This is a genomic window from Ruegeria sp. O4, assembly GCF_056535125.1.
Window position 1 is genome coordinate 511,306 of sequence record NZ_JBQERO010000001.1, and the last position, 111,651, is coordinate 622,956.

Sequence of the window (111,651 nt, forward strand, 5' to 3'; positions counted from 1 at the left end):
TGCTTATCTGTCCAAAGAACAGTGATACGGAACCCCTCTTCGGTCTGCTCTTCAGATTGTACAACATCCTGCCGGAACAACCACGCCCGCTTGTTCCCTTCCGCAAAGGTCAGGTTCAGAACAACCTCGTGCCGGGCCCCTTGCAGAATTGCTGCAATCTCGGACAGTAAAGGGGTCACGCCTTCGCCGGTAACTGCCGAAATGGCAAATATGGCCGGATCGCGATCCGCCCTCGCCAATGCGGCGTCTTTTTCTTCCGTGCTCAGCAAGTCAGTCTTGTTCCAAACCTCAAGCCGGGGGCGTTCTTCGTCGACACCAAGCGAGGTCAGGATTGCTTCGACATCCTGCGCCTGTGCTTCGGTTTCTTCATGGCTGATATCGCGCACGTGAACAATCAGATCAGCACCCAACACCTCTTCAAGCGTGGCCCGAAAAGACGCCACAAGCTCGGTCGGCAGGTTCGAGATAAAACCCACCGTATCCGATAGGATCACTTCCGGGCCATCGGGCAGTTGCACGCGGCGCATGGTAGGGTCCAGCGTGGCAAACAGCATGTCCTTGGCCAACACTTCGGCCCCGGTCAGCCGATTGAACAGAGTAGATTTCCCGGCATTGGTATATCCAACCAACGCAACGATCGGATAGGGCACCTTGGCCCGCGCGGCACGGTGCAACGTGCGGGTCTTGACCACTTTCTGCAATTGGCGACGCAGACGCACCAGTTGTTCATCAATGGCGCGGCGGTCGGCTTCGATCTGGGTCTCGCCGGGTCCGCCGACAAATCCCAAACCGCCACGCTGACGTTCAAGGTGGGTCCAGGCCCGCACCAGCCGTGTCCGCTGATAGCTGAGCGCAGCCATTTCGACCTGCAACACCCCTTCACGGGTACGTGCGCGGTCGCTGAAAATCTCAAGGATCAGCCCGGTCCGGTCGAGGATCTTGACCTTCCATGCCTTTTCCAGATTGCGCTGCTGAACCGGTGTTACCGGTCCATCGATCAGAACCAGCTCAACCTCGTTTTCACGAAGCCGCTCACCCAGTTCTTCGATCTTGCCACTGCCAAACAAATAGCCGGGTTGGGCGCGTTGCAGGCGTACGATTTCAGACCCGATCACATCCAGATCGGGCAAAGCGGCGGCCAGCGCAACCGCCTCGGCCAGCGCGGGTTCGGGAACGCGGCGCTGTTCATCTGATTTGATTTCGGGATGCAGCACCCAGGCCCGGGTGCGCGTCCGGTCATGTTCCATCAAGAGGCGTCTTCGCCCTCATACAGGTTGATCGGCTGTGATGGCATGATGGTTGAAATCGCGTGCTTGTACACCAGCTGCGACTGTCCGTCGCGGCGCAACAATACACAGAAATTGTCGAACCAGGTGATCACACCCTGCAATTTCACGCCATTGATCAGGAAAATTGTAACCGGAACCTTAGCTTTCCGTACATTGTTCAGGAAAGCATCCTGAAGATTCTGTCTGTCCGAAGCCATATTATGATAATCTCGCCATTGTTCTTGCTACGCGTTGCGGACCAACGCGCTCCCTCCCGGTGAGTATGGAGTGCCGCGGTAAGATATTCCAGACGAAAAATTAAGCACTAAAGACGACGGGATCCAACCGGTTCAATCCCGCCACAGCGAAGGGGTGATCAGGGCGATGATCGCAAGCGTCTCGAGCCGGCCAATGACCATCGCCGCGCACAGCGTCAGCTTGGCCCCTGCGGACAGGTCGATCAACCGGATTGGAACATCAGTGGCCAATTCAATCAGCGGACCCGTCGTGCTGAGCGTTGCGACGCTGAGCACCATGGCCTGTTCAAACCCGGCCCCCATTGCGGCCAGCAAAAGGTTGAACACCGCCAGTGTCAGCGCAAAGAGCATCAGAAAAATCCAGGCGATAAACGCGCCGTCCCTTTGAATGCGTCGGTTGCCGCCTCCAACCCCGCTGACGGATGAGGGATAGATCAACCGGTCGATCTCGCGCGCACCGTTCAGGTACAGGGCAAAAACCCGCAGCAGTTTCACGCCGCCAGCCGTGGTGGCAACCCCACCACCGATCAGGGCCAGCCCCATCAGCAACAATCCGGGCGTTCCCAGACCAGACAATTGCTGCGCATCATCCCAGTTTGCGCTTTCAAACCCGGCGGTTGTCAGAAAGGCCAGAACAGTGAACAGCATACCCCAGATGACCTGCAATGCCTGCAAAGGTTCGATTTGCCCGCCGATTTCCGTAACGCCTGCAATAACGCGAAAGAACAGTAACGCAGCAACGGCCAGCACAATCATCAGGCCAATGCGAAACTCCGGGTCCGTATCCAGGCGGGAATAACCGGATGTTGCCGTGTCGGTCGAAAATGTCAGGCGCGAAAGGGCAAAGAACAGGAACAAAAACAAGATCGCCTCACCCGTGAAGCCCGCCTGCGCGCCTTCCATGCCGCCCACCGGAGAAATTCCGGACGTCGCCATGACCGACATTGCGTGGCAAACGGCTGTCAGTCCGGTTTCGCCTGCGATCAGAAGAAGGATCCAGATCACAGCCGTCAGCCCGGCATAGACCGGGGTCAGTCCCTTTGCCACACGGAGCAGTCGACCGCGCGGATCAACGCGTTCGCTTTGCGCAACACCCGATACCGGGCGACCCGGCTGACCGCGGGCCGTGACCTCGAACCCACCCAGCGACAAAGGCGCAAGGATTGCCGCGGCGGCAATCCACATCAGCAAACCGCCCATCCATCCAACCAAGGCGCGCCACAGGTGCAGCGGGGCCGTCAGGCGGTCTGGATCCGGAAACAGATCCGCCCCCGTGGTTGTCAGGGCACTGACCATGTCAAAATAGGCGTTCAGGAATGTGGTCGTTCCCAGCGCATCGTGAAATGGAATCGCAAGAAAGACAGGCAGAATGGTGAAACATGCAAGCATCACCGCCAATTGTCCCAAAGTTCCGCGCCTTGGCACACGGTTGGACGAGGCCAGTGCGACACTGACGACCAGAAACAACCCTATGATACCGGAGTACAAAAACGACCGCGATGTATCGTGATCATCCAGCGCCAGCGCGTAAACTGCCGGAATCCACATGGCCAGTGACGCAATAGCCCAGATCAGAAGAAACAGCGGCAACCGCCGCAATAGCCCGATCTGTTGTATCCCCGCATGCGCCATCAGAAGAAATCGATTGAAACCTGCATCAGGCGTTCGACCTCAGGCACGTCGTTGGCCATGGCAAAGATCGCGACGACATCCTTTTCATCGATCCTGAGGCTGCCCGTCGGTCGCATAACTTCATCTCCTTTGAGTACGGCCCCCACCAGTACGCCCTCGGGAAAATCGATATCGCGCAGCTTTTGACCGGCCATGGGAGAGGTTGAAAGAACCTCAGCCTCGATCACTTCGGCCTCAGCATCTCCGATCGAGTAGACCTGTCGCACCCGGCCATGACGGATGTGGCGCAAGATCGAACTGACGGTGGTTGCCCGTGGATTGATATACGCATCAATCCCCAAAGGTCCCATCAGGGCCACCATACTGGGATCATTGATCAAAGCGATCGCCAGGGCACAACCCTCGGCCTTGGCGCGTACAGCGGCCAGCATGTTCGTGCGGTCGTCATCCGTAACCGCCAGCATTGCATCCGCCCTGTCGATACCGGCTTCGCTCAACAAACTGGCATCAAGGCCATCACCGTGCAGCACAATCGTCCGTTCCAGCGCCTCGGCGGCGATCTCGGCGCATCGGCGATCCCGCTCGACGATTTTGGCGCGCACGCGGCTTTTTTGTTCTTCCAGAGTTCGCGCCACTTCAAGCCCGACATTGCCCCCGCCCACGATCACCACACGATCCTGACGCTTTTGGGTCTTGCCAAACACCTCCATAGTGCGATCCACGTCTTTTACATTGGTAAAGACGTAGCATTCGTCGCCCACAAACAGCTGATCCTCGGATTCTGGTGCAAACAGCGTGCCATCGCGACGCACCCCCACTACGATCGAACTGAGCGTCGAGAACAAATCGGTCAGTTGCCGCAAAGGTGTGTTCACGATCGGGCAGTCTTCATCCACGCGAATACCCAAAAGCTGCGCCTTGCCGTCCATGAAAATCTCGGTGTCAAAGGCGGACGGGGCCGACAGGCGGCGCATCGCAGCAGCGGCAACTTCGCGTTCGGGGCTGATCACCACATCAATCGGCAGATGATCGCGCCGGTAAAGGTCCGAGTGGATCGCCTCAAGATATGATTTCGACCGCAGTCGCGCGATCTTGCGCTGGATCGAAAAGACCGAATGCGCCATCTGGCAGGTGACCATGTTCACCTCATCCGAATGGGTCGCAGCGATGATCATGTCCGCATCGCGCGCGCCTGCCCTTTCAAGCACATCGGGGTAACTTGCAAACCCGGCGATCCCCTGGACGTCCAGCGTTTCGGTCGCCCGCCGAACCAGATCGGGATTGTTGTCGACAACGGTGACGTCGTTCAGTTCGCCCGAAAGGTGCCGCGCAATCTGCCAGCCGACCTGACCCGCGCCGCAAATAATGACCTTCATGTTTCTGGCCCTTCTGCCTGAAAGGATTGAATGACAGATGCCCCCAAAGCGGTCAATTGAATTGTCATCGCCGATCAGCTGCGGCAAGATAAGCATATGAAAACGCTGTTTCCTATGCTCGTGCCCCTGATGGTGCTGTCCTCGTGCGGGCCGCTCTCGCTTTACTATCGCGAGGGTGAAACCGTATCACGTCTGCAAAAAGAGACCACCCAGTGCCAGCTTAGGGCGGTTAAAGAGGTGCCGGTTGCCAATCAGATCCGCCAAAGCCCGCCGACTTATTGGCCCGGGCGCACATATTGTGACGGCAGAGGTCGTTGCTATCAATCCCCAGGCTGGTGGCAACCCGGCAGGGTATATACCGTCGATGTGAACCAGGGCCTGCGAAACACGGTCGAGGCGCAATGCATGGCCGAAAAGGGATTTCGCCCTGTCAGCTTGCCGCCCTGCAAGCAAAATGTGAAATCGCGAGTGCCACTGGCGCGAACAACGACGTTGCCGCCCCTCAACAGTGCCTCATGTTTTGTGAAGTTCGATGACGGGTCGTTTCAGATCATCACACCGGGGCAATCCGGATAAGAAGAACCACGGTACCGCGCGATTGATCATTCCAGTCCGGTTGAAGCGCGTTTGCGCCGCGCGGCAAGCCACAGATGAAGCGCCATGGCAACAGCATAGAACCCGACCACGGCAATCAACATGCCCGCTTCACTAGTACGCCACAGTATTGCAAGCAAAACAGGTGTGCCCAAAAGGTTACCCGCATTCCCCATCTGCGCCATGGCACCATAGCTCAGCGCCTGGTTTTCGGGTGTCGAGTTCAACTGCGGCACCGCCGCAAAGCTGCCGCCCTGAACAAGCCCCAGCACCGCAAAAAGCGCAACGCAGACAACGGGCAACGGGGCACCAAGAAACAGGGCGCCTATCGTAAGGATAGACAGCCCGAAACCGAGGTTAATAACAAAAACACCAGAACAAACGCTCAGCAAAACCGGGACGGTAAGCCAGGAAATCACGATCCCGGCCAACGGCATCAGACCAGCAATCATCGCACTGACATCGTCCGGCAATCTTCCCGGAAGAATGGCCAGCAACGAGACAAAGGTCAGCGTGTAAAAGAACCACCCGAGCGCCGGAGCGGACACAAACGCAGAGCGATAGGTCTGTACGTGTATGTCAATCAGTGTTCGCACGCTCCAAAAGGGATTGTTTACCAAATCCGATGCACTGTTGGGACGGAAAGATACGATCAGGACGGCGATCAGAAACATCAGCGCGCCATGGGTAGCAAAATAAACCGGCAGCCCGACCTGAGCGATCAAGGGAAGCCCAAGCCATGCGTTCAGGGCAAAGGCGACACCAAAGAAACTGCTCCACAAAACCATTGCCGCGTTGCGCCATTTTCCAATCGTGATTTGCGCAATCAGTGTTGGTGCTGCGACAACGATAGCCAGATGAGAGACCCCTTCGACAACGCGGCTGACCAGCATCAGGCCCAAACCGGGGATACTGGCCTGAAACAGGGACACCGCCCCGCCAAGGGTCAAGCCAAACATCAGCAACCGGACAGGCCCAACCCGCCCGGCTATCGCGCCGGACAATGCACCAAGAATCGCGCCAATCAGGCTGATGACTGACAAAAGCCAGCCAATCTTGTCCGCGTGCGCAGGATAGAGGGCTGCGACCTGAGCAAAAGGAACCGCAATCTTGGCGAATTGGGTCGCCGCACCTAGCCCGGTAAGCCAAAGCAACAAAACCTGTAACAAGATGCGTAATGGATGGGGCATAAGCCGGTTCTACTGCACCCGACCGCACAGGAATACGCATAAATTATGCGCGTCCCGACCGTGCCCCACTGACCAGCCGGACCGGCGTTCCATCCGACAGGTACAACCGTTCCCAGGTGATCTGTCCGGCACTGATCCGGATACGGTCGTGCCGCGCTTCGGAGGTTACAAACGACTTGGGGTTGGGCGCTTGCAAATCCCACCATCCCTCGTCCTGTAGCTCGGCCTCAGCCTGACGGATTTCGTCCGTCGCAAATTGCCAGAGGGACACGCCAAGCAGTGCCCGTTGGGTGGTTTTCCAGTCCCGCGCCCGCCTGCGGGAATAGGCCAGGCACAGGTGGCTGGCCTCCTCAACCAGATGGATGCAGTCTGCCGAGTTCACGACAAGCCGTCTTAGCGCGTTGTCATCCGCCCTGAAAGGAGCCAGCGCAGCAAACACCGAGTGTTGTTGATCAGGCGTTGGAAGCTGAACCCCGTTCTCCCATCTGGAAACCGTGGTCTGATCGACCTGCAGAACCTCGGCCAGCGCAGCTTGTTTCAATCCGATCGACCGTCGAAGTCGCTTTAACCGCCTGCCAAAAGCCGGGTAGCCTTCGACGAACCGGCCAGACAGATCAGAGTTCACCGTTCTCGCCATCAGTTCCTCACATCCGTCTGCCCGTGAACTATGCCCCCAGACTCACTCTGCCGGTTCGGGTTCGTCGATTTGCGCGACCCGCGCACCAGATTTGTTCGAGGTCACAACACCCAGCGACTTTAACTTGCGATGCAGCGCACTGCGTTCCATGCCGACAAAGCTGGCGGTGCGGCTGATATTGCCGCCAAAGCGGTTGATCTGGGTCAGCAGATATTCCCGCTCGAACGCTTCGCGGGCCTCGCGCAGCGGCAAAGTAGCCAGCGCACCCGACAAGACAACGCGGCCCGACTCTTCGGCCTTGTCTTCTTCATTGGGCAGCTCGCGCGCCTCAATCGGGCCGGTGCCGTCGCCCAGAATCAAAACACGTTCGATCAGGTTCTTCAACTGGCGCACGTTACCCGGCCAGGTCATTGTCTGCAGCAAAGCGACCGCCTCGTCCGACAGCTCCCGCATAGGCAACCCTTGGGTTTCGTTGCACATTTCGATGAAGTGCTGGGCCAGTACCGGTATATCCTCGCGCCGGTCCTCGAGTGAGGGAACGGAGATCGGAACCACATTCAGACGGTGATACAGCTCTTCCCGGAAACGCTCGGCGGCGATTTCATCATCCAGATCCTTGTTGGTCGATGAGATCACCCGAAGATCCACGCGCACCTTGTCCGAGCCACCCACGCGCTGGAATTGCTGATCCACCAGCACCCGCAGGATTTTGGACTGTGTGCCCAAAGGCATGTCGGAAACTTCATCAAAATAGACCACGCCGCCATGGGCTTCTTCCAGCAATCCGGATTCCACACCGCGTTCGGCCGATTCCCGGCCAAACAGAACTTCTTCCACACGCTCAGGCTCAATCCCGGCACAGTTGACGGTCACGAACGGAGCGTTCGCACGGTTGGAGTGGGCATGGATATAACGCGCAGCAATTTCCTTGCCCGAACCCGCAGGTCCACGCAGCATGACGCGACCGTTTGATTTGGTCACCTTGTCCAACTGCCCCTGCATGGCCCGGAACGACGCGGATTTGCCGATCATGTCCGAGTTGTTGACCTCTTTCCGCTTCAGCGACGCGTTCTCGCGCCGCAGACGAGACGTCTCCATCGCGCGGCGGATCACCACCATCAACTGGTCAATGTTAAACGGTTTCTCGATAAAGTCGTAAGCACCCTGTTTGATAGCCGCTACAGCGATTTCGATATTGCCGTGGCCCGAAATAATCACCACCGGCACATCCGGGTTATCGCGCTTTACCGTCTTGAGGATATCAATCCCGTCCATGCGGCTGTCTTTCAGCCAGATATCCAGGATCAACAGACCCGGCGGTTCGGAATTGATCGACGCCATGCACTCGTCCGAGTTGGCTGCCAGCCGGGTTGAATAGCCTTCGTCCTCCAGAATGTCGGACACCAGCTCGCGAATATCGCGCTCGTCATCTACGATCAGAATGTCGCTCATCTTTGGCCTGCTTTCAGTTTGTTGGTTCTAATTGCCTGCTTCTGCGGCGCAACGGTTGGGGACATACTTGCCCCAGGCAAACGGATCACAGCCATTGCGCCAAAATGGCCCTGTCCGTCAAATACGGGCGCGTCCTCAAGGGTCAGCGCGCCGCTGTGCTCTTCTATGATTTTCTTGACAATCGGAAGGCCCAATCCGGTCCCTTCGTCGCGTGTCGTTACATAAGGTTCAAACAAACGCGCCCGGTCCTCCGGCAGACCGATCCCATTGTCTGCAATGGTGATGACTGTACCTGCATCATCGCTTGAAAGAGCCACCTTGATCTGTGGTTTCAGGTTTTCCGGGGCCCCTTTTTCTTTCAAGGTAACAATAGCTTCTCCGGCATTCTTAATCAGGTTGGTCAACGCTTGGTTGAGCATGGTCGCATCTACATCCGCCATGATTGGCTGCTGCGGCAGGTCAGCGTCAATCTGTACGTCCGGTTGTCCCGCGTGCTGCAAAAGAACGGCTTCGCGCACCAGTTCGACTAAGTCCTCTTCGCGGCGAACGGGTTCGGGCATCCGCGCGAACTTGGAAAACTCGTCCACGATACGCCGCAGGTCGTTTGTTTGCCGCACGATGACACCGGTCATCGATTCAAGGCTGCCGCTGTCTTCCTCATCCAGTTTGCGGGCAAACTTGCGCTTGATGCGCTCTGCGCTGAGCTGGATCGGCGTCAATGGGTTCTTGATTTCATGTGCAATACGGCGGGCCACGTCACCCCACGCTGCCATTCGCTGCGCGCTGACCAAATCGGTTACATCATCAAAGGCAACCACATAGCCTTCCAACCCGCCATCCTGTCCGCGACGGATGGCCATGCGGACCAGCAGGTTCTCCAGCCGCCCCTTGCGTGTGACCTTGATCTCGCCCTGAACGGCTTCTTGTCCGCTGTCCTTGAGGCTCTCAAACAAAGGCAGAAACTCGGGAACCGCAATGCCGATAGCCAGGTGTTCTTCGCCCCGCGACCAGTCCAGCAAGCGTTCAGCCGAACGGTTGACGAAGGTAACGCATCCATCGGGATCCACGCCGACAACACCGGACGTGACCGAACTGAGCACGGAATCAAACAGGCGACGCCTGCTTTCGATTTGCTGGGTGTTTTCCAGCAGCGTGTCCCGCTGCCCCTTGAGTTGTCGGGTCATCTGGTTGAAATATCGGCCCAACATCGCGATTTCGTCGTCGCTGGCCTCTTCGATCACCTGAACGCTCAAGTCTCCGGCGCCGACCCGCTGCGCCGCCGTGGTCAAACGTCCTACCGGGCGCGACAGGCGTTCGGCAAACCACATCCCCAGCGACATCGCAGCCAGGATCAGGATCAGCGCAAAGCCGAGATACAGCAGGCCGAACTCGAACAGCACCCTGCCCCGTTCACTCTCCAATTGTTGATAAAACTGTGCCGTTTCCTTGGTGTCATCCAGCAGTGTCAACAACTGCCCATCCACCTCGCGGCTGACATACAGGTAACGATCCAGATAAGCGGTAAGCGGCACCAGCGCACGGAATTCATTATTCGGCCAGTCGGCAATGATCAGCAGCCCCTTATCTGCCGCTTCCGTCATTTGCTCGGCTGTTGGTGCCTCATAGTTGAACAGATAGGACCGATCCCCGCGCGACCGGATTTCGCCCGTTCCGTCGATGACATAGGCTTCGCGCAATCCGCGCTGAATCCGGGCCTGCCCCTGCGCCAGAACCTCGCGGAGTTCGGCATCAGAAATGTAAAACTCCACCGAACGTGCATTGTTCAGGAACCGCGCCAGAACCGTAGCGTCCTGCGTCAGACCGCTGCGATGTTCCTGCTCATAAGCCTCTGCCGCCGTCAGGGAAGACCCGACAACCTGGCGCACGCGATCCGAAAACCAGCCTTCCAGGCCGATATTCACGGTCAGTCCGGCAAAAATGGCGACCGTAACGGTCGGAACCAGCGCAAGCAGCGTAAACGCCCCGATCAGGCGCAAATGCAGGCGCGAGCCCGCCGACTTGGCCCGTCTGGCCGCAATTAGGCTGCCCAACTGACTGAGCACCAAAGCCGCAACGACCAAAACATAGACAAGATCGGCCAGCAGAATCAGCCGCAATGTCGGCGCGGTCGCACCTAGGTCAAAGGGACCAATGACAAGATATGTGGCAAGCGCCAGAACAGGCCCCATGAGGACCAGCCCAAAGGTGCCGAAATTGCGCAGTTTCCGTGATTTACGCCATCGACCAATCGATGGGATCATCCCGCTCTGTGCTCGGGTTGCCACCGTCTGCCCTCATCCTGATGTGCCGCTTGTGCGGCTTACCGCCATATTTCGTGGTCTTTTCCCGACAGATGCCGGGATGCCACGGTTTGTGTGGCGATATTACATCAGTTTGCGGCGCCGTGTCACCTGAATATCGAGATCTGTAATCTTTTTTCGCAGCGTATTTCGGTTAATCCCCAGTAAATCAGCACATTTTGCCTGGTTCCCACCAGTTGCATCCAGTGCGATTTCGATCAGCGGGGCCTCAACTTCACGCAATATCCGCTGATAAAGGCCCGGTGGCGGCAATATATTGCCGTGCAGATCGAAATACCGTCGCAGGTGACGCTCGACCGAGGTTGAAAGCTTCTCGCGTTCGCCGCCGCTCAGAACCGGTGCAGCTTCGGGCTGGCTGCCCAACACCATTTCCACCTCGGCCTTTGAAATCTCATCTGCCCGACTGGTCAGCCCCAAACGGCGAACGGCGTTTTCCAGTTGCCGCACATTCCCCGGCCATGAATAGCGCCGCACCAACTCAACCGCTTCCGGGCTGAGCCACCGCTTGTTGCCATTTTCCTTCTCCTCCCGGGCCAGAAAATGTTCGGCCAGCAGCGGAATATCGTCGACCCTTTCGCGCAATGAGGGCACGTGGATCGTCGCCCCACACAAACGATAATACAGGTCCTGACGGATACGGCCGTTTTCCATCCCATCGGTCAAGTTTGTCTGGCTGGTTGCCATGAAACGCGGAACATGATCACCGGGCGTATCCATCATACGCACCACGCGGGCTTGAATTTCATCGCCGATATCCGCGATTTCATCTATCAGCAGCGTACCGCCACGCACCCGCGCCATCACGCGGGCCGGGCCCTCCAGATCGCTTAGGTCGGCTGCGGTGACTGTGACAAAGGGTAATGTACGCCGATCCGAAAAGTCGTGAATTGCCCGGGCAATCAGCGACTTACCCGTTCCGCTTTCACCCGAGATCATAACCGGCAGGTCGGTATTCATCACGCGTGCGACCAAACGATACAAGGCCTGCATAACTGGCGTGCGGCCGACCAGAGGCAGCTCATCCGGGCGTTCGCCACCTGCCTGTATGGGTTCCGGCTGTGCGCGCTGCTTCTGATCCAGCGCCCGCGCCGTGCGTTTCATCAAATCCGGCAGGTCAAACGGTTTGGGCAGATAGTCATATGCGTCAGCCTCAGCCGCCTGAATTGCGGTCATGATCGTGTTTTGCGCGGAAATCACGATAACCGGCAATCCAGGGCGATCCTTTGCTATCTTCGGCAGCATCTCCAGACCGTTGCCATCGGGCATGACAACGTCCGAGATCACCACGTCGCCTTTGCCTTCGCCGACCCAACGCATCAGGGTGGTCAGCGAAGATGTTGCGTGCACCTTGCATCCGGCCCGCGTCAGCGCCTGAGTCAGAACGGTGCGGATTGTGCGGTCGTCATCCGCAACCAGTACGGTGCCATCCATCAGGTGCTCTCCTTCTTGTGTTCGGTTGCATCTCGCGGCGCGCGGCGCAGCGACAGTTTGAATACGGTGCGGCCGGGCACGGAGTCGGCGGAAATCCAGCCGTCATGGTCGGAAACGATCTTGCTGACCAGCGCCAGCCCCAGACCAGTGCCGTTTTCCTTGCCCGACACGAACGGGTCAAAGATATCACCCCGGATATCCTCGGGCAGGCCCGGACCGTCATCGATGATCTCGATCTGCAACGGCAGGGAATGACCCGATCCGTCGCTTCGGCGCAGGCGGAAGGAGTGTTCGAAATAAGTGCGCAGACGGATCGTACCGCCCTGCGGCCCCGCAGCCTCGGATGCGTTTTTCAGCAGGTTCAGGACCACCTGAAGAAACTGGTCCGGATCGCCATAGGCCAGCGGCAATGAAGGATCGTAATCCTCGATGATTGTCATATCCGCGCCAAATCCCAGCAGCGCGGACCGCCTTGCACGGTCCAGCACATCGTGGATGTTGACCGGCCTGAGGTCCGGTTTCTGCAAGTTGCCGAATTGCTCGACCTGCTCCAGAAGCTTCACGATCCTTCGGCTTTCGGCCACAATAAGGTCTGTAAGTTCAAGATCCTGTGACGAAATGTTCATGCTCAGCAGTTGCGCTGCACCGGTAATCCCTGCCAACGGGTTCTTAATCTCGTGCGCCAGCATCTCGGCCATGCCAATCGCCGACTGCGCCGCTGACTTGACCGTGTTGCCCAAGGTCATCCTGCCCGCCAGTTCACGAGGCGTTATGATCATGATCATCGACCCCGGATGGCCGACCAGAGGCGCGATCTGCAACGCACATTGCAACGGCGCGCGATTCCCAGAACCCGCATCCACATCGTTTACAAACAGTGGCGTGCCTTGCGAGCGGGCGCGCAGGAATGCTTCCTCCAGCGGTGCGTCAACGGCGATCTGGTCCCATACCGGATGCCCGATTACCGACCGGCGCGAGGCATTCAAAAACCCCTCGCCCGCCGAATTCACATCTGCGATGCGGTCGTTTTCATCAATAATAAAAGCCGGAACCGGCAATGAGTTCCAGATGTTGGCGTTGGAATTCATGCCGCCACCTCGCCCGTTTCGGCAAGTGCGTCCCCAAGCAGACGCAGGACTTCATCCGTGCTGCGCGACGTCAGAACCGCCCGCCGCAGCGGCGCAGGGGTTGCGGCCTGATCCATGTACCATCCCAGATGCTTGCGGGCGACACGCAGGCCCAGATCGGCACCGTAAAATCCCAGCATCGCCTGATAATGCGTGCGCACCATGTCGATCAGGTCATTCCCGACCGGAATATCCGGCGCATCCGCCCCGTAAAGGTCGTGACTGATCTGCGCCAGTAGCCAGGGTTTACCCTGTGCGCCACGCCCGACCATGACCCCATCTGCACCAGATTGTTCCAATGCGGTTCGTGCGGCTGCTGTGTCTACAATATCTCCGTTCGCAATAACCGGAATCGACACGGCCTGTTTCACGGCCCGGATTGCGCTCCAGTCAGCGCGCCCCTTGTAGAACTGGCATCGCGTGCGTCCGTGGATCGTAACCATCTGAACGCCTGCCTCTTGTGCACGGCGCGCAACCTCGGGGGCATTCAGCAGGGTGTCATCCCACCCCAGACGGGTTTTCAATGTCACTGGAACGTCGACTACACTGACAACGGCCTCGATCAGCGTCAGTGCGTGGTCCGGTGTTTTCAGCAGGGCCGAACCGGAATACCCATTTGTTACCTTTTTGGCAGGACACCCCATGTTAATGTCGATCACCCGCGCTCCACGATCAGCAACCTGACGCGCGGCCTCGGCCATCCAATGCGCCTCGCGCCCTGCCAGTTGCACAGCTGTGTTTTCCACATCGGCGGACAGTTCGGCGCGCTCCCGCACTCCGGGTTTGGCCTGCACCATCTCCTGACTGGCGACCATTTCGCTGACGACCATGCCGGCGCCAAAGCGCATAACCAGATCCCGAAACGGGCGATCTGTGATTCCGGCCATCGGGGCCAGCAAAACCGGCGATGTTACGAGTTTGTCAGCGAAGCGGAAAGTCAACGTGCTTAATCCTTGGGCAATTGCAGTTCTGATATCGAATTCCACGCATATGAACAACAAAACGACGCGCAACAAGCCCGCAAAACCATCATCTGCCTATTTTTTAATCACCAGACCATAGGTGATTGCCACTGCAATCACCGCCGCCTAAACAAACGCAACAAAATGGAGGGCGCGCGGCATGACCACAGCTGCCATCATAGTCGCCGCAGGCCGCGGCCTGCGCGCAGGGGGCGACGTCCCAAAACAGTGGCGCGGCCTTGCAGGACGCCGCGTGGCAGACTGGACAATCGATCGGTTCCGCGGACAGGTCGCCCATATCGTTCTGGTCTTATCCGACGAAGACACTCTGGTCTGGGAGGAGTTTCGTGATACCGATCTGATCCTCGCCTCGGGCGGCACAGATCGCACGGGTTCTGTACGCAACGGTTTGAAGGCCCTGGCGCACCTCGACGTGAAGCGCGTCCTGATTCATGACGTTGCCAGACCCTGCGTTTCGTCGCGCACCATTCAGGACGTCTTGAACGCATTGGATGCACATCAGGCCGCCGCCCCCGGACTGACGGTGACTGACGCCTTGTGGATAGGACAAGACGGGGCCGTGACTGGCACACAAGACCGCAGCAACCTGTTTGCGGCGCAAACACCGCAAGGCTTTCACTATGACACCATCACCGCCGCCCATGCCGCGCATCCGGGCGGTGCTGCTGATGATGTTGAGGTTGCACGCGCGGCGGGGGTAGATGTCTGCATCGTACCGGGCGATGCGGACAACCTGAAGATCACCCGCCCCGAGGATTTTGCCCGGGCGGAACGTATCATGGGAATGGATATGGATGTAAGACTTGGCAACGGCTATGACGTGCACCGATTTGGCGACGGGGATCATGTGGTCCTTTGCGGTGTGAAGGTTCCCCATGATCGCGGGTTGCAGGGGCATTCGGATGCGGATGTCGGGATGCATGCTGTAACCGACGCGATTTATGGCGCATTGGCGCAAGGGGATATCGGACAGCATTTTCCGCCCTCGGATCCGCAATGGAAAGGGGCCGCCAGCGAGATCTTTCTGCGTCACGCGGTCGAACTGGCTGGACAGATGGGGTATCGCATCTCGAACGTGGATTGTACGCTGGTCTGTGAATACCCGAAGATTGGCCCTCACGCCGCTGTTATGCGCGAAGAAATGTCCAAAATCATGGGCTTGCGTGCCGATCAGGTCTCGATCAAGGCCACCACGTCCGAGCGTCTGGGCTTCACCGGTCGCAGTGAAGGCATCGCATCGATTGCGACGGCCTGTCTGGTGAAATCATGAACGCGGCGCAGTTGATTGGCACCGTTGGCGGCGTCGGATATATACGCCCTGCCCCCGGCACCTGGGGTTCGCTGGCCGCGCTGCCGATGGCTTGGGTCCTGCACACGCTGGGCGGATTCCCATTGCTGGCAATCGCAACGCTCGTGGTGTTCGCAGGCGGCCTGTGGGCCACGCGCGTGATGACCGACGGCCAGGACGATCACGACCCGTCGGAAATCGTCATCGATGAGGTCGCGGGCCAGTTCATTGCCCTCTGGGCGATCTCATATCCGTCCTGGGCGCATGGGATCGACATTACCGCCCTCTGGCCCGGCTGGGTTGCCGGGTTCGCTCTGTTCCGCCTGTTCGACATCACCAAACCCGGCCCCGTCGGTTGGGCAGATCGTCGCGGCGATCCTATGGGAGTGATGCTGGACGACGTGATTGCGGGTATTTTCGCAGCCGTTGGCGTGATGGTTCTGGCTGGCATCACGCACGGGGTTCTGGGCCTATGAACGTGCCCGACCTGCTGAACCGCGCCAAAGCGCAGGGCGTTATGATCGCCACTGCGGAAAGCTGCACCGGCGGTATGGTCGCTGCGGCCCTGACGGATATACCCGGCAGCTCGGCCGTCGTGGATCGGGGTTTTGTTACCTATACCAACGGGGCCAAGCAGGACATGCTGGGTGTGCTGGCAGAAACCCTGCAGGCTTTCGGCGCAGTGTCCGAGCAGGTCGCTCGCGAAATGGCCGAAGGCGCATTGCGCAACTCACAAGCGCAGCTTGCCGTCGCGATTACCGGCATTGCCGGGCCGGGCGGGTCTGAATTCAAACCCGAAGGGCGCGTATGTTTCGGACTGGCCAGAGAAGGCCGGGAAACCCGAACAGAAACGATAGAGTTTGGCGCGCAAGGGCGGGATGCGGTGCGCCGCGCCGCGCGGGATCATGCGCTGGCGTTGCTTCTGACCGGGCTTTCATAACGCGCACCTTTTTTAGGCATTATCTGCCCATAGCCGCCAAAACTGTCATCACTTGAACAAAAGGCGACAAAATAGGCGACCAATTCGGGTATTGCCTCTTTTTTCCTCACCTGCCCTCCGCTTCAAGGCTCTGCACATACACTCACTCGATCCCGGGCGTTGTCAGATGACCTGCCCGGGAAACCATGCAGGGAAAAGGAGAGCGGCCCATGAATGGAGCCGATACAGCCTGGATCATAGTTGCTACAGCACTGGTCCTTTTCATGACATTACCGGGTCTGGCCTTGTTTTACGGCGGGCTTGTACGTGCCCGAAACGTGCTCAGCGTTTTTATGCATTGCTTTGCCATTGCCTGTTTGATGAGCATTCTGTGGCTGGTGGCCGGGTACTCCATCGCCTTTGGACCCGGTGAAAGTGGGCTTTGGGGTGGTTTGGGCAAGGCTTTCCTCAACGGTGTTGATGTGAACAGCCTTGCTGGCACTCTCCCAGAAATCCTGTTCTTTGCCTTTCAGATGACCTTTGCCATCATCACCCCGGCCCTGATCGTGGGCGCATATGTTGAACGGGTGGGCTTTGGCTTTGTGCTCACCTTCTCGGCGCTGTGGATGCTGCTGTGCTATGCGCCGGTGGTTCACTGGATCTGGGGCGGTGGAATGCTGTCCGATGGTGGTATTTTGGGTGACATTGGCGTGCGTGATTTCGCTGGCGGTATCGTGGTGCACGAAACCGCTGGTCTGGCAGCCCTGATCATCGCCGTCATCCTTGGCCCGCGCCGAAACCGAACGACCCCGCCGCATAATCCCGGCTATGTCATGGTCGGCGCCGCGATGCTGTGGGTCGGCTGGTTCGGCTTCAATGGCGGTTCGCAACTGGCCGCGGACGGTGGCGCTGCGATGGCGATGACCGTTACCCACCTGTCCGCCGCAACTGCGTCACTGACATGGGCGCTTTGGGAACGCATCCGCTTTGGCAAAGCCTCGATGGTGGGTCTTGTCACCGGGACAATTGCAGGTCTGGCCTCGATCACGCCCGCTTCGGGTTTTGTGGGTCCGGTTCAGGCCCTCATCATCGGTGCTGTCGCGGGCATTCTGTGTCAGGAAGCCGTCAGTCTGGTGCGCAACAAGCTGAATATCGACGATACATTGGACGTGTTCGCGGTACATGGCGTCGGAGGCATCTTCGGCACCATCATGATCGCCCTGTTCGGCCTTGGCACATGGACCGCACAGTTGGGCGGGCTGGTTATCGTGGGTGTCTTTGCGGCAGCTGTCACGTTTGTGTTGGTCAAACTGGTTGCACTGATCACACCACTTCGCGTAAACGCCGAGACCGAGACAAATGGCCTCGACCTCTCGGTACATGGTGAGCGGGCCTATGACATGAGCAGCTAAGCCCACCTTGGCTGCCTATCGCCCGCAAGGGCAAAAGCGGACCTGTCATGGGTCCGCTTTTCTTGTTTTGGCGCCTTGTCCACCTACGTCACACCCAAAGCACCCTGAACCTTCAGGGCAAATGATCAGCCCGTCGCAGGATGCGCATTGGTTCCCTTCGGAATTACGATCCGGCATTCCAGACCGCCAAGCGAGCTGGATGCACCCAGATCAAGCCGACTGTCATAGGCCTTTAACAAATCAACCGCGATGGCCAGCCCAAGGCCGCTGCCCGAAACAGAGGTATCCAGCCTCCCCCCCGATCGCAGTGCCTCGCGGTGAGCGCCCTGAGGAATTCCCGGACCATCGTCGTCAATCACAACTTCGATCCCGTTCGAGGTTCTCATAGCCGTCACGCGGACCTTATGTTTGCACCATTTGACCGCGTTATCCAGCAGGTTGCCCAAAACTTCTTCGATATCCTGCGCGTCCATACGCACCCAAAGACCCGGGTCGCGTTCGATTTCCAATGACTTTCCTTCGCGCTCGGCCATGGTGGTGAACAGACGCGCCAGTCGATCAATCGAATGAGACAGATCGGTACGAGAATGGGTCAAGTCCGCAGTATTCAGCGCCCGCATTCGGGCAAGCGACCGGCCCAGCTGCGCGTCAATGCGGTCGAGAGCTTCCACAGCGGTTTCCGTAGAACCTCCCGCTTCGGACAACAGCAGCAGTTCATTGCGCATGATTGCAGTAGGTGTTTTCAGGGCATGGGCCAAATCTGCCGCCTGACGACGTGATCCCGATACGATTTCCCGGTTTCGACGCAAGAGCTGGTTCAGATCCTCGACCAGAGGAGACACCTCTTCTGGATAATCGCCTGGTCTAAGGTCTTCGTCCCGATCCCAACGATGCGCCACATCTGACCGAAGCTTTCTGAGTGGCGTCAGGATGATTGACGTCAGAAGTAGTGACCCAACGACACCGATCAGACCGACCAGCGCAAAAACCGGAAGCAGGCTTTGTTGTGCAGCGCGGCGTTCCGCGACAAGCTGGGCCTGACTTTCGGCAACGCTGACCCCCCAGACCGTGCCATCCTCATAGGTAATTTTCTGAAAGGCTCCTCGTAAAGCTTCGCTTTCCGGACCGGGAGTGTTCCAAAGCGTCGTTACATCAGGGGTGCCAAGGGGTTCGGCAATGACTTCATCAAACAAGGAAGCCGACGTAAAGATTTCGCCTTCGCTGTTGCTGACTTGCCAGTATCGGCCAGAATACGGTGTGCCATAGGCCGGATCGAACATCAGATCGCGCAGCGCATCCGGGTCATGGGTCGTAACGCTCAACCCAACGACCAGTTGCGTGTGACGATCAAGTAGTGCGGTATCAAACCTGTCCGAAACGCGGGCATTGATGAACGAGAACACGGCCAGCGTACCAACACCCACTGAAAGGGCACCCGACGCGATCCCCCCCAGTAGAGCCCGTTGACGCAGAGATAACATCAGGCAGAGTCGATCATGTATCCGCGGCCCCGAATCGTTGTGATCAGATCAGGGCCAAGTTTTTTGCGCAGACGGGTTATGAAGACCGCAATGGTGTTCGAGTCCCTGTCTCCATCGTATTCGTAGATATGTTCCGACAACTCGGTCCTTGAGATCATACGCCCAACATTATGGGCCAGATATGTAAGAACAGCCAACTCCTGCGCGGTCAGGTCGATGGGCACGCCATCCGCCGTTACACGCCCGTTGCGGGTATCCAGCACAACATTTCCCATTTCGACGACGGGATTCAACTGACCGCTCTGCCGCCGCAGTATGGCACGGACCCGCGCTGCCAGTTCGGGCATATGGAACGGCTTGGTCATGTAGTCGTCCGCGCCTGCGTCCAATCCGTCGACCCTTTCGCTCCAGCCATCGCGGGCCGTGAGGATCAGCACCGGAGTCTTGATGCCCGCACTGCGCCATTCCCGCAGAACTGAAATGCCATCGCGTTCCGGCAATCCAATATCGAGGATGATCATGTCATAGGGTTCTGTTGCACCCAGATGCAAAGCTTCCAGGCCGCTGTTCACAATGTCCACGACCCGACCTTCAGCGTTCAACAGTTTCTTGATCTGCTCGCAAAGGTGCGGTTCGTCTTCTGCCAGTAAGACTCTCATACTTGGGAATTATAGGCGTGCGAATGGCAGTTTAACCATTACTTTTTACCACCGCCGTTGCCGCCACCGTTTCCACCACCGTTGCCGCCAGAATTGCCACCAGAATTGCCACCACCGTTACCACCGCCATTGCCACCACCGTTACCACCGGAGTTGCCGCCGCCGTTACCTCCGGAGTTGCCTCCGCCATTGCCACCAGAGTTGCCGCGACCGCCACCGCTGTTCCCGCGGTTGCCGCTTTGACCGCCATTTGCTTTGACTGAAGACTTGCCTTGAGATTTCGCATTGGCCGAGTTTCCGGGCGCAGATTTGGCCGCTTCTGAGATTTGTTTGCCGATCTTGGACCCGTTGGAAACGACAACGCCGGTTTTTGCGTTAACAATAACACTGACAATCTTCCCGTTCGGCTTTTTGACCAGTACGCGGTAGTAAACTTTGTCGGCCTGAAAAGCTCGCGCATCAATAGGCGTACCGCCAAAGACCTGTTCGACCCCTTTGATGACTTTCTGCAACCGGATTGCGTTGCCCGAGGTTGTTGCTTTGCGCAGTTCTGCCTGCTTCAGCTCACGAACGGCTGCATTGCCTTCTCCGGGCTGGAGAAAGACAATAAGAAACATAATGGTTAAGAGCTTTCTCATCTTCGGCACTCTTTACTGCGCAACCACCTACATAATCTACCGATTTCAACATGAACTGGGGATGAACGACCAGTTTGGCGTGGGTTCAATGATGATCGGTTTAGATAGCACCTGTCAGATCTTGATTCCGGCAAGCGGTTTGCCTGTGTGCGAATCTTGGAAAACTATGTCGGACCACTGAAACACGCCTTCGATTTACGAGGAACGCTATGAAAACCAATATGACCGGCTTGCTGAAAGCCTCTGCACTCGCAATCGCAATGTTAGGCTCCACCGCAATTGTTGGCGCGATTGCATTTCCTGACGTGGCTTATGCAAAAGATGGCAAAGGCGGCGGTAAAGGAAACGGCGGTGGCAATGGTGGTGGTAACGGAAACGGCGGTGGTAACGGTGGTGGCAAAGGAAACAGCGACAGTGCCGGAAAGGGCAAAGGCAACAGCGGCGGTAATGGCGCGACCAAAGGTGGCGGCTCAAAATCCGCCGGCAAGTCAGGGCGCACTACCTCTGGCGCAAAGGGTTCGAAGTCAAAATCTTCGAAGGGAAAATCGTTCTCTTTGAAAGAACTGTTTACCGGTAAGAAGTCCACGAAAACTCAGACCAAGACCGCACCGTCAGCGCACGCGACAAAATCTAAGGTTCAGGTCGAGGAAACGGACCTGACCGATTCCCACAAGAAGGGGAATAAACTGGCTGCCGCGCTGGGCGTCCACCCTTCGGAACTGGGCGCACTGAACGCAGCCAACGCAAGTGAGAAGGCCCTCCAGAACGCTGCCCCGAATTCGCGCGTCGGTCGCATTGCAACCTATCGCGACACGGTTTTGGCTGGCGACAGCATCCGAGCTGAGCTTGCCGAAAAACAAGACCTTCTGGATGATATGACCCCGCCGGAGCGCTCCAGCGCTGAAATCAATGACGACCTTGAGGATGCGCTGGCCGATGTTCAGGAAAAGCAGGACATCGTCGATGATCTCGAACAGCAACTGGCAGATGCGGGAGGCACCAATCCTGATATCGAGGACGCACTTCAGGACGCAAACGATGATCTGCAAGCTTCCAAAGATGCCGCTGACAGCCTGAATGCCGAAAAACAGGCAGCCTTGGAGTACGAGGAAGCCATGCAAGACGTCGAAGACCTGGCAGACGCCGTTGAGCAGCAGTCACTCGATGAGCGCGCGGCATTGGAAGACGCTGCGAACAAACCCGTCACCGACGAGGTCGAGGCTGCTGTAAAGGCAATGCTCGGACTGGATAGCTAACAGCTTTTGCCTTCATTCTTATGAAGTGGGCAAAAGACCGGGCCAGCTAAGTGATTACCAGCCGTTTGGCTGGCCCGACTTTCTCATTAAGATCCTGACCGCCAGGTTGTATTGCGCTTATGCCCGACGCAAGTTGGCAAAGGTTACTGAGAAAAAATATAGCCCGCTCCAATTCGGAGCGGGCTTTATCTTTCCTTGATCAAGTTGATCCGGAAATCCATCGGACGTCTGATTTTCAGAAGTCCCGGTTTGCCTCTTCTAGTCGCTTGTTATTTACGATTTCTGTCAGTGCATTTTCGATAGGAGGGAAGCGACTGCTGCTCGAATTTGTATTACTTGAAACTTCGCCGTTCATGACGGGATTATGGGGTTGCATTGTCGCACATGCATACGGCGCAACCTCAATAGCAGTCTTGATCATGCTGTTCCCCTTCCATTCAACCGGACGTGGTTTGCCCGGCCTGTGCGATCAGTATGCCCCGAGCCAGTTGAACACTCAGAGAATACATTGTTCACATTATGTTAATGTTGTCGCGAAATCATGAACAACGACTAAGTAATTAACAAAAAAGGATATTATTTCGCCAACAGATACAATCAGGCCAGATGGATAAAAAAATAAGGCACTCTCTCCCTACTCCGTAAGGTTGTTTAACCCAAGGAAAAGCGACATACGTCTATGGCGAGCGAGTCAGGTTTCTTACACCGAATTTGGGGGTAAAACTGCGGCCGAAGAAAGAAATCTACGAAACAGCCGACGAAATTGCGACACAGTTCAGCGGTTGGTCGACCTGCGCGGCACCATAAAGGGCAGGACCATGACGGCGGATGGATCCTTTGAAAACCAAAACGGTCTTCAGGTCGTCCCGGTAGCAATACATTCGGTTAACTAACCCGCGATCTGAGCAAAACCCCTGTCAGCATCAACGCTTCGGTTCAATAGATGCAAAAGCTCGACCTGGCTCGTCGCCCCTGTTTTGGAAAATATGGAACTTAGGTGCGAACGAACTGTTGTCGGGCCAATGGACAGAGTCTCCGAAATCGTCTTCACTGTCATTCCCTCTTTCATCATCGCACATACCCGAAACTCGCATCTGCTGAGGTCGGCCGGATTATGTGGATCAAGGATCGGAACAAAGCGATTGTTGCTGTTGAACTTGGACCGGTGACTCCGAAGAACCTCGGAGTTGGCAGCAACTGTTCCAGGCAAGCGTTTGCTCCAGCCAGACGATAATGTTGGAGCCAGCGCACTTATCAGATCAAGTTCGAAGGTCTGCGGGTGAATACTGTAGTGAAGCTCAATGTAATCAACCTGCGCCCCGGTTACGTCCAGCGGAATCAGGATAACCTCCACCAGCCCCTCAGGCCTTTGGGGCCGACAATGGGAGATTGGTGATGCGTCGGATAACACCAAGTCTGATAGTTTCCAGACTGAACCCGGCCTTGCCGTTGATATACATTCTCCAATAACCAACTCTGCCTGCGTTTGCGGCTGTGAAGGCCAGATTTTCCCCTGCTGGACACAACAGCGCGCAATATGCTTTGCCTTCCAATCCTTTTTCTGCATTCTGACAATTAGAACCGCATCAGCATTTGCCAGGCGCATTAAACAATTTACGGATCGAGACACGGAGCCATTACCGCATAGGGCCTGAGTCCACTCCACTACAAAGTCCAGACTCTCCCTCGCCTGAGCGCTCTTTAAAAAACTCACACTCATAACAATTAACCATTCAACTAAACAGACCGACCAAACAAACAGGTTCGGGTTACTACAACAAATTTGTGTTCCTTTCGAAGTCACAGCAACCGGAATTATCGGCTTGTCTGCGCGGGAAGTTTTCAAACAAAGGCTTTTAAGAAACTTTATATATCTGTTTTTAATATGCTTTTCTAAGTCTTGTCATCACTGAACCGCACGATGCCAATCCGCAAACGCCAGACCGGTCAGTAAAAATCAACCACCATCCCGCTCACAATTGCGACCCGGCTCAATTCATTGTTTCCGAAAAAGGGCGATTCGCTGAACGTTAATACGTTGTTAACGCAGGGTTAAATGTATTCGCCCAAAAGGGTGATTTTCTTCAATTGATTCAACCAAAAGGTGTATTTCAATTACCTTTGAAGGAAGGCACGCATTTCCCCCGTTCCTATTCTGATTCCCGAGCTAATGCATTTTCGCCTGGCTTGCGCTCAAGAATACGGAGCGCTGATAACGTCTAACCTATTTGGGGGAAATAATGACTAAATTCATGAAGAAGTTTGTTAAGAATGAAAGCGGTGCAGCAATTGTCGAATATGGCCTGGCTCTTTTGGTCGTGGCGTCGATTGCAGTTGGCGCATTCTCGTATCTGGGCACCACTACCAACACAAACGTGACTGGTGCATGCGCTGCTCTGGGTAGCGCGACCTGCTGACCCAAACACACTTACCAAAATACAGAGCTCTGTGCCGCCGCGCCACTGTTGCGGCGCAGAGTTCACCGCCAGGAATTTCGCGAAAACAAGACGACCGAAGTTCCATATTTCAGAACGTAATTGTTGGAGAGAGTGATGCGTATCAGGCCAATCATTTCTACACTGTTTGGAATTGCGATAGCGTCCGGTTCCGTTTACCTGGCGAAAGATCACATTCAGTTTAAGACAAGCACTGCCGGTGTCTCGCCAGATGCCGATCTGGTTGAGATCTACGTGGCCCGATCAGAAATCGCGTTTGGTCAAACGATCGAAGCGCACGACGTCACAATTCACCCCTGGCCGCGCGAGGCGCTCCCGGCCGGAGTTTTCACGGACATTGATGTACTTGTTCCAAACAATCGCCGTCAGCTGCGGCGCGCCAAGGGCCGGTTCTATCCCGGCGAAGTAATGCTTCTTTCCAAGGTTTCGAACTTTGGAGAAAAAGTCACCCTTGTTCAGAAGTTGGGTGAAAACACACGCGCCATGGCGATCGAGGTCGATGCTGTAACAGCCGTGGGCGGTTTTGTTACCCCAGGCGATCACGTTGATATCGTCTTGACCCAAGGTGCCAAGCAGGACCTGCGCGCGGTCACCATCTTGCAGAATATTCGCGTCATTGGCGTGGACCAGCAGTCGGAAGAATTAAGCGATCAGCCGGAGGTCGCCCGCACGATTACGGTGGAAGTGACCCCGCAGCAAGGTCAACGTCTGGCCCTGGCTCAAAAGGCCGGAACCCTGAGCCTGACACTGCGCACCCTGGACAGCGTCGAGGATGAACCCATGGAGATGGTTCGCCTGCGCGATCTGTTGCAGGAGGAAGGACCGGTAGAAAAGGTGGATATTCAACCCACTGTAAAGCTGCGCCGGGGAACCGAGACTGAGGTTGTGACCATCCAGCGGCAACAGGAAGAAGCGGAACAGGCAACAGAAACTGCGCCCGCCGCCGAATTGCAACCTGATACCCAAAAAGATGCGCAGCTTGCGCCGGCGTCCGCGACTCCGCGCGTCAAACCCCGCATTCGCCCAATCAAAGTCAGTCAGACACCCGGTCAATAAGTTCAGCCATGCCAACTCGCGCTATCATATCCGCATTCGCCCAAGAGGAGAACGGCACCGTCGCGATCCTGTGGGGCACTGCTTTGGTCGCATTCCTTGGGTTCTTTGCAATCACACTGGACGTTGGCCGGTTGAATTCGACACATGCAGAGCTTCAGTCATTCGCCGACAACGTAGCTTTGGCCGCAGCGGGAGAGTTGGACGGCCAACCGGACGCGATTACGCGAGCCACAAATGCAGCAGCAAATCTTGTCAGCGACAGCCAGACATTCGCAAACGGGGCGACCACGCTTTCAGGATCTTCGGATTATACCCTCCTGTTTCACTCGGCGCTTCCGGCATCGGATCTGACCCCGCTTGGCGCAGATATTACAACCGATCCACGAAAGGCCAGGTTCGCGCAGATCGTGTTGACACCTAAATCCCTGACGATGAGCCTGGCTTCGGCGCTGGACAAAATGCTTGGTGGGGCTGGGTTTTCTGCTGCCAGCGTTTCAGCCGAGGCAGTGGCCGGATACTCGAAAGCGGCGTGCGATATCTCACCCCTAATGTTCTGCCTGCCCCCGAATTGGGAATCCACTTTGACCGTAGGCGACCAGATATTGCTGCGCAGTGGCGGCAACGGAACGGCTTGGGGTCCGGGCAATTTCGGCTTTATTGATCTGGCGAATTTCCAAGACAGCTCGGGTGTATGTGCCGACGAAGGGGGCAATAAGCTGGCCTGTCTGATCGCGGCGCAAAGCCAGATCACCCAATGTGTTCTGACCAATGGTCTGAACACCGAACCCGGCCAGAAAAACGGCATTACCAACGCTGCATTCAACGTCCGCTTTGACATCTACCGCTCGGTTCTCAACGGTGAGAAGAACAATATCGATTTCGCGCCCGCACCAAATGTGATCAAGGGGATTGAAAGCAACGGTGGCGGCGCTTGCATTCAGGGTAATGAACAGACGACCCCTGATACAACCGGTCTAGGGCGCGACCTGTGCATGACGGCAGGCACCTGCGGTGGAAACAACCGTTTCGGTGACGGCAACTGGGATCGAACCGGGTACCTTAATCGAAACCACGATCTGGCAGATGGGATTGCCGACGGCATCGGCAGCGACACACATCTGCCACCACTGTCCGGGTCGGATACCGTTTTTTCCGGGACGCGGTATGGAATGTATCTGAGGGAAATAGCCTACGGGAACACGAACCCCTACGCGGCACCGAACGCAAATTCCATTCTTGACCCTTCACTTGCCGAAACCGGCCGTCCAATGTGTTCCAGCCAGATGTCCAACGACCCGGCACGGCGCGTTGTAACAGCTGCCGGTATTGATTGCGCGCTGAACCCAGTATCTGGTTCGACAACTGGGGTTCCGGTCACCAAATTTGTTGCCGTGTTCCTGACTGAACCGGTCGGTGATGACGGTGGCTCACCCCCCAGTTTCGACATCCACGGAGAGGTCGTCGGTTTCCCCGATGTGACCGGCGTTGGCAGCGGCGGCAACGGGTTTGGCGGCATCTTTCGCGACGTCGTACAGTTGTATCGGTAGGGGCTGAGGGTTCATGTGTATTCGCCTCAAATCCCCTTTCAAGCGCTTCGCCAAAAGCGACGATGGAGCGATCCTAGTCGAGTTCGGCCTCGTCATGCCGATTATGCTGCTGCTGTTGGCGGTGACATTGGAATCCGCACGCCTTATGTGGTCGTACCAGTCGGTCATTGCCGGGGTCCGGGATGCCAGCCGTTATATGTCGCGCGTCACGCCCTCGGATATCTGTTCGTCTGGCGGAACTGTCGCGGGGCTCAGCACAACTCTGAAAGGGATTGTCGAGCGTGACATTCATGGCAACAGCCTGTTTCCCCCCAGCATAACCGTCAACTCGGTAACACCCAGCCTGTCCTGCGTGTCCGGCACGTATCGCATGAACCCGGCGCCCGTCGGTCAGGTAAGCGCCAATATCACCGTTCAGTTCCCGTTGGGGGGCATACTGAAGCTTTTCGGCAGCGGCGCGTCATCGATAACCACCGACGTCGCTGACACATCGCGGATATTTGGCCAATGACAAGGTTGCGGAATAATCGCGCCATCTGTCGCCAGGTCGCGGACAAGATGCTGCGCGACCAAAATGGTGGGGTTCTTGTTGAGTTTGCCTTGGTTGTGTCCCTGTTTTCCTTCCTGTTCCTGGCATTGCTGGACTTTGGCCGGCTATCATACAGCGGAGTGAACGCGCAAAAAGCCGCACAGTTGGCGGCGCGCATCGCTGTGGTGCGCCCTGCGGCCTGTCCGGGTGTGCCACAAACCCACACGCGGGGAACATCCGCGTTGTCCCCTCGCTTTGGCACCCCATGCAGTGCGTCGGCTGGCGTATGTGCCGACCCCGTAACGCCAGCTTGTGTGGGTGACGCCACCAACACCACAGCATCTGAAATCTGGGGGCGCATCAACCCGTTGCTGCCCCCCGGCACGACGATTGACGCCTTGCAGTTTTCCTATGATTTCAATTCCAATCTGGGCTTCCTGGGTGGCCCTTACACACCCATGGTCACGGTTGAGCTGAACCTGAATGATTTTCAGTTCGTGTCGCCACTGGCCGCGCTTGCAAACGCCGCGGGCGCGACCAGCAGCACAATTCCTTCAACAGCCGGGTTTTCCAATTTCAGCGTTTCGCTGCCTGCCGAAGACCTGGCATCAGGAGAGTCAGGTTAATGGTTAAGAACGTTTCCAATCTCAATTCACATTCTGTCATGCTTGTATCTGAAAGCGAAACCGTCGCTCAGGTGGTCGCCAATGCCTTTCCCGCCGGTCAAAATAATGAAATCTCAGAGAATGCGGGTTCTTTCAAAGCTTTGAACGGAACAGCACGCAATCTGGCATTCAAGCATGACCTGGTTATTTTCGAAATCGACCCCTGCGACGCGGGCGAGGTTCTGGCTGTCAAAGACCTGCTGACCCATCGACAAGACGACACCTTGTTTGTCGCGCTGACGCAGAATGACGTTTCGATCTCGGTCGCCCGCGAGTTGCGGAAAATCGGCATCGACGAGGTTCTGCCCCTGTCCATTGACGAGGATGGGCTGAAAGCCGCAGTAGCAGAAAAAATCTCTTCCCGATCACTTCCGCAAGGGTTCATTCGAAATGGCCCCTCTGCCCTTGGCACGGTGATCCCGGTTGCAAAATCCCGCGGTGGAATCGGAGCGTCAACGGTCGCAGTCAACCTTGCCTGCTCGCTGGTGGGCGGGAAAGGATCCTTCCTGAGGAAAAAGGCGAAAAACCGCGTCGCGCTTCTGGATTTTGATCTGCAATTCGGAAACGCGAACGTGTTTCTGGATCTTGAAGATAACGGGGGATGCCTCCAACTCATCGAAAATCAGGAAGAGCCGGATGATCATTTCCTGACGTCGATCCTTCAGAACCATACGCTCGGCATTGATGTGTTGTGCGCGCCCGCGCCGCTGGTTCCGCTTCAATCCATACGACCGGGCTTGATCGAGGGGATGCTCGACCTGCTTCAGCGCCGGTACGACTATGTTGTCATCGACCTGCCCTGTGCCGTTGTGGAATGGGTCGAACCCATCTTTAAACGCGCGAACCAACTTGCACTGGTTACTGACACCACGGTTCCGTGTGTTCGCCAGACCCGGCGCCTGATCGATTTCTATCGCGAGGCGAACGTGGCCCTGCCCGTCGAGGTTGTCGTGAACCGCGAACGGAAGACGCTGATCAAACCCGCACACGTTCGCGAGGCCGAAAAAGTGCTGGAAACGAAACTGAAGCACTGGCTGCCGGACAACCCCAAGATTGCGCGAAACGCGGTCGATCTGGGACGACCGATTGTGGACATGAAGCCGCATTCGGACCTTGGCAAGGCCCTGACGAAACTGGCTGCGTCCATGTCCGAAGGCACCCGGCCAGCCACACAAAAAACTGCATAATGGGAGATCGCCGTGTTTAACGAGTACAAATCACGCCGGGCCGCGTCCAAGTCGAACGTGTTGATTCTGGAACGGCCGATCGAGGTGCCAAAGTCCAAAGCAACACCAGAGCCGGTGGACGTTGACCTGCAAGCACATCTGGAGCTTAAAAGCCGCCTGCACAGTGAGCTTCTCGACCGTCTGAACCTGTCTGTGATCGACAAGGTCGAACGGTCCGAACTGAAACGTCAGATCGCCGCGCTGGTCACAGGGCTGATCGAGGCCGAACGCCTTCATTTACGGTCCGAGGCATTTACGGCCCTTGTTGATGAGCTCATTCACGAAGTGATGGGTCTGGGCCCGCTGGAACCCCTTTTGGAAGACCCGACCATCAACGACATTCTCGTCAACTCTTATGATCAGGTCTATGTGGAACGATTTGGCCTGCTGGAGCAATCCTCCGTGCGCTTTCGCGACGAACGCCATCTGCTTCGGATCATTGACAAGATCGTCAGCCGGGTCGGCCGCCGTATTGATGAATCCCAGCCATGGGTCGATGCGCGTCTGGAAGACGGAAGCCGGGTCAACGCGATTATCCGCCCGTGTTCAGTTGATGGGCCGGCGCTGTCGATCCGCAAATTCTCGCGCAATCCTCTGACCATCGACAAGTTGGTCCAGCGGGACAGCATGAACGAACAGGCAGCCAAGCTTCTGGCCGCGCTGGTCGAAGCCAGGCTGAACATTCTGATTTCTGGCGGCACCGGTTCGGGCAAGACAACAATGCTGAACGCCGTTTCATCCTATATCGACGGCAAGCAGCGTATCGTGACAATCGAAGATGCGGCCGAACTTCAGTTGCAGCAAAGCCATGTCGTCCGCTTGGAAACCCGTCCCCCCAACTCGGAAGGTCAAGGGGTGATTACGCAGCGGGATCTGGTGCGCAACGCGCTCAGGATGCGGCCTGACCGCATTATTGTCGGCGAGGTCCGTGGTGCCGAATGCTTTGACATGCTTCAGGCCATGAATACGGGGCATGACGGCTCCATGACGACCGTACATGCGAATTCGGCCCGCGATGCGCTCAGCCGGGTCGAACAGATGGTGACGATGCTGGGGGCGGACCTGCCCGTCAGAACCATCCGGTCTCAAATCGCCTCGGCCATTCAGATCGTCCTGCAACTCAGCCGTCTGAGCGACGGGACACGCAGGGTCGTCAGTATTTCCGAAATCACGGGCATGGAAGACGATACGATCACGATGCAGGACATCTTTGTCTTCAAGCGCCGTGGCAAGTCTGAAAACGGCGACGTTCTGGGAGAGTTCCTGCCAACCGGAATACGGCCAAAATGCTTCGACCAGCTGGTGGCGGCGGGTGTCGATGTGGACACCAACATGTTTATTCATGGGGTGACGACATCATGATTGACCTTCAGCCCAACATACTGAACATCCTGATCTATATTTCGATTTTTCTGGGTATTCTGCTTGCCTACGAAGGCGTTCACCAGCTTCTGGCGCGCAAGGAAACGCATGGCGAAGCCAGAAACCGCCGCATGAAACTGATCCAGAACGGGGCTTCGACGGATCAGGTGTTGCAGCTGCTTCGCGATCCCGCAATGCTGGCTGCTGGTGAAAAAGCCGGGCTGATTACGCGGTTTCGTCGTCTGCTTGTGCAAGCCGGTTTGGCGGTCAACCCGGTTTGGGTGGTTCTCGCCGTCTCCCTTCTGGTTTTGATGATCTTTTTCGGGGCCTCCCGGTTCCTTGCACCGGAACTGGCAGTCATTCTGAGCGCTGTGTTCGGCCTCATCGGCCCGGTTATCGTGCTGGTCGCCATGAAAGACGCCCGCGCGAAGAAACTGACGAAACAACTGCCAGACGCGTTAGACCTGATGGCCCGGGGGCTGAAGGTGGGGCATCCCGTTGCAGTGACGGTTGGAAACGTTGCCTCTGATCTGCCGGATCCGATCGGGTCAGAGTTTGGCATCATCAAAGACCAGATCAACTATGGTGATGACGTCGCGACCGCCTTTCACGACTTTGCGCACCGCGTCGGAACAGAGGATGCAAAATACCTTGCTGTAAGTATCGGCATTCAGCATGGAACTGGCGGCAACCTGTCCCGCGTTCTAAGCATTCTGTCCCAGACCATCCGGGACCGGCACACGATGCAAAAGAAGATCAAGGCAATTTCCGCCGAAGGTCGCCTGAGCAGCCTTATCCTCACGATTTTGCCGGTCATCATTTATCTTTCGATCGAGGTCTCCTCCCCAACATTTTACGGCGACGTACGCAGCGATCCGCTGTTTCCGTATTTCGCCCAGGTGATCATTGGCCTGACAATTGCCCAGGGTTTCATCCTGAAGCGGCTGGTTAAATTCAGATTCTAAGGGGAATTGGGATATGGATATATTTCAGGACATTCTAAACGATCCGCGCATCACACCGCAGTTGATCCTGTTGGTCGGAATTGCCCTTAGTGTTTTCTTTGTCGTCATGGGCCTTTCCGGATTTACGGCAAGTGAAAACACGGCAGCACGCCGTATGCGCGTTGGGTCGGTTTCACAAGGGCATGGGCAGGATTTTGACCTTATCCAGGGTGACAATAGCGACCCGCACGGGCTGCTGAAGGCCTTCGTCCCGTCGTCAAAACGCGAACGCTCCAGGATCGGGAAGCTGTTGAAACAGGCCGGGATTCGGCAAAAGCACGCCATTCGCACCTATTATACCTTTCGGGTCGTCCTAGGATTTGTGTTGCCTGCCGCGTTCGTCGCAACCATGGCATTGCCGATCGAAACGCAAGTTCAGTTAGGGATCGCCGACCTTTTGCAGGGTGTTACCTGGATAAACACAATGCAGATCGTGACGGCACTGATGGTCCTGGGCTTTTATGGCCCGGCACTGTGGTTGCGGCGCCGCATAAAGAAACGCCGCCAGGCCATCGAACACAGCCTGCCTAACGCGCTTGACCTGCTGCAAGTCGCTATCGAGGCCGGGCTGGGCTTTGACGCGGCGATGATCCGGGTCTCGCATGAAATGGCCAAGGCAGCTCCGGAAATCTCGCAGGAGTTTTCGGTTCTTCAACTGGAGTTGCAGGCAGGCAAAGAACGTCAGGCCGCCTTTCTGGACATGGCGAACCGGGTCGGTATCGACGAGATGAACTCGTTCGCGAACGCCTTTTTGCAATCCAACCAGTACGGAACCAGCATATCCGCATCGTTACGCCGCTTCGCCACTGACATGCGGCTTGACCGAGAACTTCGCGCCCAGGAAAAGGCAAACCGTCTGCCTGTGCAGATGTCTGCCGTGATGGCCATGTGCATGATGCCTGTCCTATTGCTGATTTGTCTGGCACCAATGCTGATCAGGTGGGTCAACATGTTCGGGCAAGGGTAACGCAGCGACAATGGTGTTCGCATAGCTGACTACCCGGAAACAGCGGACCTTAGGGGGGTCCGCTTTTCTTTTGTTCCAACAGCTCTCGACTCCGGGCCAAGGGTCGGGCTATCAGCCCGAAACATCATTTCATCGCCGAGGTCCCGCCATGATCCCCAGTTCTTTTCCCGACAGCACTGAAATCGCTCGCCTGACGGCCCGGATGCTGCTGGAGATCAAGGCCGTCCACTTCAACGCGCGCGAGCCGTTCACGCTGGCAAGTGGCCTTCCCAGCCCGACCTATATCGATTGCCGCAAGCTGATCTCCTACCCGCGCATTCGTTCCACGCTGATGGATTTTCTGACCGTTACGGTGATGCGGGACGCAGGTTTTGAAGCCTTTGACAACATTGCGGGCGGCGAAACTGCGGGCATCCCCTTTGCCGCGATGGTGGCCGAACGTATGGCATTGCCGATGACCTACGTGCGCAAAAAACCCAAAGGGTACGGGCGCAACGCCCGTATTGAAGGCGCAATGAGCGAAAGTGAACGTGTGCTGCTGGTCGAGGACCTGACCACCGATGGCGGTTCGAAACTGTCCTTCGTCGATGCAATTCGCGAAACTGGTGCCACCTGCGGGCATACGGCTGTGATCTTCTACTACGGCATCTTCCCCGAAACCGAGAAGACGCTGGGCGACCATGGTGTAAAGCTGCATCACCTTTGCACGTGGTGGGATGTTCTGGCCGAGGCCAAGGCGCAAAAAGCCTTTGATCAGGAAACACTTGACGGGGTCGAGGCGTTTCTGAACGATCCGCGAGGCTGGCAGGACGCGCGAAAATCGTGATTTTCAGCCTGTGGATGGCTTGGGGATAGTTGATTTTCGAATCGCATCAAAGCGCGCCTATCTTGTCAAGATATCCAGCCAACACACCAAATGTTGCGATAACGCTGCGCCCGTGTAAAACTGGTGCTAAGTTATCCCCATTGAGGTGGGCAGTTATCCCAAGGCGGGGGGCAGTTATACCAACTTACCCCCATTCATTTGCAGATAGCTTGAACCGGGGCGTGGCGTGTAGAACCTCGGAACGGGCAGCGGGGACATGATGAACGAGATCAGCAGTATCGAGCAGGCAGCGGCGCATATTCAGAACGCCGAAACCATGCCGCATTCCATTGAGGCTGAACAGCAGCTTCTGGGTGCAATTTTGACGAATAACGACCTTTACGACCGGGTCGCTTCGATCATTGGGTCCGAGCATTTCTATGACCCGGTTCATGCCCGCATTTATGAGGTCGCGGCCGCACGCATTGCAAAGAACGCGCTGGCCTCGCCTGTGACGTTGAAATCCTTCATGGCCGAGGATGAGGGCCTGAAGGAATTGGGCGGGCCCGCTTATCTGGTCAAACTGGCCGGCGCGTCGATCAGTGCCTTTGCGGTACATGACTACGCCCAGATGATATATGACCTCGCCATCCGGCGCGAGTTGATCCGCTTGGGCCGCGACATTTCCGACAAGGCCGCGCGGGTCGATGTAGCCAGCGAACCGAAAGAACAAATCGTCGAGGCCGAACAACAGCTTTATCAGCTTTCCGAGCAGGGCCAGACCGAACAGGGGTTCCAGTCCTTCCTCAAGGCGGTCACAGAAGCCGTCAATGTCACCAACGAAGCCTACCAGCGCGGTGGCGGCATGGCTGGGATCTCGACCGGTCTGGTCGATCTCGACAAACAACTGGGTGGTCTTCACCCCTCGGACCTGATCATTCTCGCAGGTCGTCCGTCGATGGGGAAAACCTCGCTGGCGACCAACGTGGCCTTCAACGTGGCCAAAGCATACAAACGCGGTCTGAAACCGGATGGTTCCGAAGGCGCAATTGACGGCGGGGTCGTCGGCTTTTTCTCACTTGAGATGAGCGCTGAACAGCTGGCCGGGCGCGTTTTGGCCGAGGCGTCCGAAATCTCTAGCCACAAGATCCGTCAGGGCGACATGACCGAGGCCGAATTCCGCCGTTTCGTGGATGCGGCCAAAGAACTTGAAGCCTGCCCGCTTTTTATCGACGACACGCCCGCCCTTCCGATTTCTCAGCTTGCCGCACGCGCGCGACGGTTGAAACGCACACATGGGCTGGACCTGCTGGTGATCGACTATCTGCAACTGTGCCGCGGCATGTCCGACAACCGGGTTAACGAGATTGCCGAGATTTCAATGGGCATGAAAGCAATCGCCAAAGAACTGAACATTCCGGTGATTGCCCTGTCGCAGCTTTCCCGCCAGGTCGAAAACCGCGACGACAAACGTCCGCAGCTGTCAGACCTGCGTGAATCAGGATCGATCGAACAGGACGCCGATGTTGTGATGTTCGTATTCCGCGAGGAATACTACAAAGAACGTGAAAAACCCGGCGATCACGAGCTTGAGAAGATGGAAGAATGGAAACAGGCCATGGAACGCCTGCACGGCAAGGCCGAGATTATCGTTGGCAAACAGCGCCACGGTCCTATCGGCACGGTCGAGCTATCGTTCGAGGCGCAATTCACCCGGTTCGGTAATCTTGTCAAACCCTGGCAGCAGGGTGGTGAAATCGAAGGTTATTGATCGCGAAAAGGACAGCCTTACTTGGGTTTTCCTGACCTTCTTTTGATTGTTGGCAAAGCAAAAAAGGTTCTGTGAACCTTTCGCACGATTCAGGATCTGATGCGCGAACCAAGAATAAGTTCTGCCCGCCTATTCACTGACAGTTTGAACCTTGCACTCACCAAAGCGTCGGATTGTTCAACGCGGAAACACATTGCGACGGGCCGCTGAGTGGCGCAAGTGCCTGACCATCCAGCGACTGCCCCAGCCAGCCATGCGGATGGCTCAGCTTTAGCGGCGGTTGTGCAGTGGCCTCAGAAATCTGTTCAAAACCTGTTTTTCGATAGTAAGCGGGATCACCATAGGTGAGCGCCACGTTCACGCCTGATGCCCGCAGGCAATCCAGACCATAGGCAATCAAAGCCTGCCCAATCCCGGCTTTTTGCCTGTCTGTTCTGACAGCCATAGGCGACAGGATAAAAACCCGGCGCGCGTCCTGTGGAAACAGCAATCGGGAAAAGATGGCGCAGCCAAACGGCACCTGATCGTGACGCGCGGTGCACACCATCAATTCCTGTGGTGGGGTGGTATCGATCATCTCTTGAACAAAAGCTTCGATAACCGCCCCCTCGTCCGGGCCTTCCGACGCCGAAAACACATCTGCGAAAAACCGGGCTGTTTCGAACGGGTCTGGCGTTTGATCGATATAAAAATCCATGATTTCCTCGGGATATGCCGCCGCACCGATTTTTGCCGCGATGGGACGATCTTGTTCACAAGATCACTTTAACACCTATGTGAAGACAATCCCGAAAACGGCTTAACACAGCAGTAAGTCGCCAAAATGTCTGCTTTTTTGGGTGTTTTCCGCCGTACCTTTCGTTTGATGGGCGCAATCTGTCGCGGAAAAAGCCCTTTCCCTCTTGACCTTGGACGGCGCAATGTCATGAACAGTCCCATGAGTACTGCACGTTTGACGATCAATCTTCAGGCCCTCGCCAGAAACTGGCGGACACTCGACGCGAAGACCGGGGTCGAAACCGGTGCCGTTGTCAAGGCAGATGCCTATGGGCTGGGCGCAGGACCTGTCAGCGACACGTTGGTAGAAGAAGGTGTTCGCAAGTTTTTCGTGGCTGCTGCAGAAGAAGGCACAACCGTTCGCGAGGCCGTTGGCCCCGGCCCGATGATTTTCGTTTTTTCGGGACATATGGAAGGCGATGCCGATCTGCTGCGCGGCAACAACCTGATACCGCTGATCAACTCGCCAGAACAGTTTCTACGCCATACAGAGACCCTGCCCGACCACCCGTTTGGTATCCAACTGGACAGTGGTATGAACCGGCTTGGTCTTGAACCTGCTGACTGGGCTGAGTTGCGTTCCAAGGCCGAAGCCTTGAACCCGGCACTCATCATGTCTCATCTGGCCTGCTCGGACGAGCCGGAACACCCGATGAACCAGCAACAACTGAAAACCTTCCGCGAGATGACTGATGGGGTCGCTGCGCCGCGCTCCCTGGCAGCGACGGGCGGGATGCTTTTGGGGCCTGAGTTTCATTTTGACTTCTGTCGCCCGGGTATTGGTCTTTATGGCGGAATGCCCTTTGCCGGTGCAAAGCCTGTCGTAACCGTTGACCTTCCTGTCATTCAGGTGCGCAAGTTGGCTGTCGGCGAGACCGTGGGTTATGGAAACACCTGGGTGGCGCGTCGGCCGTCCCGGATCGCCACCGTTGCTGCCGGCTATGCAGATGGCCTGCATCGCGCCATTGGCGGCGGCATCGACACATTTGCGGGCGACCAACCCTGCCCGGTTGTTGGACGTATCTCAATGGACCTGATCACCGTGGACGTCACGGACCTGCCGAAAGACCCGGAGCGCCTGCGCATTCTCAACGGTCATCAAACCGTTGATGATCTGGCCGAGGCTGCTGGTACAATTGGCTATGAAATCCTGACATCAATGGGCAATCGCTATTCGCGGGGCTACGTGGAATGAACCCAATCAGCGCGCTGGGGGGGCTGGGCCGCACCGTGCTGGGCCTGCTTGCGGCCTTTGGCCGGGTGGCCCTGTTTGCGCTTGATGCAGCGTCGCACATCCTGCGCCCACCCTTCTATCCGCGCGAATTCGGGATGGCCCTGCTGAATATCGGCTGGCTGTCCCTGCCCGTCGTCGGCCTGACCGCCATTTTCACCGGCGGCGCGCTGGCCTTGCAAATCTATGCGGGCGGTGCGCGGTTCAACGCCGAAGCCGTCGTGCCCCAGATCGTCGCCATCGGCATGGTGCGAGAGCTTGGCCCGGTGCTGGTCGGCCTGATGATCGCCGCGCGCGTGACCTCGTCCATCGCGGCCGAGATCGCCACGATGAAAGTGACCGAGCAAATCGACGCTCTGGTCACGCTGTCGACCCACCCAATGAAGTATCTTACTGCTCCGCGTGTGCTAGCCGCCCTGATCACCGTACCTGCGCTGGTCGCGGTGGGTGACGTTATCGGGATTGCGGGCGGGTACACTGTCGCCACGCAGAACCTGGGCTTCAACCCGGCGGCCTATCTGAAAAACACCGTCGATTTCCTCGAGATGCGCGACATTGTATCGTCTCTGGTCAAGGGCGCAGCCTTTGGTGTGATCGCGGCTATCATGGGCTGCTATTACGGCATGAACTCGGGCCGCGGCGCACAGGGCGTCGGCCGCGCAACCAAAGGCTCGGTCGAAGCCGCAGCTGTGTTGATCCTCGCCGCAAACTTTGTTCTCACAGGGGTGTTCTTCTCGCTATGATCCGGATGGAGAACGTACATAAAGCCTTTGGCGACAACCGTGTGTTGCAAGGCATGAACCTTGAGATTCCCAAAGGCACCTCAATGGTGATCATTGGCGGCTCGGGCACCGGCAAGTCGGTGGCATTGAAGTGCATTCTGGGCTTGATCCACCCTGACAGTGGCGTGATCTACGTGGACGGCAAAGATGCACAATCCGGTGACAGGGATGCGTTTCTGGCCAGGTTTGGAATGTTGTTTCAGGGCGGTGCGCTGTTCGACTCGCTGACCGTCTGGCAGAACGTCGCCTTTCGCCTGCTGCGTGGATCCCTGAAACGTCCAACCGAGGAAGCGCGCGAGATCGCCATCGAAAAACTGCGCCGCGTGGGCCTGAAATCCGACGTGGCGGACCGTTTTCCGGCAGAACTGTCAGGTGGCATGCAAAAACGCGTGGGCCTTGCCCGCGCCATCGCCGCCGAGCCTGAGATTATCTTTTTTGACGAACCCACCACCGGCCTCGACCCGATCATGTCCGGCGTCATCAACGACCTGATCCGCGAAATCGTGACCGAGATGGGCGCCACCGCGATGACCATCACCCACGACATGAGCTCGGTCCGCGCGATTGCCGACAACGTGGCCATGCTGCACGGAGGTGTGATCCAGTGGACCGGCCCTGTCAACCAGATGGATGCCTCGGGTGATCCCTATGTGGAGCAGTTCATCAGTGGGAGCGCTGTGGGGCCGATTGAGGCGGTGCGCTAATCCTCCTCACTCACTAGCCAGTTTTTCGCGCTTGCGACAACCTCATCTGGAAGCAATTCGGCTTTTCGAGTTTCGAGATTTAACAAGACGCATTTGAACACTGTTGAGAATACAGTTTTTCTGTCGGCAGAGCGCAGCAATCTGTGTCGGAAGGTGACCGACTTTCCGCCTATTTCTAGTACCTCACTCTCCATCTGAATTGCCTCCCCCGCTCGAAGTTCGGTGAGGAAACTACTCTCCGCATGTACGACCGCAAATGAGAGCTTCCGTCCCGAACGCATATCGTCTGCGTTCAGTCCCATCTCCGATTGGATAGCAAACACCGAATCTGAGCAAGCCGCAAAGTATCGCGAGACATTCATATGCCCCAGAAAATCGCAATCCGAAGGATCAACAACTGACTTGAAAGCCACAAAAGCTGGCATTTGACTTCTCCCCACTGACAAAAACGAGTTTGAATTCTTGAATTAAGCTAACACATAACTGAAACGCGTCGCCCGATTGGCGGCGGAACACCTAAAAAGTAAATATGACCCTCCGCCTCGCCACCCTCTCCCTCCTGATCCTCTACCCCATCGCGTGGTTCGCCCCGCTGATGCGCGCAGGGTTCCTGCCGATCTTTGGCCTCAGCGAAATCAGCGTCATCACCGGGCTGCAATCCTTGTGGAAATCCGACGTCATCCTTGCTCTGATTGTCACCGTCTTTGCCCTTTTCGCGCCTTACATCAAAACCATCGGCACCGCCCTGATCCAATGGAACCTGCTGGATGCCCGTGTGCAGCCCGCGCTCAACATCCTTGGCAAGCTGGCTATGGCGGATATCTTCCTGATCGCGCTTTACATCACGCTGGCCAAGGGCATCTCTTACGCCACTGTTGAAACCGCATGGGGTCTTTACCTGTTCACCGCCTGCATCCTTGCCTCCATCGCTTTGGGCATTCTCACCGAACGCCACTGCAAAACCATCGCTCGGACATAGGGCGCTGACGACGAGGAAAGCCCAGCAAGGACTTGAAGAACCATCCGTCCTCGGGCACCAAGACGTCATGGCAAAACCAACCTTCTCCTGCTCCGCCTGCGGCGCATCCCATTCTCGCTGGTCGGGCCGCTGCGACGGGTGCGGCGAGTGGAACTCGATCATCCAGGACGTACCTCTGTCGGCAGGCCCAGCCAAGAAATCGCTGGGCTCGAAACGCGGACGGTCGATGACGCTCACCGACCTGTCGACCGAGGAAACCCCGCCACCCCGCACACTCTGCGGAGTGGAAGAGCTGGACCGGGTGCTTGGCGGCGGGCTTGTTCCCGCATCTGCCCTGTTGGTGGGCGGCGACCCCGGCATCGGTAAATCCACCCTGCTGCTGCAAGCGGCCGCCCGCTTTGCCCGTGCTGGCGTCAAGACGATCTATGTCTCGGGTGAAGAAGCCAGTGCGCAGGTTCGCATGCGGGCGCGCCGCCTTGGGCTGGAGAATGCACCGGTGCAACTTGCTGCCGAAACCAACCTGCGCGACATTCTCACCACGCTTGAAGCCGAGAAACCCGGTCTGGCGATCATCGACTCGATCCAGACCATGTGGGCGGACAATGTCGACAGCGCGCCGGGGTCCGTGTCGCAAGTCCGGGCGGCTGCTCATGAATTGACCGCCTTTGCGAAACGGCATGGTGTGTCGATCATCATGGTCGGGCACGTCACCAAGGAAGGCCAGATCGCAGGGCCCCGTGTAGTCGAACACATGGTTGATACGGTGCTGTATTTCGAGGGCGAGCGCGGCCATCAGTTTCGTATTCTGCGGGCGGTCAAGAACCGCTTTGGTCCCGCCGACGAAATTGGCGTATTCGAGATGACAGGCAAAGGGCTGGCGCAGGTCACCAACCCCTCGGCCTTGTTCCTGTCGGAACGAGGTAAGCCCAGCCCTGGCTCTGCCGTCTTTGCCGGGATTGAGGGCACACGGCCGGTTCTGGTCGAATTGCAGGCCCTTGTTGCCCCGTCCCCCCATTCACAGCCGCGCCGGACAGTGGTGGGATGGGACAGCGGGCGGCTGGCGATGATCCTTGCCGTTCTCGAAGCGCGTTGCGGCATTCCCTTTGCGGGTCTCGACGTCTATCTGAACGTGGCCGGTGGATTGAAAGTCAGTGAACCCGCCGCCGATCTGGCCGTTGCCGCTGCATTGCTGAGCGCGCGCGAGGACACAGCCCTGCCCTCAGACACCGTCGTTTTCGGGGAAATCTCGCTATCCGGCGCACTTAGACCGGCTCCGCAGACAGAAAACAGGTTGAAAGAAGCACAAAAACTTGGTTTCACAGCGGCAATAGCTCCGGCAGGTGGCAAAACCGGTACTGTGGCAGGTCTGACACTCACCCGGCCCTCTGATTTGGTAGGGTTTGTTGGCGAAACCTTCGGAGCAGGTTAAAGTCCCGCCTTGAGGGGCAGAAAAGAACAGGCGAGGGCCATGGAAGGTTTTACAATAATCGACGGGGTGGTTGCCCTGATCATCGTGCTGTCAGGCTTGCTGGCCTATTCGCGCGGTTTTATGCGCGAAGTTCTGGCCATCGCGGGTTGGGTCGCAGCGGCCGTTCTGGCGTTCATCTTCGCCCCGCAGGCGGTACCTCTGGTCAAGGAAATCCCGGTCGTCGGAGATTTCCTGCGTGACAGCTGCGAACTGTCTGTGATCACCGGGTTTGCGGCAGTCTTTGCGGTGGCGCTGATCGTGGTCAGTATCTTCACACCGCTGTTTTCATCGCTGGTTCAGCGCTCGGCCCTTGGCGGCCTGGACCAGGCTCTGGGGCTGTTCTTCGGCATCGCTCGTGGCATTCTTCTGGTTGCGATCGCATTCTTCGTTTACGACACCGTCATGACCGGCCAGTCTTACACAATTGTTGATGAAAGCCGGTCGGCCAAGGTGTTTGAACAGTTCAGCGGCCAGATTGAGGAACAAAACCCCGAGGCAGCTCTGGGGTGGGTTACGACTCAGTATGAACAGCTGGTCGCCAGTTGCACGGCAGGAAACGCTGAACCGGCAACAACTGCGCCTTCCAACGGCTGATAGAGGCAGATCACCAATTCATGAAAGCCCGGCCCTGCCGGGCTTTTTTGTTGCAGATCAGACAAACCCCTCGCCACCGCACACGGTGCAGCGGATTGTTTTCAAGCCAAAGCATCCGTCACATCGACTGAAAATCGGTTTTCCAAAGATATCTCTGCTTTTGGCGATCTCACCCGCTCCGTTACAGATCTGGCACGACGCGCGCCCCAATCCTCGGCACCGATGGCACCGCTGCCTGATCCGTTCCTGGTTCTTGTGAGGAGGTTTATGCTGCCACATTCAGGTCCCCCCGAGGTGCTGAGTTTTAGCAGTTCATGTATGCAATCAAATGCATGACAGCACATATGTTTGCGCATGTCACCACCTTCGTTTTTCTTCGTCGACATACGCAAACTTGGCCTGCGGCATTTGGCTATTGTGATCCTTTGATGACAGCCACGCCATTAGGCATTATGTGGGGGCCAACCCGCCACGGAATCGGAGCCACCGATCTTGTCCTTTCTGTATGAATGCGCGCTGATCGCAGTGATGGTCGCCCTAACGGCGTCTTGTTCCTGTGTAGCAAACAGTTCCGCGCTGAAGATGCAGAAAGTCCGGTGCCGAACTGCGGCCAATCCTCGAATGAAATCGTCATAGAAGTTGGAGCCCCTTGAATGTGTGGGATTTTAGGAATCGCAAGCCGGACACATGATGTCTTTGCTGAGATCTATGACGGGCTGCTGATGTTGCAGCACCGGGGTCAGGATGCCTCGGGGATCGTGACTTACAACGGCGAATTCTTCCGGGAAAAGAAAGCCAATGGTCTGGTCAAGGACGTGTTCAACGCCCAGGATGCTGAAACCCTTTTGGGTCATATCGGCATGGGGCATGTTCGCTATCCAACGGCCGGATCACTCAGCGCGGCTGAAGCGCAACCTTTCTTCGTGAACGCACCCTACGGTATCTATCTTGTTCACAACGGCAACATCACCAACACAGCGGAACAGCGCGAGAAAGTGACCGGGAAATACAGCCGCCACCTGCGCACCACATCGGATTCGGAAATCCTGCTGAACGTGCTGGCCGACAAAGTGGCTGACGCCATCAAGGTGAACGGCAATTCGGACCCGATCCGAAACATCTTTGCCGGTGTGAAGATGACGATGGAGCGGGTTCAGGGCGCCTATTCAGTCATTTGTCTGGTGGCAGGTGTTGGCATGTTGGCGTTCCGCGACCCATTTGGCATTCGGCCCCTTTCGGTCGCAAAACGCAATGTCGACGGTCAGGGGGACGATTATGCCTTTGCTTCGGAAGACGTAGCCTTTGGCATCAACAGTTTTGAAAAGCTGCGCGATCTGCGCCCGGGCGAGGCCATCCTGATCGACCTGAAAGGCAACATGCACGAGTTTCAGGCGGTCGAAGGCAAGCTGACGCCCTGTATCTTCGAGTATGTGTATCTGGCACGTCCGGATTCACTGCTGGACGGTGTCTCGGTTTATAAAACCCAGATGCGCATGGGACAGACGCTGGCGAAACAAATTCAGGACTCGGGCCTGGAAATCGACCGGATCATTCCCGTACCCGACAGCGCCCGCCCCGTGGCACTGGAAGCGGCGAAAATCACCGGCATCCCCTATCGCGAGGGGTTGGTGAAGAACCGCTATGTCGGGCGTACCTTCATCATGCCGGGTCAGGCCGAGCGACAGAAATCCGTCCGCCGCAAGCTGAACGCCGTTCCGCTGGAATTCGAAGGCCACAGCGTTCTGTTGATCGACGATTCCATCGTGCGCGGCAACACCATCAAAAAGATCGTTCAGATGTGCCGCGACGCCGGGGCCAAGAAGGTTTATGTGGCCAGCGCCTCGCCGCCGGTCAAATACCCCAATGTCTATGGCATCGACATGCCGACCAAGGCCGAGCTGATCGCAAATGGCAAAGAGATCGAAGAGATCCGTGAAGAGCTGGGCGCTGATGCACTGTTCTATCAGCATCTGGAGGACCTGATCTGGGCGGCCCAGGAAGGCAACCCGGACATCCAGGGATTTGATTGTTCCTGCTTTGATGGCAATTACATTACAGGCAGCGTTAGCGCGGATTACCTGGACAGTCTGGAAAACAGCAGCCGTGTCAGCCAGAAACGCGCGGATATGCAGGTTCCGGGCGGGTCGTGGAATGCGGCTAAACTCGCCTCAGGCTGAATGACTCCGCCCACCGAGTGCACGTCCAGCTTCTGTTCAGACCGCGAATCAAACCGTTCGGCATGCAGAAAGGACAACCCTGTTCAGGGTGGCTCGCATCTATACTGTTCCACCGATGAGTGGAAATCTGCCACAACCCGGCGGCGATTCTTGCACGATCACAGGGACTAACAAAAAGGTCGCTACGTCGTGAATCGTGGAGTATGTGAAGGTCTTTTGCTTACCTGATCGTTTTGGTATCGGGCGGCAACCACTCACTCGAAATAAGGGGTTCGGAACTCATGCCGGGCCACGGACCATGTCAAACACCAATGTCAAAAGCGCGGCCACACAGCAGGGCGCGTTAAACAAGAACTCTGTTTCTGTTCTGGGGGTGTTCGGGCCCAAAACCGAACTGCACGCCTTGGTACGCCTGTCATCGGGCCGCGTGAAAGAGGTTGAACCCGGAAGCCGTGTCGCCTCGGGTACGGTGATAGCAATCGACGAACAGGGCATCATGCTGCGACAAAGCGGCCAGACCAAGCGGATCGCCATTCCCGGAAGCTAATCGCGACTTGACGCCCCTCGCGCAGGGGTTCAAACCGCAGCCATGACCGATCAGACAAAAATCGCCCTTATCACCGGGGCCTCTCGCGGGTTGGGCGCTGCGCTGGCCGAAGCGCTGGCACCTGAATACCATATCGTCGCCGTCGCCCGGACCACCGGCGGGCTGGAAGAGCTGGACGATCGTATCAAGGCGAAGGGCGGGTCAGCCACTCTGGCCCCCATGGACATCACCGATCCAAACGCCATGGCGACCCTGTGTCGTGGCATCCATGACCGTTGGGGCAAGGTTGACCTGTGGATGCACACAGCCATCCACACATCAGCACTGACGCCAGTGCATTTTGTTGACCCCAAGGAATGGGCCAAGGCGATCAACACAAATGCAAACGCGACCTCGGTTCTGATCCCCTATGTCTCACCCCTTCTGGGCGAGAGTGGCCATGCGGTGTTTTTTGACGATCCGAAAGCTGGCGAGAAGTTTTATGGCATCTACGGTGCCACCAAGGCCGCGCAGATGGCTCTGGCCCGCAGTTGGGCCGTCGAAACCGAACGCACCGGTCCTCGGGTTTCGGTTGTCGAACCCGCGCCGATGCCCACGGCCGTCCGTGCGCGTTTTCATCCCGGGGAAGACCGGAGCGTGTTGAACAGCACCAAGGATGAAGCTGCGCGGATTCTGGCACTGCTTTAGGAAATGGCCCTGACGGGCCATGCCTCTGGCGGGGATATTTGCAGCCAGGTGAAGCCTGGATCAGGCGATATGCACGCCGTTGCGCCCAGCCAGATCGACGAAGAATTGCCAGGCGACACGGCCAGAGCGCGACCCGCGCGTGGCTTGCCACTCAATTGCCTCGGCGCGCAAGATCTCTGCATCAACAGAAACGCCATAGGCGGCGCAATAGCGGTCGATCATCGCAAGATACTCGTCCTGATCACAGGGATGGAACCCAAGCCACAGGCCGAAGCGATCCGACAGCGAGACTTTTTCTTCGACCGCCTCGGAAGGATTGATGGCGCTGGAGCGTTCGTTTTCGATCATATCCCGCGGCATCAGATGGCGACGGTTTGAAGTGGCATAGAAGACCACATTCTCTGGCCTGCCTTCAATACCACCATCCAGAACAGCCTTGAGAGATTTGTAGTGCTGGTCATCGTGGCTGAACGACAGGTCATCGCAAAACAGTATGAACCTGTAGGGCGCTGCGCGCAGATGGTTCAGCAACCGCGCCACCGTTCCCATATCCTCGCGCTGCAATTCGACCAGTTTAAGGTCGGCATAATCAGCGCTCAGAGAGCCATGCACGGCCTTTACAAGGCTGGACTTTCCCATCCCCCGCGCCCCCCAGAGCAGCGCGTTATTTGCCTTGTACCCTGCTGCAAACCGGCGCGTATTGTCCATCAACGTGTCGCGAGAGCGATTGATGCCGACCAGGAGATCCAGATCGACCCGGTTGACATGTGTAACAGGTTCCAGTCGATCCGGTTCGACATGCCACACAAATGCCGGAGCAACGGCAAAATCAGGCGCCGCCAAAGGAGCCGGTGCCATGCGTTCCAACGCCTCGGCGATACGGTTCAGGGCTTGGTCGTCCATATGGGCCTCCGGTTTTGTCTTGAGGGGTTCAAAGCACGTTCCAATTGGCACAACAAGAGTTTCAAAAGAAAAAGGCGCGCCCACGGATGGCGCGCCCGTTTATTTTCGTCGGCAGGTTTACTTGTCGTCTTCGAATTCCTGCATCAGGTCATCATCCGCTTCCGCTTCATCATCGTAATAACCGTCAGCGCGCAACTGGTCCTCGCGTTTTTTTTCTACTCGCGCGACCAGGAAGATCGAAATCTCGTACAGACCGTAGACCACCACAAACAGAATGATTTGTGTGATGACATCCGGTGGTGTGACGACTGCGGCCAGAACCAGAATGCCGACCACCGCATATTTACGAACAGCGCCCAGCCCCTCGGCACTGACCAGTCCTGCCTTCCCCATGAGAGTCAGGAGAACCGGCAGTTGGAAACATAACCCAAAGGCCACGATGAACTTGATCGTCAGGTTCAGATACTCCTGGGCTGAGCCCTGGAACACCACACTCAGCGGTGCCGCATTGACCCCATCGGCCACGGCTTCACCCTCAGCCCCGAATTGCTGGAACCCGAGAAAAAAGTCATAGGCCAGAGGCGTGACGACGTAGAAGGCAAAGCTTGCGCCCAGGAGAAACATAAAGGGCGAAGCCAGCATGAAAGGCAGGAACGCGTTTTTCTCGGACTTGTAGAGGCCCGGTGCTACAAAGCGCCACATCTGCATCCCGATATAGGGAAATGCCAGAATGAACCCACCCAATAAGGAAACCTTGATCGCAACAAAGAACCCTTCCTGTGGCGAGATGAAGATCAGGCCACAATCCTGCCCGCGCTCAGCCAGAACGTCACACAGGGGATTGGTCAGGAAATTGAAGATCGGCGTCGCCACTGAAAAACAGATGATCATACCGACCAGAAACGCCACAACGCTATGGATCAGCCGTGTGCGCAGTTCGGCCAGATGTTCGATCAACGGGGCCGAAGAATCGTCAATCTCGTCGGTTTTGCTCATGTCTTGCTTTCAGTGTTCAGCGCGGCTTCGGCCTCTTCTGCCTTGGCCAGTGCATCGGCTGCTTCCTTGGCCTTGCGCTCGGCGGTGGCACGGGCGGCTGACGCCTGAACCTTTTTGGCCTGCTCGGCCCGCTCGGCCGCCAGTTTACCCGTTTCGCTTTCAGGGTCGAACTTTGTAGGATCGATGCTTTTCGCCATCTCCTGCGCGGCTTGCTTGACACCGTCCATGGCCGATCCCACAGGGTTCACGGCAGCGTTGAGACCTTTCTTGATCTCATTCACCCCGGCCTGATCGGCGGCCTCGTTCATGGCGCTGCTGAACTCGCGCGCCATTCCGCGTGCCTTGCCGACAAAACGTCCGACATTGCGGAACAGCACCGGCAGGTCCTTTGGCCCCACAACGATCAGGGCAACGATGCCGATGACCAGAAGCTCGGTCCAGCCCAGATCAAACATCCGCGCTTACGCCTTGTCTTTCTCGGTTTCAGGCGTGACGTCCTTGGCCAGCTCAGAAGCGTCCTTTTCCAGCTCTTCCGAACCGTCTTTGACGCCCTTCTTGAACGCGGTGATGCCTTTGCCGACTTCGCCCATCAGCGAACTGATCTTGCCGCGTCCGAACAGAACCAGAACCACAACGGCGATCAGCAGCAGGCCAGGAAGGCCAATATTGTTGAGCATGTCTTCTCTCCTTTTTCGTCGGCACGTTTGCGCGCCGGGAACATCAACTGACTCAGTCTTTACGCCTCGATCGCTGGTCTCAAAAGGCATCTGCAACGGGTTGCGGGCAAAAATTTTGGAAAACGCGAGGAATCTAAGGGGTCGCAATTCTCAACTGACAGGTTTATGTCAGTTGTCATCCGTTAGGGATTTGGCATCGAAACAAGGTCAATGGAGAATTAAATGACCCACGTTGCTGAAATCGTCACCTTCACGCTGGCCAATGGCACCACGCCGGAAGAGTTCGTGAAACTCAGTCAGGCTTCTGAGGCCTTTGTGCGCAGCGCGCCGGGCTTCGCCCATCGGCAGCTTAGCCAGGGCGAAGATGGTCGCTGGACCGATTATGTTGTCTGGACCGATTTGAAAGCGGCAGAGGACGCCGCTGCGCAGTTTCCGCAACAGGAATGTGCGGCAGGCATGATGGCGGTCATCAATCCCGATAGTATCCAGATGCGTCACGAGAAAGTCCTATGGAACATGACTGCCTAAACGCAGTCAGAACGGCGTGTCATGCGCCGCACTGACCGACTGTTCGATATCATCCAGATCCTGCGCGATGGCAAACTGCACCGCGCGCAGGACATTGCGGACCGGCTTGAAGTGTCGGTCCGCACCATCTATCGCGACATGGATACGCTTGTTGCCTCGGGCGTTCCGGTCGAGGGAGAGCGCGGTGTCGGCTACATGGTGCGCGAGCAGATCACCCTGCCCCCGTTGAACCTGACCACAGCCGAGCTTGAGGCGTTGAATCTTGGCATGGCCATCGTGGCCGAGGCCGCGGATACTGACCTGAAGGCTGCCGCACAGTCGCTTGCCGACAAGATCGACGCTGTTTTGCCAACGCAGGTCGTGGCCGAGGCGGACAGCTGGAAATTCGCGGTCTACCCATTTGCCGATGCCGCAAGGGGCCTTGCCCATATGGCCCCGATCCGTGCAGCCATCAAATCACGTCAGAAACTTCACCTGTCCTATCGCCGCATTGACGGCGTTTTGACCGAACGAACCATCCGCCCGCTCCATATGGAATACTGGGGGCGGGTCTGGACCCTTACCGCCTGGTGCGAGCTGCGCAATGGATTTCGTGTCTTTCGCATCGACCTGATCGAAGCAGTTTCACCCCTTCCGGAGATCTTCGCCGACGAACCCGGAAAACGCCTGAGTGATTATGACCCGTACGCCTGACAGGCTTCATCTTTTCAGAAATACTCTCGCCGAAGGCATGGCCCGGTACGGGCCATCCAGCTTCACTTCAGATAGGGCTCGGGGTCCACGGACTCGAACCCTTTGCGGACTTCGAAATGCACATAGGCATTGTCGCCGCCCCGCAGTTGAGCCAGCTTCTGGCCACGGCGTACCTTATCGCCTTTCTTGACAGTGATCTTGTCGACATTTGCATAGACAGTCAGAAGATCGTTGTTGTGCTTGACCACAATGATCGGCACCTGATCCGCGTCCGCTGTGATCGCCGCGACAGTACCAGCCTCGGCAGCTGTGACCGACGTACCCGGAGCGGCAGCGATGTCGATGCCCTCATTCTTGCCCTTGTCATAGCCGCGAATGATAGTGCCGCCAACCGGCAGGGACAGCGCGGAAGTGCGCGTATTGGTTGGCGCTTCGGCGGTCACGTCGGGGGCCTCGGCCAAAGGCGCAACTTTTTCGTCCGGCAAGGGCTGCGTAGCGCTGGGTGGCGTCGGCGTCGGAGAACCCTGCCCCGGTTCCGTCACTTCCGTGGCGGGAACGGGCGCGGCACTAGCCGCATTTTGCCGGGGCGCTGACTGGTTCTTGACCGGAATCAACAAGTACTGACCTTCACGCACGGTAAAATCAGATCCCAGCCCGTTCCATTCCGCCAGAGATTCAACCGGCACCTGGTAGAGGCGGGAGATTGTATAGGCCGTCTCACCCCGCTTGACCTTGTGCCTGACCGGCTCCGGCCCAGCTGACACCGGCGCGGGTATTGGTGCCGGTTTCGCGGGTTCCAGTGTTGTGGTCTGAACCGAACCCGACGACGGCACCTGATCAATTGCAGACCCGGCAACCGACGCGATGTCCACACCGCTGCCAGCACCAACAGTGCGTGGCAGTGCAAGAACCTCACCCTCTCTTAGCGTGTCCGTCGTCTGAAGGCCGTTGAAACGCGAAAGCTCGCCCTCGGGCAGGCCAACCCGCGCGGCCACGTCCCGCACCGTATCGCCGCGGCGCGCCACGACCACCTGGTAGTTCGGATAGGTAATGACACCCCTGCTGTCTGGTGCCGGGCGGGATGCCGTCGCGGATTGCGCTGCATTGGTGGTCGAAAAGCCACCGATCTGCCCGCGAAGGTCATAATCCAGAGGCCCCTCGCACCCGGCCAGAATGGCCAGAGCGGCCACCCCGGTCGCACAGCGGCGCATTGCTGATTTGGATACTGCTCTCATAATTCTGTCCTCAACGCCTGCCCCTGTTACCCGGAGTTCCGGCGACCAATTCTTTAAGCCTATTACGCCTCGTCCTTCCCTAGCCCCTCCAGAAGGGGCACGAAACGGACAGACGTTAATTCGTCATAGTCCAGACCATCTTCGGTGCGCGTCACTTTGATCAACTGCTGCACCGCGTCCGACTGGCCCACGGGTAAAACCATAATACCCCCGATTTTCAGCTGCGCCAAGAGCGGGCCCGGAGGATCCTCAGCCGCGGCTGTGACAATGATCCGGTCAAAAGGGGCTTGTTCCGGCAGGCCAAATGACCCATCCGACAACATCGAAGTGATATTCGTCAGGCCCAGGTCGGCAAACAGCTTGCTTGTTTCGCTCACCAACCGCCTGTGGCGTTCCACTGTGTAGACCCGGCGGGCCAGTTTAGACAGGATCGCTGCCTGATAACCTGAACCTGTCCCAATCTCGAGCACCGTGTCCCGGGGCCTCACGTTCAGGGCCTGCGTCATCAGGCCAACGACCGAGGGTTGACTGATCGTCTGACCGCAGGAAATCGGCAGCGGCATGTCCTCGTAAGCACGCCCTGCAAACAGGCCGGTGACAAAGCGACCGCGGTCCACCTGCTCCATCGCAGCCAGCACGCGCGCATCCGTGACCCCCCGTTTGCGCAGGGCAAACAGGAATTGCATTACGGTTTCAGGGTCCAGTCCGCTCATTCGACCGCCTTCAATGCCTCCAGCATGTCATGCGCAGTCAGGTCAGCGCGCATCGGCGTCACCGAGATATAGCCTTCCAGATTGACAGCCGCATCCGTCCCGGGTGCGGTCGGATTGTGCTGATAGCCACCCTTGATCCAAAGGAACCGCCGCCCCGAAGGCGAACTGTGCGGTTCGACTGAAAACCGTGTGTCGCGTCGAAACCCCTGCGCCGCAATCCGCGTGCCCAGCACTTCGGCTGCCGGAACTGGGGGAAAATTCACATTATAGAACAGCCGATAGTCACCCTGTTCTGCCGGAGTTGCGTCCAGAATCCGGCGCACCAGTTCTGCACCATACCGAGCGGCTGCCTCGAACGGGTCGTCAACGCCCAGGTTGCGGGGGCCAAAATATTGCGACAGAGCAATCGCCGGGACGCCCTGCAATGCCGCCTCCATCGCGCCACCGATCGTACCGGAATACAACGTGTTTTCGGCCGAGTTATTACCCCTGTTCACGCCGGACAGAACCAGATCGGGAGGGGTATCCAACATAACATCGTGAAGCCCTGCCAAAACACAGTCGGCAGGCGATCCTTCGGCGGCAAAGCGCCGCTCTCCCAGCTTGGCGACCATCATTGGATGCGTGTAGCTGATGCAATGCCCAACCCCGGACTGTTCAAACGCGGGCGCGACCACCCAGACCTCTCCATCCGGTCCGGCCAGCTCGGCCGCAATCGCCTCAAGCGTGATCAAGCCCGGCGCATTGATCCCGTCATCATTGGTCAAAAGAATTCGCATGTGCCCGATTTACCCCCGCGTTTGGCTCTTGATAGACCCGGGCCTGCGTTGCGGCAAGCGACGTGGTCCCCCAATCTGAGGATTTCGCGCACCACTTGGGCGGAAATCGAAGGATCAGCGCCTGGTCTCGGGAAAAACGAAACATCTGTCGCGGCGGATTGTCAGCCACATCACCCGGCCCGGGTTGGGGACAAACACGTTCGGAACCGTCGCCCTCAGGATCGAACCATCATAGTCCATGCGGAACTCCACCAGGCTTTCATTGCCCAGAAATCGCGCACGTTCAACGACACCACGGGCTGCCACACCATCTGTTGGTGTCGGCAATGGCCCCTTGCCGTTGCGGTCAAAGTCCAGCTTGATGTGCTGAGGGCGAAAAACGATCTCGACATCCGTACCATTCGGAATGCCCGGCGCCAGGAACTGACCAAAGGGCGTGTCCGCCAATGCGCCATTCACTTGCGCTCGCAAAACGTTGACATCACTGAAAAACGCCACCGCTGCCTTGTCTGCGGGACGCGTATAGACGTTATAGGGAGCGCCCTGTTGCACGATCTTGCCACGCCGCATCAGGGCAATCTCGTCGGCCATGCGCATCGCTTCTTCAGGCTCGTGCGTGACCAGCAGTACGGCGGCATCTTCTTCCTTGAGAATGGCCAGCGTTTCGTCACGGATACCATCACGCAAACGGTTGTCGAGGCCCGAAAACGGCTCGTCCATCAGCATGATGCGCGGGCGCGGCGCCAGGGCACGCGCCAACGCCACGCGTTGCTGCTCGCCACCCGATAGTTGATGCGGAAAACCATCGATGAACCGCATCAGGTCGACCTTCTGCAACAACTCCTCGACCCGGGCGCGTTTTTCGTCCTTGTTGCCCTTAAGGCCGAAGGCTACGTTTTTGGCCACGCTCAGATGTGGGAACAGTGCAAAGTCCTGAAACATCAGTCCGATCTCGCGCCGTTCCGGAGGCACCCGGAACACGGTGTCGCAGATCAGCTTGCCATCAACATATATCTCACCCGAGTCCTGCATCTCGACACCGGCGATCATGCGCAACGTGGTGGATTTCCCGCAGCCCGACGGCCCCAGCAGACAAGTCACCTTGCCTGCCTGAACGGTCAGCGAAACATCATCCACAACAACCCGCCCCTCAAACCGACGGATAATGTTGCGAATTTCCAGACGCGGTGGAATTGCGTTACCTGTCACCGATGGACCCCGTTGCCTTTCCCGATCAAATCCATCGGGCTTGAGCGGGGATAGCAACCCCGCCCCTCAGGTGCAAGGGATCAGCAACACCCGCCAGAAGCGACAGATGCACCCACGGCTTCAAAAGGGCTTTCGCCACCGCAGCCTTCGAAAATGCCATAATGGGTCGAAAAATCGCCGACAAAGTCAAAGTGACGGGCAAATCGCGTGTCTTTCAGCATCATCCAGGTGTTGCCGCAGACCGGAAACACCTTGCCGGCTTCGATAACGTGATGGTCATCCAGAACAAATTCATGCGGTGCGTTCGGCACGGTTCCCTTATAGATCACGGCTTGCCCATAATCTTCACAAGCCGGTTCCAATGCAGGTAGTTTGAACAGACGGTATGTCGCGGACAGGAACTTCAACGGCGCAACACGCTCTTCCAGTACGGGATTTTCGATCGTCAGCGGACGATGTGTCACGCGGCGCGGGTCGCCGAAACCGGCCGTTCGAGCCATTGACAGGAAATCATTCCAATAAAGCGCGCCGGACAGGCACTCGCCATAAAGAACTTCGTCTTCGGCCATCGCCTGCGGAATACGGCGGTCTGCATAGACATCCGAGAAATACATCTCGCCGCCCTCTTTCAACAACCTATGTGCGCCGCGCAGAACCGCATTCTTATCCGCGGCCAGGTTGATGACACAGTTCGAGACGATGATATCGAACGATCCGGGTTCCAGATCAAGCTCATCCAGTTTTTCTATATAGCCGTGATGGAATTCCACATTGCTGCGGGCATATCCAAACGCCTCGGCGTGATATTCCTGATGCGCGCGGGCGACGTCCAGTTGTTCGGGCGTCATGTCGACACCCACGACCCGGCCCGTCTCACCGACCATGGCGGACAAGGCATATACATCCCGCCCGGCCCCACACCCCAGATCGAGGATCGACATGCCTTCAAGATCAAGTGGGGCAATCAGACCGCAGCCATAGTAGCGAGTCAGAACGTCGTCATGAATCTTTGAAAGGATCTTTTTGACATGACCGGGCATGTCGTCGGGCGTGCAGCACGCATTGGTCTGCAAGTCAGCACTGCTTTGCAGGACTTCACCGTAATAGTTCTGCACCGATTCATGTTTCATCGCGCTTTTCCCTCGCAAATGGTCATGTCCGAGCTAATGCAAGCGCCGGGAGTTCTCAATCCGGCGAAGGCGTTTTTGACGAAAGCGTGAGTGGTCCTGCGCGGCTTTACCCAAGCAGGTCGAAGTCCACGCCCGCGCGAATCTTGCCATTCACCTGAACCTCAAGCCGGTGTGCGCCGGGGACCAACTTGAATGTTGTGGCGTCGCCCTTCAACTTGTGGCGTTTTTCCAGCGTCAGTTTCCCGTTCTTCAAAGCCGCCTGCTTCAACTTGTGCACCTTGGCTGAGATTTTCCCGCCAGGTCTTTGAAAATGAATGACATAGTCAACCAGAACTGGCAGCTCTCCGGCCCCTTTCAAAGTGACCGAAAAGGCCAGAGCGTCCCCAATTCGAGCTTCGGAGTTCAGGTTGACCGCGACCTCGATTTCCGCGTCCGGGTCATAGCCTAACATCTTCATTGCTTCAGGATGCCCCGCTTTCACAAGTCCGCGCAGGGTGTGTGACGTCATCCAGTCCAGTTCGTCCTGAGTCTGATGACCCTGGTTGCGCCACGCCTTCAGGCGATCCAATACCAGATCCGGGTCTTTCTTGGTGATGTCGTTCAGGTGATTGGATACGGACCGGGTGACATACCGCGTCGAATCCATGTGCAAATTGTCCAGCAACGGCAGCGGGTCCTGCAAACCCAATGCGACCGCCTGCCCCCATGGCAATCGGGGGCGCGTCCCCTCGCTGACCAACCTGCGCACGTGGTAACTGTCATGAGAGCACCAATCCTGCATCCGCCGCAACACCCGGTCCGGGTCATGGTTCAGGAACGGTCGGATCGCCCATTCCATGGAAAACCTCTGTGTCAGTTCCTCCATCACGTCCAAAGCCAGATCAACATGCTCAAGGCCTATGGCCGCTACCCACTCACCGACCGGCGCAAAGATGAAATCGCCAAAATCGTCATCCGTTTTCGTCGGGTCCAAAGGCGCAGGCAAGGCGCGCAGGATCGTCGGGGCAACAGCAGGCAAGTCACCCGGCACCGCCTGTTGCAGACAAGTGGCGATCCAGATGATCCGATCCTTCAGCTCTAGATCCAGCAATCGCGACATGACCGCAGATCGGAATGCCGGGGCATCAAATTCTGCATGAGACTCGGAAAACAAACCACTGAGATAATTTACTTTCTCAGCGTTGAACATCTGATCTTTCAACGAAAACCCTTGCGCCATGGTCACATCGTCAAATTGGTTGCGCCGCCATCCAGCAGAATGTTCTGACCAACGATGAACCCCGCATGTTGAGAGCACAGGAACGCGCAGGCTGCCCCGAATTCCTGACGCGTTCCATAGCGTCGCGCGGGAATGGTTGCAGAACGGTTTGCGCGTGCGTCTTCGATCGAGATGCCTTGCTGGGCAGCCACGCCGCTGTCCAGCGCATCTGCACGATCCGTCGCGTGAATGCCGGGCAGCAGGTTGTTGATGGTCACGCCATGCGGTGCAACCTGGCGTGAAGTTCCCGCGACATATCCGGTCAAACCCGTGCGGGCTGCATTCGAAAGTCCCAGCACCGCAATTGGCGCGCGCACGGATTGTGAGGTGACGTTCACCACCCGCCCCCAACCTTTGTCCATCATTCCGGGAAGCAGCGCTTTCATGAACGCAATGGGGGTCAACATATTGGCATCCAGCGCCTTGATGAAATCATCACGCTCCCAGTCCGACCATAAACCCGGCGGCGGTCCACCGGCATTTGTCACAAGAATATCAACGCCCTGCGCCGCTTCGATCACCCGCGCCTGCCCTTCCGCAGTCGTCACGTCACACGCGACTGTTTGTACCTCGACGCCATGCTCTGACCTGAGGCGTGCCGCCTCGCTCTCCAAAGCGTCCGAACCACGCGCATTCATCACAAGATTTACGCCAGCCTCAGCCAAAGCCTCGGCACAGCCCAAACCCAGCCCTTTGCTGCTGGCACAGACCAGCGCGCGCTTTCCTTTTATACCAAGGTCCATCGGATCCTCCCTGTCAGTCATTGCCGCATGTCTAGCATCGGCCAGACAGGGAAGACCAGAAATGGCTTGGGATCAGTAGAAGAACTCTTCGCGTACGATCTTGCCATCTGCGACGTGATAGACACCCACTTCACGCATATCAAAGGCTTCGCCGGTTTCCTTTACCTTACCCTGCACTTCGAAAATCACCGCAAAGCGGTCCTCGCCGTGCACAAACGGGTCGCTGACCGAAGCGCCAGAAACCTCGTGGGCTCCTTCCCACCATTCATGTTTGCCACGGATCGCGTCACGCCCCTGTATTTCGCGCCCCATACCTGAGTAATCGACCGCTTCAACAGAAACTGCGTCCGACGCATACAATTTCTCAAGATTTTCCTTGGCGCGGTCCTCACGGCAGCCAGCCACCAATTCATTGGCAATCTCTTTCAAATCCATTGGTCTTCTCCACAATTTGTTCACTATATGTTCTTATAACCACAAGCCTGTGATTCGAACCACCCCCTTTGTCTTGCTTCGGCAGGATTCCCCGCCTATACGCGCGGTCATGCTTGATACCTCGAACCAACCTGCCCTGCCGCCCGAGATTGCCCGTCGCCGGACATTCGCCATCATCTCGCACCCGGATGCGGGCAAGACGACGCTGACTGAAAAGTTCCTGCTTTACGGGGGCGCCATTCAGATGGCTGGTCAGGTGCGCGCCAAGGGCGAGGCCCGGCGGACACGCTCGGACTTCATGCAGATGGAGAAGGATCGCGGAATCTCGGTTTCCGCATCGGCCATGTCGTTCGACTATGGCAATTTCCGGTTCAACCTTGTTGACACACCCGGCCACAGCGATTTCTCGGAAGATACCTACCGCACGCTGACGGCCGTGGATGCGGCCGTGATGGTGATCGACGGCGCGAAGGGTGTCGAAAGCCAGACGCAAAAGCTGTTCGAGGTCTGCCGCCTGCGTGATCTGCCGATTCTGACCTTCTGTAACAAGATGGACCGCGAAAGCCGCGATACGTTCGAGATCATCGACGAAATTCAAGAGATGCTGGCCATCGACGTCACCCCCGCCGCATGGCCAATTGGCGTAGGTCGTGATTTCATCGGCTGCTACGACATGCTGCGCGACCGGCTGGAGCTGATGGACCGCGCCGACCGCAACAAGGTGGCAGAGAGCATCGAGATTAACGGGCTTGATGACCCGAAACTGTCGGAACATATTCCTGCGCACCTGCTGGAAAAGCTGCTGGAAGAGGTTGAGATGGCGCGCGAGTTGCTGCCCGCGCTGAACCCGCAGGCGGTGCTTGAAGGGCATATGACACCGATCTGGTTCGGCTCGGCCATCAACTCGTTCGGCGTCAAGGAACTGATGGAAGGCATCGGCGCTTATGGCCCACAGCCGCAGGTTCAGTCCGCCGAACCCCGCCAGATATCGCCGGATGAAAAGAAGGTCGCGGGCTTTGTTTTCAAGGTGCAGGCCAATATGGACCCCAAGCACCGCGACAGGGTGGCCTTTGTCCGCATGGCATCAGGCCATTTCAAACGCGGCATGAAACTGACCCATGTGCGGTCAAAGAAACCGATGGCGATTTCAAACCCAGTGCTGTTTCTGGCATCTGACCGGGAACTGGCAGAAGAGGCCTGGGCCGGTGACATCATCGGCATTCCCAACCACGGCCAGTTGCGCATTGGTGACACGCTGACCGAGGGTGAGGCGCTGCGCGTCACCGGCATCCCCTCTTTCGCGCCGGAACTGCTGCAAGGCGTCCGTGCGGGTGATCCGATGAAGGCCAAGCATCTGGAGAAAGCCCTGATGCAGTTCGCCGAGGAAGGCGCGGCCAAGGTGTTCAAACCTTCGATCGGGTCAGGCTTTATCGTGGGTGTCGTCGGCGCGTTGCAATTCGAAGTGCTCGCCAGCCGGATCGAGATGGAATACGGCCTGCCCGTGCGTTTCGAGGCGTCTCAGTTCACCTCGGCCCGCTGGGTCAGCGGTGACAAGGCCGAGGTCGAAAAGTTTGTGAATGCAAACAAGCAGCACATCGCGCACGACCATGACGGCGACATTGTCTATCTGACCCGGCTGCAATGGGACATCGACCGGGTGGTTCGGGACTATCCCGCCCTGAACCTGACCGCCACCAAAGAGATGATGGTGTGATCCAACTCACTGATTGCACAGCCGAGTCTGCCTGTGCAATTCTGCGCGCATGAGCAAGGATGAACTGACTTTCCCCGGCGGTCTGCCCGACATGCTGGACAGGTATGAAAACCGGCGCAGCCCGTTTCAGTTCGGCACCACCTCGTTGCCTGACCTTGACATTGACCTTATTGAACTGGCCGGTCGCACATTGCCCGAAAGCGCGACTGTGCCCCCGCCGAAGCCTAATACAAGCTGGGATCGCAAGCGTGCTCAGATTGCGCGGGAATTTGTCGGAAATTCGGAACTTGCCTTCCTGAATGCCCAGTTGATCTCGAACCTGCGAAAGCGGTCCTTCCCGCGCCACGCCCCGCTTCTGTTTTGCCGCCTTTGGGACGAACAGTCTGACCACCTTTTGTCCACGCTTGACCTGCGATGGCTGGTCTCGTCGGTTCAGACCTTTGCGGACCACGGCCAAACTGCAACCCAGCGCGAGGTTGGTCATGCGTTGCGCATGTTGTTCGGCATGATGAAGCTTTATGAGTTCGAGAGGCGCTTTTCCGGGCTGATCCCGGAAACACCGTTTCAGTATCAAAAATTGAATCGCGTGCCACTGCCCTATCAGATGAAAGGGTTTTCCCTTGGAAGCGGTGGGTTGGACGTCAATCTGATTGCTCCGGTCTGGACCAAGGCCCTAAGCGACACCACCATCGCGCCGCTGGTCGATCACTTGATGACCGAGCTCAACAGAGATCCCGGCGGTGTCTTTCGCCGCCTGAAACTCATGCGCGAAGCACGCGCGCAGCGCACATGACCACATGGGGTGTCGTGTCGATGGTCAGGGGCCCGACCGAAGATGTCCTTCGGTTCGTGGCCCATCACATCGATCTGGGCGCCGAGACCATCTATATCTATCTGGATGAGCCAAACCCGCGCACGTTCGAGGCGCTGAAGGCACATCCCAGTGTTTGCGTACAGGTTTGCGATGATGCCTATTGGCAAAAGCTAAAACGCACACGACCGGACAAGCACCAGGTTCGCCAATCGGTCAACGCCACCTATGCCTATCGTGAAACGCACCTGGATTGGCTGGCCCATATCGATGTTGACGAGTTTCTGTGGTCGCCGACCCCAATCTCGGATGTGTTGCGCGATATCGGGGACAAGGTTCACGCCGCCCGGGTCCGCCCAATCGAGGCGCTGGCAGGCGGCGAAGACCTGTACAAGGCGCATGTTCCACAAAGCCCGGCCCGAACACAGCTGATTGAGATGCTTTATCCCAACTATGGGGCTTTCGTCCTTGGCGGGTTCCTCAGCCATGTACAGGGCAAGTTGTTTGCGCGCACGGGATTGAAACGTCTGAGTTTTCGTATCCACAACCTGTTTCAGAACGGGAAATTGCTGCCGTGTAAATACGAACTTGCGCAGGTCGATCTATGCCACCGCCACGCGCCGGACTGGGATCACTGGATTGCACATTATCCGTTCCGCTTGGATCGCGGCTCGTATCAGGCTGGCATGGCCCCGAATGCCCCGCGCGAGATGGGGGGGCTGAACAAGAATGAATTGCTCAGCTGGATTGAAAGCGAACACGGCGAGGACGGGCTGCGCGCGTTCTTCAACGAGATGAGCGGCGCTGACCCAGAAGTCCGCGCCCGGCTGGAGCAGAAAGGGCTGATCCGCCACCGCGTGTTGAATCTGGACGGGAAATTGGCGAAACACTTTCCCGGAAGTTGCTGAATTGTTGCGCAAAACTCGAACCTGTCTCGATGAAACCCTGATGTAGCGGTCTTCATTTGACCCCGACCAACGTTTTTGTTATGTCCGCGTCCAAGCCGAAATGTCGCATCACGCGCATGGCCATCCGGGCCCGGCACATCTTATACGCGCGGGCCAGGTCAAGTGTCCGCATTCAACCGGACTTACATGACAAAGTTTAACGAACTGAACCTGAACCCGAAGGTCCTCAAAGCCATTGAGGAAGCCGGATACGAAACCCCAACTCCGATCCAGGCAGGTGCGATTCCGCCCGCATTGGAAGGTCGCGATGTTTTGGGCATAGCCCAGACAGGCACGGGAAAAACCGCCAGCTTTACGCTGCCGATGATCACGCTGCTGGCCCGTGGCCGGGCGCGTGCCCGTATGCCACGTTCGTTGGTTTTGTGCCCGACGCGGGAACTGGCCGCTCAGGTGGCCGAGAATTTCGACACCTATACCAAACACCTGAAACTGACCAAAGCGCTGTTGATCGGTGGTGTCAGCTTCAAAGAGCAAGAAGCCCTGATTGACCGTGGCGTCGACGTTCTGATCGCCACGCCGGGCCGTCTGCTGGATCATTTCGAGCGCGGCAAACTGTTGCTGACCGGTGTTCAGATCATGGTGGTGGATGAGGCGGACCGGATGCTGGATATGGGGTTCATCCCCGATATCGAGCGCATCTTCTCACTGACACCATTCACCCGGCAGACCCTGTTCTTCTCGGCGACAATGGCATCCGAGATCGAGCGGATCACCGATACGTTCCTGTCGGCCCCTGCCCGGATCGAAGTGGCCCGGCAGGCCACCGCATCCGAAACCATTGAACAGAGCGTCGTCATGTTCAAAGGTGGGCGCCGTGACCGCGAGGCCAGCAACAAGCGCGGCCTTCTGCGCGCGCTGATCGATGCCGAAGGTGACAAATGCACCAACGCGATCATCTTCTGCAACCGCAAGACAGATGTGGATATCTGCGCCAAGTCGCTGAAGAAATACGGTTACGACGCCGCCGCCATCCATGGCGATCTGGACCAGTCGCAGCGGATGAAAACATTGGATGGATTCCGTGACGGGTCCTTGCGCCTGCTGGTCGCCTCAGACGTGGCGGCACGCGGTCTGGATGTTCCGGCTGTCAGCCATGTGTTCAACTTCGACGTCCCCAGCCACCCCGAGGATTATGTGCACCGCATTGGCCGCACCGGTCGCGCCGGGCGCGAAGGCAAGGCCATCACAATCTGCTCGGGACGCGACGAAAAAGCACTGGTTGCGATCGAAAAGCTGATCCAGAAAGACATCCCGCGCATAGACAACCCGGTTCAGGAAGAGCCCAAGCCCGAACAGCCGAAGCCCGAGAAAAAGGCCAAGGCCCCCGAAAGCATGAAAGAAGGTAAAAAATATCGCGAGCCGAAGGGGCACAGTCGTGGGCGCAAGGAAGGCACCGGCCAGGTCGTCGTGGGCATGGGAGATCACCTGCCCAGCTTCATCGCGCTTAGCTTTGACGAACGTCGCGCCAGCTAGATTGCCAGCACAAGCGCTAAAATCGAGAACCCAAGCAACATCATCCCGGCGATCTCGCGCCGGGTGATCGTTTCTCGGAAGAATAGGATCGAAGCCATGAGGCTAAAGATCAGCTCAACCTGCCCCAGCGCTTTTACATAAGCCGCATTCTGCAAGGTGAAGGCCCAGAACCAGCAAAACGAGCCACCGAGGCTGGTCAGGCCGACAAATACCCCGGTCTTTCGCGTTTGCCAGACTGCGCGCAGTTCGGCCCGGTCCCGCCACAGCAGCCATATCCCCATGCTGGCGAACTGGAATGTCACCACTGCGGCCAGTGTTACCAGCGCTCGGAACCACGCATCGATATCGCCCAGTTGCAGTGAAGCCCCACGATAGCTGACGGCGGAAAACGCAAACAAAACACCTGATCCAAGCCCCAATTGCGAAGCCCGATTGGTCAGATGGCGCCACCAGGGTCCGTCCCCTCCGGGTGTTTTTGACAACAAAAGAACAGCCATCAACCCCAACAGGATCGCGAACAATGCGCCCCGCGACACACTGTCCCCCAAGACCAAAAAACCAACAATCGCGGTCTGGATCACCTCGGTTTTCTTGAAGGTAATTCCAACGGCAAAATTGCGTTGTTTGAACAACGCCACCACGCAAATCGTTGCAAGGATTTGCGCTGTCCCTCCGATGACCGCGTAAAGCCAGAACAAACTGCCAAGCCGAGGCATGCTCGCCCCGGTTATCTGCAACGCAACATATAGCCCGATAACCGCCAACGGCATGGAATAGGCAAACCGCGCAAAAGTTGCACCTGCAGCAGATAGTTTCACGCTTGCCAGAGATTTTTGCAGCATGAAACGCACAGTCTGAAAACTGGCGGCGGCGATGGTGACGGGGATCCAGAGACTCATGCCACCCGTTGTGTCGTCAATTCAAGGCTTTGGCCAGAGGGGATGTGGCACAGGGTCTTTTGCGCGAACGAAATACTGCCGGAATATCTGTGCATAGGACCGGTAAACATAGGCTTCGTTGCAAGCCAAGTACCTGTCCTTTCCGTCGCGGTACAATGCAGGCAAGCGATACCACGGAGCCGCCGGATTCATGTGATGAACGACGTGTAGGTTATTGTTTAAAAACAAAAACGCCAGAGGCCCGTGATCTTCGACAATCACCGTGCGGGCGCGGGATTTTTCATGTGCACGATGCTCCAGAAACGTGCGGATCTTCAAAAGCGACAGCCCCATATAGGCCGCGACCAGATAGGCCCAAACCGGCATGGCCGATTGCGCAGCTACCCACAGAACCACCGCCGCGCCGGGAAGGTGCACAGCCCATGCCAGCAGGATCGCCCTGTCCCCGCGCATCAACCCACGCCATTCGTCACGCATAAACAGAACCTGACCAAGGACAGGCCCCAGTACCATCCGCCCCAACAGCGTGTTGTTCAGGCTCAGGATCATCTGCGCCAGCCGCGGCAATCCCGACCAGATATGCGGATCCAGATAATTCGATTCCGGGTCGTCATAAGGGTCTGTCAGGGTGGCATCCTGATGATGCGCCAGATGCAGGTCCCGAAAGCGGTTATACGGAATTGCCAATGTCAACGGCAGTGCCATCAACGCCTCGTTCAGCCATTTGGCACGAAATGGGTGCCCGTGCAGGGCCTCATGCGTCAGTGACGAATGCAAAGCCGCAACAACACCCAGAGCAGGGATAGCCAACCACAAGGATGTGTTTGCCAGCCAGAACAGACCGGCAAGCCACGCAGCATAACACAAGACTATCAGGAAAAACGTGCCCCATTCGGGCGATTTGGGTGTCGTGGGGTCAGCCATTTCGGCCCCACGAAATGTTCGCCCAAATTCTTTCGTAAATCACGTACATCGTCAGGCCGATGGCCGTGTTCACCAGCGCCAGCGCCCCTCCTACAGCGGCCGAGCCTGTTGCCAACAGGCCCACCATTGTCATGATCGCCAACCCCATCGCATTCCAAACGATCGCTTTCACGACTGATCTTCGCCGCGTTTCCATTCCGAACCCCGTTTTTTTCTTACTCAAAGCGTTACATCCGGACCCCGGCATTGAAAATTCTGAATATGATTAACAAAACTCATCAATTGTGATAAAAATCATGTCATGCAGGAAAATATCGACAAGCGCGACCGTGCCGCGCAATTTCGTCTCCGCCTCGCCCGCGCGATGGAAGAGCGTCATGTCAGCCAAAGTGCCCTTGCGCGCAATATTGGCGTTGACCGCTCGACCGTTTCCCAATTGCTGACAGATCATGGCGCGCGGTTGCCCAACGCACATGTTGTTGGCGGATGTGCAGCGGCGCTCGGCGTTTCGGCCGACTGGTTGCTGAGCCTATCTGACAGGCCGGAAAGCGCGGCTGAGCTTCTGGCTAACTCGCTGACCTTTACCGAGGCCCCACGCGCCCTTGTCGATGAACGTATCTTCGAGTGGCATCAGGAGGCCGCCGGGTACAAAATCCGCTATGTCCCGGCCACCCTGCCCGACATGCTCAAGACGCGTTCGATACTGGAATGGGAATACGCCCCGCATCTGGGCCGGACCGCTGACCAAGCCATCGGCGCGTCGGCGGATCGTCTGGCATGGATGCGCAGCGCCCAGTCAGACTATGAGATCGCCATGCCGTTGTTCGAAATCGAAAGCTTTGCAAGCGCCACTGGGTATTATCAGGGTCTCAGCCCCGAGGTTCGGCTGGAACAGATCGATCACCTGTTGGCGCTGTGCGAACAGCTCTATCCGCGGATGCGTATCTATCTGTTTGACGCAAAACGGCTTTATTCCGCACCCGTGACGATTTTCGGCCCGCTGCTTTGTGTATTTTACGCAGGAAGTCACTATATGGCCTTCCGCGACCGGGATCGGATCGAGACATTCTCACGCCATTTCGACACACTGGTACGCGAGGCCGACGTGGCCGCCCGGGACTTTCCAAACCATCTGCGTCGCCTCAGAACGGCGGTTTCCCGCGACTGGTGATGCAGCGCCATCCAACCTGTGCTATTCTACTGTGGCGCGAACCATAAGGCATTCCGAACACAGACGGAGGAGCACAGGAATGGACGCAATTCAAACCGCTCAATACGCACGTGCACTTTTTGCCGCCCATGGAGACCAAGCCGAGGCCGAAGCCGCGCAAAAAATGCGCGACTGCGAAGCTGCCGGAAACCGGCAAGAAGCCCAGGACTGGCAGGCAGTCCGTCAGACCATCCGCCAGATCCGTGGTCCAAACCAGGGCTGAGTTACAATTTCGGGTCCGGGTTGACCGTGTGGCCATCCACCGCAATCACCTGACCTGAAACCAGACGTGCCGCATCTGAGGCAAGGAAGACTGCCATATTGGCGACATCCTGCGCTTCGACGAAGCGCCCCATTGAGGTGCCCGAGGCATAGCCCCGATAGACCTCATCACGGGTCATGCCCTTGGCTGCGGCCTCGCGGGTCAGGACGCCCTCCATCCGAGGGCCTTCAACTGCGCCCGGACAAATGGCATTGGCACGGATGCCATAGGGCCCCAGCTCCATCGCCAGTGTTTTCATCAACCCGATGACCGCCCATTTTGCCGACGCATAGGGCGCCCGGAACGGGTAGCCATACTGCCCGGCTGTCGACGAGGTCAGAATGATACTGCCCGCCCGCGCCGTTTTCATCAGCGGCGCTGCATATTTTGCCGCCAGAAAAGCACCGTCCAGATTGACCGCGACACAAGAACGCCACGCGTCCAGATCAATATTCTCAATGGCATTTGTCGGGCCGGCAATACCGGCATTGGCGCAGAGCACATCCAACCCGCCTGTCGAACGGACGGCGTCAAATACCGCGCGCATGTCAGCCTCGTCCGCAACATCGGCTCGGTGCCCGGTCCAATGTTCGGGCAAAGTATCCAACGCCGCCTGATCGATATCAGTAACCCGGACGTCATAGCCAACCGCGTCAAACGCCTCGGCCATGGCCCGGCCGACGCCTGACGCGCCAGCCGTCACCAGAACACGGCGCGTCATGAAGGCTTCCTGATCGCTGCGCCTGCGCCCTCGGGATAAGGCAATCCGGCCTGAGCCTCTGCAACCCGCGCCATAGCCGCTTCGATTTCAGCGGATGGCGCGCTCGGGCGGCGGGTTTCCAGGCTGACATGCAGCAGAAAACTTTCACCCGTGGCCAGCAGCTTGTCGCCCTCATACATGCTGTGGAACACATGCAGCTTCTTGCCCTGCCCCAACAGCATCTGCGTGCGCACGTCGATTTTTGCACCGGCATGAGCTTCATCCACATAGCGAATGTGGTTCTCCGCTGTGAAATAGCTGCCGCCCGAGGCGATGTAATCCGCATCGCATCCGATGATTTCCATGAACCGATCGGTGGCGGCGGCAAAGGCCTCCAGATATTTCGCTTCGTTCATGTGGCCGTTGTAATCCGTCCAGTCCAGCGGAACAGCCCGCGACAGGGTCAGGATGGGCTGGCTCAGATCCGCCTGATCCAGCGTCGGCAGCGCACCGGGTTTCAACCGTGCGTCATGTTGGTTCAGCACCGCACCCGCGCCGTAATTCTGCGCCTTGAGGGCCCGCATCATGCCAACAAGATTGTTGTCGCGAATACGCTCCAGCTCTCGGATCGAATGCATCCCGGATTGTGCGTCAGATTGACTGGCGATCAAATCGACCAGTTCGTCAGTGAACTCGGGAACATCCATCAGCTTGGTCCACGGCCATTTCAAGGCAGGTCCGAACTGCGCCATGAAATGCCGCATCCCCGCCTCGCCACCGGCCACGCGGTAGGTTTCGAACAGACCCATCTGCGCCCAGCGGATGCCGAAACCCATACGGATGGCCTCGTCAATCTCTTCGGTCGTCGCAATGCCATCCTTGACCAGCCAAAGCGCCTCGCGCCAGACAGCTTCCAGGAACCGGTCGGCAATATGCGCATCGATCTCTTTCTTGACGTGAAGCGGGAAAAACCCAAGCGATTTCAACAGGTCCTGGGCCTGTTTGATCATCTCGGCCGGGTTCTTGTCCGTTGGTACAAGCTCGATCAAAGGCAGCAGGTAAACCGGGTTGAAGGGGTGAGTCACCACGATCTGCTCGGGGCGCAGCGCTCCGTCCTGAAGTTCGGACGGCTTGAACCCACTGGTCGAGGATCCGATGACCGCGCCCGGATCGCAAGCCTCCTGCAAGCCTTTGTAAACCTTCAGTTTCAAATCCAGACGTTCCGGCACACTCTCCTGTATCCAACGCGCACCCTTAACCGCTTCGGCCATGTCGCTGTGAAAGCTCAGCACACCCTCGGCTGGCAACGGAACGTCACTCAGCCCCGGCAAGGACCGTCTTGCGTTGTCCAGCACCTCGCCAATCTTGCGTTCCGCCTCGGGGTCAGGGTCAAACACCCGCACATCCCAGCCATTGAGCAGGAACCGCGCGGCCCATCCACCACCGATAACTCCGCCCCCAATAATTGCTGCCGTTTTCATGATTTCCCACCTACTGGCTGCGCATGTTTCATCTTTTTAGAAATATTCCGGGGGCTTGGGGGCTGGCCCCCAAAACCCGCGTGTCCATTATTTTGCAACAGGTGCCTGCTTGGTCAGCCCCAGCTTCGCACGGACTTCGTCAGGGCCGATCACGCGCGCGCCCATATTCTCGATGATGGATCCCGCACGTTCCACCAGTTGCCAGTTCTCGGCCATTACGCCCTTGTCCAGCCAAAGGTTGTCCTCAAGCCCCACGCGCACATTGCCGCCCGCGAGAACCGAAGCCGCGACAAACGGCATCTCGTTCCGTCCCAGTGAAAACGCGCTGAAGGTCCAGTCTTCCGGCACGTTGATTACCATCGCCATAAAGGTATTCAGATCATCCGGCGCACCCCACGGTACCCCCATGCACAGCTGGACCAAAGCGTTTGGTGCCAGAATCCCTTCCTTCACCAGTTGCTTTGCAAACCACAGGTGGCCAGTGTCAAAGGCTTCGATCTCGGGCTTGACACCCAGATCGGTCATCATCTTGCCCATGGCGCGCAATGCCCCGGGCGTATTCGTCATAACATAATCTGCCTCAGCAAAGTTCATTGTGCCGCAGTCCAGGGTGCAAATTTCGGGCAAACATTCTGCAATATGCGCCACGCGTTCCGATGCTCCGACCATGTCCGTGCCCGCGGCCACTGGAAACGGGTTTTCAACACCGCCGAACACGATATCGCCGCCCATCCCGGCCGTCAGATTCAATACGACGTCCACATCAGCGTCGCGGATGCGGTCCGTTACCTCGCGATACAGATCCAGCCGGCGGCTTGGCACGCCGGTCTCAGGGTCACGCACGTGGCAGTGAACCACTGCCGCCCCGGCCTTGGCGGCGGCAATCGCGCTGTCGGCGATCTGCCGCGGTGACCGCGGCACATGCGGGCTGCGGTCCTGCGTCCCGCCCGAGCCGGTTACGGCACAGGTAATGAAGACTTCGCGGTTCATTTCCAGAGGCATGATGTTTTCCCCAAGTTATACCCGGTTCTGCCTTGGGTTTTCCCCAGGCTTTTCCCCGGATTCCGATTTGCGTTCTGACCCGACTCTGGCGCAGCTTTGGGAAAACCACTTGGCAATATGCGAATCAAACTTGATGAAATCCGCAAAAAACATACTGCAACCGGAACACCGCGCCCTGAAAACCGCGGTGCTTGTGCTGGACGAATGCAACACCCTCAGCTTTGCCTCTGCGGTGGACCCGATGAGGGCCGCGAACCGTCTGGCGGACCGCCCGGCCTTTGACTGGGACTATGTGACCGCAACGCCAGAGCCCGCGGTGCTGACCAGTGCGTTGCAAGTGCCCGGTATTCCACTGGCCCGGTTGCAATCCTGCGACCTGATGATCGTGGTCGCCGGGTTCCAACTGGCCCGCCACGCCACCCCCAGCCTTCTGGCTGGTCTGCGCCGCATCGCCGGCACCGGCGCAACGATGGCAGGCATTGATGGCGGTCCCTGGCTTCTGGCCGAGGCCGGGCTACTGGACGGCCACCTGGCAACAACCCATTGGGAAGACCTCGAAAATTTCGCCACCCGGTTTCCCGAAGTTGATGTGCGCACCGACCGCTTCACCGTTTCGGGCAACCGCCTGACTTCGGGTGGCGCAATTCCGGCTGTCGAGATGATGCTGCACATCATCGCCGCCCGTCATGGCGCAAGTTTCGCCGCGCGCGTTGCGGGCCTGTTCCTTTACGATGGTGCTCCGGACCCTGGAAAACCGCAAAGCCGCACAGGCGCACCCCATCGCCACACAGCACTGACCGCCAAGGCCAACTCGATGATGCAGGCGTCACTGGATGATCCTCTGCCGCTGGCCTTTATCGCAGACCGCCTGGGCACCAGCCCACGGACGCTGCAACAACAGTTCCGACTGCGCCTGAACACGACGCCGCAGGACCACTATCTGCAGCTGCGCCTGGCCGAGGCCCGCCGTCTGGTCACCGACACCGACATGCCACTGATGGATGTGGCGCTCGCCACCGGCTTTGCATCGCAATCCAGCTTTGCCCGCGCTTTCCGCACCGCCCACGGTCAATCGGCCCGCGACCTGAGACACGAACGCGCGCATCCCACCCATCACTGACCGGATCCTTCTTCATCTGGCCAAAAATATCCCGGGGGCGTCGCCAAAGGCGACGGGGGCAGAGCCCCTAAAACGGCATCGGGTGCGCCCGATGTGCCCTGCTGATCTCGGCCAACACATCCTTGGATAATTCAAGATCCACGCCCGCCAGAATATGATCCAGCTGTGCAACGGTCGTGGCCCCGAAGATTGCCGACATCATGAACGGGCGCGTCCGGCACCACGCCAGTGCCATATGCACCGGATCCAGACCATGCCGCGCGGCGATGTCCAGATAAGCTGCAACCGCCTCGAAAACACGACCGGATTTCCGGCCTCCCATCTCGGGCACAAAGGACATACGCGATCCGTCGGGGACGCAGTCATTTTGATACTTCCCGGTCAAAAATCCTGCCGCCAAAGGGGAAAACGCCATCAGCCCAACATCTTCATGCACACTCAACTCACCCAGGTCGGTGTCGAAATGGCGGCACAGCAATGAATATTCGTTCTGCACCGATGCCACGCGCGGCGCCCCCATCTGTTTGGCCAGCCGCAGCCATTGCGCGGTTCCCCAAGCGCTTTCATTCGACAGGCCAAAGGCACGGATATTGCCCTTGTCCACCTGAGCCTGCAATGCCTCAAGGCATTCCTGCATGTTGCTCAGCACTTCGTCCGTGTTTTCGCCAGACGGCGCATAATCCCAGTTCTGCCGAAACATATAGCTGCCCCGATTGGGCCAGTGGAACTGATAGAGGTCGATGTACCCGGTCTGCAAACGTCGCAAAGACCCCTCAACTGCTTCGGGTATTGTGCGGGCAGTGATCGGCGCACCATCACGGACAAAAGACAGCCCCGCGCCGGAATGCTTGGTCGCCAAAACATAATCTCCCCGGCGGGTAGGATTGGCGGCATTCCAGTTTCCCAAAATCTCTTCGGTGCGCCCGATCGTTTCTTTCGCTACAGGGTTCACCGGATACATTTCGGCCGCATCGACAAAGTTGATCCCCGCGTCCAACGCCATATCCATCTGCCGGTGCGCATCCGTTTCAGACGTTTGGGAGCCAAATGTCATCGTACCAAGGCACAGATCGCTCACGATAATTCCGGTACGGCCCAAAGGCTTTTTCTGCATTGTCGTATCTCCTGAAAATTGCGGGCCGGTCAGGCTTCAGCCTTTTTTTCCCACCGCCCGGACTCCTCCGACCAGTATTGTGCGGAGCATCCGGCATCCGTCAGCGCTTTCCACTGCCCGCGCGCGTGTTGTACCGCCATGTCGTCATTGCCATCGAACAGGATACAAACCCGTTCCAACGCGGCGACTTCTTCCGCTTCGACCGGCGCGCCATCCACAGCCATGATACAGGTCGCACCATTTCCCGCCACGGCGCTGGTGGTCAGCAGGATCGGCTGGTCCGCGTCGTGCGGGCCACCAGCGCGACCATGCGGCAAGAATCCCTCCTCGGGGCCCAGCCACAGTTTTTCATCCAGCCAGTCCATCCGTGCAGGGTCAGTACCCCGCACGGCTATCCGCCACCCGGCTTGCCGCGCCTTGTCCAGCAGCGCGGGCAAGGTGTGCTCCAACGGCTGGCGGGTCAGGTGGTAGAAATAGACAGCGCCCATATGCTTACTCGAAATTGTCCTGCACAAACCGGCTCAGCGCGCGCACGCCCCAGCCGGTGGCGCCTTTGGGCGCATAAGAGGTCTCTTCAGCCACCGAGGCGACGCCTGCAATGTCCAGATGAATCCACGGCGTTTCCTCTTTCACGAACCGCTGGAGGAACTGCGCGGCGGTGACTGAACCGGCGGGGCGACCGCCTACGTTCTTCATGTCGGCAATGCGCGATTTCAGCAACTTGTCATAGGCGTCGCCCAATGGCATCCGCCAAGCGCCTTCATCCTCGGCCTTGGCTGATTTCAGGAAGGCATCACAAAACGTGTCATTGTTCGAAAAAACACCAGCGTTTTCATGGCCCAATCCGATGATGATCGCACCGGTCAAAGTTGCCAAGTCGATCATTCCGACCGGCTTGAACCGTTCCTGCGCGTACCACATCACGTCACACAGAACCAGGCGGCCTTCGGCGTCGGTGTTGATGATCTCGACCGTGTCGCCCTTCATTGACCTGACCACATCACCCGGACGGGTGGCGTTACCTGATGGCATATTCTCGACCAACCCAACCAGCCCCACGACATTGGCTTTTGCCTTGCGCTTGGCCAGCGCGCGCATGGTGCCCGCAACAACGCCGGCGCCGCCCATGTCCATGGTCATCTCTTCCATGCCGACAGCTGGTTTGAGCGAGATACCGCCCGTGTCGAACACCACGCCTTTTCCGACCAAAGCCAGAGGCGCGTCGTCCTTGGCCCCGCCATTCCACTGCATCACCACGACTTTCGAAGGGCTGTCCGAGCCCTGCCCGACGCTTAGCAACGTGCGCATTCCCAGCTCGGCCAGCTTGTCTTCGTCCAGTACTTCGACCTCAAGACCCAGCTCCTGCATCTCAACCAGGCGGTCCGCGAATTCGGTGGTGGTCAAAACATTTGCCGGTTCATTGGTCAGATCGCGCGTCATCCGAACGCCATCAGCAATTGCATAGAGAGGTGCAAAATCTGCCTCGGCCTCCGCAGGCTTTGCGTGGCTGATTGTCACTGTGCCCGCCTTCTGGCTTTCCTTGGTTTTATGCGCGTCGAACTCATAGCTGCGCAGAACAATCCCCAGTGCCACATCCTCGGCCCGCGCCTGATTGCCCACCATCACCAGCATGTCCTTGCCGCCGGCCAGCTTAGCCAGCGCCGCCCCTGCCTTGCGGGCTTCGCCGGCCTCGGGGCGACGTGGCAAAACCAGAACATCCAGCGCCTCTGCCGCCATCCCTGTGGGCCATGCCATCGAGATGACATCACCTGTCTTCGACTTTCTGAAACTCTCGCTTTCAACAAGCCGCGCCAAGCCGCCCTTCGTCAGACGGTTTGCCCGGCGGGCTGCCGGGCTCATCTTACCGTCATCCGGAATGATGATGGCGACGCGCCCCCCGGCCTGCGCCATAGCCTCAAGGTCAAATTCCTGAAAACGGATCGGTATCAGACTGCTCATTGTACACTCCTCGAATTCTGTTCCCCAAGACCTAGCCCGCGGGGCACGCATTGACCAGATAGCAGTTTTCCCCGCCTTTCAATTGCATTAAGGTCCCGAAAAAATGACCGGCAGGCTCGGGGGAGAAAAACGTGGTACGACAGGGCAGGCATACGCTGTCGCGCACAGCATTGCGCAGGCGCGATATCAGCCCGACGCCCCGCACTACAGGCGCAGCGGGGTCGCGCCTATGATCCTGGACCGTTATTTTGCCCGCCGGTTTCTGCAAAGCTTCATGGTCATCGGAGGTATTTTCCTGACCTTGATGATTCTCATCGATCTGATCGAACAGATTCGCCGCTTTGACGATTTCGACCTGTCTTTTGCCCAGCTGCTGCACCTCACACTGCTGAATACACCAGCCGCCATCAGCGAAATGCTGCCTTTGCTGGTCATCCTGTCCACCATCGCGCTGTTCGTTGGGCTGGCACGTACCTCCGAACTTGTGGTGACCCGTGCAACTGGCCGCTCGGGCATCCGCGCTTTGGTCGCCCCTGTCCTGTTGTCGCTGATCATCGGCGCTCTGGCCGTTGCACTGTTGAATCCCATCGCAGCGGCCACATCTGAAGAGTTCCGCCGCTTGTCGGATTCATACCGAAACAACGGCAGCTCGGCCCTTTCGATCAGCAGCGAGGGCCTGTGGCTGCGCCAGTCTGCCGAGAATGGGCAGGCCGTTATCCACGCCCGGGCAACATCGAACCAAGACAAGCTGCGGCTGGACGGTGTTACCGTCATCACCTTTGGGCGGGATGGCAAACCAACCCAGCAAATTGTTGCGGATCGGGCAGAGTTGGAAGACGGGAATTGGGTTCTGTATCAGGCAAAAACCTGGGCCTTGCAGGATGGGCAGAACCCTGAATCCAATTCAGTTGTGCACGAGCGTCTGGAGCTGCCGACCTCGCTGACCCGACAGCGGATCATGGATACGTTTGGGCAACAGGATTCGGTTTCAGTTTATGACCTGCCCCAGTTGATCAGCGACCTTCGCGAGGCGGGGTTTTCGACCAAACAATATGAGGTCTGGCTGCAGGTACAGCTGGCCCGGCCTTTCTTTCTGATCTCGATGGTTCTGATCGGGGCCGCGTTTACCATGCGCCACGTTCGGTTCGGCGGTACTGGGATCGCCGTTCTGACAGCCGTCCTGCTTGGGTTTGCCATCTATTTCGTGCGCAATTTCGCGCAAATCCTCGGGGAAAACGGACAATTGCCCATCTATATCGCTGCCTGGGCACCGCCCTTTGCCGCAATTCTGCTGTCTCTTGGTCTGCTACTGCATGCGGAGGACGGCTGATGCGGCATATCGTTCCTGTATTGCTTACCAGTGCACTGGCTTTGTCCGTCCCGGCGGGAACTGCAGCACAGACATCCCAAGGCCGGCCACAACCACAGGGCACACAAGCGCAGCAAGAGCCCGCCTTGCTGGTGGCCGACAAGGTATTCATCACGCCTGAGCGCAAACTTGTGGCTGAAGGCAATGTCGAAGCCTTTCAGGGCGACACCAAGTTGTCCGCCCATCGTATCACGTATGACCGCGAGACTGGCGAGCTGATATTGGAAGGCCCCATTCGTATCGATCAGGGTGGTCAAACTACGCTGCTGGCGGATTCAGGGCAACTGGACAGCGGAATTCAGAATGGACTGCTGATCGGTGCACGCATGGTGTTTGAACAGCAGGTACAGATCGCCTCGGTTCAGGCGAAACGGGCCGCAGGACGTTATACACAATTCAGCAAGGTTTCAGCCACATCCTGTCATGTCTGCACCGACGGCAGGCCGCCTCTGTGGCAGATCAGGGCGCGCAAAGTCACGCATGATCAACTGGAACGGCAACTATATTTCGAAGGCGCGCAGCTTCGGGTCCTGGATTATCCGGTATTCTACTTTCCCTATCTGCGCTTGCCCGACCCAACGCTAGAGAGGGCAACCGGCTTTCTGGTTCCTTCTATCCGCAGCACCTCGCAATTGGGCACTGGCGTTCAGGTTCCGTATTTCTTCAAACTTGGCGATCACAAGGACCTGACACTTACGCCTTACGTCTCAGCCAAGACGACAACTCTGGGATACCGCTATCGTCAGGCCTTTGTGAACGGACGCATTCAGGTGGAAGGCGCTTATACACGGGACGATGTGCAACCCGATCAGGATCGCGGCTACCTGTTTGCCACCGGCTGGTTCAATCTGAAGAACGATTTCCGTCTGACCTTCAATCTGGAAACTACATCCGACGATGCCTACCTGGCCGATTACGGCTTGCCGGATCTGGACCGCTTGCGCAGCGAAATCGCACTGGAGCGGATCAAGCGCGATAGTGCGTTCAAAACCGGCCTGATCTACTACAAAACACTTCGGGACAGCGAAAATCAGGACGAAATCCCGTCCCGCGTCTTCGACCTCAACTATGAAAAACGCTATTTTCCCAGCACGCTGGGGGGCGAGGTTCGGCTGGCATTCATCGGTCATGCGCATGAACGTACCAGCGACACAGATGTTGTTGGTCGCGACATGGCACGGGCCACCTTCGATGCCGAATGGCTGCGCAGCTGGACTTTCTCATCGGGGCTGCGGGTCGATACAACGCTGGGGGCGTCGGTTGACACTTTCAACGTTCGCCACGACAGCAACTACCCCGACAACGTGACCCGATCTACGCCGCGCGCGGCTTTGACTCTCCGGTATCCAATGACCCGGCGCGAGGAATCGGGGGCTGTTCAGTTCCTCGAACCGATTGCGCAGTTCGGATGGACACATGTATCGGACACCGATGTTCCGAATGATGAAAGCACTTTTCAGGAATTCGATCAGGGCAACCTTCTGTCCCTCTCGCGGTTCCCTGCTGAAGATCAGCGCGAGAACAGTGCCACTGGTGTGGTTGGCCTGAACTGGGCCCGGTATGGCGCGGGTGGCTGGCAGGCCCAGGCGACTGTGGGCCAAGTGTTTCGGGCCGACGCCGATCCAAACTTCACGCTGACATCGGGATTGCAGGGCACATCGTCGGATTTGCTGGTAGCCGGGCAGATCAGCACGGCCAATGGCTGGTCACTTGCCGGACGCGGTCTGATCGACGGGGATTTCAGCTTTGTCAAAGCCGAACTGCGCGGCGCATGGGCATCCGAAAATGCCGGCCTGTCTGGTAGCTATATCTGGCAGGAACCGGACCCGGCGGAAAACATCACCGAAGAAATCTCGGAAATTCTGCTTCTTGGACGCTACCAGGTCGATCAGAACTGGCTGACCAATGCCCTGGCGCGCTACGATCTGGCTGAGTCGGAGCCGATCCGGCTGGGTCTGGGTGTGACCTATCAGAACGAATGCGTTCGGGTTAACATGTCCGTAAGTCGGCGCTTTACTTCAACATCCACTATTGAGCCTTCGACAGAATTCGGCTTTACCCTTTCTTTGACAGGGTACGCCCTTGAAGGCGGTGGCAAGACATACAAGAGAACATGCAGTTGATATCAGGTTTCTCCAGGTTTCTCCGTTCCGGTTGGCTTAAACCGGTCACACCGGCACTGGTTGCCGCAGTTTTTGCAATCGCGCCTCTTCAGGGTAGCGCGCAAAGCCTGTTCTCACCCGCGATCCGCGTCAATCAGGATATTGTCACCTGGTACGAGCTTGAACAGCGCCTGCAATTCCTGAATGTTCTGGGTTTGCCCGGTGGTAACGAAGCTGACGTCAGGGATGCCCTGATTGATGAAAAACTGCGCAGGCAGGTCATGCGCAGCGCCGGCGTGCAAGCGACGCCCGAGGCCGTTCAGCTGGGCATCGACGAATTCGCCTCGCGCGGACAATTGTCGTCCGAACAATTCCTGAAACTTCTCGGCGACGCGGGCGTCGACCCTGAAACGGTCCGAGACTATGTCGCGGATCAACTGGCATGGCGCGACTATATCAGCTCGCGCTATCTGTCGCAGGCGCGCCCGACCGAGGATGAGATTGATCGCGCGCTGGGCCAGACGGGCGGTGGCGGATTGCAGGTCCTGCTGTCCGAAATCATTATCCCGGTAAACCCGCAAACGGTTGCCCAGACCGAGTTGTTGGCCGAAGAAATCTCGCGCCTTGAAGGGCAGGACGCGTTTTCTGCTGCCGCCGCTCAGTATTCCGCAGCCGCAACACGGGGTCAGGGTGGACGTCTGGAGTGGCTGAACATCTCGAACCTGCCCCCGGCGCTTCAACCTGTCATCCTGGGGCTTCAGACCGGTGAGATCACCGACCCGATCACCCTGCCGAACGCGGTCGCCTTGTTTCAGATGCGGGGCTTGCGCGAAGTCGCAACCGGCGCTCCGCGTATTTCAAAGTTGGATTATGCCGCCTATTACCTGCCTGGCGGGCGCAGCGCCGAAACCCTTTCGCGGGCCGCGAAGTTGAAAGAAGAAATCGACACTTGTGATGATCTCTATGGCATTGCCAAGGATCAGCCCGCCGAAGTTCTGGACCGGGTCGAAGCCGCACCTTCCGAGGTGCCCGGTGATATTGCCGTGGAACTGGCCAAGCTGGACCGGAACGAAGCGTCGGCGACTCTGACCCGCAACAATGGTCAGACGCTTGTGTTCCTGATGCTGTGCAACCGCACGCGGGATCTGGGCGAAGACACCTCTCGGGGCGATGTCGCCAACGCGCTGGCGCAGCAACGTCTTCAGGCCTTTGCGGCCAGTCTGGTGGAACAGCTGCGGGCTGACGCTGTCATTACTCAGGAATGATGCGGCCCGTCGCGCTCAGCTGCGGCGAACCGGCCGGTATCGGCCCGGAAATCGCGGCCAAGGCGTGGGCTGAACTGCGCGATGCCTGCCCGTTCTTCTATATCGGGGACGCCAGCCACCTGCCAACAGGCACACCCGTTGCTAAAATCGAACACCCAAGTCAGGTTGCTGAAGCCTGTGGCCGGGCCCTGCCCGTTCTTCAGATGGATTTTCCCGCCGCGAACGTATTCGGCCAGCCGAATCCGGCCAACGCGCCATCGGTGGTTGATGCCATCGAAACCGGTACCGAACTGGTACAGACCGGTGAGGCCGCAGCGCTTTGCACCGCACCAATCAACAAGAAAGCCCTGATTGACGGCGCAGGGTTCACCTTTCCTGGCCATACCGAGTTTCTGGCAGCCCTTTCCGGAACCCGCCGGGTAGTCATGATGCTGGCCAGCGAGCAGTTGCGCGTCGTTCCCGCGACAATTCACATTCCATTGTCACAGGTTCCCGCGGCACTTACCCCTGATCTTCTGCGCGAAACGATTGAAATCACCGTGCGCGGTTTGCGTGATCAGTTCGGTATCGCGCATCCCCGCATCGCAGTTGCAGGCCTGAACCCGCATGCAGGTGAAGGCGGCAAGATGGGCACAGAGGAGCTCGACTGGATTGCTCCGATGCTGGCCGATCTGAACCCCGAGGACGCGACAATTACAGGCCCCCACCCTGCGGATACGCTGTTTCACACCGCCGCCCGCGCCCGCTATGACGCCGCCATCGCCATGTATCACGATCAGGCCCTGATCCCGATCAAGACGTTGGATTTCGACCGGGGCGTGAATGTCACCCTTGGCCTGCCGTTCATCCGTACCTCACCCGACCACGGAACAGCACTGGACATCGCGGGGAAAGGCATCGCCAACCCCTCCAGCCTGATCGAAGCCCTGAAACTTGCCCAACGCATGGTAAAAAGCTCTTGATCCTTCACCTGGCTGAAAATATCCCCGCCGGAGGCACAAAAATCTCGGGCACAGCCCCTTTCACAGGCGCCAAGGTATTCGGATCATGAGCGCTATAGACACGCTTCCCCCTCTGCGCGAGGTCATCGCAACCCACCAGCTTTCGGCGCGCAAATCGCTGGGGCAGAATTTTCTGTTGGATTTGAACCTGACTGCCAAGATCGCCCGACAGGCCGGCGATTTGTCAGAATGCGATGTGCTTGAAATCGGCCCCGGTCCCGGTGGGTTGACGCGAGGCCTGCTGTCCGAAGGCGCGCGCAAGGTCGTGGCCGTCGAAAAAGATACACGGTGCATTGCCGCCCTGAACGACATCGCCACCGCGTATCCAGATCGGCTTGAGGTAATCAATGGCGACGCCCTGGACATCAACCCGCTTGAATATCTGACACCGCCAATCCGCGTCGCCGCCAACCTGCCCTACAATGTCGGCACCGAGCTGCTGGTGCGTTGGCTGACACCGCCCGAATGGCCCCCATTCTGGCAGAGCCTGACGCTGATGTTCCAACGCGAAGTGGCCGAGCGTATTGTTGCCCAACCCGGCAGCAAAGCCTATGGACGCCTTGCCATCCTTGCCCAATGGCGGGCAGAGGCACGTATCGCCATGTCGCTTCCCCCCGGGGCCTTCACTCCGCCGCCCAAGGTTTCAAGCGCCGTGGTCCACCTGACCGCCCTGCCCGAGCCACGCTATCCCGCCGATGCCGCCACCCTGTCGCGCGTCGTGGCTGCAGCCTTCAACCAACGCCGCAAGATGCTGCGCGCCTCACTCAAAGGCATTGCCCCGGATATCGAAGACCGCCTTCTGGCCGCGGGTATCAAGCCCACGGACCGTGCCGAGCAAGTCCCGCTGGAAGCGTTCTGCGCTTTGGCGCGCGAAGTTAAGAAAACCTGAACAAACGAAAAAGCCCCGAGTTAAACCTCGGGGCTTGGTTCTTTGGACATCGGCTTTATTCTGCCGCCTCCGGTGCGTCCCCCGTGTCGGCAGGAGCATCCTCTTTTGCCTCGGCTGCAGCTTTGGGCTTCCGGGCGCGTGGCTTGCGCGCGGGTTTTTCCTTGCGCGGAGCCTCTTCCGGTGTTTCAGCCGCCGGGGTTTCTTTGTTTTCCGGGGTCTCCACCAGACCGCTATCGGGCTCTGAAACTTGCTGAGACAGGTCCATCACATCAGGCTGCGGTGCTTCGGCCGGATCAGCCTGGCGGGTCGCTTCGCGTTCCTGACGTTCGGCACGTTCACGGTCGCGCTCGGCCTGGCGTTCGCGGTTCTGGCGCTCCTGCTCTTCACGGCGCGCGTCAATCTCGCGCTGCGCTTCGCTCAGCATCCGCAGGTAGTGTTCCGCGTGTTGCTGGAAGTTCTCTGCCGCCACGCGGTCATTCGACAGCTGAGCGTCACGTGCCAACTGGTTGTATTTGTCAATAATCTGCTGCGGCGTGCCACGGACCTTGCCTTCGGGACCCGAGCTGTCAAAAACCCGATTTACGACGTTGCCGCCAGAAGGACGATTGCGGTTATTCTTGGCCCGCGAACGGGGTTTGGAAGATCTCATCTTACTTTACGTCAGCCTTATCAATGCGCTGTCGCTCAACCCGTGTTTTGCACTGCTCTAAGGCGTTTGCCGTGACGGGAAGTCGACTTTTTGGGCTTGGCGTCAGGGGTGCGCTGCAACAGCGTCAACCTCGCCGACTAATCCTGAGTAAGCATGTCCTGACGGCGCAGACAAGAGGAATCTCGGATTTTCACCAGCTTTTTTCTACAGGTCGGCGTTTTTTGCCGCAAACCCACCACTCATCCCGGCATTCTTGCGCCGACGACACGATCGCGACCGTCCAGATCGGGGATTACCCGGACGTCCACCAACCCGGCGGCATCGAACAAGGCTGACACTTTTGCCGCCTGCGTCGGACCGATTTCGACAAGAATTCGCCCGCCCGGCAACAGAAAATCCGGGGTCGCCGCCGCGATCCGACGATACGCGCCCAACCCGTCCCCCTCATCCGTCAGGGCCATGCGCGGCTCGTGCTCACGCACTTCGGGCGACAGTTCTTCCATCTCAGACACTGAGATATACGGAGGGTTGGAAACAATCAGGTCGAATTTATCTTCAATGTTTTCGAACCAGTTTGATCGAAGGATCTCAATCCGCGTCTCTACCTGATGCTGAACCGCATTGGCACTGGCTTGCAGGCAGGCGGCTTCGCTCAGATCAACACCCACGCCCGTGGCACTGCTGCGTTCGGCCAGAAGGGTTATCAGGATACACCCCGAGCCCAGCCCCAGGTCGAGGACATGATCAAATGGTTCGCTCAACGCTGCTTCGATCAGGGTTTCTGTTTCCGGACGCGGATCAAGGACATCCCGGCTGACGCGAAACCTGCGGCCGTAGAACTCCCGCTCACCCAACAGATGCGACACCGGAACCCGGATGGCCCGCAAGGAGATCAACTGGTCATAACGCTCGGCGATCTCGGGCTGTAATTCTTCCGGGGCAATCAATGTCACGCGGCTGGCTTCAATCCGTGCAGCGTGGGCCAGCAACAGACGCGCGTCACGTGCCGGATCGTCCACACCGGCCGCACGCAGACGCGCTGTCGCCGCCACCATCGCCTGTGCCGCTGTTTGCAGACCTGTCATTGTGCCATCTCGGCCAGCAGCCGGGCCTGATCATCCGCCGTCAGCGCATCAATCACCTCGTCCAGATCACCCTGCATCACCTGATCCAGCTTATATAGCGTCAGGTTGATCCGGTGGTCGGTCATGCGCCCCTGCGGGAAGTTATAAGTACGAATGCGTTCCGAGCGATCCCCCGAGCCAACCTGACTGGCACGATCTGCCGAGCGTTCACTGTCAATCCGCTGCCGTTCCAGATCGTACAAGCGCGTCTTCAGAACCTGCATGGCGATTTCGCGGTTGCGGTGCTGGGACTTCTCGGAACTTGTCACCACCAATCCCGTCGGAAGATGCGTGATCCGCACAGCCGAGTCAGTCGTGTTCACGTGCTGTCCGCCCGCGCCCGAGCTTCGCATCGTATCGATTCGGATATCATTGGCGTCGATCTGGATGTCTACATCCTCGGCCTCGGGCAGAACCGCCACAGTCGCCGCCGAGGTGTGAATGCGCCCGCCGCTTTCGGTTTCGGGCACGCGTTGCACCCGATGGACGCCGGATTCGTACTTCAGTCGCGCAAAGACGTTGTCGCCTTTGATATGGGCTACTACTTCCTTGATGCCGCCCAGATCCGAGGCCTGCTCTTCGATAATCTCGAATTTCCAGCCACGCGCCTCGGCGTAACGCTGATACATGCGCAACAGGTCGCTTGCGAACAAAGCGGCCTCGTCCCCGCCGGTGCCAGGGCGAATTTCCAGCATCGCCGGACGGGCATCTGCCGCATCCTTTGGCAACAATGCCAGTTGGAGCGCGTTTTCCGCCTTGGGGATGCGGGCCTGCAACTCGGGGATTTCCTCCTCGGCAAGCTCTTTCATGTCCGGGTCAGTCAGCATCGCCTGCGCTTCGGCCAGATCCCCCACCAGCTGTCGCCAGGCCATGATCTGATCGACCACAGGCTTGAGGTCGGAATATTCTTTGGCCAGCGCCGCAATATCACCACCCGACGCGCCATCGGCCATGGCAGCTTCGAGGTACTGAAAACGCTGGGTGATCTGTTCAAGACGTTCTTCGGGGATCATCCCGGCGGTGTCTCTCATCCGGGGGCTTTGGTCAAGGGCAACGTCATGCTAAGCTGGCGGCCATGAAACGGGTTTTACTTGCTCTGCTGCTGACAACCACGCCTGCCCTCGCCGATTACATCGGCCCTGACGGCAAGACGCGGGATTGCTATTGCACCGACACATCCGGGTCTCGCATCGAACTGGGTGAGATGATCTGCCTTCAGGTCGACGGACGCATGTTCACCGCGCAATGCCAGATGTCCCTGAACGTTCCTATGTGGCGCGAGGTTCAGGAAGGGTGTTTGTCGTCCAAATTACAGAGTGAGCCTTTCGACCCCATAGATCTGGACGATGCGTCCTGACCGTTTGCGCAACGACTAGAATTGCGCCAACCACCCATCGACCCGCGCCCTGTTTACCCCGAAATCCTTGCGGCCAAACCGCAAACGGCCATTGATGCGCAGGGTGTCTCCGTCCTGCTGAGCCGTGGTGTAGTCGGGAAAGCCGATCCATTTCGTGCGGGTGATATAGGTGATCATGCCCTCGCTGACCGAGCCGGCCAATACCGTAGTGCGCGGCGTGGTTTGGGCAATCTCATCAAGACGCTGCAACCCGTCGGGACCGGTTTCAACAACGCGCAACACACCACCCGGCAAGTTCTGGCTTTCGGTCGAAACCAAAGCGACGTGCCACCGCGCAGGGTCTGACGGTGCCAGCCGGACATAGGCGCCCGCCCCAACCACAAGCGCAATCACTGCCCACAAAGCCATCTTTTTCATCCCGCTCCATCCCTTTTGTGAACCCTAAGCGGAACAAAACCGGCGGCAAGACATTCCACCGCGTCTTACCGCGACGTCACACCCGGAAGGATGCACAGCATCTCATAGATCAGATTGGCTGCTGTCAGTGCTGTGTTGCCCGATGGATCATAAGGGGGTGAGACTTCGACCAGATCGCATCCCACCACGTTTACCCCATGCAGGGCATGGATCAGTTGCAGCGCTTGCGGTGTCGAAAGACCCGCGATTTCCGGCGTGCCGGTGCCCGGAGCGTATGCGGGATCAAGGCTGTCGATGTCGTACGAGATGTAAACCGGGTGGTCCCCAATGATCTTGCGAACCTGCGATCCGATCTGGGTCAGGTTCTGCTGCCACAGCTCCCATGCGGGGAACTGGCGGAAGCCCCAGTCCTTGGCCTCGGTAAAATCCGAGGCTGCATAACCCGAGCCGCGAATGCCGATCTGGAACGTCTTGTCGGGAACAATCAGCCCCTCTTCATATGCACGACGGAAAACGGTGCCGTGGGTTTCGCGTTCACCGAACATCTCGTCATTCACATCGGCATGAGCGTCCACATGCACCAGCGCCACGGGCCCGTGTATTGCCTTGATGGCTCGCAGGATCGGCAGGGTGATCGAATGATCGCCCCCCATGGCCATCGGGATCACGCCTTTCGCCAAAATGGCGTCATAGCTTTCCTTGATGATCCTGAGGCTGTCTGCAAGCGAGAAGGTGTTGATCGCCAGATCCCCAATATCGGCTATCTGCAAACTGTCGAACGGGGCCGCTCTGGTGGCCATGTTATAGGGCCGGATCATCGCGCTTTCGCCGCGGATCTGCTTGGGGCCAAAGCGCGTGCCCGACCGCCACGACGTGCCGATATCCATCGGCACCCCCAGCACCGCCACATCCAACCCCTCAAGCGAGGAGGCCTGCGGCAGGCGCATGAATGTGTTCGGCCCGGAAAACCGGGCCAGATCATTCCCGCTAAGTGGTTGGTTGAATTCGGTCATGTGCGTAATGGTCCCGTCCCTGTTCGTCACTTGATCCAGCACATACCTTAAGCATGGCTAACTGTTGGTTAACGTGAACCCTTGCGGGTTTACCCATCTGCTTTATCCAGCTTGTTCCACCCCAACAGGCAAATGATCTGCGTCGCCACATGGGCCCCAGCAATCGCTGTCGCACCTGAGGTGTCAAAGGGCGGCGATACTTCGACAACGTCCCCGCCCTTGATATTGATCCCGGCAATGTCGCGCAGGATGATTTGCGCCTGAATCGAGCTTAATCCACCCCAGACTGGCGTGCCCGTACCAGGGGCAAAAGCCGGGTCAAGACCGTCGATGTCAAAGCTGAGGTAAACGGGGCTGTCACCAAGAATGTTCTTGATCTTCTCTGCCACAGCAGCTGGTCCCGATTCATAAACCTCGCGCGCATCGATGATGTTCACGCCCAGCGTATCCTCGTTCGTCGTGCGAATACCCACCTGGACCGAGCGTTTCGGATCGACAATGCCCGACTTTACCGCCTTGTAGAACATTGTCCCGTGATCCACGCGGGACATGTCGTCGTCGGCCCATGTGTCGGTATGCGCATCGAATTGCAGCAGGGACATTGGCCCAAATTTCTCGGCATAGGCCTTGAGGATCGGAAAGCTGATATAGTGATCGCCACCCAACGCGACCGACGCCACATCAGCAGCCAGAATGGTTCGGATGTGGTCGGTCAGCGTGTCAGGAAAGGCCGGGATATTGGCGTAATCATAAGCCATATCGCCATAATCCACGATCGCCAGTTCACTCAGCGCATCAAAGGGCCAGCCATAAGGCGCATCGGGCGACTGAAGCGCGCTGGCCTCACGGATCGCCCGCGGGCCAAGGCGCGTGCCGGGCCGGTTCGTAACTGCCTGATCAAACGGCACGCCAGTAACGGCGATGTCCACACCCTTCAGGTTCTTGGTGTAAAGCCGCCGCAGAAAAGACGTCGCCCCGCCGAACGTATTTTCATAAGACAACCCTTTGAGGTCCGGATTGGTGAATGCCTCATCCACCTGGTTTCTTGCGTCTTCCAGTGCCATGTCTTCTGTAGTCCCTTTCCCGAACCTTTATCAGCTCAACGGCTGCGCTTTTTCCACGATCCGCGCGAAAAACGACGCGCCCACCGGCGCGATTTCGTCGTTAAAGTTGTATTTCGGATGATGCAGCCCTGCGCCTTCGCCCTGCCCTAGGAACAAATAAGCACCGGGGCGCTTTTGCAGCATGTACGAGAAATCCTCGGCCCCCATCTCGCGCCCGGTATTGCCGGTGACGCGGTCGTCACCGGATATTTCACGCGCCACCTCGGTCGCAAAGCCCGCCTTTTCGGCATCATTGATGGTGGCTGGGTAATCGACATTGTATTCCAATCGCGCCTCGACCCCATAGGATTTGGCTTGTCCTTCGACAATCTCGGCCATGCGCCGCATCACCATCTGCTGGACGTTCGGATCGAACGTTCGAACGGTACCGTTGATATAGGCCGTATCCGGGATAACGTTGTTGACCGTGCCGGTGTGGATTTGCGTGACCGAAACGACAAGATCATCCAGCGCATAATGGTTGCGGCTGACAATGGTCTGAATGGCCTGCGCAATCCCACAGGCCGCCATAACCGGATCACGGGTTTCATGCGGCATGGCACCGTGGCCGCCGACACCCTGAATATGCACTTCGAACGTATCGACAGCCGCCATGATCGGCCCCGGCGTGGTATAGAATGTCCCTACGGCAAATCCCGGCGCGTTGTGCAGCGCATAGACCTGCGAGATGTCGAACCGGTCCATGATGCCTTCTTCGACCATCACACCAGCACCACCGCCATCTTCCTCGGCGGGTTGAAAGATCAGCGCCACGCGACCGCTGAAATTTCGCGTCTCGGCCAGATAACGTGCCGCGCCCAGTAGCATGGTAGTATGCCCGTCATGGCCGCAGGCATGCATCTTTCCGGGGTTCTGAGAGGCATAGTCAACGCCCGTTTCCTCGGTAATTGGCAACGCATCCATATCGGCGCGCAGGCCAATCGTCGGCCCGTCGCCCTGCCCGTTGATGATCGCGACCATCCCGGTCTTTGCGATCCCCTCATGCAACTCATCAACCCCGAACTCACGCAGACGTTCGGCCACAAAGGCTGCCGTTTCATGGCATTCGAATTCCAACTCGGGGATGGTATGCAGATACTGGCGCCATCTGGTCATGTCGGCAGAGAAATCGGCAATTCGGTTGACGACGGGCATCTGGGGTGGACTCCTGATCGGGACTGCGGAATGGATGCATCTGACACCGGAATGAAAGGGTTCGCAATGGCTGAAAATCCTCTGATCCATGACAGCAATGCAGGTATCGAACGGCTGCTGGAAATCATGCGCCGCCTGCGCGATCCGCAATCCGGCTGCCCGTGGGATATCGAACAGGATTTCGCAACCATCGCCCCCTATACCATCGAAGAGGCCTATGAGGTCGCTGACGCCATCGAACGCGAAGCCTTTGACGAGCTTAAGGGAGAGCTGGGGGATTTGCTTTTTCAATCCGTATTTCACGCCCAAATGGCAGAAGAAGCAGGACATTTCACTTTTCAGGACGTGGTGCGCACCATGTCCGACAAGATGGTCAGCCGCCATCCGCATGTGTTTGGCGATGAATCCCGTGACAAGTCGGCCGACCAGCAAACCAAAGATTGGGAAGCCATCAAAGCCGCCGAGCGGGCGGGCAAAGAACAAAAAGGTGCACTGGACGGTGTGGCTGCAAACCTGCCCGCCCTGTTGCGCGCGCATAAGCTGCAAAAACGTGCCGCTCGGGTGGGGTTCGACTGGCCTGACGCCAGCCATGTGCTGGCCAAGATCACCGAAGAAGCCGCCGAACTGGAAGAGGCGCGCGACAAAATGGATGCCGACGCGCTGGAAGACGAGTTCGGCGATCTGCTGTTCGTGATGGTCAATCTGGGCCGTCATCTTGGCATCGAACCCGAAGCCGCCCTGCGTCGCACCAATGCCAAGTTCACCCGTCGCTTTGAAAAGGTCGAAGCCCGGCTGGCCGAACGGGGCAAGACCCCCACGCAAAGCGATCTGGCCGAGATGGATGCGCTTTGGGACGAGGTCAAAACGGAAGAGCATCGCGCCAACGGCAAACTCCCGCCGGCGGATGCACTGGCGGCGACCAGAAACGGGTAGACAAGCGATCCGACACTTGCGAGTGTCCCACCTTCACGACCCCCGGAGACGCCAATGCCCCCTCGCAAGATCATCATCGACACCGATCCCGGACAGGATGACGCCGTCGCCATACTGTTGGCGCTGGCCAGCCCGGACGAGATCGAGGTTCTGGGTATCACGGCCGTCGCGGGTAACGTCCCACTCGCCCTTACGGCCAAGAACGCCCGAATCGTTTGTGAATTGGCCGGACGTACGGATGTGCCGGTTTATGCGGGCTGCGACAAACCGCTGAACCGCCCGCTTGTAACCGCAGAACATGTGCACGGAAAAACCGGGCTGGATGGCCCGGTCCTGCCGGATCCGCAGATGCCCTTGGCTGAAGGTCACGCTGTGGACTTCATCATCGACACCCTGCGCTCTGAAGAATCTGGGACGGTGACCCTGTGTCCACTGGGGCCGCTGACAAACATCGCGACTGCATTTCGCAAAGCCCCCGATATTATCGACCGCGTGCAGGAAATCGTCTTGATGGGTGGGGCATATTTCGAAGTCGGCAACATCACCCCCACCGCTGAATTCAACATCTATGTCGACCCAGAAGCTGCTGATATCGTTTTTAAATCCGGAAGGCCAATCGTTGTCATGCCATTGGATGTCACACACAAAGCGCTGGTGACCAAATCACGAAACGACGCGTTCCGCGCATTGGACAGCAAGGTTGGACATGCCGTGGCCGAGATGACGGATTTCTTTGAACGCTTCGACAAAGAGAAATACGGCAGCGCAGGCGCCCCCCTGCACGACCCTTGCGTCACCGCCTATCTGATCCGCCCCGAGCTGTTTTCGGGTCGCCACGTGAATGTCGAGATTGAAACAGGGTCCGACCTGACCCTGGGCATGACCGTTGCGGATTGGTGGGGTGTCACCAACCGCGCACCAAATGCGTTGTTCATGGGGGAAATCGACGCTGACGGCTTTTTCACCTTGCTGACAGAAAGGCTGGCCAGATTATGAGCGCCGCCCTCCGCCTTGCGCGCCCCGAAGATCTGGATCGCATTATGACGCTGGTCACCGCCTTTCATACAGAGGCCGGGCTGACACAGGACGCCGACAAGACACGCAATGCCCTCGCCCCCATGCTGGATGGCATCCCTCATGGCTGTGTCTATCTGATCGGACCCGGGCGCGCGCCTTTGGGATATATCATCCTGACCTTTGGCTGGTCAGTCGAGTTCGGCGGCATGGACGGTTTCGTGGACGAGATCTATATACGCCCCGCCGTTCGGGGCCGCGGCATTGCCACCGAGGTTCTTTTGGACCTGCCCAAAGCTCTTGCCGGGGCAGGCCTGATGGCTCTTCATCTGGAAGTCGACCGAAACAATGAATCTGCCCAAAAGCTCTATCTGCGCACCGGGTTCAGACAACGTGACAGGTATATGCTGATGAGCAAGGTACTTTAGCGCGACTCGCCGCGGAAGATATTTGCCGGATTCATGTCCTGAACCGGGTCATTCGACGAAACCTGTTCTCCGGTTATCGGATACGTTCCCGGACCCGCGCAGGCGGACAATACTGTGATGGACGTTGTGGCGATTATCAGAAGGAATTTGGATACAGACATCGTAGTCTCCTTTCTGCAATGAAGACAAACTACGGCATTCGGTGTGGACGTGATAAGTAACAAGTTCACACATAAAAATAGATAAGCCACATTTTTATTGTCAAAAACCTCCAAAACAGACGGATATATCCCTGAAAACTCTAACTTTTCTCAGGCCCGCGCGTGTCATTCTCAAATAGCGGCATCTCGAAAAAAAGCAGGTGGTCACGTGCGATTTCAGGAGTTTGGTAATAGGCGTCGCGCAGGTGAAAGCCCAAAGACAGGTATAACCGAGTCGCCGCTTCCAGGGGTTTGCCGGTGTCCATTCGAATATAGTCGAACCCAAGATCTCGACACATTTCGATCAGCGAAAGCATGATGGCACAGCCTGCGCCGGTCCCCCTTGCTGCGTCAGTTACAAATACGCGTTTGATTTCAGCCACACCAGGCTCGTACGTGTGAAACATGCCGCAGCCGACCGGTTCCCCATGCAGTAATGCCAGTTTGATCCCACCGTTCGGCGGCGTGTGTTCCGCGTCGATGTTGTCCATTACACGGGTGTATTTTTCGCTTGGGTAGAAGGCCTGAACGATTTGGGCGGTTCTTTCATCCAGTGCCAGCAGGAAATCCCTGTAATCCCAACACAAACGCCGAACCGCTTCAAACTGGTCCGGCGTTTCCGGTTCGATGATGTTCAGCACAATGCGACCCCCGGATTAAACCCAGGGGCCAGCCTAGCACCACGCGCGTTATTTGCGAAGGATCGACGCGCCCGCGTATTCCGCAACCTCGCCCAGTGATTCCTCGATGCGGATCAACTGGTTGTATTTGGCCAACCGGTCCGACCGCGCCAGCGAGCCAGTTTTGATCTGACCGCAATTGGTCGCCACCGCCAGATCAGCAATGGTGGCATCCTCGGTCTCGCCCGAACGGTGCGACATCACGTTTGTGTAACGCGCACGGTGCGCCATATCGACGGCGCGCAGGGTTTCAGTCAGCGATCCGATCTGGTTCACCTTGACCAGCATCGAGTTCGCGCAGCCGCGCTTGATGCCTTCGGCCAAGCGCGCTGGATTGGTCACAAACAGGTCGTCGCCCACCAGCTGCACCTTGTCGCCGATGGCGTCGGTCAAGGCTTTCCAGCCGTCCCAGTCATCCTCGGACATGCCGTCTTCGATCGAGATGATCGGATAGTCATTGACCAGCGCCGCCAGATAGGCTGCGTTTTCTTCGGATGTCAGGGTGATCCCCTCGCCCGCCAGAACGTATTTACCATCCTTGTAATACTCGGTCGCCGCGCAATCCAAGGCCAGGTGGATTTCTTCGCCGGGTTTGTAGCCCGCCTTTTCGATGGATTTCAGGATGAAGTCCAGCGCCTCGCGGGTGCTGGCGATGTTGGGGGCAAATCCGCCCTCATCGCCCACGCCCGTGGCCAGCCCCGCGGAAGACAGTTCTTTCTTCAGCGTATGGAACACTTCGGACCCCATTCGCACGGCCTCGCGGATATTCGCGGCCGAGGTTGGCATGATCATGAATTCCTGAATGTCGATCGGGTTGTCGGCGTGTTCGCCGCCATTGATGATATTCATCATCGGCACCGGCAGTACGCGGGCCGAGGTGCCGCCGACGTAGCGATAAAGGGGCTGCGTGGTGAAATCGGCTGCTGCCTTTGCTGTGGCCAACGAGACGCCCAGAATGGCGTTGGCACCCAGACGGCCTTTGTTATTGGTTCCGTCCAGTTCAATCATCGCCTGATCGATGGCCACTTGTTCTGTCGCGTCAAAGCCCACCAATTCCTCGGCGATCTCACCGTTCACGGCGGCCACGGCTTCCAGAACCCCTTTGCCCAAATAGCGGGATTTGTCGCCGTCGCGTTTTTCAACGGCTTCATGTGCGCCGGTGGACGCACCGGACGGTACGGCGGCGCGGCCCATGGTGCCGTCTTCCAGAATCACGTCGACCTCGACTGTCGGGTTGCCCCGGCTGTCCAGAATTTCGCGCGCGTGGATGTCAATAATGGTGCTCATGAGGTCTGTCCCTATGGCTGCAGTCGGTTGCACGCGTCATAACAGCAACCGGCCAAAAGTAAACCGGTTCCGTTATCGCTAACACGCATATTTACCGACCTTTAGGGCTAACAGTTTGCTGTTTGCGCCAACAGGTTCACGCCGGGACCAGATTGCGCGCCAGTCGTCGTTCGCGGATAAAGGTATACAGGCCAGATCCGATGATCAGGCTCGCCCCAGCCATTGTCAGCGCATCAGGGCGTTCCCCGAACATCAGCATTCCGGCAAGGATCGAAAAAACCAGTCGCGTGTAGCGAAACGGCATCATGGCCGAAGCCTCGCCAACCCGCATGGCCGTGACGATGCCGTAATACCCTAGAACACCAAAACCGATCGCCCCCAGATACGGACCTGCCTGGCCGCTTTGTACCGGCACGAAGGGTGTTCCTGAAACAACCATCAACAGCAACCCGGCCAGCGCCACTGCGATATACGCCTGCATCGCCACAACCGATGAGGCCACCCGAACATCCAGCTTGCGCGTTATCAGATCACGCGCCGCAATCGCAAACACGGTCAGAACGACAAACAGCGAGTCCGGCTGAAATCCTTCCAATCCAGGGCGAATGATCATCAGAACACCGACAAAGCCGACACCAATGGCACTCCAGCGGCGCCAGCCGACCTGCTCTCCCAGAAACAGGGCCGCGCCCATGGTCACGGCAAGCGGCATGGCCTGAAACACGGCGGCGACAGTGGACAGATCGATCAGCGACAGCGCGGTGACAAAGGTCACGGCACCGAATCCTTCTGTCCCTGCGCGCAGCATCGGCAGCAGTTTCCACGCCACGGGATCGAAGATGCGTTTGCGGGTGACCACCGACATCACCGCAAAGACAAGCCCGCAGAACACACCCAGACACACCATGATCTGACCGGTCGGCACAGCGCCCGACAGGAACTTGATGAACATATCCTCAAGCGAAAAGGCCGCCATCGAGCCGATCAGCAAAAGGATGCCGTTTACGTTATTCATGCGCGCGTCCACAGGAAAAGGGTACTTGGGGTGCAGTGTCCGGGCACATGAACCGCAACCAGCGACGTCTGGCAAGCCATTTCCCGACACGTTCAATGAATTAACGTGTTGGGGCCATTCGCGATTTGTGATGGATCACTCCTGCTTGAGCGGTACGCCGTACAGCTCCAGCCGATGCCCTTTCAGCTTGTACCCAAGCTTGGCGGCGATCTTTTCCTGCAAGGCTTCGATCTCGGGATCGACAAATTCGATGACCTCGCCCGAGTGCATGTCGATCAGGTGATCGTGGTGATCACGCTCGGCATCCTCGTATCGGGCCCGCCCATCGCCGAACTCCAGACGTTCCAGAATACCGGCCTCTTCGAACAGTTTGACCGTACGATACACCGTCGCAATCGAGATGCCTGTGTCGATGGCAGAAGCACGCGCGTACAGTTCTTCGACATCCGGATGGTCGTCGCTTTGTTCCAATACCTGCGCGATGATCCTTCTTTGACCGGTCATGCGCAGACCCTTGGCCTCACAACGTCCAATAATCGTTTCCGACATGATGTCCCTCAGAATTGCTCGGGTGTCTGTCTTAGTATGTCTGCGCACTTTGCGCCACAGGGATTTCTTCTTTTCCGTTGAAGTTAAGCCACGCGCGCCAAATCAGCCCAGACTGGCAAATGATCCGATGCGATATGTGCAGGGCGCGCGTCATGGACACCATGCGCAGTGGCCCTGACGCCCGCGCCCAGCGCGATCCGATCCAGCGCGCCCAGCGGCTGCGCGGCGGGAAAACTTGGCTTGGGGGGCAGGAAACGCATTTCCGGCGCGAGGTGATCCAGAATCGGCTGTCGGGACCATTCGTTGAAATCCCCCGCCCAGACAGTCGGCATCTGCTCCAGCTCTTTATCAAACCGCCTGATATGCGAGATCTGCTGACGTCGCGATGCAGGCAACAGCCCCAGATGCATACCCATCACCCGCAACGGCCCGATATGGGTATCAAATTCGACACGGACCGCGCCGCGCGGTTCAAGCCCGGGCAATTCGTGATGTCCGGTCCGCCGGACCGAAAGGCCCTCGCCACGCCAGATCACCGCGTTGCCATGCCAGCCCAGACTGCCGGCACCGCCCAGATCGACGATCTGCCACCCCGCTTCATCCAGCATGAAATGCGGCAGGGCCGCCGGGCGCGGCGGCAGACGTTTGTCGGCCTCCTGCAACACAACGATATCGGCCTGCATATGTTCGATGACCTGCAAAATGCGCTGCGGCTGGCGCCGGAAATCCAGCCCGAGGCATTTCTGAATGTTATAGCTGGCAATGCGAAGGGTGGAAGATGACTGCATATAGATCTGACCAGTGGGCTTGACCCAAAGTGACACGCCTGCCGCCGGACGCAACCCTTCAGTTTCACTTCGCAGCAACGGCAACCGGGGAAGTCGCCTTGGCATGGTATATCGCTTAAAAACCCGGCACGTGACGCGGCCGGAAACAAATGGGTTTCCCCTCATTTCATCCGGGAGCGGCAGAACGGAAGTGCCGCAGTTTCAGCGCATCCAACACCGATTTAGACCGGACAAAACAATTCGCCCCTCCCCGCGAAACCATACCGCACCGAGCGACTACCAGAGATGTTTGACCGTCACGTACCACAGAACGTGGCGTGCACGACCTCGTTATCGGTCGGGGGCCGTTTCAGGTCCTCCGCATCTGCCTGATCGTCGTAAGGCCGTGCGAGGACGGCGTTCAGCCGATGGAACGGCTGGTAATCCCCCGCCACCGCTGATTGGATCATCTGCTCGACCCGGTGATTGCGCGGAATAAAGGCTGGGTTCGCTGCGGTCATCACGTCATGCGGTAACGCCTCACGTGCCAAGCGTGGACGCCAGCCCTCTGCCCAGCTGTCAAAGGCCTGCGGGTCGATAAACTGATCGCGCGCGGTATCTTTGCCCAGCGCACGGAAGGTGTTGGTGAAATCAGCCTGCCCCTCGGCCATGCGTTTTAGCAGATCGGTGATCAGCGCCTGATCGCCTTCTTCAGCGGTCGTCAGTCCGACCTTTGCCCGGAACCGGGTCAACCAGTTCTGTTGCAGCAGGTCCGGCATGGCATGCACGATCTCGGTCGCCTCCTCAACAGCGGCGTCCTTGTTGTCCATCTGCTGGATCAGTGAGGTTGCCAGCTGCGCCAGATTCCACACTGCAATATCTGGCTGGTTGGCATAGGCATAACGGCCCATCCGATCTATCGAGCTGTAGACCGTATTGGGGTGATAAACGTCCATGAAGGCACAGGGGCCATAATCGATGGTCTCACCCGCGATCGAGCAATTGTCGGTGTTCATGACCCCATGGATAAAGCCCACGCTCATCCACCAAGCGATCAGGCGGGCCTGCGCATCCCGAACGGCCCGCAGCAGGCCCATTGGCCCTTCGACGCCGGGATAGTGGCGCGCGATGGCGTAGTCTGTCAGGCACCGCAGATTGTCCAACTGCCCCCGCGCGGCAAAGACCTGAAAGGTACCTACTCGCAAATGGCTGGTTGCAACCCGGGTTAGCACCGCACCGGGCATCGGACCCTCCCGGAACACGGTTTCACCGGTCTCTACCGCCGCCAGTGCGCGTGTTGTGGGGATGCCCAGCGCGTGCATCGCCTCGGACACCACGTATTCGCGCAGAACCGGACCCAGCCACGCCCTGCCGTCGCCCCTACGTGAAAACGGCGTCGGGCCCGAGCCTTTCAGCTGAACATCCCGCCGCACACCATCCGTTCCGACAGTTTCGCCCAACAGCACCGCGCGCCCGTCCCCAAGCTGCGGGTTGAACTGGCCAAACTGATGCCCGGAATAAAGCTGCGCGATGGGGTCCGCACCATCGGGGATGCGATTACCTGCAAAGGCTTCCGCCATCTCTTGCACGTCGCCCGGATGGACCTGCAACAGCCGTGCCAGATCATCATTGAACGCGATCAACTTGGGCGCGCGTACAGGCACCGGATTCTGTCGCGCAAAAAACGCGTCCGGCAGGCGGGCATATGAGTTATCGAATGGAATGGTCAGTGTCATGCGGCATACATATTCCCCGTGCGCACGAATACCATAGCGGATCACACCTTGCCGTGCATAATTGCGCCAAACACACGGGGGCCACATGACCGCACAAGAGATCATCGACCGCCTGAACCTGCAACCTCACCCCGAGGGCGGCTGGTACGCGGAAACCTGGCGCGCCGAGAACAAGGGCCGCCCGACCGGCACCTGTATCTACTTCTTGCTGCAGGCGGGGGAAAGCAGCCACTGGCACCGGGTCGACGCGACCGAGATCTGGCTCTACCACGCGGGCGCGCCATTAATCCTGTCCTTGAGCGCAACAGACAAGGGCCCGGCGGTTGACCATGTGCTGTCACTCGATTTGTCTCGGGGCGCACCGCAACTGATTGTTCCCACCGGCCATTGGCAGGCCGCGCGCAGCACCGGTGATTACACGCTGGTCAGTTGTACAGTGTCTCCCGGATTTCAATTCGATGGGTTCCAACTGGCAGAACCTGGGTTTGATATCCCTCGGGGATAGGCTGGTCTGGGGATGCTCTGAAAAGGTGAGTTTACAGAAAGTTACACATTTATCATTCTGTAAACGCTACCGCAGGTATCGGAGCATCGGGTGATTGCGAAACACATCTTTCTGGTCCTTCTGCTTCTGTTCGCAAGCACCGGTCTTGCAAACGCCGAGACCGCCTGCGCAGAATCCCCCCTTTCATCCGAATTGGCACTACCCGATCTGGAGGAGGAAGTCGCAACCGAACACATCGAACCTGCAGCGACTGTTGAACCTGCGGTGCTGATCTCGAAACGCCCTGCGCTGCGCCCTTGCAAGTTCCGCCGGTTTGAAGTGGGTCGTCAGCGTATGCGCGACCGCGGCGCGGTCTGTGGCGACTGGACCATTCTGGGCGAAACCCGCGCGTCTTTGGCTGGAAAAGCGCAGGGTTGCGGCATCGCCAACCCGGTCCGGATTTACAGAATTTCGGATGTTGCGCTCAGCCAGTTTTCGCTGATGGACTGTCAGACAGCTGTCACGCTGAAAACGTGGATCGAAAACGTCGCCAAACCCGTCTTCGCTGATCTGGGTGGTGGACTCAAGGGGATGCGCGTTGTTGGCCACTATGCCTGCAAGACGCAGAACAGCCAGCCCTATGCGCGCATTTCCGAACATGCGCGGGGTCGGGCCATCGATATCTCGACCTTCGTGTTGCAGGACGGAACGCAGATCACCGTTCAGGACGGGTGGAGCGATACCGATCAAAGCGCCGTGTTGCGAGAGTTGCACAGCGGAGCCTGTGGCCTGTTCGGAACTGTTCTTGGTCCTGATGCTGACCGGTATCACAAAGGGCATTTTCACTTCGACACAGCCCGACGCAGTGGCAAACCTGTGTGTCGATAACGCGTTAGCCAGTACCAGGATGTAGCCTCAACCCACCGGTTGAACGTTCACTGAACTGACCATGCCGCCGCCCACCAGTGCTTTCACCCCGGTTGTTCCGGGGCACGAGGTTGGCAATCCCCGCGCCACGCGCACGGCCAGATAGGCAAAAGCCTGCGCCTCGAGCATGTCACCGTCCAGCCCCACGGCCTCGACCGGTTCGACCGGGCAGTCGAGGGACACGCGCAGCATCTCCATCAACACCGGATTGCGCCGTCCACCGCCTGTAACCAGCACGCAAGACGGCGGTTGCGGACAGTGTTCCATCCCCTGCACCACCCCCGCTGCGCACATCCCGGTCAGGGTCGCCACCGCGTCAGCGTCACCCAGTTCTTTCACCAGGTCGATCATCTCAGAGAAATCATTCCGGTCCAGCGACTTGGGCGGCATGCGTGCGAAGAAAGGCTCAGCCAGGAACAGCTCCAGCGCACCCATTTCGACGGTGCCATTGCGCGCAACCGCACCATCCCGGTCCATCGGCTGCCCCAGCCGGGCCTGCATCAGGTCATCGACCGGTGCATTCGCCGGCCCCGTATCAAAGGCAAGCAGCGCCCCCGGCGCCTCGGGACCATCAAAGCTTGGGTCCACATAGGTCAGATTACCAACACCGCCCAGGTTCAGAAAGCACAACGGGCGGTCCGCGCCAAACCACTTGGCGCAAGCAAAGTGAAAAAACGGCGCCAGCGGAGCACCCTCGCCCCCCATCGCCACGTCATCGCTTCGGAAGTCCCAAACCACCGGGCGCCCCAAAGCCTGCGCCAGACCAAGACCATCGCCCACCTGCAATGTCCCGCGCCCGCGCGGTTCATGCGCCAGCGTCTGGCCGTGAAAGCCGATCAGATCCACGTCTTCGAACTCGGACAGCGCCTCGGCATGGGCAAAGGTCACCATCTCAGCTGCCGCATCGACTTGCGGGCCGTGCCATTGCCCCAAAGCCGCCCGCAGAATTTCGCGTTCGGCTTCGGTATAGGCGCGATAACCGCTTTTCCCGAATCCAGCGATGGAATGCCCGTCGGTTTCCACCACCGCAGCGTCCACCCCGTCCAGCGACGTACCGGACATCGCGCCCAATGCCCGAACCATTCCGTGTTTCTTGATGGTTTGGCCCAAGCCTGCCTCCTGATCTGGCAATGTTTCCGCCGTGCCCGGGGTTTCCGGACTTCACCTCTGGGTTGCAGCTTGGTCAAGGTGCTTTTGTTATGCCGCCTTGGCAAGCCTTCTGATTGGGCGCGTCGGTTTTTTTCCGACGTCGCGCTTCAGGATCAACACCCCGGCCATCAAGGTGCGCGCGCATATCACGGCACGCGGTTTTAGAGTGAAAAGGTGGCTTTTCCTCATCCGCAGCGCCGCCTATACAGTGCCCCGCAACACAAACCCCGAGGGCACGATATGACCTACCACCCCAAATCGGATTTCATCGCCACGATGATCGAGCGCGGCTTCCTCGCCGACTGCACCGATTATCAGGGCCTTGACGACGCGCTGATCAGTGGGTGCAAGCCGGCCTATATCGGCTTTGATGCAACGGCCAAGTCGTTGCATGTGGGCAGTCTGATTCAGATCATGATGCTGCGCTGGTTCCAGAAGACCGGTCATCAGCCGATCACCCTTATGGGCGGCGGCACCACCAAGGTGGGCGATCCCTCGTTCCGCGCGGATGAACGCCCCCTGCTGGGACCCGAACAGATTGACGAAAACATCGCGGGCATCAAGAAAGTGTTCGCGGCCTATATCGATTACGACACTGATGCCGAAAACAAGGCGCTGATGTTGAACAATGCCGAATGGCTGGATGATCTGAACTACCTCGATTTCCTGCGCGACATCGGGCGGCATTTCTCGGTCAACCGGATGCTCAGCTTTGAATCGGTGAAATCCCGGCTGGATCGTGAGCAATCGCTGTCGTTTCTCGAGTTCAACTACATGATCCTGCAAGCCTATGACTTTCTGGAGCTGAACCGCCGCTATGGCTGTGTTCTGCAAATGGGCGGTAGCGACCAGTGGGGCAACATCGTCAACGGTATCGACCTGACTCGCCGGGTGCTGGATCACGAAATCTACGGCCTGACCTCACCCCTGCTGACCACCAGCGACGGCAAGAAGATGGGCAAATCGCAGGATGGCGCGGTCTGGCTGAACGCCGAGATGCGCTCGCCCTATGAATTCTGGCAGTTCTGGCGCAACACCACCGATGCGGATGTCGGGCGGTTCCTGAAGCTCTATACCGAATTGCCGGTGGATGAATGTGACCGTCTTGGCGCGCTTGCCGGGTCCGAGATCAATGAGGCCAAAATCCGCCTCGCCAATGAGGTGACAGCCCTTCTCCACGGGGCGCAAGCTGCGGCAACGGCCGAAGCCACGGCCCGTGAAGTGTTCGAAAAAGGTGGGGTTGGCGACGATCTGCCCACCCTGACCCTCAGCGCGGATGAACTGGGCGACGGCATGTCCATCGTGCAGATCATTGTCAAATCAGGCCTCGCCAAATCCGGCAAAGAGGCCAAGCGCCTGATTGCTGAAAACGGGGCCAAACTGGACGACGCTCCGCTGACGGATGCGGGTTTGATGATCGATGCGGGCGCATTGTCATCCCCGATCAAGCTGAGTGCAGGCAAGAAACGCCACGCATTGGTGCAACTGGGCTGACGCCCCTTTCACCTTTGATTGCAAAGCAGGAAACGGCCACCCGATTGGGTGGCCGTATCTATTTTGGAATGGGCAAGGCTACTGACGTCCCTTTCCGCGACCGGTCCGGTCGCGTTCGCCCTCGTCGTCATTGGCGTTGTTTCCGCGACCCGGACTGCTGCCCTCGCCGCCGTTGCCGCCGCCATTGTTCCCCTTATCGCCACCTTTGCCGCCGCCGTTATGGCCCTTTCCGCCGCCGTTATTGCCTTTGCCACCGCCGGGTTCTCCACCGCCACCGCCGGGTTCTCCACCCCCACCGCCGGGCTCTCCACCGCCGCCGCCGGGCTCTCCACCGCCGCCAGGTTCTCCGCCGCCACCGCCGGGCTCTCCACCACCGCCGCCGGGTTCTCCACCGCCACCGCCGGGCTGTCCACCGCCACCACCGGGTTCTTGGCCGCCGTTGTCAGGTTCTCCGCCACCACCGGGGCCGTCTGGACCAGCCGCGTTCGCAAATCCCGCCCCGCCGGGTTCTGAACCGCGACTTTCACCCCGATTCTCTGCCAGACCGGACAGGCTTGCCGTTGGCACATCTGTCAGCAAAGCGGCCAGCCCCGGGCATTGCGCCCCGGTAATGCGCAGCGTTGTCTCAAAATCCGGTCGCTTCTGAAGTCTGTCCAGAAAGCTCGGGGTCACCTGAACACAATCGCAAAGACCGGCATAGTCGCCTGCATTCGCAAGATTTCGAGCCGTTTTCCAGTTACACGTTTCCGGCGCTGCAACAGCACTGCCGGCAACCACAATCCCAAAGACAGGTGCAGCCAGAACAGCGCCCAGTGTTTGTTTCATACCATTTACCATATCGGAACCTCCTGACGAAAAAACACGCAATGGCTGTGATTACTTCGTTCACGAACAGGCGCGTTTTCGTGAAGCGCGGATTAAGATGCCTTAAAGATGCGTATTGACCCGGCGGCGGTCAGTCCGCCCCGCCCCTTTAGGCGTTCAGGCTCAAAGATGTGGACACCGCCCCTGCAAAGCAGTTATTGAACATTTGTTCATATCCCAGGGAGGAGTTCCGATGCACTTGTCCACCACAGCCGCTCTTGTCACCGGCGGCGCATCCGGTCTGGGCGAAGCCACCGCCCGTCACTTTGCCGCGCAGGGTGCGCAAGTCACTATTCTGGACCGTGACGCGGACCGTGGCGCTCTAGTCGCCTCCGAAATCGGTGGGTATTTTGCGCTGACGGATGTAACCGACGAAACCTCGGTCGCAGCTGCCGTACGCCACGGCATGGACAAGATGGGCAAGATCACCGCGACTGTGAACTGCGCGGGTATCGCTTATGGAATCAAGACAGTCGGCAAGGATGGGCCCCACCCGCTGGACGCGTTCCAGCGTACGATCGACATCAATCTTGTCGGCACATTCAACGTCTCAAGGCTGGCCGCTGCCGAGATGGCAAAGAACGAACCCGAACCGGACGGGGCGCGCGGTGTGATCATCAACACTGCATCGATTGCTGCATTCGACGGCCAAAAGGGACAGGCGGCGTATGCTGCATCGAAAGGCGGGGTTGTTGGCATGACCCTGCCAATGGCCCGCGATCTGGCCTCGTCCGGGATTCGCGTCATGACCATTGCGCCGGGTATCTTTATGACCCCGATGTTGGCGGGCCTTCCTGAAGACGTGCAGCAACAACTGGCCGCCGACGTCCCGAACCCGGCCCGCCTGGGTGACCCCAAGGAATACGGGCGGCTGGCCGGTTTCATCGTTGAAATGGGCTATCTGAACGGCGAAGTCATCCGCATCGACGGCGCTCTGCGGATGCGGTAAGACAGCCCTATGTCGGAGCGCCAGAAAATGCAATCCGGGCAGTGGTATTGCTGTCTCGATCCTGAATTGGATGATCTGCGCGCGCGGGCACGACGGGCTGTTCACGCTCACAACACCTGTCCGCCCGACACACGCGGCGCGATGGCCCCGGAACTGCACGCGCTGCTGGGCCATGTCGGCGAGGACTGTTTTCTCGAAGCCCCTTTTCACTGCGCGTATGGAATGAACATCCATCTGGGCAGCCGGGTTTATTTCAATGCCGGATGCGTGGTTCTGGACACGGCCCCCGTTCGGGTCGGCGACGACACGATGTTCGGCCCTAATGTTCAGATTTACTGCGCCCATCATGCCAAGGACCCGGCTGATCGGGCGCAAGGGCTGGAAATAGGCCTGCCCGTAACCATCGGCAGGCACGTTTGGATTGGCGGCGGTGCGATCCTGTTGCCCAGCGTAACCATAGGCGACCACGCCACAATCGGCGCAGGCAGCGTCGTTACCAAAGACGTCCCCGCCAGAGAAACCGTGGCAGGTAATCCGGCAAGGCGTCTGGCGCGCTAAGCGCTTTCAGCCCTCTCTTCGAGCGTCAGCCATTCCTCTTCAGCGGCCGAGAGTTTTTCCTGCCTCTCAACCAGCGCCTCGGTCGCTTTTTGGAACTTCACCGGCTCACGCGTGAACAGCTCGGGATCGGACATCAACTCTTCCAGCTTGGCGATCTCGGCCTCAAGACGCGCGATCTCGGCAGGCAGTTTCTCCAGCCGGTGCTTTTCCGAGAAGGACAGGCCGGATTTCGGCTTTTCTTCCTGCTTGATCTTTGGCTTTGGAGTCTTTGCTTTTTCTACACTTTTTTCGATTACGTCACCGCGCTGCGCGATGTAATCCGACCAACCGCCAGCATAGACTGTCGCCCGTCCGTTCCCCTCCATAGCGATGGTGGTTGTCGCCACGCGGTCCAGAAAATCTCGGTCATGGCTCACCAGCAGAACGGTGCCGTCGTAATCGTCCAAAAGCTCTTGCAGCAGGTCCAGCGTCTCGACATCCAGATCGTTGGTCGGTTCGTCCAGCACCAATAGGTTCGAGGGTTTCGCCATCAGCTTGGCCAGAAGCAACCGGGCTTTTTCCCCACCGGACAGGGATTTGACGGCTGCTCGGGCCTGCCGTTCGTCAAACAGAAATTCCCTGAGATACCCTACAACATGTTTGGGCTGCCCGCCCACCATAACCTGATCGGCCTTGCCCGACACCCGCATTTCCGGATCGCCGGTCAGACTGTCCCACAGGCTCATCTCGGGGTCCAGTTGGGCGCGGGTCTGATCGAACACCGCGATTTCAAGGTTCGTCCCCAAGGAAACCGAGCCCGCGTCCGGCTCCACCTGCCCCAGCAGCATCTTCAGCAACGTTGTTTTTCCAACACCGTTCGGCCCGACAAAGGCCACCCGGTCACCGCGTTGTACCAGCAGATCAAAGTTCCGAACGATCTGAGTGGTATCAAACGCTTTGGCCAGCGCCCTGGCCTCAATCACTTTACGGCCTGATTTTGGCCCGGCCTCCAGTGCCATTGCAGCCGAACCCTGACGTTTGATCTGCGCCGCCTTTTCGGCCCGCAACGCCTGCAAGGCCCGCACCCGGCCTTGGTTACGTTTGCGTCGGGCGCTAATGCCCTCAACCGCCCATTTCGCTTCGGACTTAATCAGGCGGTTCAGCTTGTGGCGTTGCTGGTCTTCTTCCTCCCAGACCTTGTCCCGCCAGGCCTCAAAGGCTTCAAAGCCCTGCTCCTGTCGCCGAACAGCCCCCCGGTCGATCCAAAGTGTTGCCCGGGTCAGCGCCCTTAGAAAGGCCCGGTCATGCGAGATCAGCACAAAGGCCGCTCGGGTCGCGCCAAGTTCGCGTTCCAGCCACGCGATGGCTTCGATATCCAGATGGTTGGTCGGCTCGTCCAGCAACATCAGATCCGGAGCTTCTGCCATCAGCTTGGCCAGCGCAGCCCGCCGCCTCTCTCCGCCCGAAGCCGTCTCAACCGCCCGTGAAGGATCGAACTTCAACCCTTCACCGGCCCGTTCAACCTTGTAAAGTTCTCCCGGCTCCAACCCGCTGGAGGCGTAATCCCCCAACGTGGCAAAGCCTTCCATTGTCGGATCTTGCTCCATATAGCCAACGGATTTTCCGGGCGGCACGACAATCTCGCCCCGATCCGCCTCGACCAGACCGGCCATCACTTTCATCAGCGTGGATTTTCCGGACCCGTTTCGCCCCACCAGCGCAACACGATCACCGGGTTGAACCACCAGATCCAGTTCGGAAAACACCGGGTCACCCCCGAAAGTCAGGGAAATGCCGGACATCTGCAACAAAGGAATTCTCGCCATGTGCGCCAGCTAAACCGGCTGACACATTGCGTCAACGCCCCGTCTTCACCTTTTCAAAAATACTCAATCTACCCGGCCACCGCCCGCAACAGACGTTTGCGTGCCGGCGGGATCGCACCGATTTCCACCCCTGTGAAAACGTGCAGCGTGTTCATGTGGCGATCCACCACTGCATGATCGCTGACCCAACCGCCCATCATCAGATAGGTCCGCAACAAGGGTGGCATCCGCAGCATTGCCTTTTTCACATCTGGTCTGCGCCGCAGACGCGCAGCAAAACGAAACACATCCGGAGCCTTCACGCGTGGCAACCAACGTTTCGGGCCCAGATGGCGGTGTTTGAGCATCGCAAACGCATCCAGATACTGCTCAGTTTCGGTTCCGGCAAAAGAGGAACATCCAAACAGCATCTCGACGTTGTTCCGGTCAACGTAGGCCGTCATTGCCCCCCAGGCTATACGCAGGATGTCGGGGTCGCTGTGATCGGGATGGATACAAAATCGTCCCATTTCAACCATCCGGCCTTCGAAGCCTTCGAGCGAGGTCAGGTCGTAGAACTGTGCCGAATAACTTCGCCCGATCTCGCCGCCACTTTCCATGGTCAGCATCCGAAAGCAGCAGACCAGCCGTTCAGCCGAGCGCATATCCTCGATCAGGATATGGCTACAGCGTGCATCAAATTCGTCGCAGTCCGGTTGCTCTGTGCCAAAAGCCAAGGTCCGCAATGCCTGAGCTGTTCTGATATCCTCGGGCGACTGCGCCAGTCTGGCGCGATAGCGCCCCTTGCTTAACAAAACTGCCGTTGCCACGGTCGCGTCCTCCACGGTTGCCGACCCTCAGGCGTCGGTACGACACCGTTAGCACAAGACATGTGACTGCCCTGTGACCACCGCAAGGTTTTGGCGCAAATTAGTTGGCGCCCGGAATGTTGGCCGGATTGAAGTTGCCGATATTGCCCAGCAGCTGACGCAGGAAGCCTTTGTCCTGAACGTTGGAATCGGTAACGCGGCGCTCCAGAGCAATCACATTCCCGTCTTCAAGACCAAAGCGTTCGATGTTTCTGACAACACCGCGCTGATCAAAACTGATGGCAACCAGTTCGCGCGATACCACCTCGGGCCGCTTCGGACCGTAGTGACGCACGCGAGAGCGGACATAGTAATAGCCCGAATCCCGAACCACGCCGGATGCGCCCGGCGCGCCGATGGCCTCTTGCACGCTGTCACGCGTATCTACGCCAACTTTGATTTCCGCCAGTTCCTCGGCCGGTGGCACATAGCCGTGATTCTTGAAGACAGCCGTACAAGCTCCGGTCGCAGCCAGACAGGCAACAAACACAAGCGATTTCGCAGCTGGTTTCAACCGGTTCACTACCTTCAACATCTGCACCCTCTTGCCTTGGCCTTCTTCGGCTTCTATCCGATTACATAAACCGTTGCCACGGTTCAACACATAGAAAGGCTCACGAATGAGCAACACGACATCATTTCGGGTGTCTGACCTGCCGCAGAACGCCCCGACACGGTTTGATCTGCGCCCTGCAACCACCGTGCTTGAGCAAATCAGGCAAGACCTTGGGCTGCTGGGGCTGCGAAAGCTCAGCTTTTCCGGCGAACTGCGGGCACAAGGCAAACGGGACTGGGTATTGAACGGCAAACTCGGCGCAACTGTCACCCAACCTTGCGTGGTGACGCTGGAACCGGTGACGACAAGGATCGACATTCCAGTGCACCGGACATTTCTTGCGGATTGGGCGGACCCTGATGATCCAGAGTTCGAGATCCCGGAAGATGACGAATCTGAACCTTTAGGACCTGAAATCGATCCGGCCCTTGTCATGATCGAGACCCTGTCTCTGGCTCTGCCACAATATCCACGGAAAGACGGCGCGGAACTGGGTCAGGCTGCCTACACAGAACCGGGCAAACAGGCGATGACGGATGACGATGCCAAACCCTTTGCAGGATTGGCAGGATTGCGCGATGTGCTAAAAAAAGACGAGTGACAGGTGCCGGATTTCCTGTCATAGCAGGCGGTCAGAAAAATCGCTTGAACATGCCGAGAATCGCAGTATTTTCGCGCGCTCATCGGATTTTGGGTTGGACATTGCGGGGCTCGTCGCCTAAACGCGCGTCAAACCACGATAAACGAACTACGAAACCCGGGTCGGCAGCGAATCTGCGGCCCCCAGTCAGACAAAGGTTGAGACCATGGCCGTCCAACAGAACAAAGTTTCCAAGTCGCGTCGCAACAACCGCCGCGCACACGACGCTCTGGTTGCTGCAAACCCGAACGAATGCCCGAACTGCGGCGAGCTGAAACGCCCGCACCACGTTTGTGCATCTTGCGGCCACTATGACGATCGCGAAGTCGTCGCACAGGCCGACGAAATCGATCTGGACGAAGACGCAGCCTAAGCCTGATCGAGCACAGGCCAAGGCATGAACGATCAGCCCACGCACGCCGGACGGATCACCATCTCGGTTGACGCAATGGGAGGGGACGCAGGCCCCGCTGTCGTCGTTGCAGGTCTGGCAAAATCGGCTGGCAAGAACCCGAATATCGGGTTCCTGCTGCACGGGCCCGAACAGGTATTGCGCAAGCTGGTTGCCAAACGACGTGTCCTTGAAGGGCGCGTCGTTTTTCGTGATTGCCCCGACGTTGTCACGATGGAGGACAAGCCCAGCCAGGTTGTGCGCAACGGCAAGCAGACCTCGATGTGGTCCGCGCTGGAAGCGGTTCGTCAGGGCGAAGCTCATGGCGCGGTGTCCTGCGGGAACACCGGTGCCCTGATGGCCCTGTCGATGATGCGTCTGCGCAAATTGCCGGGTGTGAACCGCCCCGCAATCGCGATCCTGTGGCCTTCGCGCAACCCGCAAGGGTTCAATGTAATGCTGGATGTGGGCGCCGATGTACGCGCCGACGCCAAGGACTTGCTGCAATTCGCCCTGATGGGCGCGTCTTATGCGCGCAACGGCATGGCCCTGAACCGACCCCGGATCGGGCTGCTGAACGTTGGCACAGAAGAGCATAAAGGCCGCGCGGAACTGAAAGAAGCACACGCCTTGATCTCGGATTTCGCGGAACAGGCGAATTTCGAATTTGTTGGCTTTGTCGAAGGCAGCGACATTCCCGGTGACAAGGCAGATGTCATTGTTACCGATGGGTTTACCGGCAATGTCGCGATCAAAACGGGTGAAGGCACCGCCGGCCTGATCGGAGATCTTCTGCGTGAGGCGTTCAAATACTCTCCGTTGTCCCGATTGGCTTCGGTCCTGGCCATCACGTCGCTGCAGCGCCTGAAAAAGCGTATTGATCCGCGGCGCGTGAACGGTGGCGTGTTTCTGGGTCTGAACGGGACAGTTATTAAATCCCATGGCGGGGCAGATGCGACCGGAGTGTCGGCGGCGATCAAACTGGCCTTTACCCTGGCACAGTCCGGCTTTGCCGAAAAATTAGCTGCGCGGGTTGCATCCACGGCCCAGCTTGCACAAGATGCCGCGCAAGCTGCGCCGCAGACCGATAAATAACAAAAAAGGCAGTACCTCAAAAATGGCAGGCCGTTCAGTTGTAGTAGGTGTCGGGCATTATTTGCCGGAACGTATTGTTCCAAATTCCGAGTTCGAGAAAACGCTGGACACGACGGATGAGTGGATCAGAACCCGGTCGGGGATCGAACGCCGTCACTTTGCCGCCGATGACGAAACGACGTCGGACCTGGCCACCAAGGCCGCCGAGGCTGCGCTGGCCGATGCGGGCCTGACAGCGGATGATATCGACGCGATTGTCCTGGCGACCTCGACCGCGGACCTGACCTTTCCTTCTGCCGCGACCATGGTTCAGGCCCGGCTGGGCATGACCAGGGGGTTTGCTTTCGACGTACAGGCTGTCTGCGCGGGATTCGTTTTCGCGCTCAGCAACGCAAATGCGTTGATCCTGTCCGGCCAAGCCAAACGCGTGCTGGTCATTGGTGCCGAAACCTTTTCCCGGATTATGGACTGGACCGACCGCTCGACCTGCGTTTTGTTCGGGGATGGCGCCGGCGCATTGGTACTCGAAGCGCAGGACGGCGAAGGCACCGCTGCGGATCGCGGCATACTTGCAACCGATCTGAACTCGGATGGGCGCTACAAGGACCTGCTTTATGTCGATGGGGGTGTTTCGACCCAATCCACCGGGCATCTGCGTATGCAGGGCAATCAGGTCTTCCGACATGCCGTTGAAAAGCTTACCAAAACCGCTGAGACAGCCCTGGGCCGCGCGGGGCTGAGCAACGCTGACGTAGACTGGATTGTTCCTCATCAGGCAAATATTCGCATCATTCAGGGCACGGCCAAAAAGATGGGCCTGCCAATGGAAAACGTAGTTGTGACCGTTCAGGATCACGGCAACACCTCGGCTGCATCCATCCCATTGGCATTGTCGGTTGGTAAACAACGCGGGCAGATCAAACCCGGCGACCTGATCGTGACCGAAGCGATTGGCGGCGGTCTGGCCTGGGGCGCGGTGGTTCTGCGCTGGTAACCGGCGCAATCCAGCTTACACAGCTGCTTGCAATTCATTGATATTGACAGCGAATTTGCCGTACCCGTATGCTTTGACAGCAACAGGGGAAATGACATGGGCGACAATACACTGACTCGAATGGATCTGAGCGAGGCCGTCTTTCGCGAAGTTGGGCTTTCGCGCAACGAAAGTGCGCAGCTGGTCGAAAGCGTTCTGAACCACATGTCCGACGCTCTGGTGCGTGGTGAGCAGGTGAAAATCTCGTCCTTCGGTACGTTCAGTGTTCGCGACAAGACCGCGCGAGTCGGCCGCAACCCCAAAACCGGCGAAGAGGTTCCGATACAGCCCCGCCGTGTACTGACCTTTCGCCCGTCGCATCTTATGAAAGATCGCGTCGCCGTCGGGAATCGCAAGTAACCCCAGGGTCACGCGGATATGAGCAAATCCCGCGACGCGTTTCGCACGATCAGTGAAGTAGCGGATTGGCTTGGTGTCCAGGCCCATGTTTTGCGATTCTGGGAAAGCCGGTTCGCTCAGGTCAAACCGGTCAAACGCGCGGGCGGGCGCCGGTATTATCGCCCCAGTGACATGCGTCTTTTGGGGGGCATAAAGAAACTGCTTCACGAAGACGGGACCACAATCAAGGGCGTACAGCGCATCCTGCGTGAGCAAGGCGTCGCACATGTCGCAGCACTGTCTCCGCCTCTGGACGAACCGGGCCCTGCCCTGATTGAACCCGTTCAAGGTACTGTGGTGCCGTTCGAACCCAAACCAGCTGCAGCCACCGAACAAATCCCTATGGATCTGGACGAACCGGCCAAGCAGCCGGTGAATGAAGGTGTGCAGGCCGAAGCACTTCCCGCAGCTGTGTCAGAACAAGAACCAGAGTCTGACCTGAACACAGCGCCCCTGATGGGCGGAATTGCTTCGCTGGCGTGGAAGTGCGCCGACTTTGACGACGAACTTCTGCGCCGGATTGCACCAATTGCAAAAGACCTGCGCCGCTGGCTGGATCGGGTCGAAACACAGGCGACGGGTTAGGAAAAAAGGCAGTGTTTTCCTCTTGCCCCTGCCGGGAAAATCTTTATGAACGGCCCAACGTCGGGCTATGGCGCAGCCTGGTAGCGCGTCCGTCTGGGGGACGGAAGGTCGCAGGTTCGAGTCCTGCTAGCCCGACCAAATCACACCGACGTTTATGGCACAAAGGCCAGATCCCGCTCTGGCACACGAGGGGATCGAGATGACAGGTGTTTGCGCGAACCAGCAAATCGAAGCGATGATCGCGCGCGGAGAGATTGCCGCCAACCCCGATGTTCTGCCAGCGCAAATTCAACCGGCCAGCCTTGATTTGCGTTTAGGAACAGTTGCTTACCGAGTACGTGCCTCGTTTCTCGCGGGCGAAGGACGGACTGTTACGGATCGCTTGGCCGAGTTTGAAATGCACCGCATCGACATCTCGGACGGCGCTGTTCTGGAAAAGGGCTGCGTCTATCTGGTGCCACTGATGGAATCGCTTGCCCTGCCCCGCGACATGACCGCCGTCGCCAATGCCAAAAGCTCGACCGGGCGGCTTGACCTTCTGACCCGTACCATCACCGATGGTGGCACCGAGTTCGATCGCGTGCCCGCAGGCTACAAAGGCCCGCTGTACGCCGAGATCTGTCCACGTTCGTTTTCAGTTCTGGTCCGACCCGGTATGCGTCTAAACCAGATCCGTTTCCGTCAGGGTCAGGCCGTCTTGTCTGACGCCGAACTGACCGCCCTGCACGCCGAATCGCCGTTGGTGGACGGGCCTGCTGTGATTCATGATGGTCTTGGCTTTTCGGTCGATCTGCAACTGCCCGACACCGATCTGGTCGGCTATCGCGCCAAGCCCCATACCGGGGTAATCGATCTGGACCGAATTGGCGAATACGACCCCCAGGACTATTGGGAGGAAGTGCACACCAAGGACGGTCGCATCATACTTGACCCCGGCGCATTCTATATCCTTGTCAGCCGCGAGGCGGTCCATATCCCGCCGATGTATGCCGCCGAAATGGCACCTTATCTGGCAATGGTTGGTGAATTCCGAGTGCATTATGCCGGGTTCTTCGATCCCGGCTTTGGCCATGCCGCAGCAGGCGGTGCCGGGTCACGCGGTGTGCTTGAGGTGCGATGCCACGAAGCGCCTTTCGTGCTGGAACACGGACAGGTGGTCGGGCGTCTTGTCTATGAGAAAATGGCTGAGATGCCCACGCAGCTATATGGTGCCGGGATTGCATCGAACTATCAGGGGCAAGGCCTGAAACTGTCCAAGCACTTCAAAGCGGCCGTCTAATCCTCAGAATTTCTTTCAACGGTGCATGTGTCGGATAACCCGCGTTTACTGCCGCAGGTTCCGCGCCTGACCTGTAGTGACCTGTCCGGGTTATTACTCCTCAAACAGTTCCGACTGGTCCTCGTCCACTTCGTCCTCGCGCCCCTCGCCCAGTGGGATAGCCCCCGGTGGAGGCCGGTTTTCCAACAATCCCGCAGCCCTCAATTCCTTGAGACCCGGCAGATCGCGGGCGTTCTCCAGCCCAAAATGATCCAGAAATTCGGACGTTACCACAAATGTCACCGGACGACCCGGTGTCATGCGGCGTCGGCCCAACCTGATCCACTCCATCTCTAGCAATTGATCAATCGTCCCGCGAGAGACTGATACGCCGCGAATTTCCTCAATCTCGGCGCGGGTGCAGGGCTGGTGATAGGCCACGATCGCCAATGTCTCAATCGCGGCGCGGCTGAGTTTGCGAGTCTCAACCGTTTCCTTCTGCATCAGAAAGCCCAGATCAGGGGCCGTACGGATCGCCCATGCCTCACCAACGCGCACCACGCGCACGCCACGCCCTTCGTAACGTCTCTGAAGCAATTCAACGGCTTGCGCGGCGTCGCTTCCATGCGGCATCCGCGCCTCAAGGTCGGCAATCGTCACCGGATCGGCGCTGGCAAACAAAACGGCCTCGACCATACGCTCCTGTTCCGCCAGCGGTGGCGCCTCGAACAGGGTGCCGGTTTCTTCTGGGGCGTCAGTCACGTGTCTGGGTCCTCTTGCGCAATTGGATCGGCGCGAATGTCTCGCTCTGCTTGATCTCCATATGTCCTTCTTTCACCAGTTCCAGCGAGGCCGCAAAGGTCGCAGCCGTCGCCGATCTGCGGCGCACCGGGTCAATATCCCAACCATCGGGCAGATAGGTTTCCATATCGGTCCACGTCCCCGCAAAACCGATCAGCGGGCGCATCCGCTCCAGTGCCTGCTCCATCGTGAACACCGCATCGCGGTCCATCACAAAGGGGCGGAATTCGTCACGGGTGCGGATACGGGCATAACCCTGCATCAGGTCCAGCAGCGTGGCAGAATAAGTCACGGTGCGAATGCGGGTGACGTCCTCGCCCTGCCCGCGTTTGAAAAAATCACGCCCCAGTTGGTCGCGGGCCATCAACCGTGCAGCGACGTCACGCATCGCCTGCAGGCGTTCAAGTTGAAACGCCAGATGCGCGGCCAGCTCTTCACCCGATGGCCCGTCGTCATCGGGGTCTGGCGGTAGCAGTAGACGGGACTTGAGAAAGGCCAGCCACGCCGCCATGACCAGATAATCGGCGGCCAGTTCAATGCGCAGCGCACGCGCCTTTTCAACAAAGGCCAGATATTGCTGCGCCAGCGCAAGAACCGAGATCTTGCGCAGATCCACTTTTTGCGTGCGGGACAGGGTCAGCAGAACATCCAACGGGCCTTCGAAGCCGTCGACATCAACAATCAGCGCTTCGGCCGCAAGACGATCCGCGACCGAGACAGGGTCTTCGCTAAAAAGATTATCGTTCATATACCTGCCCGCCCATTAGGGCAGATAGTTCCGCTTCGGCGGCTTGGATGTCAAGTTCCCGCGGGGGTTTCCGCATCGCCAGCGCCCGTTCTGCGCGGGCTTGTGCCACATCCGACATCTCACCGGCAGTTTCCAACACAGCGGCACGTTCAGAAAAACTGCCATTGCAATGCAGGACCACATCACAGCCCGCCTGCAAAGATTGCCGTGTGAGGTCCGTCAACGCCCCACTGAGCGCTCTCATCGAAATATCGTCGGTCATGATCAGCCCGCCAAAGCCGATATTGTCTCGGATCAGGCCCATCATGGCCGCAGAAATAGTGGCTGGCCGGGGATCGATCTGATCGAAGACCAGATGTGCTGTCATCCCCATCGGCAGGTCATTCAAGGCGCGGAACGGCGCGAAATCGCTGTATTCCAACTCTTCCAGCGGCAAATCAACGTGCGGAAGGTCATGGTGACTGTCCAGAGTGGCACGGCCATGGCCGGGAATGTGCTTGAGAACCGGAAGAACACCCCCATCCAGATGACCCTGTGCCACGGCCCTGCCGATCCTGGAAATCTGCTCAGGATCAAAGGCATAACAGCGGTTTTTCAAAAACGCGTGGGTCTCGGGCCGCGCCACATCGACCATGGGGGCACAGTTGCTGTCGATACCCAGACCAAACAGCTCATCCGCAATCAGGCGGTACCTGAGGTACATGGCGCGTTCCGCTTGATCACCCGCCCTGATCACATGATCCAGCGGCGGCAGCCATTCGCGGGCCAAGGGTGCGCGCAAACGCTGCACGCGCCCACCTTCCTGATCGATGGTAATGGGGCA

At 58.1% G+C, this 111,651-nt stretch carries 117 protein-coding genes and 1 tRNA gene (2 of these 118 cut by a window edge); 57 read left to right on the forward strand and 61 right to left on the reverse strand.

All coding sequences use genetic code 11. From position 1 onward, the window contains the following. From hflX to trkA, 4 genes are all read right to left on the reverse strand, one after another. Nucleotides 1–1,247, reverse strand: partial view of a GTPase HflX gene (gene hflX / locus ACR0J7_RS02515; protein WP_480504981.1) — the 5' portion only. It extends 25 nt beyond the left edge of the window; the window shows 1,247 of its 1,272 coding nt (coding positions 1–1,247); it begins with the start codon at nt 1,245–1,247; the stop codon falls past the left edge of the window. Then, nucleotides 1,247–1,486, reverse strand: coding sequence for an RNA chaperone Hfq (hfq, locus tag ACR0J7_RS02520; protein WP_005982826.1), 240 nt, complete (start codon nt 1,484–1,486; stop codon nt 1,247–1,249). Before hfq ends, hflX begins: the two co-directional genes overlap by 1 nt. A 132-nt stretch (nt 1,487–1,618) precedes the next feature. Then, on the reverse strand, nt 1,619–3,157 hold the full coding sequence (locus ACR0J7_RS02525) for a TrkH family potassium uptake protein (protein ID WP_267366208.1): 1,539 nt from the start codon (nt 3,155–3,157) through the stop codon (nt 1,619–1,621). Beyond that, the gene (trkA, locus tag ACR0J7_RS02530; RefSeq protein WP_480504979.1) at nt 3,157–4,533 is read right to left on the reverse strand and encodes a Trk system potassium transporter TrkA; all 1,377 of its coding nucleotides are present in this window, start codon (nt 4,531–4,533) and stop codon (nt 3,157–3,159) included. Before trkA ends, ACR0J7_RS02525 begins: the two co-directional genes overlap by 1 nt. A 96-nt stretch (nt 4,534–4,629) precedes the next feature. Between trkA and ACR0J7_RS02535 the strand changes: the two genes are divergently transcribed. Continuing rightward, nucleotides 4,630–5,109, forward strand: coding sequence for a hypothetical protein (locus ACR0J7_RS02535; protein ID WP_480480691.1), 480 nt, complete (start codon nt 4,630–4,632; stop codon nt 5,107–5,109). A gap of 26 nt (nt 5,110–5,135) precedes the next feature. Here the strand turns inward: ACR0J7_RS02535 and ACR0J7_RS02540 are convergent, their stop codons facing one another. The 7 genes from ACR0J7_RS02540 to dusB form a co-directional block, all read right to left on the reverse strand. Next, entirely contained in the window at nt 5,136–6,317 is a 1,182-nt protein-coding gene (locus tag ACR0J7_RS02540) for an MFS transporter (protein ID WP_480564511.1), read from the reverse strand. Between the two features lie 43 nt (nt 6,318–6,360). Then, entirely contained in the window at nt 6,361–6,954 is a 594-nt protein-coding gene (locus tag ACR0J7_RS02545; RefSeq protein WP_480485476.1) for a helix-turn-helix transcriptional regulator, read from the reverse strand. A gap of 42 nt (nt 6,955–6,996) precedes the next feature. Continuing rightward, on the reverse strand, nt 6,997–8,406 hold the full coding sequence (gene ntrX / locus ACR0J7_RS02550; RefSeq protein WP_480480685.1) for a nitrogen assimilation response regulator NtrX: 1,410 nt from the start codon (nt 8,404–8,406) through the stop codon (nt 6,997–6,999). Further along, on the reverse strand, nt 8,403–10,667 hold the full coding sequence (locus ACR0J7_RS02555) for a sensor histidine kinase NtrY-like (protein WP_480913383.1): 2,265 nt from the start codon (nt 10,665–10,667) through the stop codon (nt 8,403–8,405). Before ACR0J7_RS02555 ends, ntrX begins: the two co-directional genes overlap by 4 nt. 123 nt (nt 10,668–10,790) lie before the next feature. After that, nucleotides 10,791–12,158: a response regulator gene (locus ACR0J7_RS02560; RefSeq protein ID WP_480480683.1), complete on the reverse strand. Its 1,368-nt coding sequence runs from the start codon at nt 12,156–12,158 to the stop codon at nt 10,791–10,793. Next, the gene (locus tag ACR0J7_RS02565) at nt 12,158–13,246 is read right to left on the reverse strand and encodes a two-component system sensor histidine kinase NtrB (RefSeq protein ID WP_480772779.1); all 1,089 of its coding nucleotides are present in this window, start codon (nt 13,244–13,246) and stop codon (nt 12,158–12,160) included. Before ACR0J7_RS02565 ends, ACR0J7_RS02560 begins: the two co-directional genes overlap by 1 nt. After that, complete coding sequence (gene dusB / locus ACR0J7_RS02570; RefSeq protein WP_480913216.1) at nt 13,243–14,226, reverse strand: tRNA dihydrouridine synthase DusB; 984 nt, start codon at nt 14,224–14,226, stop codon at nt 13,243–13,245. Before dusB ends, ACR0J7_RS02565 begins: the two co-directional genes overlap by 4 nt. A gap of 181 nt (nt 14,227–14,407) precedes the next feature. On the opposite strand from dusB, the gene ACR0J7_RS02575 reads away from it, so the two are divergent. From ACR0J7_RS02575 to ACR0J7_RS02590, 4 genes are all read left to right on the forward strand, one after another. Continuing rightward, entirely contained in the window at nt 14,408–15,538 is a 1,131-nt protein-coding gene (locus tag ACR0J7_RS02575; protein WP_480537996.1) for a bifunctional 2-C-methyl-D-erythritol 4-phosphate cytidylyltransferase/2-C-methyl-D-erythritol 2,4-cyclodiphosphate synthase, read from the forward strand. Continuing rightward, nucleotides 15,535–16,032, forward strand: a complete 498-nt coding sequence (locus ACR0J7_RS02580; protein ID WP_480480677.1) for a phosphatidylglycerophosphatase A family protein — start codon at nt 15,535–15,537, stop codon at nt 16,030–16,032. Before ACR0J7_RS02575 ends, ACR0J7_RS02580 begins: the two co-directional genes overlap by 4 nt. Then, nucleotides 16,029–16,496, forward strand: a complete 468-nt coding sequence (locus ACR0J7_RS02585; RefSeq protein ID WP_480480675.1) for a CinA family protein — start codon at nt 16,029–16,031, stop codon at nt 16,494–16,496. Before ACR0J7_RS02580 ends, ACR0J7_RS02585 begins: the two co-directional genes overlap by 4 nt. A 209-nt stretch (nt 16,497–16,705) precedes the next feature. Then, complete coding sequence (locus ACR0J7_RS02590) at nt 16,706–17,887, forward strand: ammonium transporter (protein ID WP_480480673.1); 1,182 nt, start codon at nt 16,706–16,708, stop codon at nt 17,885–17,887. 125 nt (nt 17,888–18,012) lie between these two features. On the opposite strand, the gene ACR0J7_RS02595 is transcribed toward ACR0J7_RS02590, so the two are convergent. The 3 genes from ACR0J7_RS02595 to ACR0J7_RS02605 are packed head-to-tail and all read right to left on the reverse strand — an operon-like array spanning nt 18,013 to nt 20,665. Then, entirely contained in the window at nt 18,013–19,368 is a 1,356-nt protein-coding gene (locus ACR0J7_RS02595; RefSeq protein WP_480557994.1) for an ATP-binding protein, read from the reverse strand. Next, nucleotides 19,368–20,027 (reverse strand): response regulator transcription factor, encoded by a 660-nt coding sequence (locus tag ACR0J7_RS02600; RefSeq protein WP_209503754.1) that lies wholly within the window; start codon nt 20,025–20,027, stop codon nt 19,368–19,370. Before ACR0J7_RS02600 ends, ACR0J7_RS02595 begins: the two co-directional genes overlap by 1 nt. Nucleotides 20,028–20,065: 38 nt before the next feature. After that, nucleotides 20,066–20,665, reverse strand: a complete 600-nt coding sequence (locus ACR0J7_RS02605) for a PepSY domain-containing protein (RefSeq protein ID WP_480485466.1) — start codon at nt 20,663–20,665, stop codon at nt 20,066–20,068. Between the two features lie 209 nt (nt 20,666–20,874). Here ACR0J7_RS02605 and ACR0J7_RS02610 point away from each other — a divergent pair, with 209 nt between their 5' ends. Beyond that, on the forward strand, nt 20,875–21,921 hold the full coding sequence (locus ACR0J7_RS02610) for a hypothetical protein (RefSeq protein ID WP_480485465.1): 1,047 nt from the start codon (nt 20,875–20,877) through the stop codon (nt 21,919–21,921). 235 nt (nt 21,922–22,156) lie between these two features. Here the strand turns inward: ACR0J7_RS02610 and ACR0J7_RS02615 are convergent, their stop codons facing one another. Both ACR0J7_RS02615 and ACR0J7_RS02620 read right to left on the reverse strand, forming a co-directional pair. Further along, nucleotides 22,157–22,342: a hypothetical protein gene (locus ACR0J7_RS02615; RefSeq protein WP_480473092.1), complete on the reverse strand. Its 186-nt coding sequence runs from the start codon at nt 22,340–22,342 to the stop codon at nt 22,157–22,159. A 468-nt stretch (nt 22,343–22,810) separates the two neighbouring features. Then, complete coding sequence (locus ACR0J7_RS02620; RefSeq protein ID WP_480492696.1) at nt 22,811–23,488, reverse strand: helix-turn-helix transcriptional regulator; 678 nt, start codon at nt 23,486–23,488, stop codon at nt 22,811–22,813. A gap of 673 nt (nt 23,489–24,161) precedes the next feature. Between ACR0J7_RS02620 and ACR0J7_RS02625 the strand changes: the two genes are divergently transcribed. The 11 genes from ACR0J7_RS02625 (at nt 24,162) to ACR0J7_RS02675 (ending at nt 35,309) form a co-directional block, all read left to right on the forward strand. Beyond that, nucleotides 24,162–24,338, forward strand: coding sequence for a Flp family type IVb pilin (locus tag ACR0J7_RS02625; protein WP_209503749.1), 177 nt, complete (start codon nt 24,162–24,164; stop codon nt 24,336–24,338). Between the two features lie 135 nt (nt 24,339–24,473). After that, on the forward strand, nt 24,474–25,433 hold the full coding sequence (gene cpaB / locus ACR0J7_RS02630) for a Flp pilus assembly protein CpaB (protein ID WP_480480662.1): 960 nt from the start codon (nt 24,474–24,476) through the stop codon (nt 25,431–25,433). A gap of 8 nt (nt 25,434–25,441) precedes the next feature. Beyond that, nucleotides 25,442–26,980, forward strand: a complete 1,539-nt coding sequence (locus ACR0J7_RS02635) for a pilus assembly protein TadG-related protein (RefSeq protein WP_480869390.1) — start codon at nt 25,442–25,444, stop codon at nt 26,978–26,980. A 13-nt stretch (nt 26,981–26,993) separates the two neighbouring features. Then, on the forward strand, nt 26,994–27,491 hold the full coding sequence (locus ACR0J7_RS02640; protein ID WP_209503746.1) for a TadE/TadG family type IV pilus assembly protein: 498 nt from the start codon (nt 26,994–26,996) through the stop codon (nt 27,489–27,491). Next, a complete protein-coding gene (locus ACR0J7_RS02645) occupies nt 27,488–28,135 on the forward strand; it encodes a TadE/TadG family type IV pilus assembly protein (protein ID WP_480913218.1) in 648 nt (215 codons plus the stop codon). The genes ACR0J7_RS02640 and ACR0J7_RS02645 overlap by 4 nt, the downstream gene beginning before the upstream one ends. Nucleotides 28,136–28,173: 38 nt before the next feature. After that, nucleotides 28,174–29,361, forward strand: a complete 1,188-nt coding sequence (locus tag ACR0J7_RS02650; RefSeq protein WP_480528352.1) for a CpaE/TadZ family protein — start codon at nt 28,174–28,176, stop codon at nt 29,359–29,361. Between the two features lie 12 nt (nt 29,362–29,373). Then, nucleotides 29,374–30,762 (forward strand): TadA family conjugal transfer-associated ATPase, encoded by a 1,389-nt coding sequence (locus tag ACR0J7_RS02655; protein WP_480485453.1) that lies wholly within the window; start codon nt 29,374–29,376, stop codon nt 30,760–30,762. Continuing rightward, the gene (locus ACR0J7_RS02660; protein WP_480480649.1) at nt 30,759–31,727 is read left to right on the forward strand and encodes a type II secretion system F family protein; all 969 of its coding nucleotides are present in this window, start codon (nt 30,759–30,761) and stop codon (nt 31,725–31,727) included. The genes ACR0J7_RS02655 and ACR0J7_RS02660 overlap by 4 nt, the downstream gene beginning before the upstream one ends. Nucleotides 31,728–31,740: 13 nt before the next feature. Beyond that, a complete protein-coding gene (locus ACR0J7_RS02665) occupies nt 31,741–32,733 on the forward strand; it encodes a type II secretion system F family protein (RefSeq protein WP_480538002.1) in 993 nt (330 codons plus the stop codon). A gap of 148 nt (nt 32,734–32,881) precedes the next feature. Then, entirely contained in the window at nt 32,882–33,559 is a 678-nt protein-coding gene (locus tag ACR0J7_RS02670; RefSeq protein WP_480480645.1) for an orotate phosphoribosyltransferase, read from the forward strand. 259 nt (nt 33,560–33,818) lie between these two features. Beyond that, nucleotides 33,819–35,309 (forward strand): replicative DNA helicase, encoded by a 1,491-nt coding sequence (locus ACR0J7_RS02675; RefSeq protein WP_267366870.1) that lies wholly within the window; start codon nt 33,819–33,821, stop codon nt 35,307–35,309. Between the two features lie 157 nt (nt 35,310–35,466). Here ACR0J7_RS02675 and ACR0J7_RS02680 read toward each other — a convergent pair whose 3' ends face one another. Further along, entirely contained in the window at nt 35,467–36,006 is a 540-nt protein-coding gene (locus ACR0J7_RS02680) for a GNAT family N-acetyltransferase (protein WP_480913220.1), read from the reverse strand. A 240-nt stretch (nt 36,007–36,246) separates the two neighbouring features. On the opposite strand from ACR0J7_RS02680, the gene alr reads away from it, so the two are divergent. The 3 genes from alr to ACR0J7_RS02695 are packed head-to-tail and all read left to right on the forward strand — an operon-like array spanning nt 36,247 to nt 38,803. After that, on the forward strand, nt 36,247–37,281 hold the full coding sequence (alr, locus tag ACR0J7_RS02685) for an alanine racemase (protein ID WP_480913222.1): 1,035 nt from the start codon (nt 36,247–36,249) through the stop codon (nt 37,279–37,281). Next, nucleotides 37,278–38,060, forward strand: a complete 783-nt coding sequence (locus tag ACR0J7_RS02690) for an MlaE family ABC transporter permease (protein ID WP_480480639.1) — start codon at nt 37,278–37,280, stop codon at nt 38,058–38,060. Before alr ends, ACR0J7_RS02690 begins: the two co-directional genes overlap by 4 nt. Further along, a complete protein-coding gene (locus ACR0J7_RS02695) occupies nt 38,057–38,803 on the forward strand; it encodes an ABC transporter ATP-binding protein (protein WP_480913224.1) in 747 nt (248 codons plus the stop codon). The genes ACR0J7_RS02690 and ACR0J7_RS02695 overlap by 4 nt, the downstream gene beginning before the upstream one ends. Here ACR0J7_RS02695 and ACR0J7_RS02700 read toward each other — a convergent pair. Next, nucleotides 38,800–39,228 (reverse strand): acyl-CoA thioesterase, encoded by a 429-nt coding sequence (locus ACR0J7_RS02700; RefSeq protein WP_480913226.1) that lies wholly within the window; start codon nt 39,226–39,228, stop codon nt 38,800–38,802. The two genes, ACR0J7_RS02695 and ACR0J7_RS02700, sit on opposite strands and share 4 nt — an antisense overlap. 104 nt (nt 39,229–39,332) lie before the next feature. Between ACR0J7_RS02700 and ACR0J7_RS02705 the strand changes: the two genes are divergently transcribed. From ACR0J7_RS02705 to ACR0J7_RS02730, 6 genes are all read left to right on the forward strand, one after another. Continuing rightward, nucleotides 39,333–39,782, forward strand: a complete 450-nt coding sequence (locus ACR0J7_RS02705) for a paraquat-inducible protein A (protein WP_480913228.1) — start codon at nt 39,333–39,335, stop codon at nt 39,780–39,782. Nucleotides 39,783–39,849: 67 nt separating this feature from the next. Next, nucleotides 39,850–41,211 carry a DNA repair protein RadA gene (gene radA, locus ACR0J7_RS02710; protein WP_480772792.1) on the forward strand — a complete coding sequence of 454 codons (1,362 nt, stop codon included), beginning with the start codon at nt 39,850–39,852 and terminating at the stop codon, nt 41,209–41,211. A gap of 39 nt (nt 41,212–41,250) precedes the next feature. Beyond that, nucleotides 41,251–41,844, forward strand: coding sequence for a CvpA family protein (locus ACR0J7_RS02715; RefSeq protein WP_267364181.1), 594 nt, complete (start codon nt 41,251–41,253; stop codon nt 41,842–41,844). A gap of 653 nt (nt 41,845–42,497) precedes the next feature. Continuing rightward, complete coding sequence (purF, locus tag ACR0J7_RS02720; protein WP_267364182.1) at nt 42,498–44,021, forward strand: amidophosphoribosyltransferase; 1,524 nt, start codon at nt 42,498–42,500, stop codon at nt 44,019–44,021. Nucleotides 44,022–44,319: 298 nt separating this feature from the next. Beyond that, nucleotides 44,320–44,568: a hypothetical protein gene (locus ACR0J7_RS02725; protein ID WP_209503732.1), complete on the forward strand. Its 249-nt coding sequence runs from the start codon at nt 44,320–44,322 to the stop codon at nt 44,566–44,568. Nucleotides 44,569–44,610: 42 nt separating this feature from the next. Beyond that, complete coding sequence (locus tag ACR0J7_RS02730; RefSeq protein WP_267364183.1) at nt 44,611–45,255, forward strand: SDR family NAD(P)-dependent oxidoreductase; 645 nt, start codon at nt 44,611–44,613, stop codon at nt 45,253–45,255. Between the two features lie 60 nt (nt 45,256–45,315). Here ACR0J7_RS02730 and ACR0J7_RS02735 read toward each other — a convergent pair whose 3' ends face one another. From ACR0J7_RS02735 to ACR0J7_RS02750, 4 genes are all read right to left on the reverse strand, one after another. After that, nucleotides 45,316–46,158, reverse strand: coding sequence for an ATP-binding protein (locus ACR0J7_RS02735; protein ID WP_267364184.1), 843 nt, complete (start codon nt 46,156–46,158; stop codon nt 45,316–45,318). A gap of 117 nt (nt 46,159–46,275) precedes the next feature. Further along, nucleotides 46,276–47,154 carry a twin-arginine translocase subunit TatC gene (gene tatC, locus ACR0J7_RS02740; protein ID WP_267364186.1) on the reverse strand — a complete coding sequence of 293 codons (879 nt, stop codon included), beginning with the start codon at nt 47,152–47,154 and terminating at the stop codon, nt 46,276–46,278. Then, nucleotides 47,151–47,609: a Sec-independent protein translocase protein TatB gene (gene tatB, locus ACR0J7_RS02745; RefSeq protein ID WP_209503728.1), complete on the reverse strand. Its 459-nt coding sequence runs from the start codon at nt 47,607–47,609 to the stop codon at nt 47,151–47,153. The genes tatC and tatB overlap by 4 nt, the downstream gene beginning before the upstream one ends. A gap of 6 nt (nt 47,610–47,615) precedes the next feature. Beyond that, a complete protein-coding gene (locus ACR0J7_RS02750) occupies nt 47,616–47,831 on the reverse strand; it encodes a twin-arginine translocase TatA/TatE family subunit (protein ID WP_209503727.1) in 216 nt (71 codons plus the stop codon). A gap of 222 nt (nt 47,832–48,053) precedes the next feature. Between ACR0J7_RS02750 and ACR0J7_RS02755 the strand changes: the two genes are divergently transcribed. Beyond that, on the forward strand, nt 48,054–48,359 hold the full coding sequence (locus ACR0J7_RS02755) for a hypothetical protein (RefSeq protein ID WP_267364188.1): 306 nt from the start codon (nt 48,054–48,056) through the stop codon (nt 48,357–48,359). A gap of 21 nt (nt 48,360–48,380) precedes the next feature. Further along, the gene (locus ACR0J7_RS02760; RefSeq protein WP_480480622.1) at nt 48,381–49,052 is read left to right on the forward strand and encodes a helix-turn-helix transcriptional regulator; all 672 of its coding nucleotides are present in this window, start codon (nt 48,381–48,383) and stop codon (nt 49,050–49,052) included. 62 nt (nt 49,053–49,114) lie between these two features. Here the strand turns inward: ACR0J7_RS02760 and ACR0J7_RS02765 are convergent, their stop codons facing one another. From ACR0J7_RS02765 to ACR0J7_RS02800, 8 genes are all read right to left on the reverse strand, one after another. Beyond that, nucleotides 49,115–50,287, reverse strand: a complete 1,173-nt coding sequence (locus tag ACR0J7_RS02765) for a peptidoglycan DD-metalloendopeptidase family protein (RefSeq protein WP_480913229.1) — start codon at nt 50,285–50,287, stop codon at nt 49,115–49,117. Nucleotides 50,288–50,349: 62 nt separating this feature from the next. Continuing rightward, the gene (locus ACR0J7_RS02770) at nt 50,350–51,000 is read right to left on the reverse strand and encodes a protein-L-isoaspartate(D-aspartate) O-methyltransferase (protein ID WP_209503723.1); all 651 of its coding nucleotides are present in this window, start codon (nt 50,998–51,000) and stop codon (nt 50,350–50,352) included. After that, on the reverse strand, nt 50,997–51,779 hold the full coding sequence (gene surE / locus ACR0J7_RS02775; protein WP_480772795.1) for a 5'/3'-nucleotidase SurE: 783 nt from the start codon (nt 51,777–51,779) through the stop codon (nt 50,997–50,999). The genes ACR0J7_RS02770 and surE overlap by 4 nt, the downstream gene beginning before the upstream one ends. A gap of 114 nt (nt 51,780–51,893) precedes the next feature. Continuing rightward, nucleotides 51,894–52,961 carry an ABC transporter ATP-binding protein gene (locus tag ACR0J7_RS02780; RefSeq protein ID WP_480486463.1) on the reverse strand — a complete coding sequence of 356 codons (1,068 nt, stop codon included), beginning with the start codon at nt 52,959–52,961 and terminating at the stop codon, nt 51,894–51,896. 107 nt (nt 52,962–53,068) lie between these two features. After that, nucleotides 53,069–54,118 carry a methyltransferase domain-containing protein gene (locus ACR0J7_RS02785; protein WP_480913231.1) on the reverse strand — a complete coding sequence of 350 codons (1,050 nt, stop codon included), beginning with the start codon at nt 54,116–54,118 and terminating at the stop codon, nt 53,069–53,071. Nucleotides 54,119–54,224: 106 nt separating this feature from the next. Continuing rightward, complete coding sequence (locus ACR0J7_RS02790) at nt 54,225–55,337, reverse strand: hypothetical protein (RefSeq protein ID WP_480504911.1); 1,113 nt, start codon at nt 55,335–55,337, stop codon at nt 54,225–54,227. 2 nt (nt 55,338–55,339) lie between these two features. After that, a complete protein-coding gene (locus ACR0J7_RS02795) occupies nt 55,340–56,119 on the reverse strand; it encodes an SDR family oxidoreductase (protein ID WP_480913233.1) in 780 nt (259 codons plus the stop codon). Between the two features lie 72 nt (nt 56,120–56,191). Next, entirely contained in the window at nt 56,192–56,554 is a 363-nt protein-coding gene (locus tag ACR0J7_RS02800; protein ID WP_267366520.1) for a nuclear transport factor 2 family protein, read from the reverse strand. 109 nt (nt 56,555–56,663) lie between these two features. Between ACR0J7_RS02800 and ACR0J7_RS02805 the strand changes: the two genes are divergently transcribed. The 4 genes from ACR0J7_RS02805 to ACR0J7_RS02820 all read left to right on the forward strand — a co-directional run bounded on the left by ACR0J7_RS02805 (nt 56,664) and on the right by ACR0J7_RS02820 (nt 61,520). Beyond that, the gene (locus tag ACR0J7_RS02805) at nt 56,664–58,268 is read left to right on the forward strand and encodes a peptide chain release factor 3 (RefSeq protein WP_267366522.1); all 1,605 of its coding nucleotides are present in this window, start codon (nt 56,664–56,666) and stop codon (nt 58,266–58,268) included. A 49-nt stretch (nt 58,269–58,317) separates the two neighbouring features. Next, the gene (locus ACR0J7_RS02810) at nt 58,318–59,061 is read left to right on the forward strand and encodes a hypothetical protein (protein ID WP_480564459.1); all 744 of its coding nucleotides are present in this window, start codon (nt 58,318–58,320) and stop codon (nt 59,059–59,061) included. Continuing rightward, entirely contained in the window at nt 59,058–59,987 is a 930-nt protein-coding gene (locus ACR0J7_RS02815) for a glycosyltransferase family 2 protein (RefSeq protein ID WP_480564456.1), read from the forward strand. Before ACR0J7_RS02810 ends, ACR0J7_RS02815 begins: the two co-directional genes overlap by 4 nt. Before the next feature lie 186 nt (nt 59,988–60,173). Further along, on the forward strand, nt 60,174–61,520 hold the full coding sequence (locus ACR0J7_RS02820) for a DEAD/DEAH box helicase (RefSeq protein ID WP_480504903.1): 1,347 nt from the start codon (nt 60,174–60,176) through the stop codon (nt 61,518–61,520). Here the strand turns inward: ACR0J7_RS02820 and ACR0J7_RS02825 are convergent. From ACR0J7_RS02825 to ACR0J7_RS02835, 3 genes are read right to left on the reverse strand one after another with little or no spacing between them, the layout of a single operon-like run. Continuing rightward, nucleotides 61,517–62,419, reverse strand: a complete 903-nt coding sequence (locus ACR0J7_RS02825) for an EamA family transporter (protein ID WP_480504901.1) — start codon at nt 62,417–62,419, stop codon at nt 61,517–61,519. The genes ACR0J7_RS02820 and ACR0J7_RS02825 overlap by 4 nt on opposite strands. 21 nt (nt 62,420–62,440) lie before the next feature. Then, nucleotides 62,441–63,343 carry a fatty acid desaturase gene (locus ACR0J7_RS02830; RefSeq protein WP_480913236.1) on the reverse strand — a complete coding sequence of 301 codons (903 nt, stop codon included), beginning with the start codon at nt 63,341–63,343 and terminating at the stop codon, nt 62,441–62,443. Further along, on the reverse strand, nt 63,336–63,539 hold the full coding sequence (locus ACR0J7_RS02835; RefSeq protein WP_267366130.1) for a DUF2061 domain-containing protein: 204 nt from the start codon (nt 63,537–63,539) through the stop codon (nt 63,336–63,338). The genes ACR0J7_RS02830 and ACR0J7_RS02835 overlap by 8 nt, the downstream gene beginning before the upstream one ends. A gap of 105 nt (nt 63,540–63,644) precedes the next feature. Here ACR0J7_RS02835 and ACR0J7_RS02840 point away from each other — a divergent pair, with 105 nt between their 5' ends. Then, a complete protein-coding gene (locus ACR0J7_RS02840; protein WP_480485412.1) occupies nt 63,645–64,514 on the forward strand; it encodes a helix-turn-helix domain-containing protein in 870 nt (289 codons plus the stop codon). Nucleotides 64,515–64,593: 79 nt separating this feature from the next. Then, nucleotides 64,594–64,776 carry a hypothetical protein gene (locus ACR0J7_RS02845; RefSeq protein WP_267366128.1) on the forward strand — a complete coding sequence of 61 codons (183 nt, stop codon included), beginning with the start codon at nt 64,594–64,596 and terminating at the stop codon, nt 64,774–64,776. 1 nt (nt 64,777) lies between these two features. Here ACR0J7_RS02845 and ACR0J7_RS02850 read toward each other — a convergent pair whose 3' ends face one another. The 3 genes from ACR0J7_RS02850 to bcoG all read right to left on the reverse strand — a co-directional run bounded on the left by ACR0J7_RS02850 (nt 64,778) and on the right by bcoG (nt 67,998). Then, nucleotides 64,778–65,536, reverse strand: coding sequence for an SDR family oxidoreductase (locus ACR0J7_RS02850; RefSeq protein ID WP_480913237.1), 759 nt, complete (start codon nt 65,534–65,536; stop codon nt 64,778–64,780). Beyond that, a complete protein-coding gene (locus ACR0J7_RS02855) occupies nt 65,533–66,999 on the reverse strand; it encodes a carnitine 3-dehydrogenase (protein ID WP_480565249.1) in 1,467 nt (488 codons plus the stop codon). The genes ACR0J7_RS02850 and ACR0J7_RS02855 overlap by 4 nt, the downstream gene beginning before the upstream one ends. Nucleotides 67,000–67,083: 84 nt before the next feature. Further along, a complete protein-coding gene (bcoG, locus tag ACR0J7_RS02860; protein ID WP_480913238.1) occupies nt 67,084–67,998 on the reverse strand; it encodes a 3-dehydrocarnitine:acetyl-CoA trimethylamine transferase BcoG in 915 nt (304 codons plus the stop codon). 133 nt (nt 67,999–68,131) lie between these two features. Here bcoG and ACR0J7_RS02865 point away from each other — a divergent pair, with 133 nt between their 5' ends. Further along, a complete protein-coding gene (locus ACR0J7_RS02865) occupies nt 68,132–69,118 on the forward strand; it encodes a GlxA family transcriptional regulator (protein ID WP_480517314.1) in 987 nt (328 codons plus the stop codon). 67 nt (nt 69,119–69,185) lie between these two features. Here ACR0J7_RS02865 and ACR0J7_RS02870 read toward each other — a convergent pair whose 3' ends face one another. Genes ACR0J7_RS02870 through ACR0J7_RS02880 form a run of 3 tightly spaced genes read right to left on the reverse strand, consistent with a single transcriptional unit; the run spans nt 69,186 to nt 72,191 of the window. Continuing rightward, on the reverse strand, nt 69,186–70,232 hold the full coding sequence (locus ACR0J7_RS02870; RefSeq protein ID WP_480913240.1) for an aldo/keto reductase: 1,047 nt from the start codon (nt 70,230–70,232) through the stop codon (nt 69,186–69,188). 29 nt (nt 70,233–70,261) lie between these two features. Then, nucleotides 70,262–70,720: a DNA polymerase III subunit chi gene (locus ACR0J7_RS02875; RefSeq protein WP_480913242.1), complete on the reverse strand. Its 459-nt coding sequence runs from the start codon at nt 70,718–70,720 to the stop codon at nt 70,262–70,264. 4 nt (nt 70,721–70,724) lie between these two features. Then, the gene (locus ACR0J7_RS02880; protein WP_480913244.1) at nt 70,725–72,191 is read right to left on the reverse strand and encodes a leucyl aminopeptidase; all 1,467 of its coding nucleotides are present in this window, start codon (nt 72,189–72,191) and stop codon (nt 70,725–70,727) included. A gap of 229 nt (nt 72,192–72,420) precedes the next feature. Here ACR0J7_RS02880 and lptG point away from each other — a divergent pair, with 229 nt between their 5' ends. From lptG to rsmA, 5 genes are all read left to right on the forward strand, one after another. Further along, entirely contained in the window at nt 72,421–73,521 is a 1,101-nt protein-coding gene (gene lptG / locus ACR0J7_RS02885; protein WP_480480588.1) for an LPS export ABC transporter permease LptG, read from the forward strand. After that, nucleotides 73,521–75,683: an LPS-assembly protein LptD gene (locus tag ACR0J7_RS02890; protein WP_480564435.1), complete on the forward strand. Its 2,163-nt coding sequence runs from the start codon at nt 73,521–73,523 to the stop codon at nt 75,681–75,683. Before lptG ends, ACR0J7_RS02890 begins: the two co-directional genes overlap by 1 nt. Beyond that, nucleotides 75,674–76,927: a peptidylprolyl isomerase gene (locus tag ACR0J7_RS02895; protein WP_480480584.1), complete on the forward strand. Its 1,254-nt coding sequence runs from the start codon at nt 75,674–75,676 to the stop codon at nt 76,925–76,927. The genes ACR0J7_RS02890 and ACR0J7_RS02895 overlap by 10 nt, the downstream gene beginning before the upstream one ends. Next, nucleotides 76,924–77,889 carry a 4-hydroxythreonine-4-phosphate dehydrogenase PdxA gene (gene pdxA / locus ACR0J7_RS02900; RefSeq protein ID WP_480564430.1) on the forward strand — a complete coding sequence of 322 codons (966 nt, stop codon included), beginning with the start codon at nt 76,924–76,926 and terminating at the stop codon, nt 77,887–77,889. The genes ACR0J7_RS02895 and pdxA overlap by 4 nt, the downstream gene beginning before the upstream one ends. Before the next feature lie 85 nt (nt 77,890–77,974). Next, nucleotides 77,975–78,817 carry a 16S rRNA (adenine(1518)-N(6)/adenine(1519)-N(6))-dimethyltransferase RsmA gene (gene rsmA / locus ACR0J7_RS02905; protein ID WP_480564427.1) on the forward strand — a complete coding sequence of 281 codons (843 nt, stop codon included), beginning with the start codon at nt 77,975–77,977 and terminating at the stop codon, nt 78,815–78,817. Between the two features lie 55 nt (nt 78,818–78,872). Here the strand turns inward: rsmA and ACR0J7_RS02910 are convergent, their stop codons facing one another. The 3 genes from ACR0J7_RS02910 to prfA form a co-directional block, all read right to left on the reverse strand. After that, nucleotides 78,873–79,466: a DUF4167 domain-containing protein gene (locus tag ACR0J7_RS02910; protein WP_480913246.1), complete on the reverse strand. Its 594-nt coding sequence runs from the start codon at nt 79,464–79,466 to the stop codon at nt 78,873–78,875. A 239-nt stretch (nt 79,467–79,705) separates the two neighbouring features. Continuing rightward, on the reverse strand, nt 79,706–80,551 hold the full coding sequence (gene prmC / locus ACR0J7_RS02915) for a peptide chain release factor N(5)-glutamine methyltransferase (RefSeq protein WP_480564424.1): 846 nt from the start codon (nt 80,549–80,551) through the stop codon (nt 79,706–79,708). Further along, nucleotides 80,548–81,603, reverse strand: a complete 1,056-nt coding sequence (prfA, locus tag ACR0J7_RS02920) for a peptide chain release factor 1 (RefSeq protein ID WP_480481653.1) — start codon at nt 81,601–81,603, stop codon at nt 80,548–80,550. Before prfA ends, prmC begins: the two co-directional genes overlap by 4 nt. A 62-nt stretch (nt 81,604–81,665) precedes the next feature. On the opposite strand from prfA, the gene ACR0J7_RS02925 reads away from it, so the two are divergent. After that, complete coding sequence (locus ACR0J7_RS02925) at nt 81,666–81,947, forward strand: hypothetical protein (RefSeq protein ID WP_480480576.1); 282 nt, start codon at nt 81,666–81,668, stop codon at nt 81,945–81,947. Between the two features lie 15 nt (nt 81,948–81,962). Here ACR0J7_RS02925 and ACR0J7_RS02930 read toward each other — a convergent pair whose 3' ends face one another. From ACR0J7_RS02930 to ACR0J7_RS02945, 4 genes are all read right to left on the reverse strand, one after another. Next, entirely contained in the window at nt 81,963–82,364 is a 402-nt protein-coding gene (locus ACR0J7_RS02930; protein ID WP_480913248.1) for a DUF1499 domain-containing protein, read from the reverse strand. A 65-nt stretch (nt 82,365–82,429) separates the two neighbouring features. Continuing rightward, nucleotides 82,430–83,377, reverse strand: coding sequence for an agmatinase (gene speB, locus ACR0J7_RS02935; RefSeq protein ID WP_480504872.1), 948 nt, complete (start codon nt 83,375–83,377; stop codon nt 82,430–82,432). A gap of 89 nt (nt 83,378–83,466) precedes the next feature. Further along, a complete protein-coding gene (gene speB / locus ACR0J7_RS02940; protein ID WP_480480570.1) occupies nt 83,467–84,441 on the reverse strand; it encodes an agmatinase in 975 nt (324 codons plus the stop codon). A 30-nt stretch (nt 84,442–84,471) separates the two neighbouring features. Further along, nucleotides 84,472–85,635: a M20 aminoacylase family protein gene (locus ACR0J7_RS02945; RefSeq protein ID WP_480564418.1), complete on the reverse strand. Its 1,164-nt coding sequence runs from the start codon at nt 85,633–85,635 to the stop codon at nt 84,472–84,474. Nucleotides 85,636–85,701: 66 nt separating this feature from the next. On the opposite strand from ACR0J7_RS02945, the gene mazG reads away from it, so the two are divergent. From mazG to ACR0J7_RS02960, 3 genes are read left to right on the forward strand one after another with little or no spacing between them, the layout of a single operon-like run. Further along, entirely contained in the window at nt 85,702–86,568 is an 867-nt protein-coding gene (gene mazG, locus ACR0J7_RS02950) for a nucleoside triphosphate pyrophosphohydrolase (RefSeq protein WP_480538247.1), read from the forward strand. A gap of 54 nt (nt 86,569–86,622) precedes the next feature. Further along, a complete protein-coding gene (locus tag ACR0J7_RS02955) occupies nt 86,623–87,564 on the forward strand; it encodes a nucleoside hydrolase (protein WP_480538025.1) in 942 nt (313 codons plus the stop codon). Next, nucleotides 87,561–88,010, forward strand: coding sequence for a GNAT family N-acetyltransferase (locus ACR0J7_RS02960; protein WP_480913250.1), 450 nt, complete (start codon nt 87,561–87,563; stop codon nt 88,008–88,010). The genes ACR0J7_RS02955 and ACR0J7_RS02960 overlap by 4 nt, the downstream gene beginning before the upstream one ends. On the opposite strand, the gene ACR0J7_RS02965 is transcribed toward ACR0J7_RS02960, so the two are convergent. The 7 genes from ACR0J7_RS02965 to ACR0J7_RS02995 all read right to left on the reverse strand — a co-directional run bounded on the left by ACR0J7_RS02965 (nt 88,007) and on the right by ACR0J7_RS02995 (nt 94,244). After that, complete coding sequence (locus ACR0J7_RS02965) at nt 88,007–88,171, reverse strand: hypothetical protein (protein WP_480480564.1); 165 nt, start codon at nt 88,169–88,171, stop codon at nt 88,007–88,009. The two genes, ACR0J7_RS02960 and ACR0J7_RS02965, sit on opposite strands and share 4 nt — an antisense overlap. 140 nt (nt 88,172–88,311) lie before the next feature. Then, complete coding sequence (locus ACR0J7_RS02970; protein WP_480480562.1) at nt 88,312–88,851, reverse strand: GNAT family N-acetyltransferase; 540 nt, start codon at nt 88,849–88,851, stop codon at nt 88,312–88,314. A gap of 48 nt (nt 88,852–88,899) precedes the next feature. Continuing rightward, nucleotides 88,900–90,177: a phosphopyruvate hydratase gene (gene eno, locus ACR0J7_RS02975; RefSeq protein WP_480564414.1), complete on the reverse strand. Its 1,278-nt coding sequence runs from the start codon at nt 90,175–90,177 to the stop codon at nt 88,900–88,902. Between the two features lie 136 nt (nt 90,178–90,313). Beyond that, the gene (locus tag ACR0J7_RS02980) at nt 90,314–91,192 is read right to left on the reverse strand and encodes a DMT family transporter (protein WP_267364551.1); all 879 of its coding nucleotides are present in this window, start codon (nt 91,190–91,192) and stop codon (nt 90,314–90,316) included. A 135-nt stretch (nt 91,193–91,327) separates the two neighbouring features. Then, nucleotides 91,328–91,741, reverse strand: coding sequence for a Fur family transcriptional regulator (locus ACR0J7_RS02985; RefSeq protein ID WP_267364549.1), 414 nt, complete (start codon nt 91,739–91,741; stop codon nt 91,328–91,330). A gap of 83 nt (nt 91,742–91,824) precedes the next feature. Continuing rightward, nucleotides 91,825–92,529, reverse strand: a complete 705-nt coding sequence (locus tag ACR0J7_RS02990) for an endonuclease/exonuclease/phosphatase family protein (protein ID WP_267364547.1) — start codon at nt 92,527–92,529, stop codon at nt 91,825–91,827. A gap of 296 nt (nt 92,530–92,825) precedes the next feature. Further along, nucleotides 92,826–94,244 (reverse strand): protein adenylyltransferase SelO, encoded by a 1,419-nt coding sequence (locus ACR0J7_RS02995; protein WP_480558064.1) that lies wholly within the window; start codon nt 94,242–94,244, stop codon nt 92,826–92,828. A gap of 85 nt (nt 94,245–94,329) precedes the next feature. Here ACR0J7_RS02995 and ACR0J7_RS03000 point away from each other — a divergent pair, with 85 nt between their 5' ends. Beyond that, on the forward strand, nt 94,330–94,749 hold the full coding sequence (locus ACR0J7_RS03000) for a cupin domain-containing protein (protein ID WP_480564409.1): 420 nt from the start codon (nt 94,330–94,332) through the stop codon (nt 94,747–94,749). 90 nt (nt 94,750–94,839) lie between these two features. Next, nucleotides 94,840–95,616: an extensin-like domain-containing protein gene (locus ACR0J7_RS03005; RefSeq protein ID WP_480869438.1), complete on the forward strand. Its 777-nt coding sequence runs from the start codon at nt 94,840–94,842 to the stop codon at nt 95,614–95,616. 27 nt (nt 95,617–95,643) lie between these two features. On the opposite strand, the gene ACR0J7_RS03010 is transcribed toward ACR0J7_RS03005, so the two are convergent. Further along, nucleotides 95,644–96,717, reverse strand: a complete 1,074-nt coding sequence (locus ACR0J7_RS03010; protein ID WP_480913385.1) for an anhydro-N-acetylmuramic acid kinase — start codon at nt 96,715–96,717, stop codon at nt 95,644–95,646. A gap of 327 nt (nt 96,718–97,044) precedes the next feature. On the opposite strand from ACR0J7_RS03010, the gene tyrS reads away from it, so the two are divergent. Further along, entirely contained in the window at nt 97,045–98,298 is a 1,254-nt protein-coding gene (gene tyrS, locus ACR0J7_RS03015) for a tyrosine--tRNA ligase (protein WP_267363943.1), read from the forward strand. A 78-nt stretch (nt 98,299–98,376) separates the two neighbouring features. Here the strand turns inward: tyrS and ACR0J7_RS03020 are convergent, their stop codons facing one another. Continuing rightward, nucleotides 98,377–99,123, reverse strand: coding sequence for a hypothetical protein (locus ACR0J7_RS03020; protein ID WP_480913253.1), 747 nt, complete (start codon nt 99,121–99,123; stop codon nt 98,377–98,379). Between the two features lie 232 nt (nt 99,124–99,355). Here ACR0J7_RS03020 and ACR0J7_RS03025 point away from each other — a divergent pair, with 232 nt between their 5' ends. Beyond that, on the forward strand, nt 99,356–100,111 hold the full coding sequence (locus tag ACR0J7_RS03025; protein ID WP_480564401.1) for a 3-hydroxyacyl-CoA dehydrogenase: 756 nt from the start codon (nt 99,356–99,358) through the stop codon (nt 100,109–100,111). 9 nt (nt 100,112–100,120) lie between these two features. Next, entirely contained in the window at nt 100,121–100,669 is a 549-nt protein-coding gene (locus ACR0J7_RS03030; RefSeq protein ID WP_480564397.1) for a sugar O-acetyltransferase, read from the forward strand. Here the strand turns inward: ACR0J7_RS03030 and ACR0J7_RS03035 are convergent. The 3 genes from ACR0J7_RS03035 to ACR0J7_RS03045 form a co-directional block, all read right to left on the reverse strand. Further along, nucleotides 100,666–102,474: an ABC-F family ATP-binding cassette domain-containing protein gene (locus ACR0J7_RS03035; RefSeq protein WP_480913255.1), complete on the reverse strand. Its 1,809-nt coding sequence runs from the start codon at nt 102,472–102,474 to the stop codon at nt 100,666–100,668. The two genes, ACR0J7_RS03030 and ACR0J7_RS03035, sit on opposite strands and share 4 nt — an antisense overlap. A gap of 68 nt (nt 102,475–102,542) precedes the next feature. Further along, entirely contained in the window at nt 102,543–103,283 is a 741-nt protein-coding gene (locus tag ACR0J7_RS03040) for a GNAT family N-acetyltransferase (RefSeq protein ID WP_480913257.1), read from the reverse strand. Nucleotides 103,284–103,383: 100 nt separating this feature from the next. After that, complete coding sequence (locus ACR0J7_RS03045) at nt 103,384–103,857, reverse strand: outer membrane protein assembly factor BamE (RefSeq protein ID WP_480545467.1); 474 nt, start codon at nt 103,855–103,857, stop codon at nt 103,384–103,386. 85 nt (nt 103,858–103,942) lie between these two features. Between ACR0J7_RS03045 and ACR0J7_RS03050 the strand changes: the two genes are divergently transcribed. The 8 genes from ACR0J7_RS03050 to ACR0J7_RS03085 all read left to right on the forward strand — a co-directional run bounded on the left by ACR0J7_RS03050 (nt 103,943) and on the right by ACR0J7_RS03085 (nt 109,300). Then, entirely contained in the window at nt 103,943–104,479 is a 537-nt protein-coding gene (locus tag ACR0J7_RS03050) for a YceD family protein (RefSeq protein ID WP_480480538.1), read from the forward strand. A 205-nt stretch (nt 104,480–104,684) separates the two neighbouring features. Then, nucleotides 104,685–104,891 carry a 50S ribosomal protein L32 gene (rpmF, locus tag ACR0J7_RS03055; protein ID WP_008756996.1) on the forward strand — a complete coding sequence of 69 codons (207 nt, stop codon included), beginning with the start codon at nt 104,685–104,687 and terminating at the stop codon, nt 104,889–104,891. 24 nt (nt 104,892–104,915) lie between these two features. After that, the gene (gene plsX, locus ACR0J7_RS03060; RefSeq protein WP_209503675.1) at nt 104,916–106,004 is read left to right on the forward strand and encodes a phosphate acyltransferase PlsX; all 1,089 of its coding nucleotides are present in this window, start codon (nt 104,916–104,918) and stop codon (nt 106,002–106,004) included. Nucleotides 106,005–106,026: 22 nt separating this feature from the next. After that, complete coding sequence (locus tag ACR0J7_RS03065; RefSeq protein WP_480913259.1) at nt 106,027–106,998, forward strand: beta-ketoacyl-ACP synthase III; 972 nt, start codon at nt 106,027–106,029, stop codon at nt 106,996–106,998. Between the two features lie 96 nt (nt 106,999–107,094). After that, the gene (ihfA, locus tag ACR0J7_RS03070; protein ID WP_209503673.1) at nt 107,095–107,397 is read left to right on the forward strand and encodes an integration host factor subunit alpha; all 303 of its coding nucleotides are present in this window, start codon (nt 107,095–107,097) and stop codon (nt 107,395–107,397) included. 18 nt (nt 107,398–107,415) lie between these two features. Next, complete coding sequence (locus ACR0J7_RS03075; RefSeq protein WP_480913261.1) at nt 107,416–108,021, forward strand: MerR family transcriptional regulator; 606 nt, start codon at nt 107,416–107,418, stop codon at nt 108,019–108,021. A gap of 61 nt (nt 108,022–108,082) precedes the next feature. Further along, nucleotides 108,083–108,159, forward strand: a tRNA-Pro gene (locus ACR0J7_RS03080). Between the two features lie 61 nt (nt 108,160–108,220). Then, on the forward strand, nt 108,221–109,300 hold the full coding sequence (locus ACR0J7_RS03085) for a 2'-deoxycytidine 5'-triphosphate deaminase (protein ID WP_480564382.1): 1,080 nt from the start codon (nt 108,221–108,223) through the stop codon (nt 109,298–109,300). 93 nt (nt 109,301–109,393) lie between these two features. Here the strand turns inward: ACR0J7_RS03085 and scpB are convergent, their stop codons facing one another. The 3 genes in view from scpB to nagZ are tightly spaced (each overlapping or abutting the next) and all read right to left on the reverse strand, a layout consistent with a single transcriptional unit that may run on beyond the window. After that, nucleotides 109,394–110,041, reverse strand: a complete 648-nt coding sequence (scpB, locus tag ACR0J7_RS03090) for an SMC-Scp complex subunit ScpB (protein ID WP_267363960.1) — start codon at nt 110,039–110,041, stop codon at nt 109,394–109,396. Then, nucleotides 110,034–110,828, reverse strand: a complete 795-nt coding sequence (locus ACR0J7_RS03095) for a segregation and condensation protein A (RefSeq protein ID WP_480480526.1) — start codon at nt 110,826–110,828, stop codon at nt 110,034–110,036. Before ACR0J7_RS03095 ends, scpB begins: the two co-directional genes overlap by 8 nt. After that, nucleotides 110,818–111,651 carry the 3' portion of a beta-N-acetylhexosaminidase gene (gene nagZ, locus ACR0J7_RS03100; RefSeq protein ID WP_480830647.1) on the reverse strand. It continues 174 nt past the right edge of the window, so the window shows 834 of its 1,008 coding nt (coding positions 175–1,008); its start codon lies off the right edge, out of view; it ends in the stop codon at nt 110,818–110,820. The genes ACR0J7_RS03095 and nagZ overlap by 11 nt, the downstream gene beginning before the upstream one ends.

Bases quoted from the DNA above. Each gene is read 5' to 3' on its own strand.
- ACR0J7_RS02850 (WP_480913237.1), bottom strand. From the start codon at position 65,536: ATGACGCGCCGTGTTCTGGTGACGGCTGGCGCGTCAGGCGTCGGCCGG.
- ACR0J7_RS02540 (WP_480564511.1), bottom strand. From the start codon at position 6,317: ATGCCCCATCCATTACGCATCTTGTTACAGGTTTTGTTGCTTTGGCTT.
- ACR0J7_RS03020 (WP_480913253.1), bottom strand. From the start codon at position 99,123: ATGAAACAAACACTGGGCGCTGTTCTGGCTGCACCTGTCTTTGGGATT.
- ACR0J7_RS02790 (WP_480504911.1), bottom strand. From the start codon at position 55,337: ATGGCGCAAGGGTTTTCGTTGAAAGATCAGATGTTCAACGCTGAGAAA.
- ACR0J7_RS02760 (WP_480480622.1), top strand. From the start codon at position 48,381: ATGCGCCGCACTGACCGACTGTTCGATATCATCCAGATCCTGCGCGAT.
- speB (WP_480504872.1), bottom strand. From the start codon at position 83,377: ATGACCGAATTCAACCAACCACTTAGCGGGAATGATCTGGCCCGGTTT.
- ACR0J7_RS03065 (WP_480913259.1), top strand. From the start codon at position 106,027: ATGGCAGGCCGTTCAGTTGTAGTAGGTGTCGGGCATTATTTGCCGGAA.
- ACR0J7_RS03045 (WP_480545467.1), bottom strand. From the start codon at position 103,857: ATGTTGAAGGTAGTGAACCGGTTGAAACCAGCTGCGAAATCGCTTGTG.
- ACR0J7_RS02680 (WP_480913220.1), bottom strand. From the start codon at position 36,006: ATGGATTTTTATATCGATCAAACGCCAGACCCGTTCGAAACAGCCCGG.
- ACR0J7_RS02730 (WP_267364183.1), top strand. From the start codon at position 44,611: ATGACCGATCAGACAAAAATCGCCCTTATCACCGGGGCCTCTCGCGGG.
- ACR0J7_RS02575 (WP_480537996.1), top strand. From the start codon at position 14,408: ATGACCACAGCTGCCATCATAGTCGCCGCAGGCCGCGGCCTGCGCGCA.
- hfq (WP_005982826.1), bottom strand. From the start codon at position 1,486: ATGGCTTCGGACAGACAGAATCTTCAGGATGCTTTCCTGAACAATGTA.
- ACR0J7_RS02670 (WP_480480645.1), top strand. From the start codon at position 32,882: ATGATCCCCAGTTCTTTTCCCGACAGCACTGAAATCGCTCGCCTGACG.
- trkA (WP_480504979.1), bottom strand. From the start codon at position 4,533: ATGAAGGTCATTATTTGCGGCGCGGGTCAGGTCGGCTGGCAGATTGCG.
- pdxA (WP_480564430.1), top strand. From the start codon at position 76,924: ATGATGCGGCCCGTCGCGCTCAGCTGCGGCGAACCGGCCGGTATCGGC.
- surE (WP_480772795.1), bottom strand. From the start codon at position 51,779: ATGCGAATTCTTTTGACCAATGATGACGGGATCAATGCGCCGGGCTTG.
- rsmA (WP_480564427.1), top strand. From the start codon at position 77,975: ATGAGCGCTATAGACACGCTTCCCCCTCTGCGCGAGGTCATCGCAACC.
- ACR0J7_RS02890 (WP_480564435.1), top strand. From the start codon at position 73,521: ATGCGGCATATCGTTCCTGTATTGCTTACCAGTGCACTGGCTTTGTCC.
- ACR0J7_RS02595 (WP_480557994.1), bottom strand. From the start codon at position 19,368: ATGTTATCTCTGCGTCAACGGGCTCTACTGGGGGGGATCGCGTCGGGT.
- ACR0J7_RS02750 (WP_209503727.1), bottom strand. From the start codon at position 47,831: ATGCTCAACAATATTGGCCTTCCTGGCCTGCTGCTGATCGCCGTTGTG.
- ACR0J7_RS03050 (WP_480480538.1), top strand. From the start codon at position 103,943: ATGAGCAACACGACATCATTTCGGGTGTCTGACCTGCCGCAGAACGCC.
- ACR0J7_RS02755 (WP_267364188.1), top strand. From the start codon at position 48,054: ATGACCCACGTTGCTGAAATCGTCACCTTCACGCTGGCCAATGGCACC.
- ACR0J7_RS02585 (WP_480480675.1), top strand. From the start codon at position 16,029: ATGAACGTGCCCGACCTGCTGAACCGCGCCAAAGCGCAGGGCGTTATG.
- ACR0J7_RS02665 (WP_480538002.1), top strand. From the start codon at position 31,741: ATGGATATATTTCAGGACATTCTAAACGATCCGCGCATCACACCGCAG.
- ACR0J7_RS03030 (WP_480564397.1), top strand. From the start codon at position 100,121: ATGTCGGAGCGCCAGAAAATGCAATCCGGGCAGTGGTATTGCTGTCTC.
- purF (WP_267364182.1), top strand. From the start codon at position 42,498: ATGTGTGGGATTTTAGGAATCGCAAGCCGGACACATGATGTCTTTGCT.
- ACR0J7_RS02815 (WP_480564456.1), top strand. From the start codon at position 59,058: ATGACCACATGGGGTGTCGTGTCGATGGTCAGGGGCCCGACCGAAGAT.
- ACR0J7_RS02990 (WP_267364547.1), bottom strand. From the start codon at position 92,529: ATGCAGTCATCTTCCACCCTTCGCATTGCCAGCTATAACATTCAGAAA.
- eno (WP_480564414.1), bottom strand. From the start codon at position 90,177: ATGAGCACCATTATTGACATCCACGCGCGCGAAATTCTGGACAGCCGG.
- plsX (WP_209503675.1), top strand. From the start codon at position 104,916: ATGAACGATCAGCCCACGCACGCCGGACGGATCACCATCTCGGTTGAC.
- ACR0J7_RS02625 (WP_209503749.1), top strand. From the start codon at position 24,162: ATGACTAAATTCATGAAGAAGTTTGTTAAGAATGAAAGCGGTGCAGCA.
- ACR0J7_RS02805 (WP_267366522.1), top strand. From the start codon at position 56,664: ATGCTTGATACCTCGAACCAACCTGCCCTGCCGCCCGAGATTGCCCGT.
- ACR0J7_RS02880 (WP_480913244.1), bottom strand. From the start codon at position 72,191: ATGAGCAGTCTGATACCGATCCGTTTTCAGGAATTTGACCTTGAGGCT.
- ACR0J7_RS03025 (WP_480564401.1), top strand. From the start codon at position 99,356: ATGCACTTGTCCACCACAGCCGCTCTTGTCACCGGCGGCGCATCCGGT.
- ACR0J7_RS02825 (WP_480504901.1), bottom strand. From the start codon at position 62,419: ATGAGTCTCTGGATCCCCGTCACCATCGCCGCCGCCAGTTTTCAGACT.
- ACR0J7_RS03010 (WP_480913385.1), bottom strand. From the start codon at position 96,717: ATGTCCGGTACGTCGCTGGACGGGGTGGACGCTGCGGTGGTGGAAACC.
- ACR0J7_RS02810 (WP_480564459.1), top strand. From the start codon at position 58,318: ATGAGCAAGGATGAACTGACTTTCCCCGGCGGTCTGCCCGACATGCTG.
- ACR0J7_RS02735 (WP_267364184.1), bottom strand. From the start codon at position 46,158: ATGGACGACCAAGCCCTGAACCGTATCGCCGAGGCGTTGGAACGCATG.
- ACR0J7_RS02795 (WP_480913233.1), bottom strand. From the start codon at position 56,119: ATGGACCTTGGTATAAAAGGAAAGCGCGCGCTGGTCTGTGCCAGCAGC.
- ACR0J7_RS02700 (WP_480913226.1), bottom strand. From the start codon at position 39,228: ATGCCAGCTTTTGTGGCTTTCAAGTCAGTTGTTGATCCTTCGGATTGC.
- ACR0J7_RS03075 (WP_480913261.1), top strand. From the start codon at position 107,416: ATGAGCAAATCCCGCGACGCGTTTCGCACGATCAGTGAAGTAGCGGAT.
- radA (WP_480772792.1), top strand. From the start codon at position 39,850: ATGGCAAAACCAACCTTCTCCTGCTCCGCCTGCGGCGCATCCCATTCT.
- ACR0J7_RS02590 (WP_480480673.1), top strand. From the start codon at position 16,706: ATGAATGGAGCCGATACAGCCTGGATCATAGTTGCTACAGCACTGGTC.
- prfA (WP_480481653.1), bottom strand. From the start codon at position 81,603: ATGATCCCCGAAGAACGTCTTGAACAGATCACCCAGCGTTTTCAGTAC.
- ACR0J7_RS02555 (WP_480913383.1), bottom strand. From the start codon at position 10,667: ATGATCCCATCGATTGGTCGATGGCGTAAATCACGGAAACTGCGCAAT.
- ACR0J7_RS02835 (WP_267366130.1), bottom strand. From the start codon at position 63,539: ATGGAAACGCGGCGAAGATCAGTCGTGAAAGCGATCGTTTGGAATGCG.
- ACR0J7_RS02675 (WP_267366870.1), top strand. From the start codon at position 33,819: ATGAACGAGATCAGCAGTATCGAGCAGGCAGCGGCGCATATTCAGAAC.
- ACR0J7_RS02845 (WP_267366128.1), top strand. From the start codon at position 64,594: ATGGACGCAATTCAAACCGCTCAATACGCACGTGCACTTTTTGCCGCC.
- ACR0J7_RS02870 (WP_480913240.1), bottom strand. From the start codon at position 70,232: ATGCAGAAAAAGCCTTTGGGCCGTACCGGAATTATCGTGAGCGATCTG.
- ACR0J7_RS02945 (WP_480564418.1), bottom strand. From the start codon at position 85,635: ATGCCCGTCGTCAACCGAATTGCCGATTTCTCTGCCGACATGACCAGA.
- ACR0J7_RS02525 (WP_267366208.1), bottom strand. From the start codon at position 3,157: ATGGCGCATGCGGGGATACAACAGATCGGGCTATTGCGGCGGTTGCCG.
- ACR0J7_RS02600 (WP_209503754.1), bottom strand. From the start codon at position 20,027: ATGAGAGTCTTACTGGCAGAAGACGAACCGCACCTTTGCGAGCAGATC.
- mazG (WP_480538247.1), top strand. From the start codon at position 85,702: ATGGCTGAAAATCCTCTGATCCATGACAGCAATGCAGGTATCGAACGG.
- ACR0J7_RS02770 (WP_209503723.1), bottom strand. From the start codon at position 51,000: ATGAGCGGACTGGACCCTGAAACCGTAATGCAATTCCTGTTTGCCCTG.
- ACR0J7_RS03000 (WP_480564409.1), top strand. From the start codon at position 94,330: ATGACCGCACAAGAGATCATCGACCGCCTGAACCTGCAACCTCACCCC.
- ACR0J7_RS02660 (WP_480480649.1), top strand. From the start codon at position 30,759: ATGATTGACCTTCAGCCCAACATACTGAACATCCTGATCTATATTTCG.
- ACR0J7_RS02580 (WP_480480677.1), top strand. From the start codon at position 15,535: ATGAACGCGGCGCAGTTGATTGGCACCGTTGGCGGCGTCGGATATATA.
- rpmF (WP_008756996.1), top strand. From the start codon at position 104,685: ATGGCCGTCCAACAGAACAAAGTTTCCAAGTCGCGTCGCAACAACCGC.
- ntrX (WP_480480685.1), bottom strand. From the start codon at position 8,406: ATGAGCGACATTCTGATCGTAGATGACGAGCGCGATATTCGCGAGCTG.
- ACR0J7_RS02605 (WP_480485466.1), bottom strand. From the start codon at position 20,665: ATGAGAAAGCTCTTAACCATTATGTTTCTTATTGTCTTTCTCCAGCCC.
- ACR0J7_RS02725 (WP_209503732.1), top strand. From the start codon at position 44,320: ATGTCAAACACCAATGTCAAAAGCGCGGCCACACAGCAGGGCGCGTTA.
- ACR0J7_RS02645 (WP_480913218.1), top strand. From the start codon at position 27,488: ATGACAAGGTTGCGGAATAATCGCGCCATCTGTCGCCAGGTCGCGGAC.
- ACR0J7_RS02765 (WP_480913229.1), bottom strand. From the start codon at position 50,287: ATGAGAGCAGTATCCAAATCAGCAATGCGCCGCTGTGCGACCGGGGTG.
- ACR0J7_RS02545 (WP_480485476.1), bottom strand. From the start codon at position 6,954: ATGGCGAGAACGGTGAACTCTGATCTGTCTGGCCGGTTCGTCGAAGGC.
- ACR0J7_RS02925 (WP_480480576.1), top strand. From the start codon at position 81,666: ATGAAACGGGTTTTACTTGCTCTGCTGCTGACAACCACGCCTGCCCTC.
- ACR0J7_RS02985 (WP_267364549.1), bottom strand. From the start codon at position 91,741: ATGTCGGAAACGATTATTGGACGTTGTGAGGCCAAGGGTCTGCGCATG.
- ACR0J7_RS02910 (WP_480913246.1), bottom strand. From the start codon at position 79,466: ATGAGATCTTCCAAACCCCGTTCGCGGGCCAAGAATAACCGCAATCGT.
- ACR0J7_RS02895 (WP_480480584.1), top strand. From the start codon at position 75,674: ATGCAGTTGATATCAGGTTTCTCCAGGTTTCTCCGTTCCGGTTGGCTT.
- prmC (WP_480564424.1), bottom strand. From the start codon at position 80,551: ATGACAGGTCTGCAAACAGCGGCACAGGCGATGGTGGCGGCGACAGCG.
- speB (WP_480480570.1), bottom strand. From the start codon at position 84,441: ATGGCACTGGAAGACGCAAGAAACCAGGTGGATGAGGCATTCACCAAT.
- ACR0J7_RS02840 (WP_480485412.1), top strand. From the start codon at position 63,645: ATGCAGGAAAATATCGACAAGCGCGACCGTGCCGCGCAATTTCGTCTC.
- ACR0J7_RS03085 (WP_480564382.1), top strand. From the start codon at position 108,221: ATGACAGGTGTTTGCGCGAACCAGCAAATCGAAGCGATGATCGCGCGC.
- ACR0J7_RS02560 (WP_480480683.1), bottom strand. From the start codon at position 12,158: ATGGATGGCACCGTACTGGTTGCGGATGACGACCGCACAATCCGCACC.
- ACR0J7_RS02535 (WP_480480691.1), top strand. From the start codon at position 4,630: ATGAAAACGCTGTTTCCTATGCTCGTGCCCCTGATGGTGCTGTCCTCG.
- ACR0J7_RS02980 (WP_267364551.1), bottom strand. From the start codon at position 91,192: ATGAATAACGTAAACGGCATCCTTTTGCTGATCGGCTCGATGGCGGCC.
- ACR0J7_RS02965 (WP_480480564.1), bottom strand. From the start codon at position 88,171: ATGTCTGTATCCAAATTCCTTCTGATAATCGCCACAACGTCCATCACA.
- ACR0J7_RS02650 (WP_480528352.1), top strand. From the start codon at position 28,174: ATGCTTGTATCTGAAAGCGAAACCGTCGCTCAGGTGGTCGCCAATGCC.
- bcoG (WP_480913238.1), bottom strand. From the start codon at position 67,998: ATGCCTCTGGAAATGAACCGCGAAGTCTTCATTACCTGTGCCGTAACC.
- ACR0J7_RS02960 (WP_480913250.1), top strand. From the start codon at position 87,561: ATGAGCGCCGCCCTCCGCCTTGCGCGCCCCGAAGATCTGGATCGCATT.
- ACR0J7_RS02995 (WP_480558064.1), bottom strand. From the start codon at position 94,244: ATGACACTGACCATTCCATTCGATAACTCATATGCCCGCCTGCCGGAC.
- ACR0J7_RS02820 (WP_480504903.1), top strand. From the start codon at position 60,174: ATGACAAAGTTTAACGAACTGAACCTGAACCCGAAGGTCCTCAAAGCC.
- ACR0J7_RS02875 (WP_480913242.1), bottom strand. From the start codon at position 70,720: ATGGGCGCTGTCTATTTCTACCACCTGACCCGCCAGCCGTTGGAGCAC.
- ACR0J7_RS02865 (WP_480517314.1), top strand. From the start codon at position 68,132: ATGAAATCCGCAAAAAACATACTGCAACCGGAACACCGCGCCCTGAAA.
- ACR0J7_RS02690 (WP_480480639.1), top strand. From the start codon at position 37,278: ATGAACCCAATCAGCGCGCTGGGGGGGCTGGGCCGCACCGTGCTGGGC.
- ACR0J7_RS02785 (WP_480913231.1), bottom strand. From the start codon at position 54,118: ATGAAACATGAATCGGTGCAGAACTATTACGGTGAAGTCCTGCAAAGC.
- ACR0J7_RS02930 (WP_480913248.1), bottom strand. From the start codon at position 82,364: ATGAAAAAGATGGCTTTGTGGGCAGTGATTGCGCTTGTGGTTGGGGCG.
- ACR0J7_RS02715 (WP_267364181.1), top strand. From the start codon at position 41,251: ATGGAAGGTTTTACAATAATCGACGGGGTGGTTGCCCTGATCATCGTG.
- lptG (WP_480480588.1), top strand. From the start codon at position 72,421: ATGATCCTGGACCGTTATTTTGCCCGCCGGTTTCTGCAAAGCTTCATG.
- ACR0J7_RS03095 (WP_480480526.1), bottom strand. From the start codon at position 110,828: ATGAACGATAATCTTTTTAGCGAAGACCCTGTCTCGGTCGCGGATCGT.
- ACR0J7_RS03035 (WP_480913255.1), bottom strand. From the start codon at position 102,474: ATGGCGAGAATTCCTTTGTTGCAGATGTCCGGCATTTCCCTGACTTTC.
- ACR0J7_RS02565 (WP_480772779.1), bottom strand. From the start codon at position 13,246: ATGAATTCCAACGCCAACATCTGGAACTCATTGCCGGTTCCGGCTTTT.
- tatB (WP_209503728.1), bottom strand. From the start codon at position 47,609: ATGTTTGATCTGGGCTGGACCGAGCTTCTGGTCATCGGCATCGTTGCC.
- ACR0J7_RS02635 (WP_480869390.1), top strand. From the start codon at position 25,442: ATGCCAACTCGCGCTATCATATCCGCATTCGCCCAAGAGGAGAACGGC.
- ACR0J7_RS02800 (WP_267366520.1), bottom strand. From the start codon at position 56,554: ATGGATTTGAAAGAGATTGCCAATGAATTGGTGGCTGGCTGCCGTGAG.
- tyrS (WP_267363943.1), top strand. From the start codon at position 97,045: ATGACCTACCACCCCAAATCGGATTTCATCGCCACGATGATCGAGCGC.
- ihfA (WP_209503673.1), top strand. From the start codon at position 107,095: ATGGGCGACAATACACTGACTCGAATGGATCTGAGCGAGGCCGTCTTT.
- ACR0J7_RS02955 (WP_480538025.1), top strand. From the start codon at position 86,623: ATGCCCCCTCGCAAGATCATCATCGACACCGATCCCGGACAGGATGAC.
- ACR0J7_RS02620 (WP_480492696.1), bottom strand. From the start codon at position 23,488: ATGCAGAAAAAGGATTGGAAGGCAAAGCATATTGCGCGCTGTTGTGTC.
- ACR0J7_RS02705 (WP_480913228.1), top strand. From the start codon at position 39,333: ATGACCCTCCGCCTCGCCACCCTCTCCCTCCTGATCCTCTACCCCATC.
- tatC (WP_267364186.1), bottom strand. From the start codon at position 47,154: ATGAGCAAAACCGACGAGATTGACGATTCTTCGGCCCCGTTGATCGAA.
- cpaB (WP_480480662.1), top strand. From the start codon at position 24,474: ATGCGTATCAGGCCAATCATTTCTACACTGTTTGGAATTGCGATAGCG.
- ACR0J7_RS02615 (WP_480473092.1), bottom strand. From the start codon at position 22,342: ATGATCAAGACTGCTATTGAGGTTGCGCCGTATGCATGTGCGACAATG.
- ACR0J7_RS02640 (WP_209503746.1), top strand. From the start codon at position 26,994: ATGTGTATTCGCCTCAAATCCCCTTTCAAGCGCTTCGCCAAAAGCGAC.
- ACR0J7_RS02830 (WP_480913236.1), bottom strand. From the start codon at position 63,343: ATGGCTGACCCCACGACACCCAAATCGCCCGAATGGGGCACGTTTTTC.
- alr (WP_480913222.1), top strand. From the start codon at position 36,247: ATGAGTACTGCACGTTTGACGATCAATCTTCAGGCCCTCGCCAGAAAC.
- ACR0J7_RS02695 (WP_480913224.1), top strand. From the start codon at position 38,057: ATGATCCGGATGGAGAACGTACATAAAGCCTTTGGCGACAACCGTGTG.
- ACR0J7_RS02610 (WP_480485465.1), top strand. From the start codon at position 20,875: ATGAAAACCAATATGACCGGCTTGCTGAAAGCCTCTGCACTCGCAATC.